Source organism: Micromonospora sp. WMMD961 (assembly GCF_029626145.1).
Taxonomy (GTDB): domain Bacteria; phylum Actinomycetota; class Actinomycetes; order Mycobacteriales; family Micromonosporaceae; genus Micromonospora.
The window spans coordinates 4,893,737-5,009,079 of sequence record NZ_JARUBJ010000002.1; the positions used below are offsets into that span (position 1 = coordinate 4,893,737).

Here is a 115,343-nt window from a genome sequence, read left to right on the forward strand (position 1 = left end):
GTGAGCAGCGGCCTGTTCCTCTACTACCTGCACCACGTCACCTCGATCATGCGGGTGTCACACATCGTCGCCGCGATCGGGGCGCAGACGCGTCGCAGCATCGACGAGCACGTCCCCCGAACGGGGGCGGTGGAGACGCCCGTACGCCTGCCGCCGCCCCTGCAGGTGATCACGGCCCGGGAGCCCGGGCTGGTCGACAACATCGACCTGGGCAGACTCGCCCGGCTCGCCCGGGCGTACGACTGCACTTTCTCGGTCCTGCCCGCACCTGGTGATTTCGTCGTCGCGGGGCAGTCGCTCGTGACCGTGCACGCCGTCGACGCGGCGCCGCCACCCGTGCCGGAGTCGCGGGTGCGGGCCGCCGTGACGGTGGCGGTGGAACGCAACGCCGGCCAGGACGTCGGGTTCGGCTTCCGTCAGCTCGCCGACATCGCCGAACGGGCCCTCTCCCCGGGCGTCAACGACACCACGACGGCTGTGCGGGCCGTCCAGGAGGCCCACGACCTGCTGCGCCGTCTCGCCGGACGCCCCCAGCGCGCCTGGCTGGTGCGGGACGACGAGGACACCGTCCGCGTGCAGGCGACGCCGCAGACCTTCGACAGCTTCCTCGCGGTGGCGATCGACGACGTCCGGCGGGCCGGCCGGGACCAACCCCGCGTCACGCGGCTGCTGGACGCGGTGCTGGCCGACCTGCGCACAGTCGCGCTGCCGGAGCACCGGCCCGACGTCCTACGGCGTCTGGAGGAATGAGCGCGGCCGGTGCCACCTGCGAGGCCGTCATGAAGCCGCGAGGAACGGCGGTCCTCGCCGAAGCCGCGCCGCAGCGAACGGTTGGCGCCCACTCAGGACGCTCACCAGGGCACGGTCGGCTGTAGCACGGCCTCCTGCAGCGCCACCGCGCGCAATCTGGTGACCTGCTGGTATGCCGGGTCGGCGACCATTGCACAGAACGCCTGCCGGCTCGGGTACCGGACCAGCAGCACGGCGTCCCACGCCTGGCCGTCCTCGGCCACCAGGGCCCGACCGCCCGCGCCGGCGTAGATGACCTCACCGCCGTAGCGGGGCAGCAACGTCTTCCGCAGCTCGGCGGCGTAACTCGCGTACGATTTCCGCCCCCCGTCAGCGAAACGCAGCAGATTGAGCATGACCACGGGCGCCTCGGGATCCTCCGTCAGGAAGTCCCGCAGGTCGCCGCCACTCGGATCGACCGCCATCCTGCCTCCTCGGCTCGACTGCCGGAATCCTAGTGCGGCTACGGGGTTGGGGCACTCCCCCGGCGATGCGTCCACGTCGGCGCTCGTCGTGTTCGCCGTCGCGGCGGCCGTGCTCGACGCGGTGGCCGTCTCGTCAGGTCGAGGGCTGGTGTCTTCCCCGTAACCGGGCGACGGCGACCGGGAACCGGGCCGGCGCGGACGCCCAGCGGCCGGTGCGCCGACGGCCCCAGGCAGCGTCCGTCCGCCGGGAGCCGGCACGCTCAGCTGTCTTTTGCATGTCGATCCGTCGGTGCGTTGGCCGCCACAGCAGTGGCAGCCTTCGTGAACGTCGGGGCCGCCTGGAAGTGTGCCCGGCGGGCTGCACGGCGGAAAGCACCGAGCACGGCTGGCCCGGCGAGGGCGACGAGGACGGCTGTGGTGACGGCTCGTCCGGTATCCCAGCCCAGCGAGGTGACGGCGAAGAACGTCAGGTACCGGTGCAGTTGTTCCAGCACCGGCAGGCCCGGTTGGTAGGCGATCGAACTGGTCGGGTCGAGGGAGAACGGCCAGAACGACAGGTTGAGCATGAAGCCGAAGAAGTACCCGCTGACCGCGGCGTAGGCGGCGAGCAGGACGATCTCGGCCCGTCCCCGAACCCGGGGCAACAGGCCGGCGAACATGGCGACCCAGGCGCAGCCGAACATCTGGTACGGCATCCATGGTCCCACTCCCCCGGTGAGCAGGGCGGAAGCGAACAGCGAGGTGCAGCCGAGCGCGAAGCCGAAGCCAGGCCCGAAGACCCGACCGGCGAGCACGAGGATGAAGAAGACCGTCTCGATGCCCGCCGTGCCGGCTCCCAGTGGTCGCAGGGCGGCGTTGATCGCGGACAGCACACCCAGCATGGCGAGCGCCTTGGCGTCGATCCTGCCGTCGGCGATCTCGGCGAAGATAACCCCGAGGACGAGGAGCAGCAGCACCCCGAACATCAGTGGAGGGGTCTGGGTGGAGCCGAAGGTGCCCGGTGCGACGACGAACGGCCAGAGGAACGCGACGAAACCCAGGAACGACGCCATGGTGATCGCGAGCACGGCGCGGGCGGGCACCCGGACGGCGACGTTCACTGTCGTCATGCGGACACCGTCGGACCGTCGAGGGCGGCGGCGACCTGCCCGACCGTCAGGTACGGCAGCGGCGCGAGGATCTTCGCGACCTGCGGGGCGAACGTGGGTGAGGCGGTGAGCACGGTCGGGACGGGGCCGTCGGCGACGATCTCGCCCTCGGCCATGACGACGACCCGGTCGGCGGTGGTGGTGGCGAATTCGACGTCGTGGGTGGCCACGACGACGGCACGGCCCTGCCTCGCGAGGTCGTCGAGAGTCCGGGTCAGCGCGGCCTTGGCCTGGTAGTCCAGCCCACGGGTGGGTTCGTCCAGGAGCAGCACGCCGGGGGTAACGGCGAGTTGGATGGCCAGGACCAGTGCGAGTTGCTGCCCGGCGGACAGGTCCCGGGGGTGGCTGTCGCCGTCGATGCCGGCAGCGATGGCGTCGAGCAGCCGTCGCGCGCTGCCCGGGTCGGCGCCGTCGCGGTCGGCCTGGTCGAGTTCGGCGTCGACGGTGTCGAGGTACAGCAGGTCGGTGGCGGTCTGCGGGACGAGGCCGACGAGTCGGCGGGCCTGGCTGGCACCCAGCCGGCCCGGGTCGAGGTCCCCGTGCGCCGGGTCGGGCACGGCGATGGTTGCCGCCGTCCCGGCGACCCGAGCCCTGCAGAGCCCAGAGCAGGGACGACTTGCCGGAGCCGTTGCGTCCCATCAGCGCGGTGACCTGACCACGTACCAGGGTCAGGTCGACTCCACGGACGGCGACGACCGAGCCGTGCCGGACGGTCACACCGGCGGCGGTGAGCGCGGTGCGGGCGTCGGCGTGGGAGCGGCGGTGTGGATGCGATGGGGTGGTGGGCAGCCGGTTGCGCAGGGTGGTGGCGTGCCGGCGGGCGTCGCGCACGGACAGGGGCAGCGGTGACCATCCGGCCAGGTGCCCGAGTGCGACCACGGGCGGCGCGACGGTGGTGCCGGCGACGAGCGTGGCCGGGTCGCCGTGGCGGACGGTGCCGTCGCGGGCGACGTGGATGAGCCGGTCGGCGAACGGCAGGACACGTTCCAGGCGGTGCTCGGCCAGCACCACGGTGACACCGAGGTCGTGGACCAGTCGGGTGATGGTGGCGAGGACGTCGTCGGCCCCGGTCGGGTCGAGCGCGGAGGTGGGTTCGTCGAGGACGAGCACCCGGGGGTGGGCGGTCAGCGCGGCGCCGATCGCCACCCGCTGCTGCTGACCGCCGGAGAGCTCGTGCAGGCCGCGCTGGCGCAGGTCGGCGAGGCCGAGCAGGTCGAGGGTCTCCTCCACCCGGGTCCGCATGACCGCCGGGTCGAGGGCGAGCTGCTCCATCCCGTACGCCAGTTCCTCCTCGACGGTGTCGGTGACGAACCCGGCGACCGGGTCCTGCCCGACCACACCGACCAGGTCGGCGAACTCGCGGGGTGGGTGGTCGGCGGTGTCCCGACCGGCGACGCGCACGCTGCCCTGCAGGGTGCCGCCGGTGAAGTGCGGGACGAGGCCGTTGATCGCGGCGAGCAGTGTCGACTTGCCCGCGCCGGTGTGGCCGACGACCAGGCACAACTCCCCCTCGTCGATGTCGAGGTCGACGTCGCGCAGGGTAGGGCGGGGCGCGCCGTCGTACGTGATGCTGACGCGCTCGAAGCGGATCATGACGGTACTCCTGCGGTGTCGGCGGCGCGGCGGAGCACGGCGGCGGGCTGCGGTCGGTGCGGGCGCGGCGGTGTCGGTGCGGCGATCGCGGCGAGGGCGGCGACGAGGATCCCGGCGGCCGGTAGTGCGGGCAGGGTGGGCCAGTGCAGCGGGTAGAGGCTCGGGTTGAGCGCGGCGGGGTCATAGCCGGTGCCGACACCGAGCGCGACAGCGGTGACCACGCCGCAGCCGGCGACCGTCCACTCGGGCCACTGCCACGGGTCGGGTCGGTAGCGGCTGCGCGACACCCGACGGCCACCGAGCGCGATCCCGGCGACGCAGAGCAGCACACCGCCACCGAGGCCGCCGAGCCCGACCGCACGGGGCACGCCCGGGTCGAGCAGGCCGTACGCGCCGACGCACAGGCCGGCCATGCCGGTCAGCATGAGGACGCCGGTGAGCCGCCGCGAGCCCGGCGTGGCGGTGCCGACCCGGCCGTAGCCGCGCGAGTCCATGGCGGCGGCCAGCCGCAGCGAACGGTCCAACGCGTCGTGCAGGACCGGCATCACGATGGCCCGCACGGCCCCGAGCCCCTTGGCCCGTCCGGCGCGCAGCCGACGAGCGCGGGCGACCCGTTGGACGCTCTCCACCAGTTGCGGTGCGACGCTCAGCGAGACGGTGACGGCGACACCCAGCTCGTACAGCGCGCCGGGGAGGACCCGCAGTGCGCGTTTGGGGTTGGCGAGGCTGTTGGCGGCCCCGATGCAGCACAGCAGGCAGGCCAGCCGGAGGCCGTCGACGGCGGCGGACAGGGTCGCCTCCAGCGAGACCGGGCCGCCGATCTGGATGCCCGCGTACCAGTCGGGTGTGGGCAGGTGTGGCAGTCGGAAGAGGATGTGGTCCTCGGGGGTGATGCCGGAGGCGAAGACCGTCCGGAACACCACCCTTATCGCGATGATGATCAGGGCCAGGTAGAGGTAGTAGTGGAACGCGCGCGCCCAGGGCGCATCGGTACGACGGACGGTGACGACGAGGCCGAGCACCGCGAAGATGAGCAGCAGCAGGAGCGGGTTGCTGGTGCGGCTCGCGGCGGTGGCCAGCGCGAGCGCCCACAGCCACCACGCCAACGGATGCAGGGAGCGCGGCAGCCGGGCTACCGCGAGGCGGTGGACGAGGCCGGCACGGATCGTGGGCATCGGGATCAGGTGCGGCGGCGGCGCCAGCCGACGACAGCGCCGACGAGACCGAGCAGGGCCAGCAGCCCGACTGTGATCAACGCCGGCAGCGCGGAGCCGGTGTCCTGGCGGGCAGCCGTCGCGGTGGGTACCGCGTCGAGGATGCGCGGTTCGTCCGTGGTGGCGCTCGGTGACGCGGACGGCACCATCGGTGTCGGGGGTGTCAGCACTGTGGACGACGGCGTCGGCGCGCCACTGACCGGGGCCGATGTCGACGCTCCCGGCGGCGGGAGGCCGGGCGGAGGGTTGCCGCCTCCAGGGTTTCCCGGCATCGGTGGTTTGCCAGCGCCCGGTGCGTTCCCGCCGCCGGGCTGGGCCGGGGTGGGCGCGGCGGGGGGCGGAGCGGGAGGGGTCGTGCCGGTCGGCTTGCTGTTGCGGGCTCGGACGCTGTCCGGGCTGAACCGGGGCCGCCCCTCGGTGCCCCCGATGTCGGTCGCCCCGAAGATCCACAGGTCGACGCTGCCCGGCTTGGGCTTGTAGCTCATCGCGCCGAGTTGGCTGTAGACCCAGGTGTTCTGTCCCGGGTCGGCGTGCCAGTACGACCAGTAGGCGCTGGCCGGCGGGGTGAGGGCACATCTCTCGTCCGCCGGGGTGGGGTACTGGGTGCCGCCCTGGTGGCCGGCGTAGCCGATCCGGCAGATGAACGCGGGCCCGTCGTGCTGGGTTCCGGTGGTGCGCCAGCCACCCTGGTTGAGCAGTTGGTAACCGGTGGTCGGGGTGGTGCCGCAGGAGCGCAGGAGCGGCCCACCCCATTTGCTGAAGTCCACCGCGAGGATCACCCCGGACGAGGTGGTGCACTGCCCGATCGGCAGCGGGTCGGCCAGCGCCGGCGCGGGCGTCCCTGCCACTGCGGCGACGATCGCCAGGGCCACTACCGAACGCCGCCACCTGTGGGTCATCACGAGACACCGCCGTCGCCGGCCGTCGCGCGCCGACGTGCGGCGATCCGTAGCAGAATGCCGGCGACGACGAGTACCAACGCCAACAGGGCGATCGTCATGATGGACGCACCGGTGCGCGGCAGGTTGCCCGACGACTGCCCGTTGTGGCCGGACGACGGCGTCACGCCGGCCGTCACGGACGCCGACGGGGTCGACGACTGGCTCGCGCTCGGCGTCGGCGTCGGCGTCGGCGTCGGCGTCGGCGTCGGCGAGCCGGTCGGATTCGTGCCCGGCAGCTCGTGCACGTCGCGGATCAGGGTGGCGAACGAGATGCCGGTGGCGCCGCCGACGACCTGCGTGGAGGCGCGCACGTTCGATTCCGGCTCTCCCTCGGCTGCGACCCTGAACCCGCCGTCGTCGTTCTGTTGGGCGGCGAGGAAGGCCAGGGCCTTGTCGATCTGACTCGCGTAGGTGGTGTCGCGCAGGGTGAGGCCCTGGATCGCGAGCGCTGTGGAGTTGGTGGAGTCACCGGCCGCGCCGGGAAAGCCGCCGTGCCCCTTCTGGGTCGCGGCGATCCAGGCCAGCGCCTTGTCGACGGCGCCGACCGCCGCCGGATCGTCGGTCAGCGAGGCGAGGGCCATCGCGGCCATCGCGGTGCTGTCGACGTCCTTGTCGGCGTCTGCCGCCGGGATGAGGCTGGGGAACGACCCGTCGGCGCGCTGCAGTCCCTTGAGGAACTCGACCGGCTTGGCGGCGGCCTCGCTCTGTCCGGCACGGAGCTGCGCGATGATGCCGAGCGACTGCCCGAACACCGCGGTGGCGTACCGGTAGTTACCGGCCCCGGCGCAGCCGGTGAGAGCATCGACCTTGGTGCAGGTCACGTCAGCCAGCGCCGCGATCAGGTCGTGTCCACCGAAGGACCGTGGATCGTAGCCGGTGACCTGGGCCAGTAGGGCCATCTTGCCGATCGCGCCGCCGACAGCGTAGTCGGTGCCGACGCCCAGCCACATGTCGACGGTGAATCCGCTGTCGCCGACCGCGCCGCCGCCGCGCAGGAACTCGACGATCGCCCGGAGCTTGGCGTCGTCCCCGCCGGTGGCGGCCAGGGCGTAGGCACCGTCGATGCTCAGCCCAAAGTCGGGGAAGCCGGGGAACGACTCGTAGTACCTGCCGTCGATCAGGTTGGTCGGCGCGACGAGGTACGACACGCCTTTGACCAGGTCGGGTCGCGGCCCGGCCGGCGGCGGCGTCTCACCCAGAGTGGCAAGGTTCTTTCCGGCCAGCGCGAGCGCGGCCGCGGCGGTGGCGGCCAGGTCCGCGTCCGGGTTGCTCGGGTCGGGGCTGAGCCCACCGCCGGGGACGATCCGGCTGACCAGCAGGCCGGTGGCGGCGGCGGCCCGGTCGGCGAGGCCGAGTACGGCGAGGGCCTGCGCGGCGTGCCCGGTGGGATAGGTCTCGCTGAAACCCGCTCCGGTCCACGGCTGGTAACCACCGTCCGGCTCCTGGGCCGCAACCAGGAACGCCTTGGCCGAATCGAGCGCCGCGTCGTGCCCGCCGAGCGTGCGCATCGCCAGCACGGCCAGCGTCGTGGCCGCGAGGTCCGGGTCGCAGGCGTCGGTGGGGCCGCGCCATTGGCCGGCGAAGGCCCCGGTCGCGCACTGCTGCTCGGTCAGTCGGGTGACTGTCGCGGCGGGCGGGGTGACGCCGGCCCGCTTGAGCGCGAGCAGGGCGGTCGCGTGGGTCAGGGGATCGCTCGATCCGGCGAAGTCACCGACGGCGGCGCAGCCGGCGTCGGCGTCGGCCGCGGTACACACCCGGTCGGTGAGCGTGGCGATCAGATTCCGGTCACCGAACGCGCGCGGATCGCCGTTGGTGCTGGTGAGCAGGAGCGCGAGGTTGGCGACGTTGGCGGTGTGGGGTGCGGCGGTGTCGCCGTTCGGGAAGATCGCGGCGTCGACGTGTGCCCGGAGGTAGTCGACGATCTTGGTGAGGGTTTGGTCCTGCCCGCCGATCCCGGCCAGGGCGGTGGCGACGGCGATGGTCCGGTAGTGGTCGACGAAACCGTTGTCGACGTGGTCGCCGTCGGCGAGCTGCCCGACCAGGTAACTCGCCACCGCCTTGACCTGGGCCTCGGTCGGCCGTGCCGGGTCGCTCGGCGTGGTGGTCGGAGTTGGGGTCGGAGTCGGGGTGGCGGTCGGAGTGGGGCCGCTCGCGCGGACCGACGCGGGGGTGAAGCTCGGCGCGCCGGTGGAGCCACCGATGTCGGTGCCGCCGAAGACCCACGCTTCGACCTCACCGGGGCCGGGCCGCTGGGCCATCGCGCCGAGTGGGCTGTAGGTCCAGTGGTCCTGCCCGGCCGGGGCGATCCAGTAGGACCAGTAGGCCGACGCCGGCGGAGTCAACTGGCATGCCTCGTCGGCCGGTGTCGGGCGTTCGTCACCAGACGCGAAGTCAGGGGACCCGATCCGGCAGATGAAGCCGGGTCCGTCGTGGACGGTGCCGGTGGTGGTGAAGCCCGCCTCGTGCAGCAGGTCCAGGCCGGTGGTCGGGGTGGCGTCGCAGCCGCGCAGCAGCGGCCCGCCCCACGCGCCGAAGTCGACAGCCACGATCGCGCCCTGGGTCGGGGTGCACGACTCCAGGGGATCGGCGAGCGCCGCACGGGTCGGCACCACCAGCGCCACCGCACCGAGTACCGCTGCGGCGACGGCCGCCAACCACGCCGCAGGAGTACGCGACGTTCGACTGACCAGTGGGGACATGGCGACTCTCTCCGGGGTAGCGGCGCAGGCGCGGACGCGGACCCCGGGGACGAGTCCCGGAAACCCTTGCTCCGCGCCGTGTACCTCGACGGCGCTGCGGTGCACTATCCAGCCAGGTAATCCGACTCGTCCCGAAAACGGGACCTACGGCTGCGGGCCAGCGCCGGACTTTGACCGGCTTCCCCTGACTGCTGGATCGGGGCCATCGGACCACAGCCGCCACCACCCCGTCAACGCGAAGACGTGTCATGTACCTAACAGCGCGCGGTAGGGGCTTCCTCCCATACCGTGACCGCGTCATCGCGTGGGGGAACCCGGTGGAAATCCGGGGCTGACGCGCAACGGTGAGGACGGTTGGCCGTCCCGAGCCCGACTACCCACGTGATGACGCAGCACCTGCGGTATCCGTCCCACGCGCCCTGCGGCCGGCCCGCCCCGCTCCCGCCGGCTCCGTTGCCGGGCTCCGGGTCGAGGCAGTCGTGCCCCGTACCCCAAGGAGACCCGATGTCCTCGCGCCCTTCCTCCGGCAGCCGCCGGAGACGACTCGCGACAGTTCCCGCCGCCGCCCTGATCACCACCGTCGTCGCGGTCACGGTCGGTGCCGCACCGGCCGCCGCGACCTCGACGGCGGCGCAGATCGCCACCGCCAGGACCAACGGCGTCGCCTACCTGCGCACCCTGCAGGCCGCCGACGGCAGCTACGCCAGCGGCGGGTTGTCGAACGAGTGGGCGTTCAGCGCGTTCGCCCCGGCCGGCGTCGCGGCCGTGGACGTCTACCCCAGCGGTGACACGACCAAGAACGCCCGCACCGTCTATCGCAACCAGCTATCGGCCGCGTCCTGGCCGAGCACCACGCCCGTGGTCACCGACTACGAGCGTGGGGTGCTCAACGCCTACGCCGCCGGCATCGACCCCGCTCGCGTCTCCCCCGCCCGCAACCTGATCGCCGACACCATCGCCTACTGGCAGACCGGCTCGGCCGGCTACTACGGCCCGCCGGCCAACGTCAACGGAACCATCTTCGCCACCCTCGCCCTGGCCGGAGCGAAGACCCAGACCGGCGCCGCCCGCGTACCGCAGGCGCTGCTCAACCTGTCGGTCACCCGGATCCGCAACAACCAGCACAACGACGGCGGTTGGACGTTCACCCAGGCCGAAGGCAACCCCACCCAACTCGCCTCGGCCAGCGACATCGACATGACCGGCGCGGCCATGGCCGCCCTCTGCGCCGCCGGGGTGCCGAACACCGACACCGACATCGTCCAGGCGAAGAACTTCCTCAAGAGCAAGCTCGTCAACGCCTCGGGCGCCTTCACCTCCATGTTCGGCGTCAACACCGACTCCAACGCCTGGGCCGTCTCCGGGCTCAACGCCTGCGGCATCCCGAGCCAGGGCACCGATTTCACCACCACCGCCGGCAAGACCCCGATCGACTTCCTCCGGGCCCAGCAGCTGACCGGCGGCGGGTTCAAGTACCTGCCCACCAACACCACCCCCTCGGCGTACGCCTCCATCGACGCGGTGCGGGCCCTGGCCGGCGCCGGCTACACCGCCGCTCCCCCGACGCCGGTCACCGCCGGCGCGCCCACCTGGGTCGCGGCGAGCGGATTCACCGCCGGCACCGCCACCCGGCTCGCCGTCATCATCGACAACGGCAGCGGCAGCATCAAGCCGTGCGCGGTCACCCTGACGCCGACCGCCGCCACCACCACCCTCGGCGCAGTACTGGACGCCGCCGTCGGCGCGGCCACCCCGAGCGGCTGCGTCACGGCCCTCAACCCGACCAGCGGCACCGGCACCATCACCGCTGTCAACGGCCTGGCCAACAGCGGCTCCTCGACCTGGAAGGTCGCCCGCGACGGCGGCTCCCCGGTCACCGCGACCCGCGGCACGACCGTGACCGTCGGCGACACGATCTACCTGCGCTACGGCGCCTGAGCGCCGGGTAGCGCGATGGTCAGCGGCGGCCCGGCCGTCGCTGACCATCCGCCGGTCGAACCGTCCGCCGCCGCTCAGGTGAGGATGACGAGGTGAACCGCGAACGGTGCGCCGGACAGACCACGACCTGAACATCGGGTTGATCAACTAACCAGGTCGTCACTCTGGTGAGGACAGCGACGGCCTGCGTCCGGGCCCGGTAGCCCGAGGCTTGCGCACGCCGCGAGCAGGCCCTCCAGGCGGGCTACTCGACGTCGGGTGTCCTTCAACTGCTGGCGAAGCTGATGCGCTTGGGCCTCACTGGCACCGAGTTGCCGACGGGCGGCGTCGAGCCGCTCGAAGTCGGCCGCTGTCAGCACGATCATCGGCTGCCCGTCCACAGTCCCGACACGGTGTTCGATCTTTCGGCGCATCGGGACCCTCTGGCTGGGCGGTGGGCGTTGCGGCTGCCCGCTGGGTTCCGCCCGTGGGCGGAACCCAGCGGATCATCATGCTGGCGGGGACTGGGCAGTCTCGGCCAGGAGCAGGGACAGCTCCCGGACCAGGTCGTCCATCGACTGGCCGCTCTGCGCCTTCACCAGGCCCAGAGCGAGATCGGCCAGCAGGTAAAAGCCGAGAGTGCGGGCCTGCTCGGAGCTGAACGCCGACATCAGTTCCTCCGCGCCGGCGAGATCACCGCGATGCTTGGCGGCGATGACCCCGGCGGCGCGTTGGACGATCTCGGCCGCCTCGGGGGTGTACCCGCTCACGCCCGGGTCAGATCTTCGGGGTGGCGGCGCGGGCGGCGTCGAAGCGGGAGATCACGTCGGTCCAGTTGACCAGGTTCCACAGCCGGTCCACGTAGTCCGGGCGGACGTTGCGGTACTGCAGGTAGTAGGCGTGCTCCCAGGCGTCGAACACCAGGATCGGGGTGGAGCCCTGTCCGACATTGCCGTGGTGGTCGTAGACCTGCTCCACGATCAGCCGCTGGCTGAGCGGCTCCCAGGCCAGCACACCCCAACCCGAACCCTGCACACCCTTGGTCGCCGCGGACAACTGACCGGCGAACCCGTCGAACGAGCCGAAGTGCTCGTCGATCGCCGCCGCCAACTCACCGTCGGGACGATCGCCGCCGTCGGGGGACAGGTTGTTCCAGAAGATCGAGTGCAGTACGTGCCCGGACAGGTTGAACGCGAACGTCTTCTCCAACCCGACCAGCGTCGCGTAGTCGCCCTTGTCGCGGGCCTCGGCGAGCCGGTCGAGCCCGTCGTTGGCGCCCTTGACGTACGCGGCGTGGTGCTTGTCGTGGTGCAGCTCCAGGATCTCGCCGGACATGGCGGGTTCGAGTGCGCCGTAGTCGTAGGGCAGGTCGGGCAGGTTGTACACGGCCATGAATACTTCCTCTCAGTGCTGCCTTAGTTTGGCTGTTGCCATTATCTTGCAACAAGGGTCTGGATGTCGTCGGGGGACGTGACTTGATCGGCCCGCGCACGTCGAGCACGTCGGCGCGGACGCTGGCGTCGGCGTGCTGGCCACTCGGACTCGGCCTAAAACAGGGGTTCGGAGGAACACCCAGACGATCTCGCCCAGCTCGGCGACCTGGGTTGGCGCGCCGTCGCTGCCGAGGAGCCCCGAAACCGGTCGAGTCGTGTCGAGGGTCTGATAAGCCTGCGGCACCGAGGATCAGCTCACGGCCGTACGATGGTCGGCAGTGCTGGTTCGCCGCACCGTCTCGGTGCGACGTCGTGAGAGGGCACCCAGTGCGACACCGCGACTGCCCCGCAGCGGTGAGTGGGCACGACCGCCGTAATACGCACTGGACGCGTGAGCGTCTGGGAAGCGACGGCCAGTAGGAGATCGGTTCGCCCCGGTCACGCCCGCGCGTCCGAAGACCTGCCCGCACCACGTGCGCCGCCGTCGGCCCCCCGGGAGGGTCAGGGCGAGGCGTTCCGGCTCGCCGCCAGCGGAGTCGCCGACGCTACCCAGATCCACACCCACCTGTGCTACTCCGAGTTCGGCGAGGTGCTGCCCGCCTCGTCGCTGGCGCCGCCGAGGTCCGAAGCACGCTCACCTGAGCGCAGGGTGGGGCGGCGCGGCACGCCGCCGCCCCACCCTGGCGTGCGACGATGCCCGCGTCGGCCAGGCGGCGTCAACCTACGCCGGCGGAAACCTGACGAGCGCGGGAATCCGGGCGGCCGGCGAGGATGGCGGCGAGGATCTCCGCACCGTCGACGACCCTCGGGCCGGGGCGGTTGAAGTAGGCGGGCCCGTCGACCACCCACACCTGGCCCCGACGAACCGCAGGCAGGTCGACCCAGCCGGGTTGCCCGGCTGCCACGGACAGCTCGTCGATGGTCCGTTCGGGCGTGAACCCACACGGCCCGAACACCACCACGTCCGGAGCCAGGTCGGCGACCACCGACCACTGATGTGGGGTGCTGTGCGCCCCCGGGCCGAGCAGCAAAGGCCGTCCACCCCCGAGGGTGATCTGCTCCGGCACCCAGTGCCCGCCCGGCATCAACGGGTCGAGCCACTCGACGAACAGCACCGTAGGCGCGCCGGGCAGCGCGCCGGGCAGCGCGCCGAGACGACGCTCGGCGTCCGCCCGGATCTCCGCCGCCCTGCCGGTCGTGCCGGTCAGGGCGGCTACGGCGCCGACCGTGTCCAGTATCCCGCCGATGGTCCTCGCCTCCAGCGACACCACCCTGGTGTCGAGGTCGATCAACCGAACCGCGTCATTCACCCGGGCATAGGAGACCGCGCACACGTCGCACAGGTCCTGGGTCAGGATCAGATCCGGCTTCAGGTCCTCCAGCGTCGTCACGTCGAGCTGGTACAACGACGATCCTCGGTGCGCGTCGCCGGCGATCGCCGCTGAGATCTCCCGGCTCGTCAACGCCTCGGGCAGAGACGTTCCGGTCACCACCGGAACACCGGCCAGGTCCCCCGGCGGCCAGTCACACTCGTGCGTGCGGCCGACCAGATACCCGGTCAGGCCGAGCATGGCCACGATGTCCGTGGCCGCCGGCAGCAGTGAGACGATCCGCACACCCGCCTGCCTACCAGGCACGACCAAGCCGCGTCCACTCCGACAGCGCGTGGCACCCCCTGCATCTGACGAACGACCCTGCGGCAGCTCCCGTGATCGCGCCACGACCCAACGGGCGACAGTCGACGTACGGGCCGCCGGGTCGTCGACGGGGGCGACGTCGGCCAGACTCTCGTGTATCCCGAGCAGGCACTGGTCGACACTTCTTGCGGCTACGGGAACTGGCGTCTGCCGTCGCCCGACTGATACTCGACGGACGTGGTGTCAGACCGGAACGGGGCGTGTGATGACGGCTGAGCGGTGGTGGGCTCCGACGGGTGTGGCGACGGCGGCGATGGCCACGTCGATGACGGCGCTGTACGCCACATCGGCGTTGGCCCCGTTCCTGGTTGCCGACCTGGGTCTGTCCCGAACGGCGGTGGGTGCCGTGGTGACGGTGTCCTTCGCGGTCGCGGCGGTGGTGTCTCTCATCGCCGGGCACCTGATCGACCTGGGTGGAGCGCGGCGGGGACTTCTGGCGATGTGCGTGGCCGTGCTGGTGGCCCTGCTCGGCGCGTCCGCGGCGCCCGGTTACGGGTGGCTTCTGGTGGCGGTGGCGGTGGCGGGCGTGGGGCAGGCACTGGCCAATCCGGCGACGAATGTGTTGGTCTCCGGCGCGGTTCCGCCGCAGCGTCGGGGTAGCGCCATCGGGGTGAAGCAGGCGGGGGTGCAGTTGGCGGCGTTCACGTGCGGGCTCGTACTGCCGGCGGTGGCTGCTCTGGCCGACTGGCGGGTGGCGTTGCGGGTGTCGGCGTTGGTCCCGCTGGCGACGGTGATCGCGGTGTGGTGGTCGGTTCCGACTGTCGCGCGCCGGGTAGCGGCCGGCTCATGGTGGCGGCTGTCGGCACCGACCGGTTGGTTGGCCTGGTTGGTGGCGTTCTCGCTGTTGCTGGGCACCGGGCTGGCGGCGGTGAACACCTACCTTCCGCTCTACGCGACCCAGCGGCTGGGCCTGGGCACGGGTACGGGCGGAGCTCTGCTCGCCGCGTTCGGCGTGACGGGTCTGCTGGCCCGCGTGTGGTGGGGCCGCTGGGCTGACCGGACTGCGGAGGTGACCGTTGCCCTGGCAGGGCTGGCTGCGGCGGCAGTCGTCGGGATCCTGCTGGTGCTCTCGGCGGATCATGTCTGGGCCGGTCTGGTCTGGATCGGCGCGGTGGTGGTCGGCGGATCGGCGACGGCGGCGAACGCGCTGTCGATGCTGATGGTGCTGCGTCGAGGCAAGGCCCTGGGGCAGGCGTCAGGGCTGGTGTCGGTGGGTTTCTTCGGCGGCTTCGTCGTCGGGCCGACCGCCGTCGGTTGGTGCGCCGACGCCGGCGGGTGGGGGGCGGCGTGGCTGGTGGTCGCGGCGGTGTTCGCCGGCACGGCGTTGCTCGCGATGCGGGTGCGCTCCGCCAGCGCCCAGCCGAAGGTCGCGGCGTGAACGACGGTGACCTGCGCGCCGCGTTGGATGCGTTGCTGGGGCGGGTGACGGTCGTCGCCGCGCAGGTGGGCGACCGGTTTCCGCTGTACGCGGATCCGGACTCCGGTGACTGGGTGTCGACACGTCGCGGGTCGTGGACAGGTGGTTTCTGGGCCGGGTGGTGGTGGCTCAGGGCCGCCGTGACCGGGCTGCCCGCGGACCGGAACACCGCTCGGCGTTGGACGCTTCGACTCGCCCCCCGGGCGGGTGATGACACGGTGACCCGGGGGATGACGTTCTGGTACGGCGCGGGCCAGGGCCACCGGCTGTGCGGGGACGTGCTCGCCGGGCGGGTCGCCCGCGACGGGGCCGCCGCGCTGGCCGACAGCTTCGACCCTGGACTGGGGTTGGTGCCGGTGGGTGGTGCGTTCGGTGCGGGTCCGACCCCCCGGGCGGGCGTGGACGCGTTGGCGGGGACCGTGTCGCTGCTCGCGATGGCCGCTGACGCGGGCGCACACGACCTGGACAGCCTGGCCCGAACCCATGTCGAACGGCACGTCGAACTGCTGGTGGGCGCTGACGGCGGCATACGCCCGGAGGCGGTCCTGAGCCCCGACGGCATGCCGGTCGGCGGGGCCGAGTTCTCGGATGGTTGGGCGCGGGGGCAGGCGTGGGGTCTGTTGGGCGTGGCGGTGGCCGCGCGCCGGTGGGGCGGCGGCTTCACCGATGCGGGCTGTCGGGTGGCTCGCTGGTGGCTTGCGCGGTTCGGGCAGCAGGTGCCGGTTGCGGTGCTCGGGCGACCTGCATCGCCGGTGGACACCTCGGCGGCGGTGATCGCTGCGGCCGGCCTGCTCACCCTGTCCGAGGTGACCGCCGACGATGCCTGGGGTGCGACGGCCCGTGCGATCGTGAGCGACGTGGTGGGTCATCACCTCGACGGTGACGGAGTGCTGCGAGGCGGCTGCTATGACCTCGCCGGCGGTGTCGCCGTCCGGCACGAGCTGGTCTGGGGAAGCTATTTTCTGGCTGCCGTCCTCGCCGTGCTCACCCGCCGGGTGCGGGAGCATCCCTGGTAGTGGTCAGTGCCCTCGGCGGAGTAGGCGGCGGGCCACGGTGGTGATGTGCAGCTCGTCGGGGCCGTCGAGGATCCGGGCCGCGCGGGCGGTGCGGGCCAGCATCGGTAGCGGGGTGTCGTCGGTGAGTCCTTCGGCGCCGTGCACCTGGGTGGCCCGGTCGACGATGGCGCAGAGGGCGCGGGCGGTGACCACTTTGGCGGTGCCGACGGCGATGCGGGTGTCGCCGCCGTTGGTGAGCGCGTCGACCGCGGCGTGGGTGAGCGCACGGGCGGCGGCGAGGTCGGCGTGACTGTCGAAGACGAGGCCGTGCAGGAGCTGCTGCTCGGAAAGGGGGCCACCGTGGGCGTGGCGGGTGGTCAGCCGGGTCAGCATGAGGTCATGGGCGCGTTGCGCCTGGCCGAGCCAGCGTAGGCAGCGCAGGGTCCGGCCGAGCGCGAGTCGCTCCCCGACGATGTGGAGCCCTTGGCCTGGCTCGCCGAGGAGGTGATCGGCGGGAACACGAACGTCGTCGAGGGCGATCTCGTACTGGCCGCCGGCGCCGAGAACGGGCAGTTCCCGCACGATGCGGTAGCCGGCAACGTCGGTGGGCACCACCAGCAGGGAGAAGGCGTTGCGGTTGTCGGCGTCTGGCGCGGTGCGGCAGACGACGGTGGTGAAGGCGGCGGTGGCGGCGCGGGAGGTGAACCATTTGCGGCCGCTGACCCGCCAGGTGTCGCCGTCTCGCGTGGCGGTGGTGCCCAGGGCGGACGGGTCCGAGCCGGCGACGCCCGGTTCGGTCATGGCGAAACTCGGCCCACCCGGGCCGCTGATCATCGGCAGCAGATAGCGGTCCCGGACCGTCGCGGTGGCGTGCCGGTCGAGCATGAGCGCGTCGAGCAGCAGGTCCGAGCCGAGCGCGCTGGGTCCGAAGTCGGATCGTCCCTCCACCTCGGCCAGTGGCGCGTAGGCACCGAGGTCGAGACCGCGTCCGCCGAGGTGCGCCGGGAGCGGCAGGGCCCAGAGTCCGGCCCCGCGCGCGTCAGCGTTCAGGGCCGTCATGGCCTGTACGGCGGGTGAGCCCCCGGCGAGCAGGAGCGGCTCGACGGGGATGACCCGCTCGGCTATGAACGCGCTGACGCTGGCGGCCAGATCGGTGCGGACCGCCGCTGTGTCGGTCATCGGCAAACTCCCGAAGGTCATGGGAACTACCTCGACGTGTGTCACGACTATTGAGGTATGCGGGCGATCAACGTAGCGCATGGCGGTGACGCCGGTGCGTAGCGATTTGGTGGTGGACGGGCAGGTCGACGCCCTGCCGCTCAGCGGGACACGCGTTCGCGGCGATGCCGTGACAGCGGCGGACGCGGTCGTCGTCGAGCACCTCTCCCTGCTGGGTGCGAACCACCTCGACGGTGGTCCGCTACGTGTCGACGCCATCGACGTGCACACCGATTGGCGGGACCTCACCGGCCGCCAGTTGGACGAGGTGACCGCCCAGGCCGCCCTGGGGCTGATGGCCGTGCACGGTCGGGCCATCGGAACTCCCGCACGCCTCGGCGTGCCATATGTGTCCACAGTGGCCGGTGTGGTCACGGCGCAGGGCGCGTTGGCCGCTCTGCTGGCCGGATCGCGCGGGCAGCGCCCTGGGTCGGTACGGGTGAGCGTGGCCGGGGCGGCGATGCTCACGGTCTCGCAGTACCTCGCGGCTGGTAGCGCCGAGGACAGCGACGACACCGGCGAGGTGAGCGAGCCCGGCGTGCCACCGCCGTTCACCGCCCTCGACGGGGTCGTCTTCGAGGTGGAGACCCTGGATCCGGAGCCCTGGCGCCGCTGGTGGACCTCGCTCGGCGCGGCACCCGGCGACGTGGCGCGAGGCTGGCGGGCCTTCGTGCTGCGCTACGCCACCGCCGCCGCGCCGATCCCACCCGCCCTGCACGAGATCACCCGCCGGACACCGTTCGTCGATCTGCGCCGCAGCGCGCAGGCGGCCGGCGTGGCCGTGCAGGAGGTCCGCGGCCTCACCGCCCGCCGCGAGGACGTCGACGCGGACGGACGGTTCGGTGCGCCGTGGCAGATCAGCGCCGGCCTCCCCGCCGGCGATCTGCCGACGTTGCCGGCCGGACGGCTTCCGCTGCACGGACTGCGGGTGGTCGAGGCCGGCCGTCGCATCCAGGGGCCTCTCGCCGGTCACGTGCTGCGCCTGCTCGGCGCCGAGGTGACCCGGGTGGAGCCGGCCGGGGGCGACCCGCTTCGCGGGATGCCGCCGATGGTCGGCGACTGCTCGGCCCGTTTCCTGGCGCTCAACCGCGCCAAGCGGATCGTCGAGGTGGATCTGCGCTCGGCCTCCGGCCGTTCGACGGTGCGGGACCTGGTCGACGGGGCGCACGTCTTCCTGCACAACTGGGCGCCGGGCAAAGCCGCCGAGTTCGGCCTCGACTCCGCCGATTTCACCGCGAGCAACCCCGGCCTGGTGTACGCGTACGCCTCGGGCTGGGGTGACGCGCGCGGGGCGGACGCGCCGCCGGGCACCGACTTCGTCGCTCAGGCTTACAGCGGACTCGGCGAACAACTGCGGCCGGCCGGGGAGCCGCACGCCGGTTCGTTGATGACGCTGTTGGACGTCCTGGGCGGGCTGGTCTGCGCCGAAGGTGTGCTGGCGGCGCTTGTCGCCCGTCAGCGAGACCGCCGCGGGCAGCGGGTGGACACCTCGTTGCTGTCGGCGGCCGGGGTCCTGCAGGCGCCTCTGCCCACGGTGCGGCCAACGTGGAGCCGGTGGGACATGCCGGTGCCGGTCACCGACGGGCACATCATGCTCGCCGCCGGCGGCGACCCCCTGGTCGCGGAAGCCACCCTCGGTGACCCGGTCACCCTCACCACCGATCAGGCGGTGAGCCGCCTCGCGGCGGTGGGGGTGTCGTCGGTGCGGGTGTGCCCTGACCCGGGTGAGCTGGCCGACGATCCGGCGACGACCGGTCTGGTCGAGTTCGACGGCTGCGCCTTCGTCCGCCCACCGTGGAGGTTCACGTCATGACCGTCCTACCCGTGCGCGACCTCGTCCCCGCTCCGCTGCGTGACTGGTGGTCGCGCACCGGTCACTACCCCGGCCGCACCCTGTACGACCTGTTCGCCGAGCACGCCGCAGCTCATCCGGACCGGGCGGCGGTGATCGACGACGACGGCGAGACCACGTACGCACAACTACAGGCCGCGGCGCTGCGGCTGGCCGGCGCGCTGCAGCGCGCCGGGGTGGCGCCCGGTGAGGTGATCGCGGTGCAGCTGCCCAACGGGTGGCGACCGGTAGTGGTGGACCTGGCCGCCGCCGCGATCGGCGCGGTCGTCCTGCCGTACCCCGTCGGGCGGGGCCGTCGCGACACGCTGACCCTGCTGCGCCGCTCCCGGGCCGCCGTCGCGGTCGTCGCGCACAAGGTGGGTGACCACCACTACGCCGACACCCTGGAGACACTGCGACCGGAACTGCCGGACCTGCGTACCGTGCTGGTGGCCGGGCTCGACGGTCCGGACAGCCTGGAGGGCTGGCTGGCCGACGGGTCGCCGCTGGCGACGCCGGTTGCCACGGCGGCGTCGGCGCCCGCGCGGATCCTCGTCTCCTCCGGTTCCGAGGCCGCCCCGAAGATGATCGTCTACTCGCACGACGCCCTGGCCGGCGGACGTGGTGCGTTCATCGGCGCACTGCACCAGAGTGACGAGCCGATGCGCAACCTGTTCCTGGTGCCCCTCGCCTCTTCCTTCGGCTCCTCGGGCAGCGCGGTGACGATCGCCCGGCACGGCGGCACCCTGCTCGTGCAGTCCCGCTTCGACGCCGGCCACGCCCTGGAGTTGATCGACACGCACCAACCGTCGCTGGTGTTCGGGGTGCCGACGATGTTCACGATGATGCTCGACCACCCCCGCGTGGCGACGACGAACACCGCGTCGCTGCGGGCGGTGGTGGCCGGTGGGTCACGGGTCGACCCGGCCACCGTTCGGGCCTGCCGGGAGCGCTTCGGCGCGGCGTTCGTCAACTGTTATGGCTCCGCCGACGGGGTCAACTGCACCACGGATCCCCTCGACCCGCCGGCCGCCGTGCACGACGCGGTGGGCCGACCCAACCCGGCGGTGGCAACCGTACGGATCGTCGGCGACGACGACACCGACGTCGCGCCCGGCGAGGTCGGCGAGATCTGGGGCCTCGGCCCGATGAGCCCGCTCTGTTACGTCGACCCGGAGTTCGACGACCGGTACCGGGTCGAGGGCGGTTGGGTACGCACCGGTGACCTCGGCCGCGTCGACGCCGACGGATTCCTGCACGTGGTCGGCCGGCGCAACGAGATCGTCATTCGGGGCGGACGGAACCTCTCCCCGGTCGAGGTGGAGCTGCTCATCGCCCAACATCCGGCGGTGCGGCAGGTTGCCTGCGTCGGTGTCCCCGACCGGCTGATGGGCGAACGGATGGCGGCCTGCATCGCCGTGCGGGACGGGGCCGACGCCCCGACGCTCACCGAGCTGGCCGGCTATCTCACCGACACGCACGGGCTGGAGCACGCCAAGCTTCCCGAGCGCCTCGCCGTACTCGACACGCTGCCCCTGTCCGCCGCCGGCAAGGTCGACAAGCGGTGGCTGCGTGAGCGACTCGCCGGGCAGGACGGGTGACCGCCGCCGTCACCTTCACGGGGGTCACCTGCCGCTACGGCCGGCGTACCGCGGTCGACGCGGTCGACCTCGACGTGGCCGCCGGCGAACACGTGGCCCTCACCGGGGCGAACGGTTCCGGCAAGACGACGCTGCTGCGGGCCGCGCTCGGCCTGCATCCCACCGCCGGTGGCACGATCACCGTCGGCGCACAGTCGGCGCGCAGCGGTGTGGAGTGGGCGCGGCGCCGGCGGGACGTGGCCTGGGTGCCGCAGCGCCTCGCACCGGGCCGCTTCCCGCTGCTGGTCGACGAGTTACTGGACAGCGGCGGGCACCCGGACGCGGCCGGCGAGGCCGCCGACCAGCTCGACGTCGGTGGGCTCGGGCACCGGCCGCTGCACACCCTCTCCGGCGGTCAGTTGCAGCGGGTGTTCCTGGCCCGTGCACTCGGCGCGGTCGCCGCCGGAGCCCGGGCACTGTTCGCCGACGAACCGACCGCCGCACTGGACTTCGACGGTCAGGAGCAGGTCGCCACACTGCTGGCGAAGCTCCCGATCACGGTGATCGTGGTGTCGCACGACCGGGCGATGACCCGCGCCTGTGACCGGGTGGCCGAGATGGCCGCCGGGAAGCTGCGGGTGATCTGACCCGTGGACGGCTTCCTCGACCTGCTCGCCCTGCCGGCTGTGCAGCGCTCCGCGATCGGCCTGCTGATCGCCGCCGTCGGCCTCCCGATCGTCGGCGTGTTCATCATCGGCCTGGACATCATCGCCGTGCGGTTCGCGATGATGCACGTGGCGTTGCTCGGCATCGCCGTCGGCCTGCTCGCCGGCCTCGACCCCGTGCTCTGCGGGCTGGTCGCGTGCGCTCTCGCCGGTGCCGGTGTCGCGCCCCTCGCCCGTCGGCCGACCGGCCTGCCCGGGGCGATGGGTCTGCTGATGACCTTCGCGATCGCCGCCGCCCTGCTCGTGCTGTCGGTGTCCGGGGTCAACGCCACCGGTGCGTTCGAGCTGCTCTGGGGGTCGATCCTGGCCACCCGCGAGATCGACCTGATCATCCTGGGCGTGCTGACCGTGGTGGTGCACGTGCTGTTCTGGCGGTGGCGCCGGCAACTGGCGCTGCTCCTGTTCGACCGCGAGGTGGCGCTCTGCTCCGGTGTCGCCGCCGGGCCGCTGCTACTGGCACTGCTCGTGGTCGTCGCCGTGTCGATCGGCGCGTCGATCCGGCTGACCGGAGCGCTGCTCGTCGACGCGCTGACCATCCTTCCCGCGCTGGGCGCCCGCAACCTCGGCCGATCGCTGCGGTCGATGGTGCTCTGGGCGGTGGCCCTCGGCGTGGTCGGCAACACCGCCGGGTTCGCCGTCGCCCTGCTGATCGACCAGCCACCCGGTCCCGTCCTGGTCCTGGTGGCGGGGGCGTTGACCCTGCTCACCTATCTGATTCCTGAAGGAGCACGTGATGCGATTGTTCCGGGCCGCCGCGCTGAGCGCGGTGGCGACCCTGTCCCTGCTGGCCAGCGGATGTGGCAGCACTGACGGCCCGGCACCGGGCACCAGCGCGACGTCGGGGGCGAAGGGGCCGAAGGTGGTCGCCTCCACCAGCTGGGTCGGCGCACTGGCCAAGGCCGCCGGGGCCACCGACATCACCGTGGTCGCCCCGGCCAACGTGCAGCACCCGCCGGACTACGACCCCAAGCCCAGCGACCTCGCCGCCGTCGCCGGCGCCGACTACATCCTGTACGCCGAGTTCGACGGCTTCGCCGCGAAGCTGAAGGACGCCGCGGGAGGGTCCGGCAAGCTCGTCCCCGTGCAGTTGGAGAACACCCCCGGCAAGGTCACCTCGGAGGTGACCCGGTTGGCCGGCCTGTTCGGCACCGCCGACGCGGCGACCGCCTGGAACTCCACCTTCACCACCGAGTACGCGAAGCTGTCCGCCCAGGCGAAGGCCGCCCTGCCCAACCCGGCGCCGACCGCGGTGTCGCACCTGTTCATGGCGTACTGGGCCGAGTTCGCCGGGATCACCGTGGCGGGCACGTACGGGCCGCAGCCGGTGAGCCCGAGTCAGCTCGCCGATCTGACCGCCAAGAAGCCGGCCCTGGTGCTGGCCAACGCCCACCTGCCCGGCGCGAACCCCGACATCCCCGGCGCCACCCGCGTCGACATCGTCAACTACCCCGGCTCCGACCTGGATCTACTCGGGGTTTTCAAGACCAACACTGAACGACTGACCGCGGCGCTCAAACCCTGAGCGACGCCGGTTGGTCCGGCCGGTGGGGGTGCGGCGGTCGCACCCCCACCGGCCCTGCCGTAGGAGACGTGATGATCCCCGTGCTCGTGGTCGGCGGCGGCCCCGTCGGGTTGAGCCTGGCCGGCCGCCTTGGCCAGCTCGGTGTCCCGGCTGTCCTGGTCGAGCAGCACCCCGACACCGCCGCTTTCCCCAAGGGCAGGGCGCTGAGCATCCGCAGCATGGAGATCTTCCGTTCGTGGGGACTGGAGAAGGAGATCACGGCTGCTGGCCTGCCGCGCGAGCACCTGGCCTTCTACAGCGGCCGCACTCTCACCGACCCGTGCGGCACCCGCATCGTCACCGGCCCCGCGTCTCGGCCGCCGGTGCCCAGCCCCACCTACACCCTGCTCTGCTCACAGGACCGCCTCGAACCGCTGCTACTCGCGCACGCGCAACGGCTCCAGCCCGGCCGGATCCGGTTCGGCACCGAACTCGTCGATCTCACCGTCGACCGCGACGGAGTCACCGTCGAGTTGTCCGCCGGCGGTCACCACGAGCGGCTGCGCGCGCGGTATCTCGTCGCCGCGGACGGGGCCCGTAGCGGTATTCGTGGACGACTCGGCATCGCGATGGCCGGCCCGTCCGGTGTTTCCCGCAACCTGAACATCCTGTTCGACGCCGACCTCGGCCAGCAGATCGCCGACCGGCCGTGCGCGGTCTACACGATCACCCAACCCGGCCTGCACGGCGCGTTCCTCGCCGTCGACAACCAGCACCGGTGGCTGTTCAACCTCGTCGCCGACGGTGACGAGGTCGACCTCGACAGGCTCGACGACGCCGACTGCGTCGGGCTGGTCCGCACCGCCGCCGGCCTGCCCGACCTCACGGTCACCGTGGTCGGCCGGCAGGTGTGGCACGCCGCGGCCCAGGTCGCCGAACGGTTCCGGCACGGCCCCGTCTTCCTGGCCGGTGACGCCGCCCACGTCACCACCCCGTACGGGGGCTTCGGCATGAACTGCGGCATCGCCGACGCCGACAACCTGGCGTGGAAGCTCGCCGCCGTCCACCACGGCTGGGCAGCCCCGGAGCTGCTCGACACCTACGAACCCGAACGCCGACCGGTCGCTCTGGCCAGCGCCGCCGAGAGCCACCGGCGCCTGGTCGACACCATCGACGCGCAGCGTACCGGTGCGCCGCCGCGGGGCCGGCCCAGCGAAGGACTCGTCCTGGGATATCACTACGCCTCCGCCGCCGTCATCACCGACGGCGCGCCCCCACCCCCGGGGGATCCGGTCGCCGACTACGTCCCCACCGGCCGACCAGGGCACCGACTCCCCCACATCTGGCTCGACGAAGAGCAGACCCGATCCACGCTCGACCTGGTGACCGGTGACGGTCTCACACTGCTCGCAGGTCCTGCGGCGGCCTGGGTTCCGATCGCGGTCGAGCAGGCGCGGCTCGCCGAATTCCCACTGACCGTGCACGCCCTCGACGACGCGCTGCCACAGTCCACTCTGGCGGCCTTCCTCGACCGGTGCGGCCTGCGCGACGACGGTGGTCTCCTGCTGCGACCCGACGGCCATATCGGCTGGCGCACCCCTGGCACGCCCCGCAATGGCATCCGCGAGATGATGGACCGCGTGCGACAGCCAGCGCAGATGCCGGGGCGACGCCACCGCTGGCCAGCAGAAGGAGACACGTGATGCGACACGTCCCCACTCGGGTCGCCCTGGCGTTGCTCGTGGGAGCGGCGATCGCGCTGGCGCCGGTCGGCCCAGCGCAGGCCCACGTCTCGGTGAGCCCGGCCCAGGCTGCACCGGGCGGATTCACCACCCTGACCTTCCGGGTGCCGAACGAACGCGCCGAGGCGGCGACGACAAGCGTACGCATCGTGATGCCCGAGGCCACGCCGATCACCTCGGCGGCGGTCCACAAGCTCGCCGGCTGGCGCGCGACTGTCGAGGACGGCCCTCTCGCCACACCGGTCAAGGTCGGCTCGGCGACCGTCACCGAGGCGATCACCTCAGTCACCTGGACGGCATCGACCGCTGCGGACGCCATCGACGGCACGCAGTACCAGGAGTTCAGCGTGTCCGTCGGCCCGTTGCCCACCACCGGCGATCGGATCGTGTTCAAGGCCCTCCAGACCTACGCCGACGGCGTGGTCTCCCGGTGGATCGAGGAGCCGACGCCCGGCGGCCCCGAGCCGGAGAACCCGGCCATCGTTCTGCGCCTGGACAAGGCGGCGGCCACCGGCGTCGACGAACACGGCATGCCGGTCGCGGGCGCCCCGACGACGGCGGCCGTGGCCGACCGGCCAGCGGGGGTGGCGCTGGCCGTCGCCGTGGCCGGTGTCGTCCTCGGTGCGGCGGCGCTGCTGCTGGGTCTGCTCAATCGGACGCTCGGCAGGCCCCGGCGGTAGCCCGCCCGACATCCAGGGATAGTCGGACAGCACTGCCACCGGGTTCCCGCTTCGACGGGGATAGCCACCAGCCAGTAAACGCCCCGCCGGGCCTGCGCAGCCGAGCCGGTCGGCTCTAGCGTGGCCAGCAACGCCCGACGAGTGGAGGATCCCGTGGCAGCCGACGGCCTGGTTCACGTGCTCACCCTGTGCGGCAACTGCAACTGCGGATGCCCCGAGCTCTACATCGACCCCGAGGCGCCAGCCGAGCAGCGTGTCGTCATCACCGATGATTTCGGCAACGCGATCCGGCTCAGCGGCGACCAGCTCAGCGACATCGTCGGCCTCGCCCGATCGGGCGCACTGGACAACGTCACCTCGGCCTAGTTTGCTGCCCAGCACTGCGACGACCCCGTGCTGGGCGGCCCGCCACCGCCCTTCGGGCGCCCCTTGCGAGACTGGGCGCAGCACCAAGGCGCGGCGCCTCCGCTCGTACGCGCGCAGCCACCACCCGCACCGGACCCGGATGGCGTGCGCGTCCACCGCCCGCTGTTACGGCCACGTGCTGGACGTCCCGCTCTCGCGACCCGAGGGCGGGACGTCCAGCGCGGCTCGTTACGCCGAGAGACGCTGCTGGTTCTCGATGGGATGTCGCGCGAATGGGCACGATCCACTGAACCGCGTCGACATTTCCCGCGTACCATGGTGCGGAGCCGGGACACGCCACCGCAGGAGCATCCGCGGTGTGCCACCCAGGGTCGACACCGGGGCAGGGTGTCACCTCCATCTTCCACCGCACAGCGTGCGGGTCCGGCTGAGTCGAAAGAGGTAATCGTGCAATCCACGTACCAGGTTCGGGGTATGACCTGCGGGCACTGCGCCCAGTCCGTCACCACCGAGCTCGGCTCACTGCCGGGCGTCCAGAGCGTCGATGTCGATCTCGCGGCGGGCAGTGTCACCGTTCAGAGCGCCGAGGCCCTGCCTCTGGTCGAGGTGCAACGGGCGGTGGACGAGGCCGGCTTCGAGCTGGCGGGCGCGCTCGTATGACCACCACCGTCGATCCGCTGCTCACCTCGCTCGCGATCGGGGGCATGACCTGCGCTGCCTGCGCCAACCGCATCGAGCGCAAACTCAACCGGATCGACGGCGTACGGGCGACGGTCAACTTCGCCACCGCCACCGCCACGGTGGAGCACACCCCGGCTGTTCCGGTGCCGGATCTGGTAGCCACGGTGACCGCGATGGGCTACACCGCCCGACCGCCGGCGCCCCCGACCGGCACCGACGACAGCGTCGACCCGACGACCACCAACACCCGACGACGGCTGCTCGCCGCGGCCGCGCTCGCCGCCCCGGTGCTGACGCTGTCGATGACACCAGCCATCCAGTTCCCGTACTGGCAGTGGGTCGTCGCCGCGCTGACGGCACCGATCGTCGGTTGGGCGGGTTGGCCGTTTCATCGGGCGGCGCTCGTCAACGCCCGCCAGGTCGCTGCCACGATGGACACGCTGGTCTCCCTCGGCGCAGTGGTCTCCTACCTGTGGAGCCTGTGGGCGCTGCTGGGCACCCCCGCCGGACGACCGGACCTGCGGATGAGCCTGTCCTGGTTCTCCGGGCACGACCATCCGCTGTACTTCGAGGTCGGCGCCGCCCTGGTGACGTTCCTGCTGGCCGGCCGCTGGCTCGAGGCCCGGGGCCGCCACCGGGCCGGTTCGGCCGTACGCTCGCTGGCCGAGTTGGGCGCCAAGGACGTCGCCGTCCTCGACGCCAACGGCGCCGAACGGCGTACCCCGATCAGCGACCTGCGCGTCGGCGACCTGTTCGTGGTGCGTCCCGGCGAGAAGATCGCCACCGACGGCGTGGTCGAGACCGGCGCCAGCGCGGTCGACGTCGCCTTCCTCACCGGAGAAAGCGTCCCGGTCGAGGTGGGTCCGGGTTCGGCGGTGACCGGAGCCACCGTGAACACCGGAGGTCGGCTCGTCGTGCGGGCGAGTCGGGTCGGCGCCGACACCCGCCTCGCGCAGATCACCCGCCTGGTGACCGAGGCCCAGGCGGGCAAGGCCCGGATTCAGCGCCTCGCTGACGAGGTCGCGGGGATCTTCGTCCCGTTCGTCTTGGTGATCGCCCTGGCCACCTTCGCCGGGTGGCTTGTCCTGGCCTCCACCGCGGCGGCGGTCGGGGTGGCCGTGGCGGTGCTGATCGTCGCCTGTCCGTGCGCTCTCGGCCTGGCCACGCCCACCGCCCTGCTCGTGGGCACCGGTCGGGGCGCGCAACTGGGCATCTTGATCCGTGGGGTGGCGGCGCTGGAGTCGGCCCGTCGCATCGACACCATCGTGCTCGACAAGACCGGCACCCTGACCACCGGCCGGATGCGGGTCACCGGCGTGCATCCCGTCTCGGGTGTACCCAGAGACGACCTGCTGCGCGTGACCGCCGCCGTCGAGACGTGCTCCGAACACCCGATCGCCCACGCCATCGTGATCGCCGCCGGGGCCGAGCTCGGGCCGGACCTGCCACAGGCCGACGATTTCCACGCCGAGGCGGGGCTAGGGGCCCGGGGCACCGTCGACCGGGTCCGCGTCACCGTCGGAAACACCCGGCTCCTGGCGCTCGACGGCATCGACGTGGCCGAGGTGACGGACACCGTGGACACGGTCGTCTACGTGGCCTGGGGCGGCCAGCTGCGGGGGTGGATCACCGTGGCCGACACGGTGCGTGAGTCCGCCGAGCCCACCGTGCGGCGGCTGCGGGCGCTCGGGCTGCGCCCGGTCCTGTTGACCGGTGACACCGCCGCGGCGGCGGGCAATGTGGCCGCGCAGGTAGGACTGACGGAGATCATTGCCGGGGTCACTCCGGAGGTCAAAGCTGCCACGGTGCGGCGGTTGCGCGGTGAGGGCGCGACGGTGGCCATGGTCGGCGATGGCGTCAACGACGCGGCCGCTCTCGCCGAAGCCGACCTCGGGTTGGCGATCGCGACCGGCAGCGACATCGCCATCGAGGCCAGTGACGTGACGATCGTCCGCGCTCACGCGGGCACCGTGGACCTTACCGCCGTGGTCGACGCGCTGACCCTGGCCCGGGCGACCCTGCACACCATCAAGATGAACCTGTTCTGGGCGTTCGCCTACAACAGCCTGATGATCCCGCTGGCCGCCGTCGGGCTGGTCACCCCAATGCTCGCCGCCGCCGCAATGGCCTGCTCCAGCGTGCTCGTCGTTCTCAACAGCCTGCGCCTGTTCCGCTGGCGGCCGGCGCACCTGAGATCTGGCGAGACGGTGGAGCAGCATACGACGACAGCCGCCACATATTGATCCACTGAACGAGTTCATCCGTATCGATAAGGGCAGCGGTGACGTAGGCTCATCCGGAACCTACGACAACGTCGTCAACCCCTGATCGGGTCGTGGTGTTCAGCACGCCGGCACAACCGGACACGGAGGTACCAGGTGGTCGACGACGATGCCGAGATCACCGCTTCGGCTCTCGCGGCGGGCCGGGGCGACCAGGAAGCGGCCACCCGCTTCGTCCGGGCGACGCAGCAGTACGTCTGGCGGTTCGTCGCCAACCTGGTCAGCCCTGCCGAGGCCGACGACCTGACCCAGGAGACGTATCTGCGGGCGATGCGCTCGTTGCCGTCATTCGCCGCGCGCTCGTCGGCACGGACCTGGCTGCTCGGCATCGCCCGCAAGGTCACGGTAGATCACATCCGCGCGGTGACGAGGCGTCCCCGCACCACCCACCTGTCGGACTGGCACGACGCCCCCGATGCGCGGGGCAGCACCTTCGACGGTGCGGTCGTACTCGACGATCTCCTGTCCTCGCTGGCACCGGACCGACGCGAAGCGTTCGTGGCGACCCAGATCCTCGGCCTGTCCTACGCCGAGACCGCCGAGGTGTGCGGGTGCCCGGTCGGCACCATCCGCTCCCGGGTCGCCCGAGCCCGGGAAGACCTGGTCGTCGCGGTCAACGCGAACCCTCAGCCGGTGCGGCGACAGCACGGCAAGGCCGCCAGCTGACAGCAACCAACGCGACGACGCCACATCGCGGATTGTCCTGGGAACCAGGGCCCCCACTCGACCGACTACCGGTACATGGGGTGCGAGCAGTGGCGTGAGATCCTGTCGGCGCAGTTGGACGGCGAGGAGACCCCCGCCGAACAAGCCCGGGCGGAGGCTCACCTGGATGGTTGCGCGGCCTGCCGGCGGTGGTACGACCAAGCCGCGGCGGTGACCCGGCGCACTCGGCTCAGGCTGAGCGCACCCGTGCCCGACCTCAGCCACGTCATCCTGGCCACACTCCCCACCCCTCGACGACTGCGATACCGGCTCGTGTTGGCCATGCGGGCCGGGCTCGCTCTCATCGGCGCTCTTCAGCTGGTGCTGGGCTTGGCGCAGATCGGTCGCGGCCCGTCCGCCACGCACGCCCACGACCCCATCGGCACCCTCAGCTCTGGACACCTGTGGCACGAGGCCGCCGCCTGGAACATCGCCGTCGGCGCCGGCTTCCTCTTCGTCGCGGCCCGGCGTACGCCTCCCGCCGGACTGTTGCCGACACTGAGTGCCTTCGTCGGCACCCTGCTACTGCTCTCGGTCAATGACCTGTTGACCGGTCGGGTAGAGCCCTCCCGGCTGGTCAGCCACGGCTTCCTGCTCGCCGGCTACCTGATCGTCGTCGCGTTGTCGCGGACCAGGCGGCGCCTCGACGGCCCGCCGACGCAGGGCCGGACCGAACGCCCAGCGTGGCACCTCGCCGCCGGCGACGATCCGCCAGCCACCCCGCCCGGGCTGCGACTGGCACCACCGCACCCTGGCACCGCACAGGTCAGTGACCGATCAGCAGCCTGACCTGCCCGAACGCGTAACCGCTACGCCGGGGTGCCGTCGCACCGACAGGGAGTGGGGTGACGGCGATTACGTGCCAGCCCGGAACTTTCCGGCTGCGGCAACCGACCAACCAAGCAGCAACAACCATCGGAGGATGATTCATGCGCACCATCAGTCCCTTCGGATCGCGCCGACGCGCGGCCGTCATCCTGCCCACCGTCGCTGCGCTCGTGGCGTTCGGTGCCGCCGGGTGCGGTTCGTCCGACTCGCCGTCGGCCGCGGAATCGAGCCCGTCGGTGTCGGCGAGCGCCGCCGCCGGTGTGGTCACGATCCGTGACCCGTGGGTGAAGGCGGCCGACAAGGGGATGACGGCGGCCTTCGGGACCCTGGTCAACGACGGCGACACGGATGTCACCGTCACCGGTGCCACGACGTCGGTGTCGCCGATGGAGTTGCACGAGATGACCATGAAGGACGGCACGATGGTCATGCAGGCCAAGCAGGGCGGCATCGTGATCAAGGCGAAGAGCACGCACGCGCTGGAGCCCGGCGGTGACCACCTGATGCTGATGAACCTCGCCAAGCCTGTGCAGGCCGGTGACGAGTTGAGCTTCACGCTGACCTTCGCCGACGGTAAGACCCAGCAGTTCACCGCGGTGGCCAAGCCGTTCACCGGCGCGCAGGAGAGCTACGCCCCCGGGCACGGCCAGCCGATGCCCAGCATGAGCGCCACGCCGGAGATGAGCATGAGCCCGGCATCGTGACCGGAACGCCACCTGTCCGGCCGGTGAGCAGGCGTGGCCTGCTCACCGGCGGGGCTCTGGCCGCCGGCGGGGTACTGGCCGGTGGCGCCGCGGTTGCCGCAGCCCGCGCTGGGGAGACCGGACCACCCTCGGTGGCCACCGCCGACACGACGCCGGTGGCGACCGTCGGCGCTCTGGTCGAGCCGTTTCACGGCGTTCGGCAGGCCGGGGTGGCCACCGAACCGCAGGCACACGCCTCGTTCGTGGCGCTCACCCTGCGCACCGGCACGGACCGGGCCGCGCTGGGCCGGCTGCTGCGGCTGCTCACCGACGACGCCGCCCGGCTCACCCAGGGGAAGCCGGCCCTGGCCGACACCGAGGCCGAACTCGGGCTGCTGCCCGCCCGGCTGACCGTGACCTTCGGCTTCGGCCCCGGCCTCTACCGTGCCGCCCGCGTCGACGACCGAAGGCCAGCATCGCTCAGCGACCTACCCGCGTTCCGCATCGACCGCCTCCAACCGGCCTGGTCCGGCGGTGACCTGCTGCTGCAGATCTGTGCGGACGACGCGATCACGGTCGCGCACGCGCAGCGAGTCCTGATCAAGGACAGCCGGCCGTTCGCCACCGTCCGGTGGGTGCAGCAGGGCTTCCGGCGCAGCCCCGGCGTCGAGCCGGGCGGCCACACCCAACGCAACCTGTTCGGTCAACTCGACGGCACCGCCAACCCGCGGCCGGGGGCGCCGATGGACTCCGCCGTCTGGGTGCCGGACGGCCCGGCGTGGCTGCGCGACAGCACCACCCTGGTGCTACGCCGGATCAGCATGAACATGGAGACCTGGGACCTGCTCGGCCGCACCGACCGGGAACTCGCCGTCGGCCGGCGGCTCGACACCGGCGCCCCGCTCACCGGCAAAGCCGAACACGACGAGCCCGACTTCGCCGCCACCGGGCCGGACGGGCTCACCGTCATCCCCGACTTCTCCCACATGAACCGCGCGCACGTCACCGACGACCGGTTGAAGATCCTGCGCCGGCCCTACAACTACGACGGGGTCCCGAACAGTGAAGGCCACGCCGACGCCGGCCTGATCTTCACCTCGTACCAGGCGGACATCGCCCGGCAGTTCCTGCCGATCCAGCGCCGGCTGGCCGAGCGGGACCTGCTCAACGAGTGGACCACCCCGATCGGCTCCGCCGTCTTCGCCATCCCGCCCGGCTGCCAACCAGGAGGATGGGTCGGGGAGCAGGTGCTCGGATGAACCGCGCCGACTGGAGTCTCGTCGTGACCGTACCGTCGTCCCGGCCCACCGTCGTCCGGCTCGGCGCAGCCGTGCTCGCCGTCGTCGTGGCACTGCTCCTCCCGGCCAGCCCGGCGTGGGCGCACAACACGCTGCGGTCGGCGACGCCGGTCCAGGAGTCGACGCTGGCCAGTGCGCCGACCGAGATCGTGCTCGAATTCGTCGAGCGGCTCGACCCGACGTTCACCACCATCGTGCTCACCGACGCCGCCAAACGGAAGGTTCCCACCGGCGACCCGGTCGTCGGCGGCGCCAAGGGATCGGTCCAGCTCACCGAAGCGCTACCCAATGGCACGTACACCGTCGCCTATCGGGTCGTCTCCACCGACGGGCACCCGGTGCAGGGGTCGTACCCGTTCACCGTGGCCGACCCGAACTCCAGCGCCGCGCCGATCGTCAACACATCCGACGCTGCGCCCGCGGCCTCCCCGGTGGAATCCGGCAGCGGCCCGAATGTGGGCATCCTCGTCGCCGGCGCCGTACTCGCCGTCCTCGTCGCCGTGAGCGCCGGGCTGCTGTGGCGGCGGGCGAGGCGTCAGTGACCGGACCGCTCTTCCGGGAGCGCGTCACTTCATCACTTCACAGGTCAAGGTCCACACGTGTCCCACACAGATTCCCGGCCGTCCGCCGCCGACGATCGCGGTAACGCCCGGACCACCGTCGCGACGTCAGCGGGGCCGGTCGCCCTACCCACCGGACCGTCCCGGTCCAATGCCCACCGCGCCGGATCCGCCGCGTTCGGCTGGTTGAGCGTGGCGGCCATCTGCGCGTCCGGGGTCGCTGTGCTGCTGCTCGGACTCCGGGTCGGCGGTGCCCTCACCGACGCGATACCCGGCCTGCCGGACGCGGGACCAGCCACCACCTGGGCGCTACCGTTCATCCGGCTGCTCTGCGACGGCCTCGCCACCGGCGCCGTCGGCATGCTGGTGACCGCCGCGTTCCTGCTGCCCGGCGACGGAGGCAGCGTCTCGCCCCACGGTTACCTGCTTCTGCGGCGGGCTGGCCTGGCCGCGCTGGGTTGGGCGACCGCAGCGCTGACGCTGATGGTGCTGACGGTCTCCGACCTGCTGGGGCAACCTCTGGAGACGCTCAAGCCCGCGACGGTCGTCAGCTTCGCCACCACGATCTCCCAAGGGCAGTCGCTGATGCTGCAGGCCGGGCTGGCGCTGACCGTGGCGCTGCTGGCGCGCGTCGGAGTGTCCCGAGGGCTTGCCGCGACGGTCACGACCCTGGCGCTGGTGGCGGTGCTACCTCCGGCGTTCACCGGTCACGCCGCCGGGGCGGGCAACCACCAGATCGCGGTGACCAGCCTGGCCCTGCACGTTCTCGCTGCCACGGTGTGGGTCGGCGGTCTCGCCGCCCTGTTGATGGTGCGGCGCAGCCGACTGCTGGCCGACGCCGCCGTCCGGTACAGCCGCCTCGCGCTGGGTTGCTTCGTCGCCGTGACGGTGAGCGGAGCCGCCAACGCCGCCGTCCGTCTCGGCGCCGTGGAGCAACTCTGGCAGTCCCGCTACGGCTGGCTGGTGCTCGGCAAACTCGCCGCGCTGCTGATCCTCGGCGCGCTCGGCGCGGCACACCGGTCCCGGACCCTGCCCGCGCTGCGGGCCGGGCGGCGGTGGGCGTTCGGCCGACTGGCCGCCGGGGAACTGATCGTGTTCGCTGCGACAGTGGGGCTGGCGGTGGCGCTGTCGCGCAGCCCCACGCCCATCCCCGACTCGGGTGTCGACGCCGATCCGATCACCGATCTACTCGGGTTCCCGATGCCCAGCGCACCCACCCCGGGCAACCTGCTCGGGCAGCCGCTACCGGACATGTTCTTCCTGACCCTCTGCGTCCTCGGCATCGGTGGATATCTGGCCGGCGTGCGACGGATGCATTCCGCAGGGCATGGTTGGCCGGTCGCCCGGACGGCGAGCTGGGTGGGCGGACTGCTGCTGCTCGCCGCGACCACCAACCTCGGCGTCGCCCGCTACGCGTACGTGCTGTTCAGCGCGCACATGGCCCAACACATGGTGCTGTCCATGCTGGTGCCGATCCTGCTGGTCGGCGGCGCACCGGTCACCCTCGCCCTACGCGCCCTTCGCCGACCAACCGATCCGCAGGTACGCGGTGCCCGGGAGTGGCTGCTGATCCTGGTGCACAGCCGCGTCACGAAGCTGCTCACGCACCCGCTCGTCGCGCTCGGCATCTACACCGCCAGCCTGTTCGGCCTCTACTTCAGCAACCTGCTCGGCGTCCTGATGCGCTCCCACCTCGGACACCTGGCGATGCTCACCCACTTCGTGATCGCCGGCTACCTGTTGTTCTGGGTGCTCATCGGCGTCGACCCGGGCCGCCGACGCCTCCCGCATCCCCTACTCGTGGTCCTCCATCTGGCGTCGATGATGGCGCACGGCTTCTTCGGGCTGGTCCTCATGCAGACCACCACCCTGATCGCTCCCGACTGGTACACCGCCGTGCACCCCACGTGGGCGTCGTCGCTGCTGACCGACCAGAAGCTCGGCGCCGGCATCGCCTGGGCCTTCGGCGAGCTGCCCGCCGCCGTCGTCATGATCGTCCTCATTCGTCAGTGGATCCGCGCCGACCAGCGCGAACAGGCCCGCCTCGACCGGGCCGCCGACCGGGCCGACGCCACCGGCGAGGAGGACGACCTCGCCCGCTACAACGCGTTCCTTGCCGCGGCGGGGCGTGCGGACGGTGATCCGCTGCGCAGGGGCGGGTCCGACCAGCACTGACCGCGGCCGCCTGCTGGTCTGTCGAATTCTCGGGAACCATTCGGACGCTCTCTCCGACTACCTCACAGGACCGGAGCTGACGCGACGAGCCACGGGCGACCATGCCAGCAGGGGAAACACCTTAGCGGTGCTTCTCGCTAATCCCGATCGGATCACTATGTCTCTTACCGAGTTGTCCGGCGCGGCGACGCCGGAGCCTTCCACGACTACCGTGGCCCCGGCCAGACCGGTCCGGCGCGCGTCGCCGTTCGGCGCGCTGCTGCTGCGGCTGCACTTCTATGCCGGCGTCCTCGTCGCGCCGTTCCTGGTGACCGCCGCGCTGACCGGTCTGGCCTTCACCATCACCCCGCAGCTCGACCAGGTCCTCTACGGCGACCAGTTGACAGTCGCGCAGCCAGGTGACCGTCCCGTCTCCCTGGCCGAGCAGGTCGGAGCCGCCCGCAACGCGCACCCGGACGGCAGCATCGCCACCGTGCAGCCCGGCGACGGCGACCAGACCACCCGGGTGACGTTCTCCCTGCCCGAACTGGGCGAGAAGCAGCACACCGTCTACGTCGACCCGTACACCGCGCAGGTCAAGGGGCAGCTCACCACCTGGTTCGGCTCCACCCCGGCCACCACCTGGCTGGACGACCTGCACCGCAACCTGCACCTGGGCGTGGTGGGCCGGCACTACTCCGAGCTGGCGGCGAGCTGGCTCTGGGTGCTCGCCCTCGGCGGGGTCATCCTGTGGTGGCGTCGCCGCAGCGCCGCCCGCGCCACCGCCCGGCACCTGCTCGTACCGGACCTGTCCGCCGGCAAGGGTGTCCGCCGGACCCGGGGATGGCACGCCACCACCGGCATCTGGCTCACCATCGGCCTGCTCTTCCTCTCCGCCACCGGCCTGACCTGGTCCCGCTACGCCGGGGCGAACTTCGGCGCCGGCCTCGACGCACTACAGGCCCGCGCACCGGAGATCTCCACCAGTCTCACCGAGGTCCCGACGGAGCCGGCGGAGAGCGGCGGCGGCCACCAGCACGGTGCCTCCGGAGCCGGAGGCGTGGTCGAGTCGGCAGCCTTCGACCGCGTCGCGGCGGCCGCCCGCGGGGCCGGCCTCTCCGGCCCGGTGGAGATCGCCCCGGCCGCCGAGCCCGGCTCGGCCTGGACCGTCACCCAGGTCGACAACACCTGGCCGGTCGCCAAGGACCGCGTCGCGGTCGACCCGTCCGGCGGTCAGGTCACCGCCCGCAGCGACTTCGCCGACTGGCCCCTGCTGGCCCAGCTCAGCGGCCTGGGCATCCAAGCCCACATGGGGATCCTCTTCGGACCGATCAACCAGATCCTGCTCGCCGCACTCGCCCTCGGGCTGCTCTGCGTCATCGTCTGGGGCTACCGCATGTGGTGGCAACGCCGACCCACCCGCACCGACCGACGAGCACTCACCGGCACCCCACCCGCCCGCGGTGGTGTCCGCGGCCTGCCGCTCTGGGCACTGCTCATCGGCGTACCCGTGGTGGCGGCGGTCGGCTGGGCGCTGCCGCTGTTCGGGCTCACCCTGCTGGCCTTCCTCGTCATCGACGTCGTCGTCGGCGCGGTGTCCCGACGCCGACGACCTGCCGAGGCGCCCACGTCTCCGGCGCCCGCCGGTTCCTGACCCACCGGTCCGGCCGCCCGTCGAGGTACGGGCGGCCGGCCGCTGGTCAGCGGGCGGTCGACGACGGTCCGGGTCTGACCCTCCTCGGCCGCCCCCGGAACTCCGGCACCGTCCCACACGACCAACAGGTCGGCACCCGTTCGCAGACGGACGGTGCGCGACGAAGAACTGGGTGGAGGATCCACGGATGTCCAAGAAGCGCAACCGCGGCAGCCGGCCGACCGTCGGCGAGGGCCGCAGCGGCGGTGTCGCAACGGACCGCGCCAGGAAGGCCGCCGACAAAGCCGCCAAGTCGATGCGTACCCGACGCATGAGCACCAACAGCAGGATCACCGTCGGCCTCCTGGCAGTGGTGCTCGTCGGCCTCGCAGCGCTCTTCGTCTACGTCCAGAACAGCAGCGACAAAGCCCAGCAAGCAGCTGGCGACCGGATCGTGCGGGCCGACAGCCATCGGCTCACGTCCGCCGGCGACGGCAAGGTCACCATCGTCGAATTCCTCGACTTCGAATGCCCGTCCTGCGGGCAGGCGTTCCCCGGCGTGGAAAAGCTCCGTCAGGAGTACGCCGGCAAGATCACCTACGTGGTCCGCAACTTCCCGTTGTCCCAGCACGCCAACGCACAGAACGCCGCCCTCGCTGCCGAGGCCGCAGCCCGTCAAGGCAAGTTCGAGCAGATGTACGTCAAGCTGTTCGAGACCCAGTCCACATGGGGCGGCCAGCAGCAGGACAAGTCGGCCGTCTTCGAGGGCTACGCCCAACAGCTCGGCCTCGACATGGCGAAATTCCGCGCCGACCGCGACGACCCGGCCACCGCTGCCCGCATCCGCGACGACCAGAGCGACGGGACCGCAGCAGGCGTCCAGAGCACCCCGACCTTCTTCATCAACGGCCAACGCTTCGACGGCCAGCCCACGTACGCCGGCCTCAAGACCGCCGTCGACGCGGCTCTCGCCGGATGAGCCGGCAGGCCACCACTGCGCAGGAGCGGATCCGCGTCTCGCCGGATCCGGCCGAGCCGTTCGCCGCGCGGATCATCGGCTGGGTCCTGGCCATCGGCGGTGCGATCGGTGCAGCTGCCGCGCTGACCCTGACCATCGAGAAAATCAACGTGCTCACCGATCCGAGCTACCGCCCCAGTTGCAGCATCAACCCGATCCTGTCCTGCGGCTCGGTGATGAGCACCCCGCAGGCGGCGGCGTTCGGCTTTCCCAACCCACTGATCGGCATCATCGGGTTCAGCGTGGTGACCACCATCGGGGTCGCGGTCCTGGCCGGCGCCCGGCTGCCGCGCTGGTTCTGGCTCGGCCTGCAGATCGGCGCGGCGTTCGGCCTGGGGTTCGTGCACTGGCTGATCTTCCAGAGCCTCTACCGCATCGGCGCGCTGTGCCCGTACTGCATGGTGGTCTGGGTCGTGACCATCGCCATCTTCTGGTACGTCACCCTGTACAACATCCACCACGAGCAGCTGTTCGCCACCCGCGGGACAGCGCTGCTGCGGTACCACACGGTCGTCCTGACCACCTGGTACCTCATCGTCGTCGCGCTCATCGGCGAGCAGTTCTGGTTCTACTGGCGGACCCTGTTGACCTGAGCACATCGAGGACCGGCGACCGTCGCGCGGGTGCCGCAGCTCGGGCCGTCGGCGGCCAGGACCGTGGTTCAGGAGCGGAAGGCGTCGTGGAGAAAGGTCTGCAGCGTACGCGCCGGACGCCCGGTGACGTGTTCGACAGTGTCGGTCACGTCGGCGAAACCGCCGGCGCGAACACGCTCGAACGTCAGCGCGGAGAGGTCTCGCTCGAAGCCCTCGGAGCCGGCAACGGCCTCGTCGATGGTCACGTCCAGGTGGGTCACGGGACGTCCCGCCGCGACGGAGAGCAACTCTGCGGTACGCGGCAACGACAGGGCCTCCGGACCGGAGATCTGGTACGTCTGACCGGCGTGCCCGACATCGAGCAGAGCCCGTTCGGCGACGGCCGCGATGTCCCGTGCGTCGGTCCAGGCCACCAAGGCGTCGCCGCTGGGAAACGGCAGTTGTCCGGCACCGGTGATCTGGTCACGGTAGAAGCGCGGGTCGGTGAAGACCTGCATGAACCAGCCCGGCCGCAGGATTGTCCAGGGACGCCCGCTGTCGCGGACCGCTCGCTCGACGCGTGGAGCCCAGCCGGCAGGCCCCGGCTGGTCAGTGCCCGGGTGGCCGCCGTCCTTGTCGGACAGCAGCACGACCTCGGTCCGGGGCGACATCTGGGCCAGCAGCGCGCCGATGAGTTCCGGCGCGTCCGCGCGGTCCGGCCGGACCAGGTAGACCGCGTCGACACCGTCGGTCGCCGCCGCCCACCCGGACGGTTCGTCCCACGAGAAGGCGGTGGGGTGCACGCCCCTGACGCCGGGTCTGGACGGATCGCTGGTGCCGCCGCGCACCTCGACGCCTCGCCGCGCCACGAGCAGTTCCGCCAGTGGTGCGCCCGTCTTGCCGCGTACACCGGTCACCAGCACCCGGATCGCGGCAGCCGACGTTGTTTTCCGCATCCTGAATCGTCCTCCTGGTTGGGCGCCCGCTGAATCGTATGGCCCGACCCCGAGCGCCAGGCGGGCGATGCGGGTGTCGGTCAGTCCGGCGGCGTCTCGGGCCGCCGACGAACGATGCCGGTCTCGATCCCCGCGACCCCACCCATGCGTTCCGGGTATAGGTTGGCGGGATGGACCTCGTCGCCGCGTGTCGGGCCTTCGTCGCCGTCAGCGGCCACGGCAGCTTCACCTCGGGTGCCGCAGCGGCGGGAATCCCCCAGTCGGTGGCCAGCCGCCGCATCGCCGCGCTGGAGGCGCACTTCGGGTCGCGGCTGTTCGACCGGACCTCCCGCGCGGTCCGGTTGACCCCGTTCGGGCAGGACATGCTGCCGACGGCGCGACGCCTGGTCGACCTCGCCGACGCCATGGCCGACGACGCCGAGCGGGCCCGGTTGCGGCCGCTGCGGGTCGCCGTACCCGAAATCTGTGCGCCGCACCGCCTCGCCGCCCTGGTGGCCGCGGCCCGACGGCAGCGGATCCACCTGGAGGTACGGCCGGCCGGTCCGCAGGAGCGCGAACAGCTCTGCCAGACCCTTGAGGTCGGTACCGGGATCGTGGCGGTTCCGGAAGCGACGGCGCTCTGGCGGGTGCCGCTCGGACTGGCTGCCCGGGCTCCCTTCCCGGCGCCGACGGTGTTCCTGGAGACGCTGCGCGCCGGCCGAGCCCGTACGCAGGCACGCCGCCGGATCCTCATCCAGCCCGAGGACGACGTCGCGCACCTGCGGGATCCGCTGACCCGCGCCGGCCAGTCGGCCGGCCTGGCACCGGCTCAGGTGTCGGTCACGCAGTCCCTCGTCGACGCCGCGGCAGCGGCCCTCGGCTCCCCCGATCTGTTGCTGTGCTCCCGTCAGCAGGCCGAGGACTTCGCGCTGCACTGGTGCCCCCTCGCCGGCCTGCGGCTCCTACGGGGTTACGACGTCGCCGCCGGGGCACGCGAGGACCTCGACCAGCTCCGCACCGTCCTGTACGCGGACGTCGCCCGATGCCTGGGTGCGGCCGCCGGCCAGCCAGGGTCGACCGGGGGTGGCGCAACCGCTGACCACTCGACAGGAGATGCGGAATGAGCGCCACCACCGTCGTCCGCAACGCGCGTGACCTGCTCGACGAGGCAGGACTGCGCGGTTCCTTCCTCGTCCGCGACCTCGACACCGGCCAGGAGATCGGCTTCGACGCCGAAACCCTGTACCCGTCGGCGTCGCTGGTCAAGGTGCCGCTGGCGGTCGCCGTTCTGGAGGGGATCGGGCGCGGGGAACTCGACCCGGCGACGCCGGTCGACGTCGCGCCCGGTCGGATCACCACGCCCGGCCCGACCGGGCTCAGTCGCTTCCGCCATCCCGCCCGGATCTCCGTGGACGACCTGCTCTACCTGAGCACCGCCGTCAGTGACGGAGTTGCCGCCGACGCCCTGTTCGACCTCGTCCCGCCGGCTGCGGTCGCCGCCGAACTGCGGCGACTGCGGATCGAGGGCATCGCCGTGCGGCACCGGGTCGGCGACCTCGCCGAGACGCCAGCGGAACGCCTCGGCCCCGACGACGTGCACCTGGCCCATTCCCTCGCCATCGGCGCGGCGACCCCCGGGCAGGGCCATCCCGTCGCCCAGCTCGACGTCACCCGCGCCAACGCCGGTTCGGCACGGGCCTTCGTCGACCTGCTGCACGCCCTCTGGCGGCCCTCGACGATCCGCGAGAGCACCGCTGCCCGCGTACGGGCGCTGATGGCGGACAACCTGCACCGGCAGCGACTCGCCCCCGACTTCACCTCCGACGCGTCCCGCTGGTCGTCGAAGACCGGCACCCTGCTGCACCTGCGCCACGAGGTAGGGGTGGTGGATCATGCTGACGGGCAGTCGTACGCGGTCGCCGCGCTCACCGCCTCCCGGGTGCCCGCCGTCGCACAGCCCGGCAGCGAGGCGACGATGGCCCAGGTCGCCCGGAGCCTGCACGACCACCTGCGGACGGGCACCCTGCCCTGGTGGGGTTAGCCCGCGCTCGCGGCCCGGGCTCGCCGCTCGCGCAGCCAGACCAGCACCACCATGGCGACGTTGACCGCACCGAGGATCAGCAGCGTCGCGTCACCCGAGTCGCTGGACCGGTCGATCGCGTAGGGCTCGCCGTCGGCCAGCACCGCGTTGACGATCCCGAACAGGGCGTTGTTGGCCACGTGGAAGGCGACCGGCGCCTCGATGCCGCGACTGATGATGGCCATCACGCCGGTGCTGACGCCGATGAACGTGTAGTAGCCGAACAGCCAGGGGTCGGTCGAACCGTGGACCACGGCGAAGCCCAGGCCGGAGACGACGAGCCCGACGACCAGGGCGGGGCGGACCGCACGCACCCAGGACGCGGCGGAGGGCAGCACGGCGCTGCGGAACATCAACTCCTCGCCAGCGGCCTGCAGCGGCGTACTCAGCACGGTGACCACCAGCACCCCGATCGTCGTGCCGGTGACACCGAAGGCGGTCCAGCCCGGGGAGTCGGGCGCGACCAGCGCCACGACACCGATCCCGGCACCCACCAGCAACGCCGCCGCGATCAGGTAGTACGTCAGGCGGCGGGCGTCGAAGGCCCGGGGAAAGCTGACCAGGCTCCGCCACGGCACCTTGGCCATCCACACCAGGAGCAGGATCGCCAATAAGCCCGCCGCGCCGATGCTGATGTTGACGGCCAACAACTTCAACGGCGTGAAGTCGGCCGACATCGGGTCGTCACTGCCCTCGATGACGCCCACGATTTGGTAGAGCACCACCTGCAGAAGCAGCATCACCAGCGGCGGCACCAGGATGACCACGAGCGGCTTCCACCAGCTCATTCGCAGGTGGGCACCGAAGGGCCGGGAACTGTCGACGGCCGATCCGTCGGATCGTGGCGCGCTCATCGGGGGGATTCCTTTCGAAGATGCTGGACATCCCATTCCAGCGCGGACCGCGTCCGGCGTGCAGTGCCACCGCGTCACCACCTCAGCGTGACATTCCTCGGTGGGCGTCCGGACTGCCTCACCCGGCGAGGTCCGCCGGTGCGGGTGGGAAGTCGACGCGGGGCATGCCGTGCATCGCCGCCGCCAGGGTCTCGTAGACGGGCGGATTGATGCCGTCGCGCTGCTGGTGCCGCATTTTCACCGTCGTCTGCGGCCAATCCGGGTCAGTAAGGATCCCGGCCACCGCGTACTGCTTCGTCATCGCCACCATGGAGGCGTAGTTCTCCAGGTCGGTGGTGCCGGTCTTACCGGCGACCGGAGCGTTCACCGCGGCCCTCACCTGCGCGGCCGTGCGGCTGCCGCCGCACCTGCTGGTCGCTGAGTCGTCACCGACCGGGCAGCGGGCGACGTCGACGGCGGCGCGGGCCACGTCGGTGTCGACCCGCTTCTCGCAGCGCGGCTCGGCGATGTCCAGGGTCCTGCCGTCCAGGCCGCGGATCTCCTGCACCGGAGTCGGCGCACACCAGGTGCCGTCCGCGGCAAGCGTCGCGTACGCGTTGGCCAGTTCCAGCGGGGTCGTGGCGGAGACGCCAAGGGTGAACGCGCCCCAGTCGTGGGCGGCCGCCCGGTCGTCGGCCCACTGGTCCTCCCGGGTGACCCGGAACTGGATGCCGAGCCGCTTGGCCACGTCGACCACGTTCTCCGCGCCGACCTGCTGCTGCAGTGGGACGAAGTAGGTGTTCGTCGACCTGGCGAACGCGCTCCACATGTTCAGCACGCCACCGGCCTTGTGGTCGGCGTTCCTGGGGCAGTAGCGGGAGGTCCCGGGACACGCGGTGGGACTGGCGGGGTCGATGACGTACTCCGACCGGAAGCGTTGTGGCGAGTCGATGGTGTGGCTGAGGGGGATGCCCTGCTCCAGGGCGGCGACGACGGTGAAGATCTTGAAGGTCGAGCCGGCCTGGTAGCCGGTGATGCCGTCACCACCGGTGAGTAACGGGTTCACCGTGTTGGGGTAGTTTCCCAACCGGTTCTTCGAGCGCTGTGCCGGGTCGCTGTGGGGTTTGTTGACCGGATTCTCCGGGTCGTCGATCCGGAAGGTGCGGTTCACCGCGAGGGCGCGGACGCGGCCGGTGCCGGGTTCGACCACGGCGACCATGGCGGCTTCCCTGGCGGTCTCACTCTTGGCCTTGCGTACGGCCCGGTCGGCACCGCGCTGCGCCTGAACGTCGAGGGTGGTGACCACCCGGTAGCCGCCGCCCTTGAGCAGCCGCTCCCGGTCGTACGCGGTGGCGCCGAACTCTTCCTGGGACATCCACCAGCGGTAGAAGTAGTCGCAGAAGAAGCCCCAGCCCTTCTCGTTCGTGGCGACGCAACCGTTCGGAGAACGCTGGTCCCTGACCGCCATCGGCTCCGCCCTTGCGGCGTCGGCCTCGGGCTGCGTGACGGCGCCGGTCGTGACCATGTTGTCGAGCACGTAGTTGCGCCGCTCCAGTGCCAGCGGACGGCCGCTGCGGGTGGTCGGGTCGTTGGTGGTGGGTGCCTTCACCATGCCGGCCAGCAGCGCCGCTTCCGCGAGGCTGAGCCTGCTCGGCGGCTTGCCGAAGTAGACCTGGCTGGCGGCGAAGACGCCGTACGCACCGTTGCCGAAGGCGGCGATGTTCAGGTAGCGCTCCAGGATCATGTCCTTGGCGACATCCTTCTCGACCTGGAGCGCGTACCGCACCTCGCGCAGCTTGCGGGCGCTGGTGTCCTCCGTCGCCGCGACCACGTCGGCCGGGTGGTCCGCCGAGTACGCGAGGGCGAGCCGCACGTACTGCATGGTGAGAGTCGAGGCACCCTGCCGGTCCCCGGCGCCGGAGGAGTTGTTGACGAACGCGCGGGCGACGCCGGCCAGGTCGACCCCATTGTGCCGGTAGAAGTCGTGGTCCTCGGCCGCGATGATCGCCGCGCGCATCACCGGCGCCACGTCGCCCAGTTTCACGTCGCGCCGATTCTCGTCGTACATGGTGGCGAGCGGGGTCTTGCCGTCGGACGCGAGCAGATAGCTCAGCTGCGGCGTGCGGGCCGCCGTCAACTCGCTCGGCAAGGCGCCGAACGCCTGCGCGCCGGCCTTCGCCCCCATGCCGGACAGCGCCAACGGAGGGAAGGCGGCCGCCGCGACCACCACGCCGACCAACACTCCACAGACGATCAGCGACAGGGTGTTGTTCAGGATTCTGTGCCTACGTATCGGCATTCTGGGCAACCTCGATTCACACGGGTGCAGCAGGCAGGCTGGCGTCAGCGCGCCCCTGGGCGGGCCGACACGCCGTCACAGCGCGGTGATGGCGACCTCGGCCGCCTGGGCGATCAGGGCGTCGTCGTACTCGGCGTCCTTCTGGTCGCGGCTGGACAGCACCGCGAGGACGATCGGCGCGCGGTTCGGAGGCCAGATCACCGCGATGTCGTTGCGGGTGCCGTAGCCGCCGGCGCCGGTCTTGTCCCCCACGACCCAGCCGTCGGGCACGCCGGCGCGGATCAGTTCGCCGCCGGTGGTGTTGCCCTTCAACCAACCGTTGAGCACGTCGCGGTCCGCCGGTTCGAGGGCGTCTCCCACGGCGTACGCCCGCAGATCCTCGGCCAGGGCCGCCGCGGTGCTGGTGTCCCTCCGGTCACCCGGCCTCGCCTCGTTGAGCGCGGTCTCGTAGCGCGCCGGATCGGTGACCTTGTCCCCCACCTCGCGCAGTTCCTTCTCGAACTTCTGCGGTCCGCCGAGCTGGCGCAACAGCAGGTTGCCGGCGGTGTTGTCGCTGTACCGCACGGCCGCGTCGGCGATCGCCCGCAGCGTCATGCCCTCGGCGACGTGCTGCTCCGTGATCGGCGAGTAGGTCACCAGGTCGTCCGCCGAGTACCGGACCACCCGCTCCAACTCGGCGTCGGTGGTCTCGTCGAGGACCTCGGCGGCGGCCAGCGCCTTGAACGTCGACGTGTACGCGAACCGCTCGTCGGCCCGGTACCGCACGGTGCGACCGGTGCCGGTGTCGATCGCGTGGACCCCCAGCCGCGCGTCGAACCTCTCCTCCAGTCGCCGGAACTCGCGGTCCGGGTCGGCGGCGGTGGAGGCGGTGGCCGTCGCCGTACGGTCGGGTGCCGGTGGCTCGGCGGCATCGGCGGGGCCGCAGCCGGCCAGGGACAGCACTGCCACCGCCGCCACCAGACGGCGTGTCGAAAGCACCATGATCGCTCCTTGTCGGTGCCGTGGTCCGGCGCGCGCGGCGCCGGTCGGACAGGACTCGACAGTGGCAGGGATCCGGCATGCGGTCGAAGACGGAAACGGCGATGTCCATGCTGATCAGGCATGGTCACCCGTGGCTCGCCGCGGCCCACCCGACGTCTTCGCGACGGGCGACCTCCGTCGCTGGCGGAGAGTACGGGCCAGCGCCAGCGGGTGGAAGTTCGCCGAGCGTTACCCGATGCGCTGAGCCCGGGCCGCCGGCGGCTACTGCGCGGCCGGTTCGGACGACGCCGCGGGGCGGTTGACGGCGGCGGCGACCGCAGCGCCGATGCGCGTCAACGTCGCCAACTCGTGGGGTTCGAGCTGGTCGATCAGGTATTCCCGAACCGCCGCGACATGCCGCGGCGCCGCGGCCACGACCGCCTCGTAGCCGACCTCGGTCAGCACGGCGTTGGTGCGCCTGCCAGCGCCAGGGACCCGGGCCCGGGCGAGCAGCCCGCGCTTCTCCAGCCGCTCGACGACGTGTGACAGGCGGGACAGCGACGCCGCCGTACGAGCGGCGAGGCGGCTCATCTGCATGGTGCGCTCCGGTTCCTCGGAGAGAACCGAGAGCACCATGTACTCGAAGAAGGTCAGCTGGGACTCGCGTTGCATCCGTGCGTCCAGGGCAGCCGGCAGGCTGATCATGATCGCCGAGTTGGCCAGCCAGGCCGCCCGCTCGTCGTCACTCAGCCACCGCGTTTCATCAACGGGTCGAGCAGACCTCCCCGTTCCCTTCTTGACCATGAGGAGAACGATACAGGGCACTTGTTGACGTTTCAAGTTCCGCCGACTATAACTTGATGGGTCAAGTTCAACCGGGTGTGCCTCCTCGGGGGCGCGGACCGGCCGTCCATCCACGGAAGGACCAGCTGATGCACACCACACTGCTGGGAGACCTCGAGGTCTCCCGCATCGGTCTCGGCGCCATGGGAATGTCGGTCTTCTACACCGGCGCCGGCCACGACGACGCCGGGTCGATCCGCACCATCCAGCGCGCCCTGGACCTCGGCGTCACGCATCTGGACACCGCCGAGGTGTACGGGCCGTACGTCAACGAGGAACTGGTGGGCCGCGCCATCAGGGGCCGCCGGGACGAGGTGGTCCTGGCCACCAAGTTCGGTCTCGTCTCGCACACCGGCAGGCCCGGTCCGGACAGCAGTCCGGCCACCATCCGCGCGGCCGTGGACGGGTCGCTGCGGCGGCTCGGCACCGACCACCTCGACCTCTACTACCAGCACCGGGTGGACCGCCAGACCCCCATCGAGGAGACGGTAGGAGCGCTGCGCGACCTTGTCGCCGAGGGCAAGGTGCGCCACATCGGCCTCTCGGAGGCATCCGCGACGACGATCCGACGGGCCCACGCGGTCCATCCGGTGGCCGCCGTCCAGACGGAGTACTCGCTGTGGACCCGCGACCCCGAAACCGACGTGCTACCCACGCTGCGGGAACTCGGGATCGGCCTGGTGCCCTACTCGCCGCTCGGGCACGGCTTCCTCACCGGTGACATCCGCTCCCTCGACGACCTCGACGCCACCGACTGGCGGCGTACCAACCCCCGGTTCACCGGTGACAACTTCGCGCGCAACCTGCGCATCGTCGACGAGGTCCGCGACATCGCCGACGAGGTAGGGGCCACGCCGGCACAGATCGCCCTGGCCTGGCTGCTCGCTCAGGGCGAGGGGATCGCGCCGATTCCGGGCACCAAGCGTGTCCACCGGCTGGAGGAGAACGTCGCCGCCGACAGCATCCGTCTCACCGCAGGCCAGATCGCCCGGCTGAACAGCCTGACGCCGGCGTCCGGCGAGCGCCACGACGAGGCCGACATGGCCGCGATCGACGGTTGAGACAAGCAGACCACCACGCAGCGGCCGGACCTCGGAGATGATCAAGCGGGACGACTCGGGCGGCTGCTCTCGGCGCCGCCGACGCCACCGCATGTTCGACCTCGGCCAGAGCGCCGAAGCGCTGGCGGCCGTGGAACCGGCCACCCGCCGGGCAAACCGGTCATCACGGTCTGGTCAGCCGGGCGAGCCGGGTCGTCCTAGCCGCTGACCCCGACGGCGCGCGGATTCCCCGCGCCATCCCGCGCTGATGCTGTGCTCGCTCCGACCCTGAGGAACCCGGCGTCCCCGGAGGAGCTGGCGGTCGAAAGGCCCCCGCCAGACCCTCGGGGCCGGGTGTCAGACCGAGCAGGTGGGCATCCTTGCCGGCAGCTTGAGGTCGTACGGCGCCCGAGACAGGCAACCGCACGCCGCCGGTGAATCGACGGCTCCGACACCGGTGAACTTCGTGGACACCGCACTAACGGGCGCGAAGCCCGGCGACGAGGAGGCCGACCAGGCGGCGTGCGTCGTAACGGGGATCGTTGCCCGCGCCGATGCAGAGATTGCCGACGCCGCGCAGCAGCTCGTAGGCGTCCATGTCGGGGCGGATCTCGTCGGCGGCGACGGCGGCGGCGAGGAGCTGGTCGCAGACCGGGACGAGCCGGTCGATGAAGTAGGCGTGCAGGGTCTGGAAGGCGGCGTCGTCGGACTGTAGCGCAGCGGCGAGACCGTGCTTGGTGACCAGGAAGTCGACGAACAGGTCGATCCACTGCGCCAGGGCGGCGTGCGGTGTGTCGCTGTCGGCCAGCAGGGCCGGTCCCGCCTCGGCGCACGCCTCGATCTGGTGTCGGTAGACGGCGACGATGAGGTCGGCCCGGCTGGGGAAGTGGCGGTAGATCGTGCCCACGCCGACGCCCGCCCGTACGGCGATGTCCCGCACGGGGACGTCGACGCCGGAGGTGACGAACGCCGCAGCGGCAGCGTCGAGCAGGGCCCTCTCGTTGCGCCGGGCGTCGGCCCGCTTGCGCGGGACCGGTTGCTCCGAGCCACTGTCGATGTCGGCCACGTCGCGTTACCTCCGTCACTCCCCTTGTCATCCGGAACGTTGTTCCGTATGTTGGCTATCGGAACAGCGTTCCGCTTGCTCAGCATAATGAACCGGGCGGGCTGCCACCAAACCGTGGACCGCCGGACGTGAAGGAGAAACAGCCATGCAGTACCGCACCCTGGGTCGCACTGGTGTGCAGGTCAGCACCCTCGTACTCGGCGCGATGAACTTCGGCAAGATCGGCAACACCACCCAGGAGGATGCCACCGCCATCGTCGACGCGGCGCTCCAGGCGGGGGTCAATCTCATCGACACCGCCGACGCCTACAGCGGCGGCCAGTCCGAGGAGATGGTCGGCAAGGCCATCGTCGGCCGCCGCGACGACGTCGTCCTGGCCACCAAGGCGACCCTGCCGATGGGCGACGACCGCAACCAGCGGGGCGGCTCGCGCCGCTGGCTGGTCACCGCGCTGGAGAACAGTCTGCGCCGCCTCGGCGTCGACCACGTCGACCTCTACCAGATGCACCGGTGGGATCCGACGACCAGCGACGACGAGACGCTGTCGGCGCTGACGGACCTCCAGCTCGCGGGCAAGATCCGCTACTTCGGCTCCTCGACCTTCCCCGCCTACCGCATCGTGCAGGCGCAGTGGGCCGCCCGCGAGGGACGTCTGAGCCGTTACGTGACCGAGCAGCCGAACTACTCGATCCTGCAGCGTGGCATCGAGACCCACGTGCTGCCCGCGACCCAGGAGTACGGCATGGGCGTGCTCGCCTGGAGCCCGCTGGCATCGGGCTGGCTGTCCGGCGCGATCCGCGCCGGCCAGGACATCAGCACGAATCGCTCGGGCTTCATGCGGCAACGCTTCGACGTCGGCATCCCCGCCAACCGCGCCAAGCTCGACGCCGTCGAGCAGCTCGCCACGGTTGCCGACGAGGCTGGCCTGAGCATGATCCAGCTGGCGCTCGGCTTCGTCACCGCGCATCCGGGTGTGACCAGCGCGATCATCGGCCCCCGCACGATGGACCACCTCAGCTCGCAGCTCGCCGCCGCGGACACGGTGCTCTCGGCCGACGTGCTGGACGCGATCGACGCGATCGTGGCTCCCGGAGTCGACCTCGCCGCCGATGAGAAGAACGACACCCCGCCCGCCCTGCTCGAGCCGGCACTGCGCCGCCGCTGATCACTGGGCACGTCAGGGACCAGGCGGCCGACACCGCGCAGACCGAGCGGCTGCGAGAGCACGCGTTCGCCGGGGCCGAAGTCGGGTATCCGCCAGCCCGGGCCCACTACCAGTGGCACACGTCATACGCGGTTGTGACATGGCGCCACTGATCGGTCGACCGCGTCCGCGCTGTCATTGGTGCATGTCGACCACACCCGGGCCGGGGGTCACCATCGCCGGCCGACTCTTGCCCTGGGAACCCCGCCGAGGACCACCGCGTCACCGTGCGCCCGCTGGTGAAGCACATGTGTCGGTTCTCGATTCAGCAACAGGAGTGAAGAGTGGGAAGCGAGCAGCAACAGCGCCCAGTCGCTGTCGTCCCGGAGGGTGCCGGGTCTGGTGGGCGCCGACGGTTTGCGCGGTCCCTCCTCCCCTGGGTTCCCCTGTTCCCGCTGACGGCTATCGCGTTCGTGCTCGCGTGGCTCAACCGGAGTCCGTGGTGGGGTTGGGTACTTGTCGTGGGGCTGCTCGTCGTGCTCGGTGCGACAGTGCGCTCGTGGGCCCGAGGGCACGCGCTGCTCCGGACAGGTGCGTGGCTGCTCGCCGGGACGCTCGTCCTCGGGGCGGCGGTGTTCGCGTATCCACCGCCACAGACCCGTATCGCAGGCGGCGAGGACCGCTCGCCGTCCGGGCCGGTGCAGACGCGGCAGGGGCCGGTCACCGGCGTCTACAACGACGAGCGCACCGTCGAGGTCTTCGCGGGCATCCCGTATGCGCAGGCTCCGGTGGGGGATCTGCGTTGGCGTGCGCCTGAGCCGCCGAAGCCGCGCGAGGGGGTGTTCACCGCGGACCGGTTCTCCGCCGTTCCGGTTCAGGGCACCTCCACGTTCTTCACGCGGGCGCTCTCGCAGATCGTGGAGGTGCCCCTGGAAGGCACGTTCCTCAATCCGTATCCCGTGAGCGAGGACAGTCTCTCCCTCAACATCTGGCGCAGTACGACACCCGCCTCGGCGGACCTTCCCGTGCTCGTCTACATCCCGGGTGGCGGCTTCGCGACCGGCTCCGGCGCCCTCCCCCTCTACGACGGCGAGGCGCTCGCCTCCCGCGGCGAGGTGATCACCGTCACCATCAACTACCGGTTGGGGGTACTCGGGTTCCTCTCCCATCCCGAACTGTCCGCCGAGTCCGCGCACGACGCGTCGGGCAACTACGGGATCCTCGACCAGATCGCCGCCCTGGCGTGGGTGCGCGACAACATCGCGGCATTCGGTGGCGACCCCGACCAGGTCACGATCGCGGGCGAATCCGCCGGTGGCGAGAGCGTCTGCATCCTGGGTGCCACACCACTCGCCGAAGACCTCGTGGACGGCATCATCGCCGGCAGCGGAGCGTGCATGGGCACCACGGGGAACACCGAGCGGGGCGACCAGACTGACACGCGCGAGGCGGCGGAGGATGCCGGCCGCCGCCTGAGCGAGCAGCTGGGTGGGGCGACCATCGAGGAGATGCGCGACATGCCCGTCGAGCGCGTCCTGGACGCGGCGGGCACGCTCGATGCGCACTGGCAGCCCTCCGTCGACGGCCACGTGCTCACGCGATCGCCGGCGGAGACCTACGCGTCCGGAGAGCAACTGGACGTGCCGACCCTGGTCGGCAGCAACGCGGACGAGGCCTCGCTCGCGCTGGCCAGCCCACCGGACACGGACGTCGACGAGTACCGGTCGTCCGCACGCGAGACATACGGTGCAGATGCGGATCGGTTCCTCGATCTGTATCCGGGGGAGACAGCGCAGCAGGTTCTCGAGTCGCGCCTGCGGGCCGAAACCGACAAGATCATGACCCGAGCCATGCGGCGCTGGGCTCAGCTGCAGACGCAGACGGGTGAGTCGGACGCCTACCTCTACTTCTTCTCACACGTCCCTCCCGAGAAGGGCCTTGAGAAGTACGGCGCCTACCACGGCGCGGAGGTCGCGTACGCGTACGACAACCTCGGCGCCGACAGCGCCGCCGACTACACGGAGGCCGACTACCGGCTCCGCGACCAGATGAGCGCGTACTGGGTCAGCTTCGTCCGCACCGGCGACCCCAACGCACCGGGCCTGCCGGCCTGGCCGACGGTCGAGCAAGCGCCCGACCACGTCATGGAGTTCGCTGGCCGCAGCGGGATGGCACCGCGCCCCCGTTCCGACGCCGTCGACTTCTGGATGGACTACGACGGGCCGATCCCCTAGACAGGCAGGTCCTCAGGTCAGTCAGCCGCTCTCAGGGCATTGAGCACGGCCGTCACCTCGGGGCGTGACGCGGCCGGCCGCCGGACCCCGGCGGTGATGCGCCGGGTCAACGGCGGGCTCAGCGGTCGGGTCACCACCCGGTATCGCGGGTCCACCGCCAGCCTCGGCAGCATGGTGATCGAGCGATCGTTCTCCACGTGCTGGAGCGCCAGCATGTAGTTGTTGAACCGACAGATCACGACGGGCTCGAAGCCGGCCTCCCGGCACAGTCGGGTGGACAGCTCGGACATGTACGAGCCGGCGACGTCGAACGTCCAGCGCTGCTGCGCGCACGCCTCCAGGTCGACCGACTCGGCGCTGGTCAGCGGATGTTCCGGGGGCAGCACGAGCACGATCGGGTCGGTGGCGAGCGGCACCAGGTGGATCTCCGGGGAGAGCTCGGCGCCGGCGAAGTCGGCCGTCGTGATGATCAGATCGACGTCGCCGCGACGCAGCGCCGGCATGCTCTCGTGCGGCTCCAGCTCCAGCAACACCACGCTCACGTCCGGGTGTCGGGCCGCGAGACGGACAAGCGCCGGTTCGGCGAGGGCCTGCACGGCACTCTGGAACGCGGCCACGGTGACCGTGCCGGCCGGCTCGTCGGCGAGGCGGCGCAGCTCCGCCTCGGCCGCGTCCATGGCGGCGAGGATCTCCCGAGCCCGGCCGGCGAGCAACATTCCGGCCGCAGTGAGCCGCACCCGCCGCCCGGTGCGTTCCAGCAGCGCGGTGCGGGTCTCCCGCTCCAGCGTGGTCAGCTGCTGTGACACCGCCGACGGGCTCAGGTTGCCGCGCTGCGCAACGGCCCGGACCGTGCCGTAGGTCGCCAGGTCGGCGAGCAGGCGCAGCCGCCATGGATTCAGCGTCATGACCGCCGACTGTACGGCTTTGCTTAACAGCGACAGCGGAAATGTGCGATGGACGTGCCTGTCCGGGCTGCCTAGCGTCGGTCCATGGCTGATTCGTTCTGGTCCGACGCCGATCGTCACCTGGTCCGCTACATCGGCGCGGGCAGCTTCGTCCGTGAGATCATCGACCGCGCCGAGGGCAGTTTCGTCTTCACCGCCGACGGCCGCCGCCTGCTCGACTTCACCTCGGGGCAGATGAGCGCGATCCTCGGCCACTCCCACCCGGCCGTCGTAGCCACGATCCAGCGGCAGGCAGCCACTCTCGACCATCTGTTCAGTGGCATGCTGAGCCGGCCCGTGGTCGAGCTGGCACGCCGCCTCGCCGGCTCGCTGCCCGCACCGCTGGACAAGGTCCTGCTGCTCACCACCGGCGCGGAGTCCAACGAGGCCGCGATCCGGATGGCGAAGCTGGTCACCGGCCGGCACGAGATCATCTCGTTCGCCCGGTCCTGGCACGGGATGACGCAGGCTGCGGCGAGCGCCACCTACAGCTCAGGGCGCAAGGGGTACGGGCCGGCGGCGCCCGGCAACTTCGCGATCCCCACGCCGAACGCGTACCGGCCCGACTTCACCCTTCCCAGCGGCGAGCTGGACTGGCGGCGTCAGCTGGAGTTCGCGTTCGAGCTGTTCGACGCCCAGTCGGTGGGCAGCCTGGCGGCGTGCGTCGTCGAGCCGATCCTCAGCTCCGGCGGGGTGATCGACCTGCCGCCGGGATACCTCGCGGCGCTGCGCGACAAGGTGCACGAGCGGGGCGGGCTGTTGATCCTCGACGAGGCGCAGACCGGGCTGTGCCGCACCGGAGAGTGGTACGCGTTCCAGCGTGACGGCGTCGTGCCGGACATCCTGACCCTGTCCAAGACGCTCGGCGCCGGCCTGCCGCTGGCCGCCGTGGTGACCAGCCCGGAGATCGAACAGACGGCGCACGAGCGCGGCTTCCTCTTCTTCACCACGCACGTCTCGGACCCGCTGGTGGCCGCGGTCGGCAACACGGTCCTGGACGTGCTGGAGGCCGAGCGGCTCGACGAACAGGCGGCGCACCTGGGCGCGTACCTGCGCAAGGGGCTTCAGGAGATCAGCCAACGGCACCCGGTGGTCGGCGACGTGCGCGGCCGCGGGCTGTTGGTCGGGCTCGAGCTGGTCGGTGACCGGGAGTCGAAGCGACCGGCCGACGCGCTGGGCGCCGCAGTGACAGGGCGTTGCCTGGAGCTGGGCCTGCACATGAACGTGGTGCAGCTGCCGGGCATGGGCGGCGTCTTCCGCATCGCGCCAGCGCTCACCTCCAGCCACGCAGAACTGGACCTGGGCCTGGAAATCCTCGACCACGCACTCGCCGACGTGGTGCCGCAGTTCATACCCTGATACACCAGCCGAGGATCGCGATCCCCGGCTGGGTGAATGACCACTGCCACCATCTGCGACGGAAGGTGGCCACGGCGTCTGGGACGGGGCAGAGCAGCCCACCCACCAGCGGAAGCTGTACGGGATCCAGGCGGACCGTCACGAGCGGGGAGTCCGATGGGACGGCGTCGGGCTCGGGGCGGGCGCGGTGGGCGTGACCGAGGCGCTGGGCGTCGGAGCTGGCGTGGGCGGGATCCTGACGGGAGCCGGCGTCGGCCTAACGGCCGTCGAGTTGCTCGCGCATCGGGGCGACGATGCGGGCCAGCGCGGCGGCGAGGTGGCGTTGCTGTGCGGTGGTGAGCGGGTCGAACACCAACTGCCTGACCTGGTCGACGTGAGCCGGGGCACTGTCCGCGACCTTCTTCAGGCCGGCGTCCGTCAGCGTCGCGAGGGTGTAACGGCCGTTGTCCGGGTCGGGGCGCCGGGTGATCCACCCGTGCCGTTCGAAACGGACCATCAGCTTGGACAGCCTCGGTAGCGTGCTGTTGCACAGCAGCGCCAGATCGCTGAGCCGCATCGTGCGCGTTTCGGTCATCGACAGCCGCGCCAGCACGCTGTACTCGAAGTTCGATATGCCCTCGTCCCGTTGCAACTGACGGTCCAGCAGCGTGGGAAGCGCGATCACCACGGTGAGCAGGTCCTGCCACAGCTTCTGCTGCTCGTCGTCGAGCCATTGGGCGGAGCCGGTCATGACGCGCAGCTTACTTGACCGGGCAACTCACAGCCTCATCGTCGCACAGCCGGGCCCGTGTAACGGACGTCATGACCCGACCCGTTGACTTGCCTAGGCAAGTGAGCGAGACTCAACCTAACTTGCCCAGTTAAGTGAGGCGAGCCCGCTCGGAGTTGCCTAGTCAAGTAAAGCGGGTGCCTTGGCGCCCCCATCACCACGAACACCAGCAGGAGAGTTGCAGTGAAAGCGATTCGATACCACGAGTTCGGCAGCAACCAGGTTCTGCGTCACGAGGACGTGCAGCGCCCAGTTCCCGCGGCCGGCCAGGTACTGGTCAAGGTGGCCGCCACCTCGTTCAACCCCGTCGACGACCACATCCGGCTCGGTGTGCTCGCCGAGATGATCCCCACCCCGCTACCGATCACCCCGGGCCTCGACGTCGCCGGAACCATCACCGAACTCGGCACCGACGTCCACGGACTGCAGGTCGGTGATCAGGTCATCGCCATGTTCCCCCTGGACCAGCACGGCGGGGCCGCCGAGTACGCGGTCATAGCAGCCGACCTGGTGACCGCCGCTCCCCGCACCATCGCGCTGACCGACGCCGCCGCACTACCCCTGACCGGGCTGGCCGCTCGCCAGGCGGCCATCGAACTCGCCGGCGTCCGGGCCGGACAACGCGTTCTCGTCAACGGCGCAGGCGGTGCGGTGGGCAGCATCGTGGTCCAGCTCGCCGCCGACGCCGACGCGAGGGTCACCGCCGTCGACGGACCCCAACACGCTGACCGCCTGCGCAGCTATGGCGCGGACAAGGTCGTCGGCCCATTGGAGCTCGACGCGGGCCCGGCAGCGATCGGTGGCCCCTTCGACGTGGTGGTGAACCACGTGCGTCTGGCCCCCGAGGACCTGGCGAAGCTGACCGCCTACGCGGCCGACGGTGGGATCGTCGTCAGCTCCGCCGGCGCGGTGCCAGCCGATGACGCACGTTCGGTACGCACGGCCGGCGTCTGGGTCAGTCCCGACGCCTCGCACCTGGCCGACCTCGTCTCCCGGGTAGACAACGGCCGGCTCCGGCTGCACATCGCCGACCGCCGTCCGCTGCAGGAGCTGCCGACCGTGCACGAGGACGCGAGCAGCGGCAAGCTGCTCGGCAAGACAGTCATCGTCGTCGACTGACACCACCAGGTCTGCGCCCACCGGCGAATACCTCTCCGGTGGGCGCAGACTCGCGAACCTGGCCGAGGGCAGGACGAAAGGCGAGCTGGGCCGTGCCGGCGCACCAGCTCCTCCGGGCCGGGTCTCAGACGGTGCAGGTGGGCATCTTCGGTGGCAGCTTGAGGTCGACGAGGTAGTCCGCTGCGATGGTGTCGACGCAGGTGCTCTTCCCCGAGGAGACCACTGTGTGTCCCTCGCCCTCGACGGTGAGCAGGGCGCTGCCCAGGGTGTCGGCGAGGCGGATGGCGCCCTGGTGCGGGGTGGTGGGATCACCCGTGATCGAGATGACGAGCGTGTCCGGCAGGCCCTTGACGTTCTGCGCGTACGGGATTCCGAGTGTCGGTGGGGCGGGCCAGAACTCGCATCCGTCCCGGGCACCTGCCGCGGGGTCTCCGCCGGGGTTCATGAAGGGCGCGACCTCGTAGGTCTTCGCGCGCAGCCGGGCGATGTCGGCCGGGCTGAGGCGTTGCTCGTCCATGCAGTTGATCGCGAACGCCGCCTCGGTGAAGTTGCCGTTCACCACCGAGTTGGGCTCACCACCTTCGAAGTCGTAGGTCAGCTCCAGCAGCTTGTCGCCACGCCCCTGCCGCACCTGCTCCAGACCGCTCACGACGGTGGGCCACTTGTCCGGGCTGTACAGGCCCGCGATCACCCCGCCGAGCGCGTTGTCGAAGTCGAGTTGCTGATCGAGGGCGGGCACCGGCTTGTCCCGAAGCGGCCGGACGATCGCCTGGAAGTTCGTCGTCCACGCCGTGGGGTCCGTCCCGAGCGGGCAGTTTGCCGCCTTCGCGCAGGCGGCCGCCATCGCCTCGAATGCTTGCTGGAAGCCCCCGTACGCGGCGAGCCGACGTTCGATCGTGCCCAGGGTCGGATCGACCGCGCCGTCGAGGACCATCGCCCGTATCCGCTGCGGGAACTGCTCCGCGTACACCGCCCCCAACCGGGTGCCGTAACTCTGGCCGAGGAACGTCAGCTTCTCCTCGCCGAGCGCCGCCCGCAGCACGTCCATGTCCCGAGCGGTCGTGCGCGTACCCATCTGGGTGAGCGCCTCGACACCCCCGGAGCCCTCGGCGCACCGGTCGAACACCGCGCGGGTGTCCTCCTCCGTCAGCGAGGCGGTCATGGTCATCAGCGGAAAGACCTCGTCGCCCCGGCTCGTGCCGCCCTCGGTGTAGCAATCGGCCGCAGGCTTGGTCGCGCCGACACCGCGCGGGTCGAAGCCGACCACGTCGAACCGCTCGGTGATGCGGCTCTTCGTCATCTGCGCCACGACACCCAGACCGCCCAGGAGGCCGGAGCCACCGGGGCCGCCGGGGTTGAACAGCAGCGAACCCTGCGACGTCCCGCGCGCGGCCACGCGCAGCACCGCGACAGTGGTCTCCGCTCCCCGGGGGTCGTCGTAGTTCAGCGGTACGCGCAGCCACGCGCACTCGCCGGGCGCCTTCCCGAAGATCTCCGCCTCACGTGGACTGGTGGCGAAGTCGGCACACCCCTTCCACGCCAGCTTCTGCTCGTAATACCGCTGCAACGCGGCGCTGGCGGAGGTGCTGTCACCCTGATCGTCGTCCCCGCCCGGCGTACACGCCACCACCGACGACGCGCAGATCACGAGGACGACCCCCAGAAGACCGAGCCGCCGAAGGACAGGGCGGCGCCCGCCGGGCGGCATGCCACTTCTCGTTGCACTCATGGTGCGTGCTCCTTGGTCGCGTTGCGCCGGATGCGGCGTTCGGGTGTGCGGTGCAGCCGGTCGAGGGGTATCAGCCCACGGCCGTGCTGGCCCACCCTTCATGCCACCAGCCGCCGCAGCCGTTCGTCAGTGCCGCCGTGTCACGCCCTACGCGTGACGTGGCGTCACTGTTCGCGCCTCAACGCCGGCAAGCGCCAGAGCGCCGCCGATCCGAGAACAGGACACCGAGCGGATACCGCACGTTCCACCAGGGCTCGCCCGCGCGCCAGGCTCCCTGCCCGCCCGGGTGAGATGCCGGCGATTCCGCGCTGCCGGCGGGGCGGCTCAGCCGCAGCTCAGGGTTGCTTTCCCCTTCGTAGGGTATGCCCGTTCCGCCATACGGACGCCGTCGGATCAGCCGACCGGGTCGGTGTGCCGCGGACGCGCCGGGAGGCCGGTACGGGATGGATCAGCGGGAGGCGGGCGGGCACGCCGGCGACGTCGGCGTGGTGGAACTGCGGGTGCACGGGGTGTCCGCCATCGGCCCGGCTGAGCTGCTGGATCGACCGCACGTGCGGCAGGTGGCGGGTGACCACCGGGGTGGCTTCTACCGACCCCGGCCGGGATTTCACGAGGGCGGCGAGGCGGACGACGTAACGCTGGAGGCCTACCGCTGGAACAACCTGCCGGCCGGAAACGCGGTGCGAACGCTGTCCATGGTGATCCTGCTGCCCTTCATGTTGATCAACCTCGCCATCTGGATGCGCCCGGCCGGAGCCGACCCGGTGATCAAGGCGCTGTGCCGGTTGCTGGCGCTCACCCTGACCGCGATGTACGTGCTGAGCATGGTGGGGATCGCGCTGGACGTGATCGCCTGGAAGTGCATGTCCTCGCCGGAGTGCCTGGACGGACGGAGTTGGCTCTCCTGGCTCGGGGATCGTCCGGCCGGAGTGCGCCTGGCGGTGCTCGCGCTGGTGCCGGTGGCGGCGATCGCCCTGGTGTGGGGGATCACCGCCCGCCCGGCACTGCCGGCTCACGTTCCCCGGTCAGCCGAGCCACCCCTGCCGACGCACCGACTCACCGCCGTCGGCCGGTGGGACAACGACCCGCTGGTCGGCCGACTACGCTCGATCCACGTCGCGGCGGCGTTCGCCACCCTCGACCTCAGCCTGCTCGTTGCCCGGGCCGCACAGGGGCTGTCGATCGGCACCGTCGCGCTGATGGCAGCTGCGGGACTTCTGCTGATCGCGTGTGCGGTGCTGCTCTGTGCCCCGCCCCGGTCCGCGCCTGGGGAATGGCGGCTCGACCGGCTGGTCCGCGTGCTGCGCACCATCGCCCTCGGCCTGACCGTACTGGTCTGGATCCACGTCCTGACCAGCACGGACCCCTGGCCGCAGCGGAACGGGCTGCCCGGCTACGAGCTGACAGTAGTCGGGTTCTTCATCGGTCAGCTGATGCTGCTTGTCGCCCTGGGGGTGGCGCTGTTCTGGCACCGGGACCGACAGCCGGAGGCCGCCCTCTCGCTCGGGCTGGGCGCCCTGGCGGCCTCCGTGGCCGCGATCAGTCTGGCGCTCACCTTCTCCGCCGAACTGGTCTACCGGGTGTCCGACATCCTCAACCAGGGCGCGCCGACCGCACAGACGTCGATCACCAGCCCTCCGCGCGCCTGCATCTGGGCGATTCTCGGCTTCTCGCTGGCAGTCCTGGTGACACTGGCCGTCGCCGCCGTGGTATCGCTGGCGTCCCGACCGGGACGGATCCGCGCCGCGTCGGCAATCGTCGCTCGCGACTTCCCCGACGCACCCGCCGATGCGGCGCCACTGCTGCGACAGGTACGCAGAACCATAGCCCGTGCCCGTTTCACCGAGAAGATGGTGCCGCTCGCGGTGCTCTACGCCTGCCTCGCCGGAATCGGCATCGCAGCGGTCACACTCGGCCTGCTACCGACGCCTCCAGAGCAACTGATCCAGCGCTACGTGGGCCTGCCGGCCGGCTTCGTCAACTTCAGCATCGGCGCCGGCAGCTACCTGATCGCCGCCCTCTTCCTCGGCCTGGTCGTCGGCGGAATCTTCGCCTACCGCACCCCCGGATTCCGCCGCTACGTGGGCGTGCTGTGGGACCTGGGCACCTTCTGGCCCCGAACCGCGCACCCGTTCGCGCCACCCTGCTACGCCGAACGGGCCGTCCCCGAACTGACCTGTCGCATCACCCACCTCGTCGACACCGGCAACGCGGTGGTCCTCACCGGACACAGCCACGGCTCCGTCCTACTCGCCGCGACCGTGCTCCAACTGCCACCAAGAGTCACCGACCGGATCGCCCTGCTGACCCACGGCTCCCCGCTGCGCCGGTTGTACGCCCGGCTCTTTCCCACCTACGTCAACGACGAGGTCATTGGCGAGATCGCCGACCGGGTCGACTGGCGGTGGGTGAACCTGTGGCGCGACACCGACCCCATCGGCGGCCGCGTCTTCCCACCGCCAAAGCGACCCGGCGAAGCATCCGCCACATCCGACCGAGAGTCGACGGTGGACCGACGGCTCCGCGACCCCCACGCCGTCACAGCTCCGGCCGGCGACATCTTTCCACCACCAATCGAAGGACACCGGCCGTGCGAGTCCGACGAGGCGTTCGACGAGGCGGTGCGTGACCTCGCCGACCACCTCCGGTGAGCGAGCGGGGCGACGACCTGCCGCCTACTCATGCGGTGTCGGACGCGCGTTCGCTGACCCTTTCGGCGATAGCCCGGCCCAGCTCCGCCGTCGTGCCGGTGCCGTGCAGGTCGGGGGTCAGGGGCGCCTGTCCGGGCCCGTACGCCAGGACGTCCTCGACCGCGCCGAGCAGGTGGGCGGCGGCTTCGGGGTGGCCGAGGTGCTCCAGCATCATCGAGCCGCACCAGATCTGGCCGATCGGGTTGGCGATGCCTTTGCCTGCGATGTCGGGTGCGGAGCCGTGCACGGGCTCGAACAGGCTCGGGTGGTCACCCTCGGGGTTGATGTTGGCGCTCGGGGCGATGCCGAGCGTGCCGGTGCAGGCCGGGCCGAGGTCGGAGAGGATGTCGCCGAACAGATTGCTGGCCACGACCACGTCGAACCACTCCGGATGGAGTACGAACTGCGCCGCGAGCGCGTCGATGTGGAACTTGTCGAGGCGGACGTCGGGGAACCGCTCGCCCATCGCGGCCACCCGCTCGTCCCAGTACGGCATGGAGATGGAGATGCCGTTGCTCTTGGTGGCGGACGTCAGGTGCCGTTTCGGGCGACGGTTGGCCTGCTCGAAGGCGAAGCGCAGGACACGGTCGACGCCGACCCGGGTCATGATCGTCTCCTGCAGGACGGTTTCCCGGTCGGTGCCCTCGAAGATCCGCCCACCCACGCTGGAGTACTCGCCCTCGGTGTTCTCCCGCACGACCACGAAGTCGATGTCGCCCGGGAGCCGGCCGGCCAGGGGGCTGCGGACGCCGGGCATGAGCCGGCAGGGGCGCAGGTTCACGTACTGGTCGAAGACCCGCCGGAACTGCAGGAGGCTGCCCCAGAGCGAGACATGGTCGGGTACGACCTCCGGCCAGCCCACCGCGCCGAAGTAGATGGCGTCGTAGCCGCGCAGCGTCTGTTCCCAGTCGGGCGGCAGCATTTCGCCGTGCCGCTGCCAGTAGTCGGCGCTGGCGAAATCGAAGCTGTCGAAGGTCAGCGTCAGGCCGAAGCGACGTGCCGTGGCGTGCAGCGCGTCGAGGCCGGCCGGGACGACCTCCTTGCCGATGCCGTCACCGGGAATGACGGCGATCCGGTGGCTGGTCACGGCGCCTCCCGAAGCGCTGCGAGGCCGCCCTGCGAGTCCGCGAGTGCGATGCGCTCCGCGGTGGTGGAGTCGCCCGCGCGTAGCGCCCGGACCAGGGCCCGGTGACTGCTGTATCGCTCCAGGCCGAACGTGTCGTCCTCGGCCACCCGTTGCAGAAGCAGCTCGCGGCGCTGCGGGCGGGAGAACACGCGGCTCTGTTCGAGCATCCGGACCAGGACGGGGTTGTGCGCGCAGGCGCTGACCGTGTCGTTGAACTGCTGCATGGTGTCGAGCAGCTCGGTGAGGTGCCGCTCGACCGGACCGCCCTGCGCGGCCCGCTCCTTGAGAAGGATCAGCAGGTCGTCGGCGCGGTCGAGAATGGCGTCGAGCGCGTCGAGCTGCTCGGCGGTGGCGTGTCGGGCGGCGAAGCGGGCGACGAGGCCACGCAGACCGACCTCCACCTCCGCGAGGTCGTCGATGGCGGCGTCGCGGATGGCGGCCACCAGCACGGTACGCGGCCCGATGCGCTCGATCAGCCCGTCGAGCTCCAGCCGGCGCAGGGCCTCGCGGACCGGTGTCGGGCTGACCGCGAGCCGCTCGGCCATGCCGCGCTCGGTGACCTTCTCTCCCGGCGCGAGTTCGCCGTTGGCGATCGCGGTGCGAACTTGTCGGTACGCCTGATCGGCGAGCGTCCCGGCTGTCGTCATGACCGCACTCTAGCGCATGACATAGCAAGTTTGTTTGCAACTGTTGACGAGTTTGCTACAGCAATTTACCGTGACCGGGGACACAAGGAGGTGGACGGGTGTCCAACCGGCGGATCACGTTCTTCATCGCCCTCGCGCTCTTCGCCCAGGAGTCGACGTGGAACTTCTATGACAACCAGGTGCCCGTCCTGCTGCGCGAGCATGTGGCGAGCGCGGCGCTCGTGGGCGCGCTGATGGGGATGGACAACCTGCTGGGCATCTTCATCCAGCCCTGGATCGGCAACCGGTCCGACAACACCCGGACCCGGTGGGGGCGGCGGATCCCGTACCTCGCGGTGGGCATGCCCCTGGCCGCGCTGGTCTTCGTCCTGCTGCCGTGGACCACGTCGCTGGTCACGCTGGTCGTGGTGATGTTCTGTTACGCGCTGATCGCCAACACCACCCGGCCGCTGGCCGAGTCGCTGGTACCGGACTTCCTGCCCCCGGAACGCCGCAGCCGGGCGAACGCCGCCGTGAAGATCGCGACCGCACTGACCATCATCGTCGCGTCGCTGATCAGCCTGCTCGTGGTCGACGAGCACCCGAGGGCGGCCTTCGTCATCCCGTCGGTGATCATGCTGGCCGCCACGTTCGTGCTGCTGGCCAACGTGCGCGACAGCCGGTCGGCGGCCTACCAGGCCGCGGTGGCCGAGGAGGCCACCGCCGGTCCCGCCGCTGCCGGCCAACCGTTGCGGCAGATCGTCGCCGGCCTGTTCACCGACCAGGATCGCCGCCGGCTCCTGCTGCTGCTGACCGTCCTGCTCTTCGGCGGGGCATGGTTCGCCTCACGGTCGCTGATCACCCCGTACGGCATGGAGGCGCTGGGCCTGAGCCGCGGGGAGGCTGGCGGGCTCACCCTGCCCAGCGGCATCGTCTACGTTGCTGCCGCCTATCCGGCCGCGCTGCTGGCCGAGCGCTTCGGACGGCTGCGGATCATCGTCGTGGGCATCAGCGTCTTCGCCGCCGCGCTGGCGGCAGGCGCCGTCGCGCAGACCGCCACCGGTACGGTCGTCGCGTTCTGTGTGGCCTCGGCCGGCGCCGCCGCCTTCACGATCAACGCGGCGGTGGCGCTGTGGAACCTGGCACCGTCCAGCCGGGTGTTCGGCGCCTACACCGGCCTGTACGCGGTCACCTGGTACCTGGGCGGCTTCGGCGGGCCCGCCCTGATCGGCGCGGTGGTCGACCTGGTCGGCTGGGACGGGATGCTGCTCTACATCGCCGTGCTCGCCGTACTCGCCATGCTCGTCGTCGTACGCCTCGAACGCCTGCAGCGTCTGCACCGGGCCACCCGGCCCGTCACCCTCACCGGAAGCGAATGATGTCGACCATCCTCATCACCACCGATTACCTCGCCCCCGGCGACGAGGTGGACACCTACCTGACCGGGCTCGGCTTCACGACACGGCACGACCCCATGCGTGGACCACGTCAGCCGGAGCAGCTGATCGCGGCCCTGGCCGGCGTCGAGGGAGCGCTGATCGCCAACGAGCCGATGACCGCGGAGGTGCTGCGCCAGGCACCCGACCTGCGCGCCGTCGTGCGTACCGGAGTCGGGTACGACTCGGTCGACGTCGCCGCCGCAGGCCGGCTCGGGATCAGCGTCAGCAACCTGCCCGGGATCAACGCCAACGCGGTGGCCGAGTACACCATCGGGTTGCTGCTCGCCCAGGCCCGGTGCCTGGTGCCGATGGCCGTCGGGGTGGCCGCCGGCGGCTGGCCCCGCACCGACGGCCGCGAGCTGCGCGGCAGGACGCTCGGCCTGATCGGGCGGGGCGCGGTGGCGCGCCAGGTGGCGCCGTTGGCCGTCGCCTTCGGCATGACGGTGCTGTGCACCGGCAGCCTGCCCGCGCCGGTCACCCGGGTCACGCTCGACGAGTTGCTGCGCGAGGCCGACTTCGTGTCGGTCCACACCGCACTGACCCCGCTCACCCGCCACCTCATCGACGCCGAGGCGCTGGCCCGGATGAAGCCCGGCGCGCACCTGATCAACACCGCGCGCGGGCCACTCATCGACGAGACCGCCCTGGTCGAGGCCGTCCGGTCCGGCCGGCTGGCGGGCGCGGCCCTCGACGTGGTGGACGTGGAGCCACTGCCCGCCGACAGCATCCTGCGCGGCGTCGAGGGCATCACTGTCTACTCGCACATGGCCGGGCAGACTACCGAGGCCCGGCTGGCCGCGGGGCTGGAGGGCGCCAAGGAACTCGTCGCCGCCCTCGACGGCCGGCCCGCCCATTCGCTCACCGAACCGAAGGAGCCGGCATGACCACCACCACGGCGGACGCGGACGCAATAGTGATCGGCGCCGGCCTCGCCGGGCTGGTGGCCACCGCCGAACTCGTCGCCGCCGGCCGATCCGTCCTGCTGATCGAGCAGGAGCCCGAGCAGAGCCTCGGCGGCCAGGCGTTCTGGTCGTTCGGCGGGCTGTTCCTGGTCGATTCGCCCGAGCAGCGCCGGATGGGCATCCGCGACTCGACCGAACTCGCCTGGCAGGACTGGCAGGGCAGCGCCGGGTTCGACCGACCCGAGGACGCGTGGCCACGGCGCTGGGCCGAGGCGTACGTCGACTTCGCCGCCGGCGAGAAACGCGCCTGGCTGCGGGGCCTCGGCGTCAAGATGTTCCCCATCGTCGGCTGGGCCGAGCGCGGGGGGTACGACGCCACCGGGCACGGCAATTCGGTGCCCCGCTTCCACGTCACCTGGGGTACCGGGCCGGGCCTGCTCGAACCCTTCATCGCGATCGTGCGGGAGGCCGCCGGACGCGGCCTCGTCCGGTTCGCCTTCCGGCACCGGGTTGACGCCTTGACCACCAGCGACGGCGCGGTGGTGGGCGCCACCGGTCGCGTCCTGGCGCCCAGCGAGGCCGCCCGCGGCACCGCCAGCTCGCGGGAGGAGATCGGCGACTTCGCCTATACCGCGCAGGCCGTCATCGTCACCTCCGGCGGCATCGGCGGCAACCACGACCTGGTCCGCCGCAACTGGCCGGCACGGCTCGGCGCCCCGCCCACCCACATGATCAGCGGCGTGCCCGCCCATGTGGACGGCCGCATGCTGACCATCACGCAGGACGCCGGCGGCGCCGTGATCAACCCGGACCGGATGTGGCACTACGTCGAGGGCATCCAGAACTGGAACCCGATCTGGGACAGGCACGGCATCCGGATCCTGCCCGGCCCGTCCTCCATCTGGCTCGACGCGCGCGGACGCCGGCTGCCGGTGCCGCTCTACCCCGGATTCGACACCCTCGGCACGCTCGCCCACCTGCGCACCACCGGCCACGACCACAGCTGGTTCATCCTCACCCAGAAGATCATCGAGAAGGAGTTCGCGCTCTCCGGCTCCGAGCAGAACCCGGACCTGACCGGCCGCAGCGTCAAACAGGTACTCGGCCGCCTCCGTGCCGGCGCACCGGCACCCGTGGAGGCCTTCAAGCGCCACGGCGCAGACTTCGTCGTGGCCGACCGACTGGACGAGCTGGTGAAGGGCATGAACGCGCTCACCGACGAGCCTCTGCTGGACCCGCTCCACATCCAGCGCACGATCGAGGCACGCGACCGGGAGCTGGACAACCGCTTCACCAAGGACATGCAGATCGCCGCCATCCGCAACTTCCGCAACTACCGCGGGGACCGGCTCATGCGGACCGCGGCACCGCACCGGATCCTCGACCCGAAGGCCGGGCCACTGATCGGCGTACGCCTGCACGTGCTGACCCGCAAGACCCTGGGCGGCCTGCACACCGACCTCGACGGTCGGGTGCTGGACGGCGGCGGACAGCCGGTGCCCGGGCTCTACGCCGCTGGCGAGGCCAGCGGATTCGGCGGTGGCGGCATGCACGGCTACCGCGCGCTGGAAGGCACCTTCCTGGGCGGCTGTCTCTTCTCCGGACGTCAGGCCGGCCGCGCCGTGGCCAGCACCGTCGCCTGACCGGCTCGTACCCGTGAAATGAGGAAAACCGTGACCCGCGACTCCGTACGCATTCTCGTGCCCTCCGGCATGCTCGGCTCGGGGTTTCCGCCCGAGATCATCGACCGTGGGCTGGAACTCGGCGCCGACGTCATCGCCCTGGACGGAGGGTCCACCGACTCCGGCCCGTACTACCTGGGCACCGGCACGGCCAAGACCACTGCCGCAGCCGTGTCCCGCGACCTGCGCCTGCTGCTGCGCGCGGCGGCGAAGGCGCGCATCCCACTGATCGTCGGCTCGTGCGGCACCAGCGGCACCGACTCCGGTGTGGACTGGGTCGCCGGGATCGCCCGCGACATCCTGGCGGAGGAGGGGCTGGACCTGCGGGTCGCCACCATCTACAGCGAGCAGCGGGCCACCGACCTCAAGGACCATCTCGACAAGGGCCGGATCCACCCGCTGCCGCCGGCCGGCGACCTCGACCCGGCGACGTTGGACAGCTGCCAGCACATCGTCGCGATGATGGGCCACGAGCCGATCGCCGAGGCGCTCGCGGGCGGAGCCGACGTGGTCCTGGCCGGGCGCGCCACCGACACCGCCCTGGCCGCCGCCTTTCCGCTGATGGCCGGCATGCCGGCGGGCCCGACCTGGCATGCCGCCAAGATCGTCGAGTGCGGCGCGCAGTGCACCACGAACCCGCGCTCCAGCGGGGTCTTCGCCACCATCGACGCCACCGGCTTCACCATCGAGCCGCTCGACCCGGCCGTCGCCTGCACGCCCACCTCGGTCGCGGCGCACATGCTCTACGAGACCGCCGACCCGTTCTCGATGCGGGAACCGGCCGGCACGCTGATGGTCGCCGACGCCACCTACCGGGCGCTGGACGAGCGGCGGGTACGGGTGGAGGGCTCCCGGTTCGAGCCGGCCCCCTACACGAACAAGCTTGAGGGGGCACGGATCACCGGCTACGAGACGATGTCGTTCACCGCCATCCGCGACCCGCACATCCTCGGCCAGATCACCACCTGGGCACAACTGCTGCGCCGCGTCACCGCGGATCGGGTCGCCCAGACGCTCGGGCTCAGCGCCGACGACTACGCCTTCGACGTCCGTCTGTACGGTTACGACGCCGTGCTGGAGGCCAAGGATCCGGACACCCGGCCGCCCCGCGAGGTCGGCGTGATGCTCCTGGTCCACGCCGCGGATCAGCAGACGGCCACCGCCATCGCGAAGATAGCCAACCCGCTCATGCTGCACCTGCCCACGCCCGACATGGACTACCTGCCCAGCCTCGCGTTCCCCTACTCCCCCGCGGAGACCGAACGCGGCGCGGCGTACGAGTTCGTCCTCAACCACGTCGTCGACGTGGACTCGCCCACCAGCTTGTTCCGCATCCACCTCCCGGAGGGCAGCGATGTCCGATAACGCCCACCCCCGCACCGTCGCCGACCTCGCGCTGGAGGTCCGGTCGAAGAACGCCGGCCCGTTCTGGGTGACGATGGAGCTGTTCATGCGCGACACCGCCGGGTACGCCGTGGTAGCCGACCCGGGCTTCCTGGACACGCCGCTGATCGCCCGCCTCTACGGCGTACCGGCTGACGCCATCCGCATCTTCCGGATACCGGCGCTGAACGTCGTCAAGATTTCGTTCCCGCGCCCCGTGGCACAGGGCAGCCTGCGCGACCGCGACATCCACGCCGGGCAGCACCATGTGCCCCTGGCCATGCTCCCGCTGCCGGAGCTGCCCTGAGGACATCGAGGCCGTTGCGCGACCCGGATGCCGACGTGATGCAGTCCCGGGGCAGCAGGCAGACGAGGTCCCGGGTGCTCCAGGCCCCGTCCTCTCCCCTGTTGCTTCTCGCAGTGACGTACCCAAGCGGCAGGCCCAACCCCGGCTCCCGCCCAGCCGACGATGCCTACCGCGACGTCCTTCGGTCAGTCACTGACCGCGGTGGCCTCGACCTCCACGAGGAGGTCGGGGCCGGCGAGCTGCACACCCGCCGGCTCACGATCGTGTCGTCGATCTCGTCGTCCCGCCCCACGACCGGGCGAGCCGACCGGCGCGGGCGTCCTCGCGTAGTCCCGCAGGGCGGCCGGCTCCGTCTGGCGGGCCGGCGCCGCTCGCCTAGAGGATCCGGCGGGTGGGGTCGGAAGGGGCGGCAGCCCACAGCAGGTGCTCGACGTCGAGGTGCGGGCCGGTTCGTCGTCGTGACGCGGCCGAAGGCGTCCGGTCGGCCGATCCCGGCGCATGATCCGGGCTGATCATTCGGTTGCGAGAAGCCGGTTATCGTGGGCGTCGGCGGGTAGCCACCGGACCGTGAGCAGGCCAACCGACGACCTCGGCACCCGGTCGGACACCAGCCGTGCCATAGCGTTCAGCGACGCTGTCTTGGCCATCATCATCACGCTGCTCGTGGTGGATCTCCGGGTGCCGGACGTACCGCCCGGTCGCCTCCTGTTCGGCCTGCTGGAGCAGTGGCCGGGTTACGTCGCCTATCTCGCCTCGTACGCGTACGTGGCCGTCGTCTGGCTGAACCACAAGGGCGCGTTCAACCGCGTCAAGGAGAGTGACCGGGGCCTGCACTGGGTGAATCTCTTCGTCCTGTTCACCACCGCGCTGCTGCCGTTCCCGACCGCCGTCATCTCGGACGCGTTTCAGGAGCACGACCAGCAGGACCAACGCGTCGCCGTCGCCTTCTACGCGCTGATCGGCGCGTTGCTCTGCGCGAGCTGGCTGGCGTTCTTCCACTACCTGGCTCGGCACAGAGACCTGCTCAAGAAGGAGGTCAGTGAACGGCACTTCCCCGCGGAGCGGGTGCGGGCACTCGTCGGGGTCATTCTCTATGTCGTCGCCGGGCTGATTGGGTACTTTGTCCAACCGCTCGCCGGCCTGGTGATCTTCGTCATCCTGCCAGTGTTCTACGCCGTCACCAGCGCCGGCCTCTATCAGGTGCCCCTCACCCGCCGGATCGCTCAGCGCCGCCCCCCTAGGCCGGGGAATTGACAGTCACGCTACCGGCTCGAAGACAGGCGCGGAGGCTGATCAACCGGCAGGCGGCTGGCCGGCTCTCACCGTCCGCCCCCCCACCGCCGGGTCTCAGTACCGATGGCACCGCCTTCGCGCGGGCGTCGTCGGCCGAAGCGACCAGTGACGCTACAACATCTCCAGCTGTTGCGGGCCCGCCGGCGGCGGGAACGCAGTGTCGAGTGCGGCCACGTCCTCCTCACTCAGATGCAGGTCGCGCGCTTCGGCGTTCTCCCGGGTGTGTTCTGGCTTGGACGACCGGGGGATGGCCGCAACGCTCTCCTGCCGCAACAGCCAGGCCAGCGCCACCTGAGCGGCCGTGGCCTCGTTCCGGGCGGCTACCTCTTCGACTTGGGGGTGGCCGAGCAGCCGGCCCTGCTCGATCGGCGAGTACGCCATCACCGGGATGCGGTGCCCGCGCAGCCACGGAAGGAGGTCGTACTCGGGACCGCGGCGGGTGAGGTTGTACAGGATCTGATTGGTCGCGCAGGCGTTTCCGCCCGCATCGAGCAGGTCCGCCACATCTGAGAGATCGAAGTTGCTCACACCCCACTGCCCGATGTCGCCGGCGTCGACAAGTTCGACGAACGCCTCGATCGTCTCCGCGAGTGGATGCGTGCCGCGCCAGTGCAGCAGGTAGAGGTCGATGTGGTCGACGCCGAGTCTTTGCAGGCTACGGCGGCAGGCTTGCACGGTTCCCTGTCGGCTGGCGTTCGACGGCATGACCTTGTCGACAAGAAAGACGTCGCCGCGTCGTCCGACGATCGCCTCGCCGACGAGTTCCTCGGAGGCGCCGTCACCGTACATCTCCGCAGTGTCGATCATGGTCATACCCAGGTCGAGCCCGGTGCGCAGGGCGGCGATCTCGTCCCGCCGCCGCGCGGGGCGCTCGCCGAGGTACCAGGTCCCTTGGCCGAGTACGGGCATGGTTTGGCCGGACGGTAGCTCGATCGCGTCGGAAGGCGTCGTCATGTCGATCTCTCCGGGTAACAGTGGGTGGTCTGGGTATGCCGCCGCAGGGGCAGCACAGGCGCGTCGCGGCCCTCTCCCCGCAGGCAGCGGCCGTGCAGCGGGCGCCTTCCGGATTGTCCGCCCACGATCGGGCTTCGCTGCCCAGTTTGCCGGTTCCCGCACCGGCCGTGGCGGCTCTCCGAGGCCAACTGACCATCACCCGCAAGCTGGCCGGCCTCGACGCCCATCGCGCAGACCCGCCGCCGCCCGGTCCAAGATGTGGCCCTCTTCAACCTCGTCGCGATGTCGCAACGTGTGTATGAGGGCGGTGAAGCTCGGGCGCTCCGTCGCACCCGCCCGTTCACGGCTGATACTGACCGCGGGTGCGGGGCAACCACTGGGGATGATGGACGCGCATGTAGCAGATCATCCCTTCACGCAGGTCGCAGCGCAGGTCCCAGGCGCTGGCGCCGTCGGCGGCCGAGGCCTGCACCTGGATGACCACCGTCTGAGGGGTGGAGTCGACCATCTGGAGCACCCACTGGCCGCGATCCCACAGCGGGGAATACTCCACCAGCCGGCGCGCCTCCCGGCGCAGGTCGTCCAGGTCAGCGGTGTGATCGACATGAATCTGAACTTTCCCGATGACCCGGGACTCGTTCCGGGTCCAGTTCTGAAACGGCCGCTCGGTGAAGTACGTGGTCGGCAGGATGAGCATCCGCTCGTCCCAGAGCCGGATCACCACGTTGGTCAGCTTCACCTCCTCAACCCGGCCCCACTCACCGTCCACCACCAGCACGTCGCCGACGTGCAGACCATCGGCGAAAGCGACCTGGACACCGGCGAAAGCGTTGCCGAGCGCGGTACGGGCCGACAGACCGATCAACGCACCGACCACTCCCGCTGACGTCAACACGGAGACGCCGAAAAGGCGCACCGGCCGGAAGGTGATCAGGATCAGACCCACCGCGACGATCGTGACCACAGCGACGGTGAGCCGCCGCACGGGGCGGATTTGGGTCCGAGCCCGCCGGACCCGCCGGCTGGTAGCTGCGTCAGCCGGCAGTCGACTGAAGGCCACCCCCTCGGCGACATGCAACGCCTTGATCACTAACCATGCCCCGGACACGACCAGGGTCACCAGCAGGACGTGCCGCAGATGACGCTGCCAGCCGGCCGGACCCAACGGCAGCGCGTAGTAAAGTGTCCCGACCAGCAGGACCGCTGCCGCCGGGCGGCGGCAGGCGTGCCGCAGCGGCTTCAGCAACCACTGGTAACGGCCACGGTTCACCCGGCGGACGAGCATGCCAGAGATCAGGTCCACGACCACCGCCGCCGCCAGCACGGCTACTACTATCAACGCGGTACGCATCAGAGGTCGTTCACCGTAATCCCGGCACCAGCATCCCCCGGTTCCCCGCCCAGTCCACGTGCCCAGGGTGCCATCCGGTCCGACCGTAGGTGGCCAACATCGGCAACCATCGCTGACCACACCTGCGCCAGTCGCCCGCCGGGCGCTGCCCGATTACCGCCTCGACCGCAGCCCACTTCACCAATGCCACCTGAAGGGGCGACCGAACTGCGCCAATCAGGTCCTTCCTTGACGGAACGCGGGCGGCACCGGGTGTCGCCCGCGGTAAAAATCAACCATTGCTCTCTCCTGCGCCGGAATGATCTCTAAGGCGGCACACCCGTCGCCTCGGGTCAGGAGGAGCTTGTGCTGAGCTCGAACCCTTCGGCCACGAGGGCAAAGGAGCGCATGCGATCTGCAGTGTCGTAGATCATGGAGGTGAGCATCAGTTCGTCGGCGCGGGTCCGCTGCTGCAGTTCTGTCAGACCTCTGCGCACCGTGTCGGGCGCGCCGTGGATGATGTTGCCCAACCAACTTTCGACGAACACCTTCTCCTCCGGCGTGTAGGGGCGATTTTCCGCCTCGTCCGGGGCGGGAAGGGCGACCTGCTGCCCCTGCCGCGCAAGCATCATCATCAGCGCACCCGGCCGAGCCAGGCGTTCGGCTTCGGGTCCGGTCGGGGCGCAGGTGACGTTCACGGAGACCATCACGTGTGGTGCGGCCAGGGCAGCGGACGGGCGGAATGTTCTCCGGTACTCATCGATGGCCTGCATGGATTGCACGGGATTGATGTGGAAGGCAGCCGCGAACGGCAGGCCGAGGCGTGCGGCCACCTCTGCACCCGTGGTTCCCGAGCCAAGTGTCCAGACGGGTAGGTCGGGTGCTGCTGGCACCACGTGCACGTTGTCGCGCCGGTAGGCGTGGTTCTCCGGGAAGTCGTTGCGGAGGAAGCCGAGAAGCTCCTCAACCTGGGGCTGGAAATCGCTGCCACCTGAGCCCTCGCCGTTGCGGCGCAGCGCCTGCATGATCGATGGCAGGCCACCGGGGCTTCGGCCGACGCCCAGGTCGATGCGGCCGGGGTGGAACGCGTTGAGGACGCCGAACTGCTCGGCCACGATCAGTGGTGCGTGGTTGGTGAGCATGACCCCTCCCGACCCGAGCCGGATGGAGCGGGTCTCGGCACCAAGGTGGGCGAGGAGGACGGCAGGGGCCGGGCTGCTTGAGGCGGGGAAGCTATGGTGTTCGGCCACCCAGAAGCGCCGGTAGCCCCACCGCTCGGCGGCCTGCGCCAGGGTCGTGGTCTGCTGGAGCGCATCGGCCGGTTGACTCCCACGGCTCCTGATGACCAGATCGAGAATCGACAGAGGCACCGGACTCGTCCCGTGCCGTTCGTTCGAGGCCGCATCTGTCGACAGACCGGTGTCACGTCCACGTTCCATTGCCACTCCTCTGACCTTCAACCTGAACGGACCCTTGGGTCCACTTACCGCCACCAACAGCGTGGAGGGCCGCGCACAGAACGTCCTCGCTGCCCGGCAGCCGCACCCGCACTTGCCGGGACCGCAAACCTGCGTTTCAGGGGGCGGATCGCCGGCCGGCACAATGGAAGGGTGAAACTCGACGACAGCGCTCGTGCCGCATCAGCCACCCCGGGCGGCCGGCAGGGGCGCGGCGGTGACGTTCGTTCAGCGGTCATCGTCAGACCAACGTCTCGCCACCGTCGACGGCCAGCGTGGTGCCGGTCGTGAAGGTGCTCGTGAGGGCATAGACGACTGCCCGGACGACGTCGTCCGGGTCGCCCACCCGACCGGCCGGGTTGCCGGCCGCCCGACTCGCGAACAGCTCGGCTTTCTGCTGCTTGCCGAAAACGTCGTAGGCGCCGCTGTCGATAGTTCCCGGCGCAACCGAGTTCACCCGCAGCGGGGCGAGCTCCACGGCTAGGGCCCGGGTGACCGCGTCGACGCCACCGTTGGTGGCCGCGACCGCCAGCATGCCCTGCGCCGGCTTGCGGGCGGTCGCTCCAGAGAAGAAGACGAAGCTGCCGTCGTGCGGCATGCGAGGCGCGAAGTATTTGGCCAGCAGGATCGGGCCGAGCACCTTGGTCGACAGAGACTGCAGCACGGCGGCCGGCTGCAGGTCGCTCAGTCGCCCGCGGGCCCGAGCCGACGCGGTCGACACCACGTGGTCGACGTGACCCATCCGTTCAGCGAGCGCTGCCACGCTCGCCTCATCGGTGACGTCGACCGCCTCGACAGTCAGGTCCTCGCCGTACGCGTCCGCCAGGGCGTCGCGGTTGCGGGAGGCGACGACCACGGTGGCGCCGGAGTCGCGTACAGCGCTGACGATCGCACCGGCGATCCCGCCGCTGCGGCCAATCACCAGCACTCTGCGATTTTCCAGTTCGGTCTGCATAGCTCGATTCCTCTTCGGGGATTCAGGCGCCCGCCATCGAGGGTCGCCAGGCCGAGTTGATCAGCGGTTCAGACGACGGTGGCCTGGGCTCGCGCCTCGTCGATGACACGATTGAGGGTGGCGAGATCCTGCGGTCCCTCGTGACGCTGACCGTTGATGAAGAACGTGGGGGTGCCGGCCACACCGCTGCGGTCGGCCGAATCGACATCGCGCCGAACCCGGGCCTCGTGGCGGCGGCGGGCCAGGTCGTCGCGGAACTGGTCGAGGTCGAGGCCGAGTTGCTCGGCGTACCCGGTCAGGTCGTCGCGGGTGAGTCGGTCCTGGCGTTCGAGCAGCAGGGTGTGCATGGGCCAGAAGGCACCCTGTTCCCCAGCGGCCTCGGCGGCCTCGGCGGCTCCCTGCGCGTACGGATGGACATCCGGCAGTGGCAGATGCCGCCACACGTACCGCACGTCGGCGTTCGCGATGAGCAACTCCTGGGTCGTCGGTCCGACCATCGCGGTCCACGGGCATTCGAAGTCGCCGTACTCGACGACGGTGACGACGGCGGTGGGCGGGCCTTGGATGTGGTCGCGGTCGTCGTCCACCGGCTCCGCCAGGTCGACACGTCGCCCCGCAGTGCCGAGCAACGCCCGCGCCCGTGTTCTGGCCGGAAGGGTCTCGATGACGCGGTAGACCGCGAAGCTCAGCAGAGCCGCGCCGGCCGCGGCCGCGAGGGTACCGATCTTCGCCTGGTCGAGCGCGTCGCCGGTGAAGGCCAGGTTCGCGATCAACAGCGACACGGTGAAGCCGATTCCGGCGATAGTGCCGCTCTCCAACACCGCGCCCCATCCGACGGGGGGACGCAGCGAGCCTCCGCTGAGACGTGCCGCCAGCCAGGAGGTGACGACGACGGCAGCCGGCTTGCCGACGATGTAGGCGAGGACGACGCCGATCGTGATCGGCGACCGTAGCGCCTGGCGCAGTGCGTCACCGTCGATGACGATGCCTGCGTTGGCCAGCGCGAACAGCGGGACGATCCCGTAGCTGGTCGCCGCGTGCAGGGTGTGGCGAATCCGGGAGTTGGCCGACAGCGCACCGGTCAGGCGCCGGGTGGCCAGGGCCGCCAACTTCGCCGACGGCTGCTCCCGGAACAGCCGGACCAGTCTGGTCGCCTCCTCCAGTTCGGCGCGGCTGGGCGTGTACGCCGTCGTGGCCAACCCCGCAGCCAGCCCGGCGACCACCGGATCAACGCCCGCCGAGAGCAGCCCGCCCCAGGTCACTGCAGTGCCCAGCGCGAAACTCCACCCCCGGAGCCGGTGCGGCAGCCTCCGCCCTGCCAGCAGGCCGGCGTAGGCCACCACAGCCACCGCCATGCCCGGCAACGCGATCTGCTCGCTGTACGCCAGGGCGATCACGATCAGGGCGACCAGGTCGTCAACGACGAACACGGTCAGGACGAAGGTACGGATCCGCTCCGGGGCGTGGGCCGCAATCAGGGAGAACGCTCCCAGCGCGAGCGCTGTGTCGGTGGACATCGCGATGCCCCACCCCACGGCGCCGACTCCCCCGTGGTTCACCATCAGATAGATGACGACCGGGATAAGCATTCCAGCGGCACCGACGAGCAGCGGGAGGGCCAGGCGACGCCGCTCTCGCAGATCGCCCAGATCGAACTCCCGGCGCGCTTCGAGGCCGACGACGAGGAAGAACAACGTCATCAACCCGCTGTTGACCCAGGTGCGCAGGTCGAGGTGCGCCGCCCAGGGGCCGAGCTGGACGGTCACGACCCAGGACCAGAAGCCGTCGTAGTCGAGCGCGGGCAGGTTCGCCCAGAGGAGGGCGACCGCGACGGCGGCGACGAGGAGCGTGGCACCGGAAGATCCGGTACGTGGAAACGCGCGCCGGGCCGTCGACGCGGTGGGCGTCATAGCCATCGGCGTCGTCGGGTCGGGCTCCATCGTCTGGTGCACCTGCGGCATCGCTTTCCTCGTGATCGGTCTGGTCTGGTGTGCCTGTCGTCAGGCGGAGAGAACCGCCGATCTCAGGGAGTTCATCGCGTGGAAGGCTCGCGACTTGGCCGTTCCGATCGGCACGCAGAGGAGTTCGGCGGCATCCACCGCGCTGCGGCTCTGCAGGTAGATCTCCTCGAACGCTCTGCGGCGCTCGGGGCTCAACTTGCGGAACGCGTCCAGCAGAGATTCGCGGGCCACGACGACGTCCATCGGGTCGGCCGGCGAGGAATGGTTCTGCAGTTCACGTTCGCCCTGGAACTCCTGGGGTCGCCGTACGCGCTTGCGCGCCTCGTCCGCCGACACATGACGAGCGATCGTGAAGAGCCACGACTGGATGTGGTCCTCGTCGACCGGGACGTCGCCGATGTGCCGCCACACCTTCAACATCGTCTCCTGCAACAGGTCTTCGACGATCTGCGGCCGGTAGGCATTGATCCGTCTGAGATACCGGAGCAGGACGCCGGAACGTTCCTCGAAAATCTGCCGCAACTTCTCCACGTCACGCCGCCGTACAGGATTCCGGTCGTCGTGTCGTAGGAGTTGCCCTGACTCTCCGGCGACGTACGAGCTCTCGTCCGGGCCGTCGAGGCGCGGAGTATGCATGGCCATCAGTCACTCCTGGACAGCGTGGTCAGGTGAGCGGGTGGCCGCCGCCCCCGCGTTCGGGCACATCGGGGACGGCGGCCGTCTTACCTGCTAGCTAGAGGCCCCACCCGAAGCGGCCGTCTCACTCCCGGGCTTGGTCGTGGACAGTCGGCGGCCGAGGAAATCGCGGATGATCGTGGCCACCGTGTCGCCGGCGCTCTCGAGCAGGAAGTGGCCACCCTCGATCAGGTGGATCTCGGCGTCGATGGCGTCGGTGGCGAAGGCCCGCGCACCGTCCGGGCCGAAGATCTCGTCACCACGGCCCCACACCGCCAGCACCGGTACGCCACTGCTCCGCAGGTATGCGTGCAGGCGGGGGTAGAGCGGCGGGTTGGTGGCGTAGTCGCGGAACAGGGCAAGCTGGATGTCGTCGTTGCCGGGCCGGCTCAGCAGGGCGTAGTCGTGGTGCCAGGTGTCGGGGCTGATCAGGGTCTCGTCGGGGGTGCCGGTGACGTATTGCCAGCGGGTCACGTCCAGGGTGAGCGCGGCGCGGATGGCGGACTCGGTCTCCGGGGTCTGCTCTTTCTGGTAGTTCCAGACCGTCCGCCAGAAGCTCTCGACGAAACCCTCCTCGTAGCCGTTGCCGTTCTGCGTGATGATCGCCGTGATCGCCTCGGGGTCGCGCAGGGCCAGCCGGAATCCGACGGGTGCCCCATAGTCCTGCACGTAGATGGCGTACCGCTCGATGCCGAGTTGCTTCAGCAGGTCGGCGGTGAGGTCGGTCAACGCGTCGAACGTGTAATCGAACTCGTCGGCCGCAGGAGCATCCGACAGCCCGAACCCGAGGTGGTCGGGCGCGATGACGTGGTATTGCTCGGCCAGCGACGGGATCAGGTTGCGGAACATGAACGACGACGTCGGGAATCCGTGCAGGAGGACCACGGTCGGCGCATCGGCCGGGCCGGCCTCCCGGTAGAACAGTTGACGCCCTGCCACTGAGGCATACCGGTGGTGAACGTTAGGCATGGCGCCTCTTTCTCGCTGCGGATGAACCGTCAGGACGGTCTGCGACCTGTACGGTGGCGAGCTTGGCTCGGCGAGACGGGGTTTCGCCTCCGAATCACCACCGGCCGACCCCCGGCCTGACCCCGGGGGCTGCCTGTCGAACGTCAGCAGGCGACGGGGGCGGGAATGGCAGTGACGTGCAATTTGCGCCATTTCGCTTCTTCTGCACACCTCCCGGGGGTGCGATTGCCAGGTCCGGGGATGCAACCGGTGGCGGGCCCGTGACTCGATCCGGCCGACGACGCGCAGGATTGTCCGATGGATATCGACCCCGATGCCACGGGCTTGCCGGCAAGCCCTCGGCTGCCGCCATCCGGTCCGGGCGAGGACGACCAGCTCGCTGACCTGAGACGGCGCACCGCGGCCGGTTCCGGCGGTGCGATACGCATCGTCGGAAACCGCGGCATCGGGAGTTCAGTGACCCCGGACGAGGTAATCGACCAGGGTGCCAGCTTCCGCGTGCTTTGGGTTCGGGCGGTTGCCGCCGAGCAGGAAATCCCTTTTGCCGCTCTGCATCTGCTCTGTGCTGAGCTGCTCGACCACTGTGCGTTCCTGTCAGCCGCACATCTCACGACACTGCAAGCCGCGTTCGGCCTGATCGACGAACCCAGGCCCACCGTCGGCGCGGTCGCCCCCGCTGTGCTCGCGTTGCTCAGCGGCATCGCCAAGGCGCAGCCTGTCTGCGCCGCCGTCGACGACGCCCACTGGCTGGACGAGCCTAGCGCCGAGGTACTGGCCTTCGTCGCCGCCCACTCGACCGGGCGAGCGCTGATGATCGTGATCGCCGGCTCGCCCACCTCGCGGCTCGACGCGTTCGGGCAGGTTTCGGCGATGCGCTTCCGGCCGATCGGGAACGGCCAACTCCGCGGTCAGCTCCGGGCTGTCTTGCCGGGTCGCGTCGACGACGCGGTGGCCAAACGCATGCTGGCAGAGTCCGGCGGGGACCTGAGCGCACTAGTGGAGTCGCTCCAGGGCCACACGGCGGCGGAATTGGCCGGCGGATTCGCGATCCCCGGCCCACCTCGCCTCCGTTCGTGCTCGCACGAACGCGACTGCTTGCGAGCTGTCGGTCACCTCACTGCGGTGTCCCGGCGGCTTCTGCTCGCCGCGGCGGCCGACCCGACCGGTGACGTTCTGCTCTTCGAGCGCATGGCCGCCGAGCTGGGCGCCGACCGGGAAACCCTCGTCGCGGCCCATCTGGTCGAGGTTGGTGATCATGTCGTCTTCGCCTGCCCAGACCTGAGATCGGTCAGCTACCACTCGGCCGCGCCCGCCGAACGGCGACTGATCCACCGCAAGCTCGCCAAGAACACGGCCGGCGATCAGACGCGGCGGCTGTGGCACCTCAGCCTGGCGGCCGCCGCCCATGACGACGCTCTCGCCGACGACCTCGAGGCCCACGCCGACCTGTTGCAGCCACGAGGGGGCACAGCTGCCCGCGCCGCGTTCCTGGAGAGGGCGGCAGTGCTCACCAGCAACCCGACCGCACGCGCCGACCGCGCGCTCGCGGCGTCCGCAGCGATGTACGACGACGGCAACCTCGCCGGCGCCCAGCGTCTCCTGGCCGTGGTAACGCCGGAATCGCAGGACGCCGTCCGCGCCGCTCGGCGGACCTGGCAGCGGGCCCGGATCGAGACCGTCCTGCGTCCCGGTGAGTGCTCCACGCGCCAACTGTTGGAGGCGGCCCGGCGGCTGTGGCCACTCGACCCGGCCGACGCGCGGGAGGCGTACCTCGACGCTCTCCTCGCCACGACGTTCGCCAACAGGGCTATGGATCGCGCGCTGCTGCTCGTCACGGCGACCGAGGCCCGCACCGCCGCGCGCGAACACCGTCGCCGACCGGCCGATCAGCTTCTGTTCGGACTAGCCACGCGGGTACTCGACGGCTACGCCCGCTCGGTTGCACCGCTGCGGGCAGCGATCGCGGCCTTCCGGGAGCCGTCTCTCGACCTGCGGGCGGCACGGTGGCTCGGCCTCGCGGGTCTGCTTGCCGCGGAGGTGTGGGACAGCGCTGCCTGGCGAGACCTGACTCAGCGCCACGCGGCGACCGGACGGGACCCTCGGCTCGACAGCCTGCTCTCGCAGATTCCCCGCAGGGCTGGCAGTCACGACACCGGGATCGCCGGGATGGTCGCGGCCGCGGCACTGCACAACGCAACAGGGCGGTACGACCTGGCCGTCGAGGCGGCTCGCGAGGCGGTGCGGTCGGAGCATCCCGGCTTCACGGGCTCGGCGCTGATCGAGCTGGTCGAGGCGGCGGTCCGTGCGGGTGACCAGCACCTGGCCGCACGAACCACCGTCCAGCTCGCGCAGCGCACCACCCGGGCGGGAAGCGACTGGGCACTGGGCGTCCACGCTACCGCCGAGGCGCTGATCTGCAAGGACCAGCACGCGGAGGCGTCATACCGGGAGGCCATCGAGCGGCTCGGCCGCTCCGGCCTGCTCGATCGGCTGGCACGGGCCGAGCTGCTCTACGGCGAATGGCTGCGTCGGCGTAACCGCCGGATCGAAGCCCGGGTTCAGCTCCGAGCCGCGAGCAGGCACTTCGGCGAGGTCGGCGCCGATGCTTTCGTCCAACGGGCCCGCCGAGAGCTGCTCGCGACCGGGGAAAAGGCGCCGAAGCAGCCCAACGGGAGCCGACGCCAGCTGACCCCGCGGGAGACCCAGGTCGCATCGCTGGCCCGGGCCGGGCTCAGCAACGCCGAGATCGCCGCACAGTTGTTCATCAGCCCCCGTACGGTCGAGTACCACCTGTACAAGGCCTTCCCGAAACTCGGCGTCATGTCCCGTGCCAAGCTCCAGCCACTTCGGGATCGTCGAGGGCAGGCCGGCACTCCTGCGGGATCGTGATCCTGGCGTCAACGAGCGGTCAGGCGTTGTTCCCGTCTCGATACGCCTCAAGGAGCCGCAGCCACACCTCGCTGACCGTCGGGAAGGGCGGCACGGCGTGCCAGAGCCGGCTGATGGGCACCTGCCCGGCTACGGCGACCGTGGCCGAGTGCAGCAGTTCGGCGACTCCGAGCCCCACGAAGGTCACGCCGAGGACGCGCTCGGTGGCGCTGTCGACGACCATGCGGGCACGGCCCTGGTAGTCGTCGGCGAAGAGACGAGCGCCAGCGACGTTTGCCGCCGTGTCGACATCGACGACCCGCACCTGATGGCCATTGCGGCGCGCCTGGTCGGCGCTGAGCCCGACAGCCGCAACCTCGGGATCGGTGAAGATGACCTGCGGCAGGGCGTGCACGTCAGCCGTCGCCGCGTGCCGTCCCCAGGCCGAGATGTCCAGATCCTTACCTTCGGCAACGGACGCGATGGCGTTCCCGACGATGCGGGCCTGGTACTTGCCCTGATGGGTCAACAACGCGCGGTGGTTGACGTCACCGATCGCGTACAGCCAGCCGCCTTCGACGCCGTGCACCCGGCAGGTGTCGTCCACGTCGAGCCAGGACCCCGGCCTGAGCCCTACCGTCTCGAGACCGATGTCGCCCGTGAGCGGGACGCGGCCGACGGCGACGAGCACCTCGTCCGCTTCCACCTCGGCCCCATCGTCGAGCATCAGCGTCACGGGACCGCTGGGTGACGGCCGGCGCATCGATGTCACGGTCACACCATGTCGAGCGTCGACCCCCGCCTTCCGCAGAGACGCACCGACCATCTCGCCGGCGAAGGATTCGAGCCGTGGTAGGAAGCGCGGCTCCCGCGCCAACAGCGTCACCGCGGACCCGAGACCCTGCCAGGCGGTGGCCATCTCCACACCGACCGCGCCGCCGCCGATGATCGCCAAACGGGCGGGCACGGTCGAGCTGTCGGTGGCGGTCCGGTTCGTCCAGACCAACGCCTCGGCGATACCCGGCATGTCCGGGATCGCCGCACGGCTGCCGGTGCAGACCACCACCGCGTGTCGGGCCGTCAGACCGACGATCTGGTGTTCAGAGGTGGCGACGGCGACCCGGCGCGGGCCGTCGACACGGCCGTGGCCACGGAACAGGTCGGCACCGATGTCCTTGACCCACTGCGCCTGCCCGGAGTCGTCCCAACCACTGACGAGAAGGTCACGGCGACGGAAGACACCGGCAGCATCGACGGGCCCGCTGACGGCCTGCCGTGCACCGTCGAGCCGCCGGGCCTCGTCCACCGCCACCACTGGGCGAAGCATCGCCTTGCTCGGGATGCACGCCCAGTAGGAACACTCACCGCCGACGAGCTCCTTCTCGACCATCGCTACAGTGAGGCCAGCTGCCGTGGCGCGGGCGGCGACGCTCTGCCCGACGGGACCACTGCCGATGACGATCACGTCGTAGGTCCTGTCCGCGGAAGCCTCGACTTCGGATTTTCCCATCGTTCTCGCCTTTCGGGATCGCATAGTCAGGTCAGCTTCGACCACTGTCACAGTCGGCCGCGCCGAGCGAATCCGTATTGGCCCCGGACCGACCCCGGGGAATACCGGTCAACTCCCTGGTGCTGGGTCGTGCCGGTTCTGGTCAGAGCCGTCAGATGTCCTGTTCGTGTCGGCGCGTCCCCGGATCCGCCCGAGCGCGATGCGCAGGGCCTCCACGTGCAGCCCGCGCAGTGACTCGTAGAGGGTGCCGTCGACGTGGTGCGCGGCCGATCGGGCGCACTCAAGGGCCTTCAGCCGCAGAAGCATCTGCTGCGTGATCATGTCGAGTTGCGGACGCACCTCGGACTCCAGATTCGGTCGGTACCGTGGCCGCAGTTCCGGATGGTCACTCCACAGGGCGTGCAGACGCCGCTGGAGCACTTTGTTGGCCTCGATCTGGTCCCGGAAGAAGCGACAGCTGAGCGACGGGTCGAGTCCTATCTCCCGGGAACGCGCGACGACCTCCGCGAGCAGCCGCTCCTCCCGAGCTTCGTCGTTGATCGGGGTCGTGCTGCCGTACTTGGCGGCGGCGACTTTGTCACCGAGTGCGAGGCGTTCCGCGGCGAGTGCCGTGAGCAGCGACTCCTGCTCGTTCACGTCGTCGGCGGAAGTCTGGTTGTTCAGGTCCGACCACTCCATGACCGCTCTCACGTCGACTTCGGCGCCCGGTTCGACCGCAGGCCTGTGCCTCCCGCCACGTCGCACGTCGCCCGCCCTCATAGCGCGGCAGCGGTATGACCTCCGCGAAGGTGTGCATGCTTCGATCAAGCACGCTGTTGTAGGTGACGCCGGACTGCTCGCGATACCGCAGCTGGCGTTCGGCGATGGCGGCTGGCGATCCGACGAGAAATGCCAGCAGCTTGGCAACAGCATCGGCCGACCAGCCGGACGAGCTGGTGCCCAGCGTCGGGTGCCGGAGACCGAGGTCACGAGAACTTGTCCAGGCGTCCGCCGTGATGTCAGGTATGGACACGACACCGACCGACAGAGTCAGACTCATAGGCGAGGCCCGCGATCGTCTCGCCGCGTGGTCGGAGGGAGCGCAGGCACTGTCTCTGCTCTCTTCGGTCCACCGGCTGGGGTGGACGCACCTTCTGCGGGAGCCACGATCCTTCGGGGAACTGGTCCGTCACAGCTCCATCCCACGGCAGCGGTTGCGCGACGGCCTCGACGCTCTTGTCAGCCTCAAGATCGTCGAGCAATCCGGTGACGAGTTCCGACTGACCGCTCCGTTCGCCGAGATGCTGACACCCGACGGACTTTTCCACCTCGGGGACAAGCTCGACGAGGCCCGCCTGATGGCCCGGCTGGTCGGCGAAGCGGTCAAGGTCAACGGATTGCCGATGCTCAGCAGCGACGATGCGGTAGCGGTAGCCCGAGGTGCCACGTTCCAAGCCACCGAGGTGGGCCGGGCGGTCTTCCGCGAGACGCTGAACGACGTGCCGGAGTACGCCGCTGCCCTTGGACAGGGCCGGGTGCTGGACGTCGGCTGCGGCGTGGCCAGCGGTTTGCTCACCACGGCAGCGCTCTTTCCCACGATCTACGGCTTGGGTCTCGAGCTGGTGCCTGCGGTGGCGGCGGAAGCCGCACGGCGTGCGGTGGCTCAAGGGGTCGCCGACCGCATAGAGATCCGCGCGACGGACGCCCGTCACTTCGACGAGCCCGGGGCCTACAACGCGTGTTTCTGGGCTCAACCGTTCTTCAGCGCCGACGCACGCCTACCCACCCTCAGGGCGATCCACCGTGCGCTCGCCCCCGGCGGGATCCTGCTGGAGCAGGAACTGGACAGCAAGCCGACCGACACCGCACACGCTCCGGCGTTCGCGCTGCGCCGCATGGTGTTCCACAGCTGGGGCACTTCGTTCGCGACGACAGCCGAGCATCTCGCTGTCGAAGCTCAGGCGGCGGGCTTCACGCTGATCCGCATCGCCACGACAAACCTCGGCCGCATGGTCGTCCTGCGCCGTTAGAGCCCGCAGGGTTGGTGCAGGGCCCAGTCGGACATCGACCTCGCGGTTTGCCGCCGCCCCGATTCGGAAAGGATCTTGTCATGACGATTTGGAGCAGGCTCAAGGACCGGCGTAACAAGCAGATCCAGCAGCGGCGCCAGGAGGCGTACCTGCGTGCATCCGCAGGAGGAGCCACCCCGGAAGAGGCTCGAAAGGCTGCAGACCGGGCCGAGAGAAGCGGGACGAACGCCGCCATCATGGGCTCAATCAACAGTTGACTAGCCGAACATGGCGCGCAGCCCGTTCGCGACGGGCTGCGCGTCGTCGCCCTGTGTCGGCTCCGCTGAACGAACTGAGCGCGCACCCGCCCCGGCGTGAAACCCCACCACATCCGGTGCCCAACTCGACCTGAACCGCGTCACACGAACCCACCTCTGTGATCTCTCACACCGAGAGAACTTCGCCCGCACCGGTCCGTACCTGTTGGTTGTGAGTGCTCAAATCCTACAAACCGAGGCCGGGGATCGGCGCGAACGCTGGCGGCGCCCCACCCGGACAGTCCTCGTCGTAATGTGGTTCGCCGTCGGCGTGGACGCGATCGCGAACCTGGTCCCCTTGCCTCTGGCAGGCTCGGTAGTGACCGTGGTGAGCCTGCTGATGGAGCTAACGTTCGCCCTGTCGCACGGCGCCGTGGCCTACCGGTGGCGAGGGATTCTGGTCTTCCTCCTGCTGGCGCTGGTGGTCAGCAACGTCATCGAGGACATCGGTGTGCTGACCGGCATGCCGTTCGGCCACTATCACTACACCGACGAGCTGGGTGCCAAACTGATCGAGGTACCCGTGCTGATCGGGCCGGCCTACTTCGCTGTCGGTTACCTGGCCTGGTCCATCGCCACCATCCTGTTCCGTCCGGTGCACCGGGGCAGCCCTGTCGTCGCAGTCATCGGCACGCCCCTCGTCGCCTCCTTCGCCATGGTGGCCTGGGATCTGGCCATGGACCCGTCGTCGTCGACCCTGCGGGGACGCTGGGAGTGGGAGGACGGCGGTGGGTACTTCGGGGTGCCGCTCACGAACTTCCTGGGCTGGAGCCTGACCGTCTACGTCTTCTACCAGCTCTTCGCGCTGTACCTGCGCCGGTGGGGACCCGAGGCCGACAGTCTCGAACGGCGGCGCGGCGGCTACCTGGCGCTACCGGTCGTCGCCTACGTCGTGGTGGCCGGCGACTACGTCGTCACCTGGCTGACCGGCGGCCACGACGGTGTGCCAGCACAGGTTATGGACGCCACCGGATACCTGTGGCGCTCCACGGACGTCTACGAAGGCTCGGCCCTCTCTGCCATCTACGGAATGGGTTTCCTGGCCCTGTTGGCCGCTCTCCGGCTGGCCGATCACGACCGCTACTAGGCACTTCTGCTGCCAACAGAAAGGTTCGACCATGTCCAGGTCCACCGTTCGCCCATCGTTCCTCCTCGTCCACGGCGGCTACCACACCGCGTCCTCCTGGTCACCCGTACGAGACATCCTCGTTGCCGACGGATGGGACGCAGAGGCGATCAGCATGCCCAGCGCGGGCAAACAGCCCACCGCCGGCCTGTACGAGGATGCCGACGCGCTGGCCGCGAGGCTGCGGGAGATCGAAGGCCCGGTCGTAGTGGTCGGTCACTCGCACGCAGGGCTGACGATCACCCAGCTCGGCGACGACCACCCGAACCTCGTCCGTCTGATCTACGTCGCCGCCTTCATGCCGACCGAAGGGGTCTCCGCCGCGACGGCTTTCGGTATTCCTGTGCCTGATGACCCCAGCGGCCTCGCCCCGCGCGAGGCGTACGGAAACCCGCGGGAGACGTTCTACTCGGACCTCTCGGACGTCGACGCGAAGGCGGCCATCGACCAGCTTGTCGACCAGAGCCTGCTGTCGTGTGTGCAGCCGACGACCCGGGCGGCGTGGCGCACGGTCCCGTCGACCTACGTGATCTGCACCGAGGACAAGCAGTTCCCGGTCTCGCTGCAGGAGCGGTATGCGGCGCAGACGACGGACGTCGTGCGGATCCCGACGGGCCACTCGCCGATGCTGTCGCAGCCTGACCAGGTCGCGGACATCCTGACAGCTCGCGCGGGCGCAGCGGTTCGGAGCTGAGGATGCGAGCCGACTGACGGGCCGGACGAACCGGCGAGCCTGTTGAAGATGCCATTGCCGGTCCGGCCGTTCCGCGGCCGGACCGGTCAGTGCTGGAATGGGTTGTCAGAGGGCTGCAAGAAACTGGAGCAGCAGCCGGTTGACCTCTTGCGGGCGTTCCTGCTGGATCCAGTGTCCGCACCCCGGCAGGAAGATCGGATCGGCGAACTGGTCGTGCCGGCGGGGAAGTGTCTGCACGTAATCGCGGAGCCCGCGGAACGCCAATACCGGGTCCAGATCACCCGAGATGAACTGGGCGGGCATCGGCAAGCGAACTCCATCGAAGGCAGCGGTGAGCTCCCAGTTGCGGTCGAGGTTGCGATACCAGTTGAATGCTCCGGTGAAGCCGCCCACGAACTGGGCGGCATAAAGCTCCAAATCCTGCTCGGTCAGCCATCCCGGGAGTGCCGTGCTGTGCTCCGGGTCGATTGCCTCCAGCAGCCCACCGCCCGGTGGGACCAGCATGTCCCGGGGCGCACGGTTCGCCGGGTTGTCGCCGCTCACCCCGTAGAAAGTGCGACGCAGGCTCGTGATCGGGTCACGGCCGAACTCTTCATCCGCGACGCCAGGCTCCTCGATGTAGTTCACGTAGAACCGCCCGTGGTGCATCGCTCGCATGCTGGTCAGCTGTCCACTCTTCCCCCGCAGATAAGGGGGGACGCTCAGCCCCACCACCCCCCGGACCAGGTCAGGACGCATAAGGGCGAGGTTCCACGCCACCGTGGCGCCCCAGTCGTGGCCGACCAGCACGGCGTCACGGGCCTCCAGCTCTCGCATGAGGCCGGTGATGTCGGCCACCAGATGCATGATCGAATAAGCCTCGACCGCCGTCGGATGCGAGCTGCCGCCATAGCCACGTTGCTCGGGAGCGACCACCCGATAGCCGGCTTCGACCAACGGACGAATCTGGTGCCGCCAGGAGTGAGCCGACTCCGGAAAACCGTGCAGTAGTAGGACGAGGGGCCCGTCACCCGCCTCCGATATCCTCAGATTGATACCGTTAGCCGCGACCAGACGACGCTGTGACATGCAACTCCAGTTTGTGTTTGGTAGGCGACGACGGCCGAGCGCGGCCGGTGCCCCGAGCTGCCTGCGCCTTGGAAGCGCCGCCGCCCTGGGGTCACCGACGCAATTGACGCCGCGAGGTTATGCCCAGCTTGGCGAAGACCTTACTGAGATGCCACTCGACCGTCCGCGGACTGATAAACAGCCGGGTTCCGATCTCCGCATTCGACAGCCCTTCACGGGCCAGCTTGACGATGTGGGTCTCCTGCGGCGTCAGCGGGCCGGTGTCGTTAGACGGCCGTTGGCGGACGCTCATTCCAAGCCGATGAGCGGCTGAGGCGGCGAACGCCTCCATACCCATCGCGGTGAACATGTCGTAGGCCGTCCGGAGCTGATCGCGACCGTCGTCGCGTCGACCGAGCTCCCACAACCATTCACCGTAGTGAAGATGGGCCCGTGCCGTCAGCGGTCGAATTCTCGTACGGTTGAGCCGCTCGATCGCCTCGACGTACAAGTCCTCCGCCGTCGCGCCGGTGGTCAGCGTGGCGCGGCAGCACGCCTCCATACCCAGCGCCCAGTCGGTGCCGCACGCCTGCGTCGAGATCGAGAGCCGCTCCAACGCGTCAGCCCCGGACTCGGGCTGTCCGCTACGGGCGGCGGCGAAGATCAGCTCGACGAGCGGCGCGCCGGTCAACACTCCGGGTTCCAGGCTCGACTGGATCGTCAGCCGCGCTGCGCTCAACGCCTCCCCGGACCGGCCCATCCCGTTGTAGAGCAGCGCCTGGGCCCAGCCGACGATCGCCGGAGCGAGCCCTTCACCGCGGCGGCGGGCGTCGGCGGTGCTGACAGCGGCCAATTCGAGGGTCCGCGCCTCGTCGCCCTGCCATGCGGCGAGCAGCAGAGCCATGTAACTCGGTACCGGGATCCCGGTGCCGTCCGCCACGTCGTCGAGTTCCATGAGCAGCACGGATGCCTCGGACAGGTCACCGGCGAACAGGTGCATGAGAATGCGTGTCGTCAGCGCCAAGGGCAGGTCGGCCAACGCCCCGCTCTCGCGCGCCAGCCGGACGTAGCTGCCGGTGAGCGCGTCTGCCGCATCGTCCTCGCAGAGGTCCGTAGCGATCGAACTGGCGAACCACATCCACCGAAGGCCGTCCGCGCTTGCCAGATCCGACCTCTGGAACGCCTCCAGCGCCTCCTTCATCTTCGGCACAGCAGCGGCGAAGCCTGCGGTGTACCGCACCGCGAGACCGTCCAGGAGGAGGTCCGACGGCCGCGCTGGCGCTGTGGCAACCGGCGCAGCAGCGGCCGCCCGGGCCACATCTCCCAGGGTGCCGCTGCTGCTGGAATCTGACGCGTACCAGGCCGCCCGCAACGCGTCGAGATATGTGCTCCGGGCGAGACCGACGTCCAGCGGCTCGAGCCGCGAAGCCGCCTTGAGGAACAGATCCGCCGTTTCCCGACCTCGGTCGACCGTGAAGGCGATGTCGGCCCGCAGGAGATCCGCACGTGCCCGGTCGATCTCGGACGAATGATCGGCGTCGGCCGAGGCGAGCAGGCGCAGCGCGACGTCCGGAGCACCGCCGACATGTCGAGCCTGCGCCGCCGCCAACAGCCGTGAAGCTCGCCGCGTCGGATCCGGAGTCAGCTCCGCAGCTCGTTCCAGGAACACTCCGGCCGCCGCGAACCCGCCACGGGTCTGCGCCCGAGCCGCGGATGCCTGCAGCTCGGTCGCTACGTCCTCGTCGGGTCCTGCGGCTGCCTGCGCCCGGTGCCAGGCTCGCCGGTCGGGATCCCTGCTGGGCTCCATAGCATCGGCGAGCGCGGCATGTGCCTGACGCCTCTCCGACTCGTTGGCGGCCCGGTAGACCGCCGAGCGCAGCAGCGGATGCCGAAACCGGACCCCGAAGCCGAAATCCACGAATTCAGCGGCGGGCCACGACGCAGCGAGATGACTCTCGGCAGGCACGCCCAGACGAGTGAGAGCGCCCCAGACCAGCACGGGATCCCCGAGGGGTTCGACCGCTGCGACCAGGAGCAACGTGCGGGTGTCCGGAGGGAGCGCGGCAACCTGCCGTCGGAAGCTCTCCTCGATACGGCGAGGCAGAGCGCTGTGGCTGAGAAGGCCGAAGCCGCCTACGAGCTCGGCAGCGGTGAAGCCACGAGGCAGTTCGGTGAGCGCCAAGGGATTGCCGTGGCACTCGGCGATGATCCGCTCGAGTACCCTCTGGTCGACTCGCCCGAGAACCGTCGAGGCGAGCAACGCCCGCGAATCCTCGTCGGACAGGCCGGTGACGGTCATGACCGGCAAGCCCTTCAGCTCCGGCATGTCGTCAGTGTCGAGGTCGCTGCGCACCGCGAAAATCATGATCAGCGACTCGGTTCTCAGCCGCCTGGCCACGAAGCCGAGGACCTGGGCCGACGCCTTGTCCAACCACTGGGCGTCGTCGACGATGCACACGACCGGCTGTTCGTCGGCGAAGCCAGCAAGAAGGCCAAGCACTCCCAGGCCAACCATGAAGAGGTCCGGTGCCTCCCCAGCGCTCAGACCAAACGCGGTGCTCAGCGCGCGACCCTGCTGAGCGGGCAGCCGCGCGAGGCGATCCAGAACCGGCGCGCAGATCTGATGCAGGCCGGCGAACGCGAGTTCACTTTCGGCCTCTACCCCGGTGGCCTGAACAACCCGGCAGTCTCCGGCCTGGGCCAGGGCGTAATCCAGCAGGGCGGTCTTGCCGATTCCCGCCTCACCGCGAAAGACGAGGGCCCCGCTGACTCCGACACGCCCACCAGCAAGGAGCTGATCGAGCGCTGCGCGTTCGACGCTCCTGTCCAACAGCACGTTGCGCCGTCTGTGTCTGCTCATGGCCGCATCGTGGCCGTCCTGGGAAAACATCGCCATAAACCCTAGTCGGGGACGTAGCCGCTGAGCAGGCGCGGTGGCCAACCCCCACCCGACAAACCCCAGTTCGCTGACCTGAGGTCGTCGTCAGCAGGTCGCCCAGTGCGGTGGTCGCTGTCCGGCGTGGTGCGCGGGCCACGCGCTGCGTCAGTCGAGACGGAAGCTTGCCTGGGCCAGGCGCTGCAGGGGCTCGGTCGCGCCCCATTGGCTGTCTCGGGCGATCCAGGACAGGCTGTAGGCGCGAGTCTTGCTGTCGTTGACCAGGAGCCGGCGAACATGCAGTCGCTCACCACCGGGCTGGTCGCAGGTGTACTCCCATTCCGCCGCGCCGCCCGGGCGGATGACCGGCCCAATGCTGATCCTCCGGTAGCCGGCCAGCGCGCCGGTGCTCAGCACGTCGCGCTCCGCAGCTTCCCACCGCTTCGACGGTATGGACGACGCTTCAGCGACGGGGTCCACGGCGATGGCCCGCAGGTCGGCGGGGTCGCGGAAGCAGATCGTTTCGCCCTCGGCGTGTCGGGTCCACCCCAGGGGCACCGCCACCAGGAAGTCGGCGGAATCCTGGTGCCACGCCCACCCGTCGGGCAGGGCGTACGGCAGCGGCACGCCGGGCTCCTGCAGAGGCTCGGCCTCGCTGGAGGCGTCATCGTCCAGGCACGGGTGGGCCGACGGTGTCGCCGCTGTCGACTCCGCCGCGCCGGCCGCCGCGCCGCCCGGTTCGGCCGCCGGAGGGCTGTCCTGGCCGCGCAAGCCGCCGATCACGGCACCGGTTGCGGTGACTGTTACGGCCGCGACCGCCAACAGACCCACCACGGCGCCGGCGAACGCCCAGCCAGTCGTCCGGTCGCGCGCGGCTGACGCCCTGACCCGAATGACAGTGGTGTCGATCCCGTCCTGCCCGACCGGGACGAGCGGGATGGCGGCGGCTCCGGGCCGGCGACGGCGGGTGGCGAGCCCGCGCCGCCGACGGCGCGCTCGGAGCGCCGGCACGGGCTCGATGGGTACGGTCGCGCTGGCCACCTGCTCCAGGTGGTCGCGGGCCTCCTGGGCGGACAGACGTTGACGGGGGTTGCGCAGCAGGAGACCGGTGATCGCGGGTTCGAGCGACAGGACGGTCATCCGGTCGGGCGTCTCGGTGGCCAGGGCAGCGAGCATGGCCAGCGTCGAGGGCCGGGTCCACGGAGGGCGGCCCTCCGCGGCCAGGTAGAGCGTCGCGCCGAGGGCCCACAGGTCACTGGCGGGGGTGGCCCTGCCGTCGCGGGCGCGTTCCGGTGCGACGTACTGGACCGTCGACGGGGTCGGCGCGGTGACGGTTGCCGGGCTGCGACTGTCGAAGATCGACAGGCCGAACCCGCCGAGCACGACCCGCCCGTCGTCGGCGAGTAGCACGTTCTGCGGGCCCAGTTCCCCGTGCACGACTCCCGTCGCATGGGCGGCGCTCAGCGCGGCGAGCAGCCGCAGGCCGATCCGCGCCACCTCGGAGGGTGCGAGTGGGCCGTCCGTGGCGACCACCTCGGACAGGGACCGGGAGGGCACGTGCTCCATGACGAGCCACAGGTGGCCGTCGGCGCTCAACACGTCCCACATTCCCACGACGCCCGGATGATCCAGACCGGCCAGTCCACGAACCTCGCCGAGCGTGCGTTCCTGCAACCGTGACCGTTCGGCGTCGCTCGCCCATCCCGGTAGGGCGACCTGTTTGAGCGCGACGTGCCGGTCGAGCACCTCGTCGCGTGCCAGCCAGACGCGTTCGGGGGTCGCGGTGTCCCCGATCGGCAGGAGCCTGCGGTACCGGCCGGCGAGCAGCTCGTCATCCATGTGAGTGATTCGGAGCGGTACGTCGTCCGGATGGGTGGGGGTGACAGAAGCATCCAGGGTCGGGCAGCGGGCCGGGCCGGCCGCCGGTGTGACGGCGGCCGGCCCGGCTCAGCTCAGCTCGACCGTCCCCACGATCCGGGTGGGGGCGGTGGAGCCGCCGACGGGCTCGTTGGAGACGCCGAACGTGCCCGCCTCACCAACCGGACCGATGATCATGGTCGACGCCCTGTCCCCCTCGGCGAGTTGCCCCACCGAACGGGCTGGCTCGGTGCCACGGATGAGCCAGAGCTCGTAGATCCGCCCGGCACCGGGCGCGGGCAGGTCACGCAGGAGCACCACACCGCGGTCGCGCTCGCGGGAGACCACAACTGTGGCAGCACCACCGGGCTGCAACGACCGCTCGAACACCCGGGCGTCCGGGGCGTCCAGGACGGCGGCGATCTGCCGGGCCTGGTCGCTGCTGGCCTGCTCGTCGCTGATCCGGTCGTTGCTGACGGTCCAGGTGACCGCGCTCGCGCCGCCGGCCAGGAGGACGGCCGCGGCGGCGGCAACGGTGAGCTGCCGCCACCTGCCTGCCTGCCGTCTGCCGCTGGCACCCGCGGCGCTGACCCGCAGCTGCGGGGTCCGGGCCGCCTGGGCGAGGGTCCGCTCCCGCAGCCCTGGCGGGGTCACGTCGACGTCGATGTCGTCGGCGAGCCGTGCGACGGTCTCCCGCAGCTCGGCCACCTCGATCCGACACGGCTCGCACTCGGCCAGGTGCCGTTCGAACGCAGCCCTCTCCAGGTCGTCGACCGCGTCCAGGACGTACGCGCCAGCGAGGGTGTGAACATCGGCGTTCATGCCCGTCCCTCCATGTCGATGCCCAGGCAGTCGCGCATCCGGATCAGTCCGTCGCGCATCCGCGTCTTCACCGTCGGCAACGGTGTCTGCAACTTCTCGGCGACCTCACGGTAGGTGTGGCCGCCGTAGTAGGCCAGGGTGACCGCCTCCCGCTGCACCGGCGTCAACCGGCCCAGGCACCGGCGGACCTGTTCCCGCTCCAGCCGGGCGGTGACGTCCTCGACCACCTCGTCGTACGGGACATGCGTCTCGGTCGCGGCGACCCGCGACGAGCGGTCGGTGTGGGCCTGCTCGGAGCGCACGCGGTCCACCGCCCGGCGGTGCGCCATGGTCAGGATCCACGCCGAGGCCGAGCCCCGGGCGGTGTCGAAGCGACCGGCGGTGCGCCACACCTCGACCATCACCTCCTGCGTCACCTCCTCTGCCTGCGCCGGGTCGCGCACCACCCGACGGGTCAGCCCGAGTACCCGGCCCGCCATGGTGTCGTACAGCGCCGCGAACGCCGCCTCGTCACCACGCGCCGCTCGCGCGAGCAGCTCGTCGGCGGTCGGCGGGCTCGCGGTGTCCGACGGCACCGACCGCAACCGTCGTGCCTGTTCCGGTTCACCGCTCATGGCAGGTCCTCTCCTGTGCGGGCGACGCGTCGACGCGCCACCGGAGGCGGACGGCGCGCATCAGGCGGGGTGAGCGTGAGCGAGACGGGCGTACACGATGACGTTGTCCCGGTAGTGCTGCGTGCTGTCATCGAACTCCCCGCCGCAGGTGATCAGGCGCAGCGCGGCGTGGTCGGTCGACCCGTAGACCTCGTCGGTGGGAAAGCGGTCCTTCGGATACTGCTCGACCTTGCTGACGGTGAACATCGCGGTGCTGCCGTCCCGCCGGTCGACCGTGATCGCGGCCCCGACCTTCACCCTAGCGAGGTCAAAGAACGTTCCCCGGTGACCCTTCCAGTTGACGTGGCCGGCCAGCACGGCCGGGCCGAGGGCGCCGGGCGTCGGCGCCTTGGTGAACCAGCCGACCTCGCTGGCGCTGTCCGGTACCTGCATCGCCCCGTCCGGTTGCAGGCCCAGAGCGACCGTCGCCGCGGCCGCCTCCAGCGACGGGATCGACACCCGCGTCGGCGGCGAGCTGACCATCAGCGGTCCCGAGGTCAACTCGCCCGGCCTGGTCGCCGGGACCGGCGACGCGTTCGCGGCTGGTGCCGCGGCGGACGCGTCGGGTCGGGGAGGGTCCTCGCTGCGACCGGCGACCGCGAGACCGATCGTCACGGCCGCCGTCACGGCGAGGACGCCGGCCACCGCCGGGAGCGCGTAGCGCCCTCGACGGCGGCCGGCCGGCACAGGAACATCGCCGCTGTCCATCACGATCGCCGTCTACTCAGCGCTCGCCGGCGAGCCGGCGGCGGGCGACGACCGCACCGGCGGCACCGAGCAGGGCGAGACCACCCACCGTGTACATCATCATCGGCGTTCCACCGGAGGTGCTGCCGTCGCCGGTGGCGACACCCCCAGCGGGTACGGAGCCGGCGGCCGCGCCGCTGACCATGCCACAGGTGGCGGGGTCGGTGGCCTCGGCGGGAATGCCGTTGACGCCGATCGACTTGGCGAACGTCGACTCCCCCAGCGCCTCCATGTCGTACGTGCCGTTCTTGTTGGCGTCGATGCCGTGCTGCACGAGGTGCAGGTCCTTGAGGTGCGCGATGGTGCCCTTGGGCAGCTCGGCGGCCGGGATGGTGCGCTCATAGCTGAGGTTGCCCTGCGCGTCTGCCTTCGGCATCCGGTCCACCGCCAAGCCGCTGGCCTTGGTCGTGTCCCCGGTGGTGGTCAGCGAGATGAAGATGTCTCCGTACATCTTCAGACCCTCCTCGGTGCTGACGTAGCCGTTGCCGTTGGTGTCGGCGGACTTGTCCGGGCAGTGGAAGTCCATCCCGTTCGCGGCGCCGTGCACGTGCTGGGCGTGCGGCGAGTTCGGCGTCATGCCCTTCGACCGGATCACCACCTTCAGGTCGCCGCCGCTCGTGGCGGTCAGGGTGGCGGTACCGGTCGCGCCGGTCTCGTTGAGGTCCTGCAACTGGACCTGCACGCTCTCGTCGGCGTGCGCGACGCCCGGGAACGCGAGGATCAGCGCGGCCGCAGGCACGGTGAGCAGGGCTCGGGACAATCTCACAACAGATCTCCGTCTCCGCCGGTACGGCGTTGGTACTCAGGTGCGGTCGGGAGGGATTCGTGGCTCAAGGGCCGCCGGATTGGTGCCGGGCCGAAAACTTCTCCGCCCGGGCGGCGAGCTCCTCATGCAGGAGACGCGCCCCAGCGGCTGGCCGGCAACCCGGTGATCTGGACCCTGTTCGGCGTCCGGTCGGCTTCGACACCGCCGGCGGGCTCACCGTGTGGCGGGCTGGCAGCCACCGATCGTGGTGGAGCAGACGTGGATACACTGCGTGCCCATGCGCTCCGCCGAGATTCTCGACCAGCTCGACATCGCGGCCGCCGACTTCATGTTTCCCGACCTGGGCCACGGCTACTACTACGCGGTCGATGCCCGACTTCACGCCTACCGGGACGCGCAACGGTGGGCGCTCATCGTGGAAGCGTTGGGATACTCGCCCAGGGCCGGCAACCTCGTCGACGTCCTTCATGTGTTCGGCAACTGTCTGACCGAAGGCGAACCCGGCTACGGCAACGAGGACTTCCTCAGCCGGATCGACAACTGGGACGAGATCGAAGACGTTGACCAGCCCGAAGTTTACGACGGAGCGCCGATTGTGGTACGAGGCCGGCGGATCACGGTAACCGCGAAACGGGGCGAGGAGCTGGTGGACGTGCTTCGCCGGCTCGTCCCGGACCACCGGGAGCTGCTGCTAGCCGACGAAGCCGAGCTGCGACGGCGCATTCCGGCCGACCTCCCAGAGATCATTCGGCTGGATCAGTGGCACCATCCAGACCTTCTCCAGGACACGCTTCCCAGTCAGTCAATGGCCTTCCGCCAGCTTGCCGACGTGCTGACGACAGGAGACGTGGGACGATACGCACCAGACCTGCCGCCCAACACGCACTGGTCCAACTGGCCGGAGTCCGGAAACCTGTAGCCCGGCCGGTCGCGCACCGGCAAGCGCAAAGAGGCACCGACGGGCCCCGGCGAGCGAACGCGCGATCGAGTTCCGCGCGCCTCATGAGGACGCCGTCTGATCCGCTCACGCATTTGAGCGTGCGGATCTCGCGACGACCGTGGCTGCGGTCGGTGTCGCGGCGGAGTGATTTCGTCGACTTGCCTACTGGGCATCGGTCAGGTCCGAGGGGTGGCCACGACGCGCAGACACCGCACCATCCTGTGCCGGTCCGGATCGCCGATGGCATGCCGCCACGCCGTCCACAAGGGGCCTTCTCGAACACGCTCGCACGGGACCTGACCGGTTACGTGCTCGGAACCCACCAGGTCGCGGTAGCTTGTCCTCAGACGCGTCAGGACCGGTCGATGATGGCCGATATGACGGTTCGTGGCGGCAACAGCCTTGCGTTGTCTGAAAACAATTCGGAGAGGAGTTATCGAAAACTTGACTCATCACAGGCTGCTCGAGCGGCTTCGGCCAGCGGCGCACGCTCGCTGAGGCACAGCACGGAGATCAGGTCATCGCGACGACCCGCGATGTCAGGACGATCGATGAAATGACCGAGCCTTTCGGTGGCCGGATGATCACCTTGCCACTGGACGCGACCGATGCGGCGGCAGCCAAGGCAGCCGCCCGCAACGGCGGTCGAGACCTTCGGCGGGCTTGACGTGCTCGTGAACAACGCCGGCTACGGACTCTTCGGCGCGATCGAGGAAGGCACGCCCGAGGTCCTTGGCTTGTTCGATCACGATTTCGGCCAGCGAGATGCCGGAATGCGCCGCGAGCCCGCGCAAGCATTATCGCGAAACCAACATCGGCAATCAGGCCCGCGATCCCGACCAGGCGATCGCGGTGACCCTGCAGGCACTCGACGCCGATGACGCGCCGTTCATCTGCCGCTCGGCCCGATCGAGCACTCGATCGTTGGGCGAAATCTGGCTGCCTCCCGCGGCGACATCGACGCCTCGTCCGGCAGTGCTGGCCGCATGCTCCGTTGGAACCTCAACACCTGACTGGAAAGCGATCATGATCGCAGCTTTGAAGGGGTTTACCCAGCGTTGTAGTTCGTCCGCCGCCGGTCCGCGCGACGCTCGACGAGAGCGCAACGGCACCCCCGTCCACCGTCAGGCGTCCACAAGCAACGCCGAGTAGGCGGTGCGGCCAAGCCACAAGGTCGGTCAATCCGGGTGGTGGAGATCGCCGGACGAAGAGCTGCGGCGGTGTGCGGCAACGCCTCGGCCGGGATGCAGGAACGCCTTCCCCCGCACGTCAGTTCCCCTTCGCCACCGTGCGGTTGAGCCACAGCGCCGAGACCAGGAAGAAGACGCCACCCGCGATCGCATAACCCGCCACGCTCGCCAGCGTCGGGTTGTCGGCGCTGGCGAGCGAGATGAACGTCGCACCCACCAGCACCGAGAGGCCGCCGCTGATGATCACTGGCAGATGGCCGCCCACCCTGCGACGGGTGACACTCACCATGAGCTGCACCAGGCCGGCGACGATCGCCCAGGCGCCCCACACCCGCAGGACCGCCGGAATGCCGGACCCGGCGGCGACACCCACGCCGACGGCGGCGATGAGGCTGACCGCGACGTTCACGTACAGCAGGGCCGATGAATCGGCCTTCCGCGACGAGCGGAGATCGTAGATGGCGGCACCCGCGTCGAACAACGGGTACAGCACGAGCAGGACGGCCGCCAGCGCGCCGATGTCCTTGGCGGTCGTAAACAGGATGAGCGCCCAGACGACGGCGAACACGAAGCGGACGAAATAAAGCCGCCGCAGGGCAGAGGCAGTCCCCGAATGGCCAGGCGAAGCAGCAACGCAACTCACGATGGCCCTTTCAGGAACTTCTCGGACGACAGGACTGTTTTCTAACACACACGTGGCGGTGTCAGCGAAACTTGTCCGAAAGGACGTGCGGGTGGGCCCGGCAGCACCTCCAGGTCGCCGCTGGAGCGACTCCGGGAAATAGGGATCGCAAGCCTTGCCCTCCCCGGGCGTAGGCGTCGTCTCTGCCTACGCCCGGGGAGCTTGTAATCCTTAAGCCTGCTCGATGTCCGAGAACAGCGCCTTGAACGTGGCCTGCGTCCCCACGAGGGTGCCGAAGACATCAGCGGTAACGGTTGTCGCGACCGCTGCGGAGGCGTCCTCGTAGCTGTCGAAGTAGAGGTCGAGCGTCCGGTACGCGGGGGTGGCGGTGCCATCCTCCTTCGGCCACACTTTCGCAGACTCGAGTCGCCGCAGCTTCGGGAACTTCGCTGCGGCAGCCTTTACGTCCGCGTAGGCCCGCTCGAAGTCGTCGAAGCTCGCAGGGTTGTCGATGATGATAGTGATCTTGGTAGGCAAGGAAGTCTCCTCGAAGTAAACAATGTTCGATTTGTTTTCGGACGAAACCAACGCTGCGGACCTGAATTGAAATACCCAACGTTCGCCGGAACGAGCGCTCGGTTCACCGTCAGCGGCCGTAGGTCTCCAACAGCCGCAGCCACACCTCGCTGACGGTCGGGTAGGCCGGAACCGCGTGCCACAGCCGGTCCAGCGGGACCTCGCCGACGATGGCGATGGTCGCGGCGTGGATCAGTTCCGCGACGTCCGGGCCTGCGAGGGTGAAGCCGACGACCACCTTTCGGTCCTCGTCGACGACCATGCGGGCGTGTCCCTTGTAGCCGTCGGCGTGCAGGGAAGCTCCGGCGACGGCCCCGAGGTCGTAGTCCACGACCCGGATCCGTAGCCCAGCTGCCTCGGCCGCAGCCGCGGTCAGGCCCACCGAGGCGATCTCCGGGTCGGTGAAGACCACCTGCGGCACCGCACGTTCGTCGGCCGTCGCCACGTGCCGGCCCCACCTGCCGTCCTCGACCTTTTCGCCCTTCGCCCGGGCCACGACCACGTCGCCCACCGCCCGCGCCTGGTATTTGCCCTGATGGGTCAGCAGCACCCGCCGGTTCACATCGCCGGCGGCGTACAACCACTCCCCGCCACCCATGACGCGCAGGGTGTCGTCGACCGCCAGCCAGGCACCCGGCGCAAGCCCGACCCGGTCGAGGCCGATGTCCTGGGTGTTCGGTGTGCGACCGACCGCCACCAGCACCTCGTCGGCCTCAATCTGCTCGCCGGCGGCGGTCTTGACGCGGACAGTTCCGCTGTCGTCGCGCTTGACGGCGACGGCCTCCGCGCCGAGGCGTACCGACGCACCGGCCTCGCGCAACGACTCGGTGACCAGTTCACCGGCGAACGGCTCCGCCGACGGCAGCACACCGTCGCGGGCCAGCACCGTCACCGACGACCCCAGAGCGGCGAACGCGGTCGCCATCTCGGCCGCCACCACACCACCACCGATGATGGCGAGCCGACGGGGAACCGAACTGGCCGAAGCCGCCTCGCGGCTGGACCAGGGCACCGCTTCGCGCAGCCCCGGGATATCCGGCAACAGGGCGCTGCTTCCGGTGGCAACGACCACGGCGTGGCGCGCGGTCAGCGTCGTGGTGACACCGTCGGTGCCGGTCACCTCGACGACCCGGGCGGAACTGATCCGCCCGTGGCCGCGGTGCAGCGCTATGCCAGCCGACTCGAGCCAGGACACCTGCCCGTCGTCCTGCCAATGCGACGCGAATGAATTCCGCCGGCCGAGCACCGCCGCGACGTCCAGGTCGCCCGTCACCGCCTCCCGCGCACCCGGCAGATGACGAGCCGCCCGCAACGCCGACGCGCTGCGCAGCAACGCCTTGGTCGGCATGCACGCCCAGTACGAGCACTCACCACCGACCAACTCCCGCTCAACGATCGCGGCGGTCAGCCCGCCCTGCACTACCCGATCGGCCACGTTCTCCCCGACCGGACCGGCACCAATCACGATGACGTCGTACTCGGTTGTGGTCATGTCAGTTGCCCTTCGCGGCGCGCCCGAGGCGGATGGCAGCGATGAGGAAGAAGATGGCACCCGGAATGGCGTAGCCAGCGGCGTTGGTCAGCGACGGGTTGTCCGCGGAGGCACCGGCGATGAAGGACCCACCGGCCAGAATCGAGATGCCGCCACTGATGATCATCGGCCACTGCCCGCCCATCTTGCGACGAGTGACCCCCACGATCAACTGAACCAGACCAGCCACGACCGCCCAAGCGCCCCACACCCGCAGGACGGCGGGAATACCGGACGCGCCGGCGACACCCACGCCGACCGCCGTGACCAGGCTTACCGCGATGTTCACGTACAGCAGGGTCGGGGAGCCCGTGGCCCGCGACGACCGGAGGTCGTAGATGGCGGCACCCACGTCGAACAACGGGTAGAGCACGAACAGCGCCACCGCGAGCGGACCGATCTCCTTTGCGGTAGCGATCGTCACGCCAGCCCAGACGATGGCGAATGCGAAGCGGACGAAGTACAGCCGCCGCAGCGCGGAAGCCGTCTGGGAAGTACCGGGCGAAGCAGCAATGGTGGTCACGGGTGACCCTTTCAACGGAGGGGTTAGGTAGACCGATCGTTCTGTCTCACCCAGCATGACAGACCCAACCCGCATCGTCAAGACCGAACGTTCTATCCCCTGCTCCGGCCCTGCTCGCTCGCCGCACGCAACGCCTCCGCTGACGGCGGGAGCCCAGAGCCGGCATCTGGGAAGGACGCGAGGGCCGCCGGCACCACCTGACGGCGAAGCTGATGTGCTGGGCCCTGGACCGGGCCGTCAAGCTGGCAGCGACCCTGGACGCGGAGGCGCAGGTCCCCCGCTGGTCGCAGGCCATGAAGGAGATCCGCGCGGCGATTCTCACCGATGGCTGGAGCACCTCGGCCCAGACGTTCACCGGCGCGCGCCCGGGTCCGACCACCTCGACGCCGGGGTGCTCATCACGCAGCGCTGGACAGGGGCGGGTTCGGAGGGTGCCTTCATCGTCTGCTCGTACTTGCTGGTCCAGACTCTGGCCCTGGCCGGAGAGATCGGCGAGGCCAAGCAGATCTTCGAGAACGTCACGGACCGGGGCAAACGATCTTGGCCTGCTGTCGGAGGAGTTCGATCTCCGCGACGAGAGCCTGATCGGTAATTCCCCGCGCCTCGACAAGTCGTCAATAACGCGGTCATAAGCGGTGCGCTTACCCGTGAACGACGCCGAATTGAGGGCAGTTGTCCGGCCCGGTTGCCTGGCGGAACCTACACGGCCCGGCTTCCAGATTCCGCTGACATCAGCCTGGCCGGCCTTGAATACTGGATAGTGGCGCACCGCTCCCGCGTCGGCAATTGCGGGCCGTTACGCGGCTGCCAGCGAAGACGCCGCCGAACATCCTCGCCGTCCGGCCTGCGCTACCACCCTCGGTGGATAGAGCGGCCTTTTGAAGGGAATGCCAGATGAACGCCGCTTCTGACAAGCCTGCCCAGGAGGCAGGAATGCCCACCGTCGTACTCGTCCACGGTGCTTTCGCCGGCTCATCCAGTTGGAATGGGGTGATCGCCAACCTCAAACGTCGAGGCTACCCGGTCATTGCCGTCGCGAACCCGCTGCGCGGCGTGCAGAAGGACGCTGCTTACGCTCGAGCTGTTGTGGACTCCGTGTCCGGCCCGGTCGTGATGGCGGCTCATTCGTACGGCGGATGTGTGATGACCGAGGCTGCGGATGGCGCCCCCAACGTCAAGGCTCTGGTGTACGTCGCCAGCGTGAGCCCGGACGCCGGCGAGAGCGTGGCCGACTTGATCACCAAGTTCCCGGGAAGTGCGCTCCTCACGTCCGTCAAGATGGTGCCGACCCCTCTCGACGACGGCGGCACGACGATGGCGCAGTACATCGACCAGGCCCAGTTCCCGTCGGTGTTCGCCGCCGACGTCGACCCCGACACCGCTGAGCTGATGGCGGTAACGCAGCGGCCTCCCACTGAAGCCGCCCAGACCGAGAAGGTGACCAAGACTGCCTGGAAGTCGATCCCGTCATGGACTTTGATCACCACCCAGGACAAGGGCATTCCGCCGGACCTGCAGCGCTTCCTGGCCAAGCGTGCCGGGTCGACGGCGGTCGAGATCGACGCGTCCCACGCCGTGGCAGTCTCTCAACCCGGCCCGGTCGCCGACCTCATCGACACAGCTGCCCGCGCCACCACCCAGTAAAGCGTGCTTCATAACCACTCGCCGATAGTCGTCATGGTCAGGACGGCTTGGAACCGGACGGCGAGTTTGTCGTAGCGGGTCGCGACGCCATGGTGTCGTTTGAGCTGGTTGAGGCCGTTCTCCACGTCGTGACGCGGGCGGTAGCCCCGCGAGTCGAACTTCGGTGGACGCCCGCCTCGGGAGCCGTTGGCCCTGCGGTGGGCGTCCTGGTCGCTCTTGCTCGGGATGCAGCACCTGATCCCACGCCTGCGCAGACAAGCACGATTCGCGCGGCTGGTGTAGGCCCTGTCTGCCAGGACCATGATGGCACCGACTGCGCCGAGCAGCACCGGCGTGTGGCGTCGCTGCTCGGCGCACCCCAGATGGTCAGCCGGTCTTGGTGGCGAAGGGGCCGCCGTCGCCGAACGCGAGCCGGGCGAAGTTCTCGGCGATGCGGCGATGTCCGGCAGGGTCGGGGTGGACCTCGTCGGGTAGCGGGAGTTCGGCGTAGTCCGCCTCGCCGTACAGGTCCCGTCCGTCGAGGTAGTGCAGGTTCGGGTCGTGGGCCGTGCGCTGTTCGACGATCCGGGCGAGCTCGTCGCGGATGACGTTGAGCGTCAGCCGCCCGGCGCTGCGTTCGGCCGGATCACCCGTGGCTTTGAACCGCAGTGTCCCGCCCTCGAGGTCCGGCGCGAGGGGGCCGGGCGTGTCCTCCTGAACCGGGCACAGGATGGCGGACACGACCAGCAACGGTGTGCTCGGGTGCCCTTCGCGGACAGTGTCGAGGAAGCCGTGGACCGCGGGGGTGAAGGCGCGGAGACGCATCACGTCGCTGTTGACGATGTTGATGCCAATCTTGAGGCTGATCAGGTCCGCCGGGATGTCCCGCATGGCGCGGGCGGTGAACGGGTCGAGCAGCGCGCTCCCGCCGAACCCCATGTTGACCAACGCCACTCCCCCCTCGGCCGCGGCCAGGGCCGGCCAGATGGCGCTGGGACGAGCGGCGTTCGAGCCGTGGCTGATGGAACTTCCGTGGTGCAGCCACCTCCTGCGCCCGTTGGGCGGGGCCTGCTCGACGGGCGCGTCGGTGCGCAGCGCAATCAACTCGGTGATCTCCGTGTGTGGAAGCCAGATCTCGACGTCCTTCTCACCCACCGGCAGATCCGCGAAGCGGGCGGTGCCGGCCGGCCCCTCGGTCAGCACCGCGGTTTGGGTGAACATGTCGGTAACCGTCCGGACGTTGCCCTCGGGCACCGAGGTCTGCGCGGCCAGGCGGCCGTTGATCAGCAGGTCGTAGACGCCGTCCGCCGGGGGCGGGAAGCCTTGGTAGACCCGCTTGGTGGGCAGCGTGTCCAACTCGATCGTGGTGGCCCGGGTACGGAACGCCAGCCGCACCCCGGAGGGCTGGGCCTCGGCCATGGCCAGTTGGTCGTCGGGGATCTGCCGGCGCGCCCGAGCGGTCAGCCGATGCGGCAGCAGACCGCGCGGTCGCCTCCACGTCGACGAAGCCGCGCAGGAGGTCCGCGGTGACCGGTGTGGTGATCCAATGGTGTTCGGTGGTCATTGCCTCAAGCCTCTCGACCGAATCTCGGTGTTCATCGGCGCGCCACGCAGCGAACCGCTTGCGGCGGTGCCGCCGTCCTCGGGTCAGCGAGTGCTGTGGTCGCGTAACAGCGAGTCGAGCGAATCCACGATCCAATCCCAGGATTCCTGCGCGGAGGGACGCTGTGTTCGAAACCACCGGCCAGCTCCAAACTGACGTAGCCGTGGACGACGCTGCCCAGCATCCGGACCGCATGCGTCGCGTCCGGCTCGTCCAGGTCGTAGCCCCGCAGGATCGCCCGGGCCATCCGGGCGTGCCGGCCGCCAGCGCTGGCGGCCGCCGTTTCCGGACCGAGCCGGAGCCGGGCGACCGCGTACCGGCCCGGGTGCTCCCTGGCGTACTCGCGATAGGCGTCGGCGAACGCAGCCAGGGCGTCCCTGCCGGCACGGCCAGCGATGGCGTCGGCGACGCGATCGGCGAGTTCCTCCAGCGCGAACAGCGCGATGCGGACCCTGAGGTCCTGCGAGTTCTTCAGGTGCGAGTACAGGCTCGGGACCTTGACGTCGAACCGCCCGGCGAGCGCCGAGATGGTGACCTCGGCGAAGCCGACCTCATCCGGCCAGCTCCGCCCCCGCTTGGGTCAGACGCTCCGGCGTCAGCCCTAGTCTCTCCATCACCCTCCCCCTAACTGCCTAAACCTATCAGGCTCCTGCCTAATAGGTTTAGGCGAACTAGCCCGCAGCAAGATCACAAGCCCTCTCCGACCGAGTGATCGCCGGCATCTCGCAGAAGGGCGATGACGTCCCCGGCCGCCCGGCGGCCCTCCGGGGTCGGCAAGATTGGCCAGTCATGGATCATTCCCTCGCCGATGTTCAGGTGGAGATCGGTTCCGGTCGCGGTTCCGGCCCGGTCCCTGAGCAGGACGGCGTCGGGGAAGAGGACATCGCGTGTCCCGGCGTACACGTGGACGAGTCCGAGGTGGTCCAGGCGGCCGTTGAGAGGGCTGGTCTGAGGGTTTGACGGATCGTCTGGGGCTGCCCAGCGGGCCGCGAGAACTCGGATGTGCTCGAGATTCAGTAACGGGTCGTGCGGTGCGATGTCGGCGATCTTCGGATTGGTGAAGGTCAAGTCCAGGGCGGGTGAGATCAGGACGGTGACATCCGGCCGCTGGCTTCGCGAGGCCAGAGCCTGGAGCACGGACAAGGCGATGGTCGCGCCCGCTGAATCACCGGCCAGCGCGGTCGGCCCCTGTTCTTGGACGTGCTGGAACAGGCGCAGCATGACCGGAAGGACGTCGGCGTGGGTAGCGGCGGGAAGGCGCGGGTACAGGGGCAGGACAACCTCGCGCCCGGATCCGACGGCGATCCGGGCGGCCAGTCTCCAATGCTGCGTGGTGATGGGAGCGGCCCAGGCGCCGCCGTGCAGGTAGACGGCATAGTGCCGTACCGGATTGGCGGGCGTCAGCCGATAGACCGTCCAGCCTTCGAACTCTTCCCGCCGGACCGTGACACCCGGCAGACGCGGTGGAGCCGGGTTGGCCACTTCGGCGAGAAACCGGCTGGGCTTGAACTGGCGCTTCTTCACTCCGGTCACGCGCAGCAGACCGACAACGGCGTGGCTGGCCAGGCTGGGGCTCACGGGTTCACCGCCCGGTAGGAGCCGGAGCGCACGTCGTCCGGCAGAGCGGGACCGCTGGTGCTCCACCCGAACGTGTCGCGCGCCTTGTGGGAGGTGATGCGCGCCGACGATTGGATCAGCGCGGCCATCGGCCCCATGGCGCTCTCGGCCTGTTCGGCGGTGATCGAGGTCGCGGTGGTTCCGGTCAGGTCCGCGATCGCCTCGGCAAGTTCGCGGAAGGTGAACCGCTGCGTCCCGGCCGCGTTGTAGGTGCCCGCCGTCGGCCGCTCCAGAGCCCGCAGGTACAGGCGGGCGAGATCGTCCACGTGCACCGGGGTCCACTCGTTGTCACCGGCGCCGATGTAGATGGCAGCGCCCGAGCCGGTCGCGGCCCCGATCAGACTGTTCAGCAGCATGGTGCCGCCTCGACCGTAGACCAGACTCACACGGATGATCATGCCGTTCAGACCCGCTGCCTCCGCCTCGCGCACCAGGCGTTCGCCGACGAGCTTGGCCGGCACCAGGCCAGGCTCCGGCAGTTCTGCGTCTTCATTCTGGGATTGGGCGGGGTCGAGCCCGTAGACGAGGTTCGTGCTGGTGTAGATGAACGGCTTGCCCGTCCCAGCCTTTCCCGCCCCACGGATCAGCGCCTCCACGGCAGCGGCTTCTGCCCTGACTGCGTCCTCGCCACCGGCATAGTCGACTGCGGCGGCGTGCACCACGGCGTCGGCTTGCGCCGCAGCCGTTTCCAGGAGCGCGGTGTCGGTCAGGCTGCCGAGCAGAGGACGCGCGCCCGCCTGCGTCGCTACTGCTGCCGACTGCGGGGACCGGGTCAGCGCTACTACTTCGTGACCTGCGGCAACGAAGTGTTCGACAAGCACCGAGCCCAGGTAGCCGGTGCCGCCGGTGATGAGTATCTGCATGTTCTCTCCGGAGCCGAGCGGACAATGGAAGCGGATGAGTTATCCGCTTCCTCGACCGTAGCACGAAACGGATGAGTTATCCGATGCCCTGTCCCGAGCCGCACGCACGGAAGCATGGATGTCATTAGGTGCTTTGTGGGGTTATGTGGCTTTTGTTACGGTGTAACGGTTCGCGGGTTGGTGGCAGGTGAGGCAGGCGCCGGGCCAGGTCGCGCGGAGTCGTTGCAGCTCGCGGACGACCGCGAGGGTCGGGGCGGCGCAGCCGCCCTTGGGTCCAAGCGCAGTTCACGGGGACGACGTAGCCGATGGACCGCTCGCCCAAGGCACCACGGAACTTACGCCGCCCGTTCAACAACAGCCCCAGTTATCCATTTATGCTGAAGCAGTGACCGCCTCCCCGCTTCGTAAGGACGCAGCACGCAACCGCCAGCGAATCATCGAGATTGGCCGGGAGCTGGTCGCGGACGGCACCCCGATTCAGCTGAACGAAGTGGCTAGCGCGGCTGGCGTTGGCGTCGCCACGGTTTATCGGCACTTCCCGACGCCCCAGGCGTTGATCGAGGCGGTGTCGGTGGACGGACTGGAGACGCTGATCCAGGCCGCCAAACGGGCTGCGGAACAGGACGATCCATGGACGGCCTTCTATGATTTCCTGGTCAGGTTCGTGGACGCGCAACTCACTGACGCTGCCCTGTCCCCGGTGCTATCCGCGTCCACAGCCGCGCTGCCGGGCACAGCGCATCTGCTCGATCAGTTGACCTCACTGTTCAATGAACTATTCGTACGGGTCAGGACCGCAGGGCGGCTGACACCCGACATCACGCTCGCCGACATGACGCCATTGATGTGCGGAATCGCCTTCTCGGCCAAGATGCACTCAGCCAACGATCCGCAGGAGCAAGCCGCAGCCGGCCGCCGCTACCTCGATGTCCTACTGAACGGGATGCGGGCCCGCTGAGTATTCGGCACGACAGCTGCCGCCCAGGGCATCCGGCCGCCGGCCGGCGACCTCAACCCCTGATCCAGCGGGAGGGCCGCACCCCGGTCTCCTGCGAAACGCCGCCGAGAAGTGGGCGGTGCTGGAGTAACCGCAGCGCGCGGCCACCGCGGTGACCGTCTCGCCCGCCCCCAGCAGGCGTTTCGCCTCGCGCATCCGCAGCATCGTGAGGTACCGGTACGGCGTGCGGCCCGTCTGGCGCTTGACGACGCGCAGGAAGTGGTACGGACTGAGCAGCGCCTGACCGGCCAACTCGGGCACGGTCAATGGATGGCCGAGCCGCTCGCGCATGTAGGCGACGGCCCGGCCCACCCGAGGATCATCAGGAGTCGGTGACACCGCCTGATCGTCGGCCGCGAGCGCGGCGGCCGACAGGCCATCCACTGCCCGATCGGTGCCCAGAATTCAGCCGCGCGCGTGCCGGAAGCCGGCCCGGATGTCGGTCACCAGAAGTTGCGGATGCTCCCAGCCGGGGAAGTGGCCGCCCTGTTCCGGCTCGTTCCAGGCGACGATGTTCCGGTAGCGGCGTTCGGCCCAGCGCCGGGCCACCGGGAACGGCTCGGCCGGGAAGAGGGTGAACGCGGCCGGCACGGTCACCGGTTGCGCGTTCTGCTCCTCGGCGCTGCGCGAACCCCACCGCATCGCGGACTCCCAGTACCAGCGGGCGGTGGATGCGCCCGTGCCGGTGAACCAGTAGAGGGCGATGTTGTCGGCCTGTCGTTGCTGGGTGACGCCCGGGTCGCCGGAGAAGGCGTCCATGTGTTCGCCGAGCCAGGCGGCCAGCCCGGACGGCGAGTCGACCAGCGAATATCCGAACGTCTGCGGCCGCAGACCCTGGATCATGACGTGCGGCATGCCACCGTGTACGAAATGGTCGCGTCTTCGCATCTTGCGCTGCTCGGCCTCGTCGGCGGTGTCCTGGTCGTCCGGCAGCGGCCCGGCCAGCGGCATCGTCAGGTGCAGGCCGGTGATCCGCTCGGGAACGATCAGGGCCAGCTCGTTGCTGACGAACGCCCCGTAGTCACCGCCGTGCGCCCCGAAACGTTCGTAGCCGAGCCGGGTCATCAGCCCGGCCCAGGCCCGGGCGGTGCGGGTAGGGTTCCAGCCCTGCTCGCCGGGTCGCTCGCTGAACCCGAAGCCGGGCAGCGCGGAGACGACCACGTCGAAGGCGTCCACCGCCGAGCCGCCGTGCGCGACCGGGTCGGTGAGCGGCGACCTCGGTGCAGGCGTCTGGTTCGTGTCGAGCGCTTTCCACACTGCGGCGAGGGTGGGCATGCTCACGTCGCTGTAGAGGTGGTCGAACGTGATCCCCCGGAACAACGAACCGTCGTCGGGTCTTCGGTCCGATCCGGCGGACGAAGATCTTCGCCGCCGATCCCACGCAGGTTCAGGCGCTGGGCGACCGGATCCGCGACACGGTGCGGGCAGGCTCCGTACCCGCCTCGGTTCCCCTCGGCGACGGCGTGCTCACCACCCTCTCGGTCGACGGACCGGTGGGCACCATGTTCCGCTGGCGCGAACTGAGAACGCACAAGCCCGCCATCCGCGCCCTGGCCGATCGGGTCGAGCAGGAGATGCCGGGTCTGCGCAAGGCCCTGTCCTACGGCATCGCTTTGCGCCGAGGCGCCTGACCCGCCCGGGCGGATCCTCGCGATTACCACGCCGACGCCACGATGCGCACATCATCTGGCGCTGACCATGTTTCGGGGCCGCGCTGGCCGACAGAACCCGGAACGAGTGCGGGTCGCCAACGTTCACCCGGGCGTGATGGCAACGCGGCTCCTCAGCGTCTATGGCAACAGTGGTGTCCCAGTGATCGAGTGACACGTAGCAGCACAGGTGTGCCACCTCATGCGGCGGACCGGTGAACGGCCAGTCGGGTATCGACTGGGCGGTGTGCGCCATGGACCTGTACGTAGGGTGTTGCCGGAGTGCTCATCGTCAGACGAGGTGACAGCCGAGAGGGCGTGGAGGGGTCTAATGCTTGTTGGCGTCGTCGTACACCCGACCAGGCCGCAGGCCGCTGAGACGGCGGAGATGGTATCCCGGATCTGCGCCGAGCACGGCGCCGCATCGCAGGCCTTGAACGTCTGGCAGGACGAGCGGAGCGCCGCCGACGTGCTGGCCGACCTGGCGCAGCAACCTCAGCTCGTCGTCACCATCGGCGGCGATGGAACGCTCCTGCGCGGATTGGCCGTCGCCGTCGAGGCCGACGCACCCGTCCTCGGCGTGAAGGCCGGCCGGGTCGGCTTTCTCACCCCGTTCGCCGCGACGGACCTGCCGAGGGTGCTCGGCGCGGCCCTGGCCGGACGCGCACCCATCCAGGAGCGCATGCTGCTCACCCTACGGGCATCGCGACCGCTGCAGGTCCCACCGGAGCTTCGGACCCTGCTGCGCTACGGCCGCGGTCCCGATGCCGTCCCACCCCTTCCCCGGCCGAGCACGCCCGACGAGGTGGGTTGGGGTGTCCCGTTGGGCCTGAACGCCCTCAACGACGTCGTGTTCGAAAAACTCGGCCGGGACCGCCAGACCAGCGTGGCGGTGTACCTGTCCGGACGGCTGTTCGCCACCTACTCCGCCGACGGCGTCATGGTCGCGTCACCAACGGGCTCCACCGCCTACTCCTTCGCCGCAGGCGGACCGGTCCTGTCGCCACGCCTCAACGCGCTCGTCTTCACCCCGGTCGCCCCGCACATGGCGTTCAACCGCAGCATGGTCACCGCCCCGGACGAACCAGTGGGGGTCCAGGTGCTCCCTCGCTCGGGCCAGGTCACCGTCGTCGTCGACGGACGTGTACACGGAATCCTCGACCCCGGCGATTGGGTCGCCGTCTACCCCGCCCGACGTCGCGCGAAGCTCATCGTCGCCGACGTCGACGACTTCTTCGGCCGACTCCGGGACCAGTTCTCCCTCGCCGATGCTCCCGCCGCCCGCGCCGACACCGACAGCCAACCGCCGCTGCTGATCTACCGGCCGGACCTACCGGTACCAGAGGACCTGCAACACCTGCACCTGCCGACCTAAAGCCCCAACCAGACCGAGCTACGGAAACGGCCGAATGTCGCGCTGCCTCCGTACTCTCGTACTCGCCCGCGACGGTGCCCTCGCCCCACAATTCTCCTCGATCGAGGAGTGGCTCGGCGCTGGCCGCAACACCTACGCCTGTCCGAGGGGCACGACCCCGAGCAGGACCACAGCCCGCCGAATGCCGGCGCTGACCCGACTCTCGACAAGGTGCTCCAACACCGCCCGCAGCAGTTCCTCCGGCTCAGGGCGGCCACCTGCGATGCGAGCGCGACCTGCTTCGGCAGCGGCCACTGCCACCGCCACCGCTCCGAGCACCGCCTCGGCGTGGGCGTGGGTGACCTCAGCCGAACGCATCGCGCGCAACGCCGCGGCCCGCGAGTCACCAGCGTAGAAGGCTCCACCATCCACGACGCCGCCGGGCACCGCCACCGACGCCAGCCGGATCAGCGGCGTCCGATGACTTCACCAATGACATCCGCGCCCGACCTTTGGCAGATCCGGACGGCGAGGTGGCCGGCGTTGCCACTCCGCGAGCCGGCGAGCGGGCTCTGGCTTCGGATGTGGCAGGTATGGTCACCCGGTGCATCTCCCGGGAGCCGTACAGGAACTCTGCTTGCGTTTCCTCTCGCTGGTTCCGGAAGGGCTGGTGACCGGCCTCTACCTGACAGGTGGCACCGGGTTCGGGGAGTGGCTCGAGGGGCGGTCGGACGTGGACTTCGTTGCCACCCTCGCCCACCGGCCGTCCGACGGCGAGGTGGCGCACCTGCGGCAGGCACACGAGCAGATGGCGGCGTTCTCCCCGATCTTCTTTGACGGGATGCACGTCCTCGTTACCGACCTGGCCTCCGATCCGCGGAAGCTGCCACCGGTGCCCGTGGTGCTGCACCGCGAGTTCCGCATCGGGCACCTGGACCACCTTGTCGCCTGGCACGAGTTGGCCCGGCACGGCGTCACGGTCACCGGCCCGCAGCTGTCGACCCTCGACATTTGGACCGACAGGCAGATTTTGCAGGCGTACACCGTCGACAACCTCGACACCTACTGGCGCACCGTCACCGACCAGCTCGCTGCCTCTTCCGTCGACGAGCCGGAGGCGGAACTCGACTACGCCTGCTGCTGGTGCGTCCTCGGGGTCGCTCGCCTGCACCACCTGATCGTCACCGGAGAGATGACCACCAAGTCAGGGGCCGGTCGTTGGGGGCTCTCCTACTATGACCAGCGCTGGCACCGGGTCCTTCGTGAGGCACTGCGCCTACGCGAAGGCGGACAACCCGAGTACGACGATCAGGTATCCCGACTCCAGGACACCACCGACTTCACCGCGTACGTCGTGGCTGTCGGCACAGGCCGCCCGGTCCCGCCTACGACGGCCGTTGCACGCGAGCGTGACTCTCAGTCAGGATGCGATCGAGAAGACGACGAAGTTGGTCGAGTTTCTCGCTGAGGTGGCGGCCGCAGTCGAGCCAGACCCAGTGCGCCAGGGATTCAGGACTGGGTCTACCTGATGTGATCAACCCCGTGTGCTCAGTCGCGCCGGTAGGTGTGGACCCGATCGAGTTCCTTCCAGCCGACACTGTCGTACAGCGTGACGGCAGCGGTACGGTCGCGCTCGCCGCCGGGTTCATCGTCGTCCACGATCAGCACCGCCTGTTTGGCGCCGGTCCGCGCAGCCTCGGCCATGGCCTGGTACCACAACTGGCGGCCGATGCCCTGGCCGCGGTATGCCGGTTCGACGCTGAGCCAGTAGATCTCCACGGTCTCACCGACGGGCTCGCAGACCACCGCCCGCGCGACTTCCTTGCCGTCCCGGTGTACCCGTAGCTGCCGGCCCGTCGGCTCCGCCGAGGGTCCGACCTCCGCGAGCGGCCCCACGGGTACCGGAAGATCGACCAGCGGACGGTGGAAGTAGCGGCCCATGTAGGTGGCTTCGAACCCGGCGTCGAGCAGCGCCGCGTGCGTAGCCGGGCGGCTGCGTTCGAGTATGCCGTCGAAGCCGTGGTTGAGAGGCGTCGTAAGGGTAAACGCCTCGAACCTCGTCGCCTTTTGCGACAGTTCGCTCAGGGCATGTTCCAGCAGGGCTGCCACGGGAGCCGGCTCCTCGCGGGCGTGCAGCCACAGGACGTTGCCGGTGCGATCGGACATGCGCAACGCATACGACACCACGCCCGCGATCCGGTCGTCGGTGTCGGTCAGCACCGTCACGGCTGGACGGCTCAACTCTGCCCAACGTTCGGCGTCGTTGGGTGAGTCGCCAGCCAGCGCAAGTGCCAGCATGACGGCCTGCGCCGGCGGATGACCGGGCAGCGGATCCGCTCGTACCAGGGCGAGCAACGCCGATTCGTCGCCGCGCCGGTATGGACGCAGTCTGAATGCGGTCATTTGGGGTCCCCATCGTGAAGCTGGCGTGGTGTCGATGTGGCACGATCACGACCTGGTCGAGGTCGTGCTGGTAACCGGCGTACTCGCCGCCTGCGGCCAACAGTTCGTCGTGCGTGCCGGATTCGACGAGGCGTCCGTCACGCATGACCAGGATGCGATCGGCGACGGCCGCCGTGGTCAGGCGATGGGTGACGACCAGGACGGTGCGCTTGCGGCGAACGTCGCGGAGCCGCCGCAGGAATCGCACCTCGCCAAGGCTATCGAGGGCGGCGGTTGGCTCGTCAAGCACCCAGAGCGGGGCGTCGCGGTAGAGCATGCGGGCCAGGGCCAGCCGCTGCCACTGGCCGACGGACAGATCGCGCCCGTCGGCGAACTGCTGGCCGAGCAGGGTGCCGGTGCCGTCGGGCAGGGACCGGACGAGCCCGCCGAGGCCTGCGTCGTCGAGGGCGGCGCGTATCCGGACCGGGTCGGGCGGTTGCTCAACCCGGCCGAGTGCCACGACGTCGGCCACGGTGAACTCATAGCGTCCGTACTCCTGAAACAGGGCGCCGGTCATGCGTCGCACTCGGTCCTCGCCCAGCTCCCGCAGTTCGATCCCGTCGTAGCAGACCGTGCCTCGATCGGGGGTGAGCAGCCCGAGCAGCAGGGCTATCAGGGTGGACTTGCCGGCACCGTTACGCCCCATGATCGCCACGACCTCGCCCGAGCCGATGGTCAGGTCGAGGTCGTGAATGCCCTCCGTACCGCTCGGGTAGGTGTAGGAGACACCACGGAGCTCGACCGTGGGTGGGGCGTCAGATCGCCGCCCTGGTGATCTCGCCGGCCTCCCCGCCGCGCGGCCGCAGACACTGCCAGGCGAGCGCGCGTTCGCTCATGATCTGCCTGTTCCGGACGCGGTAGGCCCAGACGGTGACCTACGAGGCGGCCAACTCGCCGGACGCGGTGAACGCGACCTTGCTGGTGATGCCGGGCTGGTCGTAGGCCGACACGTACGCCGCCAGTGGCTCGGTGGGAGCTCAGGACCCTGGTCAGCAGGGCCAGGCTCTGCCGGCCGGTGGCGATCGGCAGGGTCGTCATCGCAGGACCGCCGCGGCGTAGCCGACGTCGGTGACGGAGCCCGGCGCGCACCACGCATACATCGAAGTGCATCGTATCCGTCGTCAGAGTCACAGTCTGAGCGCATCCGTCTGACTTCGCCTTGGAGAAGTTAGCCTGATACGGTCCTGACTTAGCACTTGTGAAGTCAGGCGGTTCGGGCGAGAGCTGTCACCCGTGCGCCTGAACGGGCGCGACGTCCTACTCGGCCGCCGCCAGAACAGAGGAGTCTCTGGTCATGTCAGCAGCCATACGCTCAGCTCTCGCCGAGACCCAATTCGTCGAGACGCGTGACGGGCGCATCGCATATCGCCGGTTCGGCCAGCAGGCAGGGGTGCCGCTCGTACTGGCCATGCGCTTCCGCGGCACGATGGACCACTGGGATCCCGCCCTCCTGGACGCTCTCGCCGCGCACCACGACGTCATCGTGTTCGACAACGTCGGCACGGCAGCCAGCACGGGCGAGGCGCCGGCTTCGATCGAAGGGCTCGCCGGCGGCCTTCTCGGCTTCGTCGAGGCGCTCGGCCTCGACCGGGTCGACCTGCTGGGCTGGTCGATGGGCGGCTACGTGGTCCAGACCGCCGCCCTACAACAACCCGAGCGGATCCGCCGGCTTGTCGTCGCGGGCAGTGGACCCGGCGCCGCCCCCGGCGTCGAACGGATGACGCCCGAGATCATGCAGATCGCCACGAGGTCGACCAACGACGACGAGGACTACCTCCGCCTGTTCTTCCCGTCCGACCCTGGCGCCCGGGACCGTGGGCTCGCGTCGCTACGCCGGTTGGACGCGCGCCTGGACGAGTCCGGCGCCGTTGTGGCCGCCGACACCGTTCGCCGGCAGCTCGCCGTGATCCAAGGGGTCGGGACGACGATCTGGGATCGGCTGGACCAGCTCACGCTACCCGTCCTGCTCGCCACCGGAGTTCAGGACGTGATGATCTCCGCCTATGGCAACTTCCTGATGGCGCAGCGGCTCCCCAACGCCCGCCTGGTGATCTACAGCGACGCGGGCCACGGCTTCCTGTTCCAGCACGTCGAGGAGTTCGCCGAGGACGTGCGCCGTTTCCTGAGCCGGTAGCGACCGGCATCGCAGGGCCTCTTTAGTGGTTGCCGCAACACCTCTTCTTGCTTGGCAGCCGACTGCTGCGTACCTGATGACCAGCCCGGCGCAGGTCGTTACGGCGACAGCGTGCGCGTGGCGGGCATGGACGTCGACGGCCGAGTTCCGGTAACCGTGAATGCGCGTTCGACACGTGCGGACATCGGACCCGCTGCCCAGGAGGTTCGCCGTGGAGATGACGGCGCCCGGCTGAAGCAAGGCACGCAGCCGGGCGGCCCCGCGCGCGGGCGGCCGGGATGGGCGGTGAGCCATCCGTTCAGGGCGTCCAGTCGTTCCTGGAGGTGGAGGGGATGACAGTGGTCGCGGGCGAGCCAGACCGGCACCGGGCCGACCGTTCCCACCGCTCCGCCCGGTGGGCCGGGTGTCACCAGCACCACGTCCACCCGGGGACAGCTCGGGTGACGGTGTCCGCGTCTGCGCGCGTACCCCTGCCAGTGTGGTGTCCGGGTGCACTCCCAGCGTGTGGTCGCCGTGCGGGCCGCGCACCCTCACCGATGTAGCGCCGGAGAGGCGGCGGGCGAGCACGGCCGCCACCGCTGCCGCGTGTGCCAGGTCGTGTGGGTCCGCGAGACGGCCCCGACCTCCACGACCTGACGCCGCCGAGCCCGAGATCGATGCGCGGCCGGGCCAGCTCACCAGGCGCGACCGCGGCGACCAGGGCAGCCGTTACCGCCACCAGGTCGGACCGCTACGGGGACGCCTCGCTGCCGAAGTCAGCGACCTCAGGCCGGCGCCGGCCTCGCCGTCAAGCAGCCGTAAGGCCGCCGTCGATCGCGAGCGCTGCCCCGGTGACGAACCTGGCCTCGTCACTGAGCAGGAACGCGACGAAGGCCGCGATCTCGTCCGGCTGGGCGACCCGTCCGACCGGGTGCCACGCCCCTGCGGCGCGGACAGCCTCCGCCGGGTCCGTGCCCAGGTTGTTCCGCAACAGAGGAGTGT

Annotated in this window: 99 protein-coding genes, 6 pseudogenes and 3 riboswitches (2 of these 108 running past the window's edge); of the genes and pseudogenes, 54 read left to right on the plus strand and 51 right to left on the minus strand. The window is 70.3% G+C overall.

The window, feature by feature from the left end; genetic code table 11:
- Positions 1–750, plus strand: partial view of a DUF2254 domain-containing protein gene (locus O7614_RS22080; RefSeq protein ID WP_278140389.1) — the 3' portion only. The gene continues 411 nt to the left of window position 1, outside the view; the window shows 750 of its 1,161 coding nt (coding positions 412–1,161); its start codon lies off the left edge, out of view; the stop codon is at positions 748–750.
- 101 nt (positions 751–851) lie between these two features.
- Here O7614_RS22080 and O7614_RS22085 read toward each other — a convergent pair whose 3' ends face one another.
- The 6 genes and pseudogenes from O7614_RS22085 to O7614_RS22110 form a co-directional block, all read right to left on the minus strand.
- Positions 852–1,214, minus strand: coding sequence for a DUF1330 domain-containing protein (locus O7614_RS22085; RefSeq protein ID WP_278140390.1), 363 nt, complete (start codon positions 1,212–1,214; stop codon positions 852–854).
- A 260-nt stretch (positions 1,215–1,474) separates the two neighbouring features.
- Complete coding sequence (locus tag O7614_RS22090; RefSeq protein ID WP_278140391.1) at positions 1,475–2,323, minus strand: ECF transporter S component; 849 nt, start codon at positions 2,321–2,323, stop codon at positions 1,475–1,477.
- A pseudogene (locus O7614_RS22095) lies at positions 2,320–3,955 on the minus strand (ATP-binding cassette domain-containing protein). Before O7614_RS22095 ends, O7614_RS22090 begins: the two are co-directional and overlap by 4 nt.
- Positions 3,952–5,130 carry a CbiQ family ECF transporter T component gene (locus tag O7614_RS22100; protein ID WP_278140392.1) on the minus strand — a complete coding sequence of 393 codons (1,179 nt, stop codon included), beginning with the start codon at positions 5,128–5,130 and terminating at the stop codon, positions 3,952–3,954. Before O7614_RS22100 ends, O7614_RS22095 begins: the two are co-directional and overlap by 4 nt.
- Positions 5,131–5,135: 5 nt before the next feature.
- A complete protein-coding gene (locus O7614_RS22105) occupies positions 5,136–6,068 on the minus strand; it encodes an LPXTG cell wall anchor domain-containing protein (RefSeq protein ID WP_278140393.1) in 933 nt (310 codons plus the stop codon).
- Positions 6,068–8,809: a prenyltransferase/squalene oxidase repeat-containing protein gene (locus tag O7614_RS22110; RefSeq protein ID WP_278140394.1), complete on the minus strand. Its 2,742-nt coding sequence runs from the start codon at positions 8,807–8,809 to the stop codon at positions 6,068–6,070. Before O7614_RS22110 ends, O7614_RS22105 begins: the two co-directional genes overlap by 1 nt.
- Positions 8,810–8,902: 93 nt before the next feature.
- Positions 8,903–9,044: riboswitch (cobalamin riboswitch) on the minus strand.
- 42 nt (positions 9,045–9,086) lie between these two features.
- A riboswitch (cobalamin riboswitch) is annotated at positions 9,087–9,209 on the plus strand.
- Between the two features lie 104 nt (positions 9,210–9,313).
- Here O7614_RS22110 and O7614_RS22115 point away from each other — a divergent pair.
- The gene (locus O7614_RS22115; RefSeq protein ID WP_278140395.1) at positions 9,314–10,747 is read left to right on the plus strand and encodes a hypothetical protein; all 1,434 of its coding nucleotides are present in this window, start codon (positions 9,314–9,316) and stop codon (positions 10,745–10,747) included.
- 488 nt (positions 10,748–11,235) lie between these two features.
- Here the strand turns inward: O7614_RS22115 and O7614_RS22120 are convergent, their stop codons facing one another.
- Together O7614_RS22120 and O7614_RS22125 are read right to left on the minus strand one after the other, a co-directional pair.
- On the minus strand, positions 11,236–11,496 hold the full coding sequence (locus O7614_RS22120) for a superoxide dismutase (protein WP_278140396.1): 261 nt from the start codon (positions 11,494–11,496) through the stop codon (positions 11,236–11,238).
- Between the two features lie 7 nt (positions 11,497–11,503).
- On the minus strand, positions 11,504–12,118 hold the full coding sequence (locus tag O7614_RS22125) for a superoxide dismutase (RefSeq protein WP_088988712.1): 615 nt from the start codon (positions 12,116–12,118) through the stop codon (positions 11,504–11,506).
- A 306-nt stretch (positions 12,119–12,424) separates the two neighbouring features.
- Positions 12,425–12,642: riboswitch (cobalamin riboswitch) on the plus strand.
- Between O7614_RS22125 and O7614_RS22130 the strand changes: the two genes are divergently transcribed.
- The gene (locus tag O7614_RS22130) at positions 12,620–12,982 is read left to right on the plus strand and encodes a hypothetical protein (RefSeq protein WP_278142330.1); all 363 of its coding nucleotides are present in this window, start codon (positions 12,620–12,622) and stop codon (positions 12,980–12,982) included. It overlaps the preceding riboswitch by 23 nt.
- Here O7614_RS22130 and O7614_RS22135 read toward each other — a convergent pair.
- Positions 12,876–13,775 carry an ABC transporter substrate-binding protein gene (locus O7614_RS22135; RefSeq protein ID WP_278140397.1) on the minus strand — a complete coding sequence of 300 codons (900 nt, stop codon included), beginning with the start codon at positions 13,773–13,775 and terminating at the stop codon, positions 12,876–12,878. The genes O7614_RS22130 and O7614_RS22135 overlap by 107 nt on opposite strands.
- A gap of 286 nt (positions 13,776–14,061) precedes the next feature.
- On the opposite strand from O7614_RS22135, the gene O7614_RS22140 reads away from it, so the two are divergent.
- Complete coding sequence (locus O7614_RS22140; RefSeq protein ID WP_278140398.1) at positions 14,062–15,234, plus strand: MFS transporter; 1,173 nt, start codon at positions 14,062–14,064, stop codon at positions 15,232–15,234.
- Complete coding sequence (locus tag O7614_RS22145) at positions 15,231–16,289, plus strand: hypothetical protein (RefSeq protein WP_278140399.1); 1,059 nt, start codon at positions 15,231–15,233, stop codon at positions 16,287–16,289. Before O7614_RS22140 ends, O7614_RS22145 begins: the two co-directional genes overlap by 4 nt.
- A 3-nt stretch (positions 16,290–16,292) precedes the next feature.
- Here O7614_RS22145 and O7614_RS22150 read toward each other — a convergent pair whose 3' ends face one another.
- The gene (locus O7614_RS22150; RefSeq protein ID WP_278140400.1) at positions 16,293–17,447 is read right to left on the minus strand and encodes an acyl-CoA dehydrogenase family protein; all 1,155 of its coding nucleotides are present in this window, start codon (positions 17,445–17,447) and stop codon (positions 16,293–16,295) included.
- Between the two features lie 94 nt (positions 17,448–17,541).
- Here O7614_RS22150 and O7614_RS22155 point away from each other — a divergent pair, with 94 nt between their 5' ends.
- The 19 genes from O7614_RS22155 to O7614_RS22245 all read left to right on the plus strand — a co-directional run bounded on the left by O7614_RS22155 (position 17,542) and on the right by O7614_RS22245 (position 38,346).
- A complete protein-coding gene (locus O7614_RS22155) occupies positions 17,542–19,299 on the plus strand; it encodes a CoA transferase (protein WP_278140401.1) in 1,758 nt (585 codons plus the stop codon).
- Positions 19,296–20,918: a class I adenylate-forming enzyme family protein gene (locus O7614_RS22160; protein ID WP_278140402.1), complete on the plus strand. Its 1,623-nt coding sequence runs from the start codon at positions 19,296–19,298 to the stop codon at positions 20,916–20,918. Before O7614_RS22155 ends, O7614_RS22160 begins: the two co-directional genes overlap by 4 nt.
- Entirely contained in the window at positions 20,915–21,544 is a 630-nt protein-coding gene (locus tag O7614_RS22165) for an ATP-binding cassette domain-containing protein (protein ID WP_278140403.1), read from the plus strand. The genes O7614_RS22160 and O7614_RS22165 overlap by 4 nt, the downstream gene beginning before the upstream one ends.
- Before the next feature lie 3 nt (positions 21,545–21,547).
- On the plus strand, positions 21,548–22,432 hold the full coding sequence (locus tag O7614_RS22170; RefSeq protein ID WP_278140404.1) for a metal ABC transporter permease: 885 nt from the start codon (positions 21,548–21,550) through the stop codon (positions 22,430–22,432).
- A complete protein-coding gene (locus tag O7614_RS22175) occupies positions 22,356–23,144 on the plus strand; it encodes a zinc ABC transporter substrate-binding protein (protein ID WP_278140405.1) in 789 nt (262 codons plus the stop codon). Before O7614_RS22170 ends, O7614_RS22175 begins: the two co-directional genes overlap by 77 nt.
- Positions 23,145–23,215: 71 nt before the next feature.
- Complete coding sequence (locus tag O7614_RS22180; RefSeq protein ID WP_278140406.1) at positions 23,216–24,826, plus strand: FAD-dependent monooxygenase; 1,611 nt, start codon at positions 23,216–23,218, stop codon at positions 24,824–24,826.
- Complete coding sequence (locus tag O7614_RS22185) at positions 24,826–25,545, plus strand: YcnI family protein (RefSeq protein ID WP_278140407.1); 720 nt, start codon at positions 24,826–24,828, stop codon at positions 25,543–25,545. The genes O7614_RS22180 and O7614_RS22185 overlap by 1 nt, the downstream gene beginning before the upstream one ends.
- A 153-nt stretch (positions 25,546–25,698) precedes the next feature.
- Positions 25,699–25,911, plus strand: a complete 213-nt coding sequence (locus O7614_RS22190; protein ID WP_278140408.1) for a hypothetical protein — start codon at positions 25,699–25,701, stop codon at positions 25,909–25,911.
- Between the two features lie 444 nt (positions 25,912–26,355).
- Positions 26,356–26,571: a heavy metal-associated domain-containing protein gene (locus tag O7614_RS22195; RefSeq protein WP_278142331.1), complete on the plus strand. Its 216-nt coding sequence runs from the start codon at positions 26,356–26,358 to the stop codon at positions 26,569–26,571.
- Positions 26,568–28,835 carry a heavy metal translocating P-type ATPase gene (locus tag O7614_RS22200; protein WP_278140409.1) on the plus strand — a complete coding sequence of 756 codons (2,268 nt, stop codon included), beginning with the start codon at positions 26,568–26,570 and terminating at the stop codon, positions 28,833–28,835. Before O7614_RS22195 ends, O7614_RS22200 begins: the two co-directional genes overlap by 4 nt.
- Positions 28,836–28,970: 135 nt before the next feature.
- A complete protein-coding gene (locus tag O7614_RS22205) occupies positions 28,971–29,540 on the plus strand; it encodes a sigma-70 family RNA polymerase sigma factor (protein ID WP_278140410.1) in 570 nt (189 codons plus the stop codon).
- A 75-nt stretch (positions 29,541–29,615) separates the two neighbouring features.
- Positions 29,616–30,368, plus strand: coding sequence for a zf-HC2 domain-containing protein (locus tag O7614_RS22210; protein ID WP_278140411.1), 753 nt, complete (start codon positions 29,616–29,618; stop codon positions 30,366–30,368).
- Between the two features lie 140 nt (positions 30,369–30,508).
- Positions 30,509–31,111: a copper chaperone PCu(A)C gene (locus tag O7614_RS22215; RefSeq protein ID WP_278140412.1), complete on the plus strand. Its 603-nt coding sequence runs from the start codon at positions 30,509–30,511 to the stop codon at positions 31,109–31,111.
- Positions 31,108–32,349: a Dyp-type peroxidase gene (locus O7614_RS22220; RefSeq protein ID WP_278140413.1), complete on the plus strand. Its 1,242-nt coding sequence runs from the start codon at positions 31,108–31,110 to the stop codon at positions 32,347–32,349. Before O7614_RS22215 ends, O7614_RS22220 begins: the two co-directional genes overlap by 4 nt.
- Positions 32,346–32,930: a copper resistance CopC family protein gene (locus O7614_RS22225; protein WP_278140414.1), complete on the plus strand. Its 585-nt coding sequence runs from the start codon at positions 32,346–32,348 to the stop codon at positions 32,928–32,930. The genes O7614_RS22220 and O7614_RS22225 overlap by 4 nt, the downstream gene beginning before the upstream one ends.
- A gap of 57 nt (positions 32,931–32,987) precedes the next feature.
- A complete protein-coding gene (locus O7614_RS22230; protein ID WP_278140415.1) occupies positions 32,988–35,123 on the plus strand; it encodes a cytochrome c oxidase assembly protein in 2,136 nt (711 codons plus the stop codon).
- A 157-nt stretch (positions 35,124–35,280) separates the two neighbouring features.
- Entirely contained in the window at positions 35,281–36,756 is a 1,476-nt protein-coding gene (locus tag O7614_RS22235; protein ID WP_278140416.1) for a PepSY-associated TM helix domain-containing protein, read from the plus strand.
- 187 nt (positions 36,757–36,943) lie between these two features.
- Positions 36,944–37,714: a thioredoxin domain-containing protein gene (locus O7614_RS22240; protein ID WP_278140417.1), complete on the plus strand. Its 771-nt coding sequence runs from the start codon at positions 36,944–36,946 to the stop codon at positions 37,712–37,714.
- A complete protein-coding gene (locus O7614_RS22245) occupies positions 37,711–38,346 on the plus strand; it encodes a vitamin K epoxide reductase family protein (RefSeq protein WP_278140418.1) in 636 nt (211 codons plus the stop codon). The genes O7614_RS22240 and O7614_RS22245 overlap by 4 nt, the downstream gene beginning before the upstream one ends.
- A 68-nt stretch (positions 38,347–38,414) precedes the next feature.
- Here O7614_RS22245 and O7614_RS22250 read toward each other — a convergent pair whose 3' ends face one another.
- On the minus strand, positions 38,415–39,281 hold the full coding sequence (locus tag O7614_RS22250) for an NAD(P)H-binding protein (protein ID WP_278140419.1): 867 nt from the start codon (positions 39,279–39,281) through the stop codon (positions 38,415–38,417).
- A gap of 170 nt (positions 39,282–39,451) precedes the next feature.
- Here O7614_RS22250 and O7614_RS22255 point away from each other — a divergent pair, with 170 nt between their 5' ends.
- A complete protein-coding gene (locus O7614_RS22255; protein WP_278140420.1) occupies positions 39,452–40,384 on the plus strand; it encodes a LysR family transcriptional regulator in 933 nt (310 codons plus the stop codon).
- Entirely contained in the window at positions 40,381–41,301 is a 921-nt protein-coding gene (locus tag O7614_RS22260) for a serine hydrolase (protein WP_278140421.1), read from the plus strand. Before O7614_RS22255 ends, O7614_RS22260 begins: the two co-directional genes overlap by 4 nt.
- Here the strand turns inward: O7614_RS22260 and O7614_RS22265 are convergent.
- From O7614_RS22265 to O7614_RS22280, 4 genes and pseudogenes are all read right to left on the minus strand, one after another.
- Positions 41,298–42,194, minus strand: coding sequence for a CPBP family intramembrane glutamic endopeptidase (locus O7614_RS22265; protein ID WP_278140422.1), 897 nt, complete (start codon positions 42,192–42,194; stop codon positions 41,298–41,300). The genes O7614_RS22260 and O7614_RS22265 overlap by 4 nt on opposite strands.
- A gap of 130 nt (positions 42,195–42,324) precedes the next feature.
- Positions 42,325–44,472 (minus strand): annotated as a pseudogene (locus O7614_RS22270) (transglycosylase domain-containing protein); the annotation flags it as partial.
- A gap of 75 nt (positions 44,473–44,547) precedes the next feature.
- Positions 44,548–45,453 carry a class A beta-lactamase gene (bla, locus tag O7614_RS22275; protein WP_278140424.1) on the minus strand — a complete coding sequence of 302 codons (906 nt, stop codon included), beginning with the start codon at positions 45,451–45,453 and terminating at the stop codon, positions 44,548–44,550.
- 261 nt (positions 45,454–45,714) lie between these two features.
- On the minus strand, positions 45,715–46,236 hold the full coding sequence (locus O7614_RS22280; protein ID WP_278140425.1) for a MarR family winged helix-turn-helix transcriptional regulator: 522 nt from the start codon (positions 46,234–46,236) through the stop codon (positions 45,715–45,717).
- A gap of 128 nt (positions 46,237–46,364) precedes the next feature.
- Here O7614_RS22280 and O7614_RS22285 point away from each other — a divergent pair, with 128 nt between their 5' ends.
- Positions 46,365–47,336, plus strand: coding sequence for an aldo/keto reductase (locus tag O7614_RS22285; protein ID WP_278140426.1), 972 nt, complete (start codon positions 46,365–46,367; stop codon positions 47,334–47,336).
- Positions 47,337–47,793: 457 nt separating this feature from the next.
- Here O7614_RS22285 and O7614_RS22290 read toward each other — a convergent pair whose 3' ends face one another.
- Positions 47,794–48,372, minus strand: coding sequence for a TetR/AcrR family transcriptional regulator (locus O7614_RS22290; RefSeq protein WP_278142332.1), 579 nt, complete (start codon positions 48,370–48,372; stop codon positions 47,794–47,796).
- A gap of 154 nt (positions 48,373–48,526) precedes the next feature.
- Between O7614_RS22290 and O7614_RS22295 the strand changes: the two genes are divergently transcribed.
- Both O7614_RS22295 and O7614_RS22300 read left to right on the plus strand, forming a co-directional pair.
- Entirely contained in the window at positions 48,527–49,546 is a 1,020-nt protein-coding gene (locus O7614_RS22295) for an aldo/keto reductase (RefSeq protein WP_278140427.1), read from the plus strand.
- 500 nt (positions 49,547–50,046) lie between these two features.
- A complete protein-coding gene (locus O7614_RS22300; RefSeq protein ID WP_278140428.1) occupies positions 50,047–51,759 on the plus strand; it encodes a carboxylesterase family protein in 1,713 nt (570 codons plus the stop codon).
- A gap of 17 nt (positions 51,760–51,776) precedes the next feature.
- On the opposite strand, the gene O7614_RS22305 is transcribed toward O7614_RS22300, so the two are convergent.
- Positions 51,777–52,664, minus strand: a complete 888-nt coding sequence (locus O7614_RS22305; protein WP_278140429.1) for a LysR family transcriptional regulator — start codon at positions 52,662–52,664, stop codon at positions 51,777–51,779.
- Positions 52,665–52,748: 84 nt separating this feature from the next.
- Here O7614_RS22305 and O7614_RS22310 point away from each other — a divergent pair, with 84 nt between their 5' ends.
- On the plus strand, positions 52,749–54,062 hold the full coding sequence (locus tag O7614_RS22310; protein ID WP_278140430.1) for an aspartate aminotransferase family protein: 1,314 nt from the start codon (positions 52,749–52,751) through the stop codon (positions 54,060–54,062).
- Positions 54,063–54,318: 256 nt separating this feature from the next.
- On the opposite strand, the gene O7614_RS22315 is transcribed toward O7614_RS22310, so the two are convergent.
- Positions 54,319–54,792, minus strand: a complete 474-nt coding sequence (locus O7614_RS22315) for a MarR family transcriptional regulator (RefSeq protein WP_278140431.1) — start codon at positions 54,790–54,792, stop codon at positions 54,319–54,321.
- A gap of 222 nt (positions 54,793–55,014) precedes the next feature.
- Between O7614_RS22315 and O7614_RS22320 the strand changes: the two genes are divergently transcribed.
- Positions 55,015–55,950, plus strand: a complete 936-nt coding sequence (locus O7614_RS22320) for an NADP-dependent oxidoreductase (protein WP_278140432.1) — start codon at positions 55,015–55,017, stop codon at positions 55,948–55,950.
- Between the two features lie 124 nt (positions 55,951–56,074).
- Here the strand turns inward: O7614_RS22320 and O7614_RS22325 are convergent, their stop codons facing one another.
- Complete coding sequence (locus O7614_RS22325; RefSeq protein ID WP_278140433.1) at positions 56,075–57,679, minus strand: alpha/beta hydrolase; 1,605 nt, start codon at positions 57,677–57,679, stop codon at positions 56,075–56,077.
- A 443-nt stretch (positions 57,680–58,122) separates the two neighbouring features.
- Here O7614_RS22325 and O7614_RS22330 point away from each other — a divergent pair, with 443 nt between their 5' ends.
- Positions 58,123–60,330: a hypothetical protein gene (locus O7614_RS22330; protein ID WP_278140434.1), complete on the plus strand. Its 2,208-nt coding sequence runs from the start codon at positions 58,123–58,125 to the stop codon at positions 60,328–60,330.
- A 28-nt stretch (positions 60,331–60,358) separates the two neighbouring features.
- Here O7614_RS22330 and O7614_RS22335 read toward each other — a convergent pair whose 3' ends face one another.
- Positions 60,359–61,456 carry a tartrate dehydrogenase gene (locus tag O7614_RS22335; RefSeq protein WP_278140435.1) on the minus strand — a complete coding sequence of 366 codons (1,098 nt, stop codon included), beginning with the start codon at positions 61,454–61,456 and terminating at the stop codon, positions 60,359–60,361.
- Entirely contained in the window at positions 61,453–62,142 is a 690-nt protein-coding gene (locus O7614_RS22340; protein WP_278140436.1) for a GntR family transcriptional regulator, read from the minus strand. Before O7614_RS22340 ends, O7614_RS22335 begins: the two co-directional genes overlap by 4 nt.
- A 98-nt stretch (positions 62,143–62,240) precedes the next feature.
- On the opposite strand from O7614_RS22340, the gene O7614_RS22345 reads away from it, so the two are divergent.
- The 6 genes from O7614_RS22345 (at position 62,241) to O7614_RS22370 (ending at position 69,088) form a co-directional block, all read left to right on the plus strand.
- Positions 62,241–63,500 (plus strand): MFS transporter, encoded by a 1,260-nt coding sequence (locus O7614_RS22345; RefSeq protein ID WP_278140437.1) that lies wholly within the window; start codon positions 62,241–62,243, stop codon positions 63,498–63,500.
- A complete protein-coding gene (locus O7614_RS22350; RefSeq protein WP_278140438.1) occupies positions 63,500–64,444 on the plus strand; it encodes a phosphoglycerate dehydrogenase in 945 nt (314 codons plus the stop codon). Before O7614_RS22345 ends, O7614_RS22350 begins: the two co-directional genes overlap by 1 nt.
- The gene (locus O7614_RS22355) at positions 64,441–66,105 is read left to right on the plus strand and encodes an FAD-binding dehydrogenase (protein WP_278140439.1); all 1,665 of its coding nucleotides are present in this window, start codon (positions 64,441–64,443) and stop codon (positions 66,103–66,105) included. Before O7614_RS22350 ends, O7614_RS22355 begins: the two co-directional genes overlap by 4 nt.
- A gap of 30 nt (positions 66,106–66,135) precedes the next feature.
- On the plus strand, positions 66,136–67,509 hold the full coding sequence (locus tag O7614_RS22360; protein ID WP_278140440.1) for an acyclic terpene utilization AtuA family protein: 1,374 nt from the start codon (positions 66,136–66,138) through the stop codon (positions 67,507–67,509).
- Positions 67,499–67,834, plus strand: a complete 336-nt coding sequence (locus O7614_RS22365) for a DUF4387 domain-containing protein (protein ID WP_278140441.1) — start codon at positions 67,499–67,501, stop codon at positions 67,832–67,834. Before O7614_RS22360 ends, O7614_RS22365 begins: the two co-directional genes overlap by 11 nt.
- Positions 67,835–68,401: 567 nt before the next feature.
- Positions 68,402–69,088 (plus strand): TMEM175 family protein, encoded by a 687-nt coding sequence (locus O7614_RS22370; RefSeq protein ID WP_278140442.1) that lies wholly within the window; start codon positions 68,402–68,404, stop codon positions 69,086–69,088.
- A gap of 150 nt (positions 69,089–69,238) precedes the next feature.
- Here the strand turns inward: O7614_RS22370 and O7614_RS22375 are convergent, their stop codons facing one another.
- The 7 genes from O7614_RS22375 to O7614_RS22405 form a co-directional block, all read right to left on the minus strand.
- The gene (locus O7614_RS22375; protein ID WP_278140443.1) at positions 69,239–70,081 is read right to left on the minus strand and encodes an aldo/keto reductase; all 843 of its coding nucleotides are present in this window, start codon (positions 70,079–70,081) and stop codon (positions 69,239–69,241) included.
- A gap of 340 nt (positions 70,082–70,421) precedes the next feature.
- Positions 70,422–71,432, minus strand: coding sequence for a mechanosensitive ion channel domain-containing protein (locus tag O7614_RS22380; RefSeq protein WP_278140444.1), 1,011 nt, complete (start codon positions 71,430–71,432; stop codon positions 70,422–70,424).
- Between the two features lie 332 nt (positions 71,433–71,764).
- A complete protein-coding gene (locus O7614_RS22385; protein ID WP_278140445.1) occupies positions 71,765–72,850 on the minus strand; it encodes an LLM class flavin-dependent oxidoreductase in 1,086 nt (361 codons plus the stop codon).
- Positions 72,851–73,109: 259 nt separating this feature from the next.
- Complete coding sequence (locus O7614_RS22390; RefSeq protein ID WP_278140446.1) at positions 73,110–73,796, minus strand: SDR family oxidoreductase; 687 nt, start codon at positions 73,794–73,796, stop codon at positions 73,110–73,112.
- A gap of 95 nt (positions 73,797–73,891) precedes the next feature.
- Positions 73,892–75,784 (minus strand): Na+/H+ antiporter NhaA, encoded by a 1,893-nt coding sequence (locus O7614_RS22395; protein WP_278140447.1) that lies wholly within the window; start codon positions 75,782–75,784, stop codon positions 73,892–73,894.
- 39 nt (positions 75,785–75,823) lie between these two features.
- Positions 75,824–76,315 carry a sigma-70 family RNA polymerase sigma factor gene (locus O7614_RS22400; RefSeq protein WP_278140448.1) on the minus strand — a complete coding sequence of 164 codons (492 nt, stop codon included), beginning with the start codon at positions 76,313–76,315 and terminating at the stop codon, positions 75,824–75,826.
- 198 nt (positions 76,316–76,513) lie between these two features.
- Positions 76,514–77,428, minus strand: coding sequence for an alpha/beta hydrolase (locus O7614_RS22405; protein ID WP_278140449.1), 915 nt, complete (start codon positions 77,426–77,428; stop codon positions 76,514–76,516).
- A 297-nt stretch (positions 77,429–77,725) separates the two neighbouring features.
- Here O7614_RS22405 and O7614_RS22410 point away from each other — a divergent pair, with 297 nt between their 5' ends.
- Positions 77,726–80,317, plus strand: a complete 2,592-nt coding sequence (locus O7614_RS22410; RefSeq protein WP_347404369.1) for a LuxR C-terminal-related transcriptional regulator — start codon at positions 77,726–77,728, stop codon at positions 80,315–80,317.
- Between the two features lie 19 nt (positions 80,318–80,336).
- On the opposite strand, the gene O7614_RS22415 is transcribed toward O7614_RS22410, so the two are convergent.
- The gene (locus tag O7614_RS22415) at positions 80,337–81,806 is read right to left on the minus strand and encodes an NAD(P)/FAD-dependent oxidoreductase (RefSeq protein ID WP_278140451.1); all 1,470 of its coding nucleotides are present in this window, start codon (positions 81,804–81,806) and stop codon (positions 80,337–80,339) included.
- A gap of 108 nt (positions 81,807–81,914) precedes the next feature.
- Positions 81,915–82,484: a gamma subclass chorismate mutase AroQ gene (aroQ, locus tag O7614_RS22420; protein WP_278140452.1), complete on the minus strand. Its 570-nt coding sequence runs from the start codon at positions 82,482–82,484 to the stop codon at positions 81,915–81,917.
- 326 nt (positions 82,485–82,810) lie between these two features.
- Here aroQ and O7614_RS22425 point away from each other — a divergent pair, with 326 nt between their 5' ends.
- From O7614_RS22425 to O7614_RS22440, 4 genes are all read left to right on the plus strand, one after another.
- On the plus strand, positions 82,811–83,815 hold the full coding sequence (locus O7614_RS22425) for a class I SAM-dependent methyltransferase (RefSeq protein WP_278140453.1): 1,005 nt from the start codon (positions 82,811–82,813) through the stop codon (positions 83,813–83,815).
- Positions 83,816–83,895: 80 nt separating this feature from the next.
- Positions 83,896–84,072 (plus strand): hypothetical protein, encoded by a 177-nt coding sequence (locus tag O7614_RS22430; RefSeq protein WP_278140454.1) that lies wholly within the window; start codon positions 83,896–83,898, stop codon positions 84,070–84,072.
- Positions 84,073–84,364: 292 nt separating this feature from the next.
- Positions 84,365–85,198 carry a carotenoid biosynthesis protein gene (locus O7614_RS22435; protein WP_278140455.1) on the plus strand — a complete coding sequence of 278 codons (834 nt, stop codon included), beginning with the start codon at positions 84,365–84,367 and terminating at the stop codon, positions 85,196–85,198.
- A 31-nt stretch (positions 85,199–85,229) separates the two neighbouring features.
- Positions 85,230–85,931, plus strand: coding sequence for an alpha/beta hydrolase (locus tag O7614_RS22440; RefSeq protein ID WP_278140456.1), 702 nt, complete (start codon positions 85,230–85,232; stop codon positions 85,929–85,931).
- Between the two features lie 105 nt (positions 85,932–86,036).
- Here the strand turns inward: O7614_RS22440 and O7614_RS22445 are convergent, their stop codons facing one another.
- From O7614_RS22445 to O7614_RS22475, 7 genes are all read right to left on the minus strand, one after another.
- Positions 86,037–86,999 carry an alpha/beta hydrolase gene (locus O7614_RS22445; protein ID WP_278140457.1) on the minus strand — a complete coding sequence of 321 codons (963 nt, stop codon included), beginning with the start codon at positions 86,997–86,999 and terminating at the stop codon, positions 86,037–86,039.
- Positions 87,000–87,090: 91 nt separating this feature from the next.
- The gene (locus O7614_RS22450; RefSeq protein WP_278140458.1) at positions 87,091–89,868 is read right to left on the minus strand and encodes a LuxR C-terminal-related transcriptional regulator; all 2,778 of its coding nucleotides are present in this window, start codon (positions 89,866–89,868) and stop codon (positions 87,091–87,093) included.
- 153 nt (positions 89,869–90,021) lie between these two features.
- Positions 90,022–91,692 carry a serine/threonine-protein kinase gene (locus tag O7614_RS22455; RefSeq protein ID WP_278140459.1) on the minus strand — a complete coding sequence of 557 codons (1,671 nt, stop codon included), beginning with the start codon at positions 91,690–91,692 and terminating at the stop codon, positions 90,022–90,024.
- A gap of 108 nt (positions 91,693–91,800) precedes the next feature.
- Positions 91,801–92,532, minus strand: a complete 732-nt coding sequence (locus O7614_RS22460; RefSeq protein ID WP_278140460.1) for an anti-sigma factor — start codon at positions 92,530–92,532, stop codon at positions 91,801–91,803.
- Complete coding sequence (locus O7614_RS22465; protein WP_278140461.1) at positions 92,529–93,146, minus strand: sigma-70 family RNA polymerase sigma factor; 618 nt, start codon at positions 93,144–93,146, stop codon at positions 92,529–92,531. Before O7614_RS22465 ends, O7614_RS22460 begins: the two co-directional genes overlap by 4 nt.
- Before the next feature lie 60 nt (positions 93,147–93,206).
- Positions 93,207–93,893: a class F sortase gene (locus tag O7614_RS22470; RefSeq protein ID WP_278142333.1), complete on the minus strand. Its 687-nt coding sequence runs from the start codon at positions 93,891–93,893 to the stop codon at positions 93,207–93,209.
- A gap of 16 nt (positions 93,894–93,909) precedes the next feature.
- Positions 93,910–94,698 (minus strand): hypothetical protein, encoded by a 789-nt coding sequence (locus O7614_RS22475; RefSeq protein WP_278140462.1) that lies wholly within the window; start codon positions 94,696–94,698, stop codon positions 93,910–93,912.
- A gap of 277 nt (positions 94,699–94,975) precedes the next feature.
- On the opposite strand from O7614_RS22475, the gene O7614_RS22480 reads away from it, so the two are divergent.
- Both O7614_RS22480 and O7614_RS22485 read left to right on the plus strand, forming a co-directional pair.
- A complete protein-coding gene (locus O7614_RS22480) occupies positions 94,976–95,617 on the plus strand; it encodes a hypothetical protein (RefSeq protein ID WP_278140463.1) in 642 nt (213 codons plus the stop codon).
- A 786-nt stretch (positions 95,618–96,403) separates the two neighbouring features.
- Positions 96,404–96,790 (plus strand): hypothetical protein, encoded by a 387-nt coding sequence (locus O7614_RS22485; RefSeq protein WP_278140464.1) that lies wholly within the window; start codon positions 96,404–96,406, stop codon positions 96,788–96,790.
- Positions 96,791–96,907: 117 nt separating this feature from the next.
- Here O7614_RS22485 and O7614_RS22490 read toward each other — a convergent pair whose 3' ends face one another.
- The 4 genes from O7614_RS22490 to O7614_RS22505 form a co-directional block, all read right to left on the minus strand.
- Positions 96,908–97,396 carry a hypothetical protein gene (locus O7614_RS22490; protein ID WP_278140465.1) on the minus strand — a complete coding sequence of 163 codons (489 nt, stop codon included), beginning with the start codon at positions 97,394–97,396 and terminating at the stop codon, positions 96,908–96,910.
- 285 nt (positions 97,397–97,681) lie between these two features.
- Positions 97,682–97,987 (minus strand): hypothetical protein, encoded by a 306-nt coding sequence (locus tag O7614_RS22495; RefSeq protein WP_278140466.1) that lies wholly within the window; start codon positions 97,985–97,987, stop codon positions 97,682–97,684.
- 109 nt (positions 97,988–98,096) lie between these two features.
- Positions 98,097–99,518, minus strand: a complete 1,422-nt coding sequence (locus tag O7614_RS22500) for an NAD(P)/FAD-dependent oxidoreductase (protein ID WP_278140467.1) — start codon at positions 99,516–99,518, stop codon at positions 98,097–98,099.
- Position 99,519: 1 nt separating this feature from the next.
- A complete protein-coding gene (locus O7614_RS22505) occupies positions 99,520–100,080 on the minus strand; it encodes a hypothetical protein (RefSeq protein ID WP_278140468.1) in 561 nt (186 codons plus the stop codon).
- Positions 100,081–100,226: 146 nt separating this feature from the next.
- On the opposite strand from O7614_RS22505, the pseudogene O7614_RS22510 reads away from it, so the two are divergent.
- Positions 100,227–100,682, plus strand: a pseudogene (locus O7614_RS22510) (glycoside hydrolase family 15 protein); the annotation flags it as partial.
- A gap of 292 nt (positions 100,683–100,974) precedes the next feature.
- Complete coding sequence (locus O7614_RS22515; RefSeq protein ID WP_278140469.1) at positions 100,975–101,724, plus strand: alpha/beta hydrolase; 750 nt, start codon at positions 100,975–100,977, stop codon at positions 101,722–101,724.
- Positions 101,725–101,732: 8 nt separating this feature from the next.
- Here O7614_RS22515 and O7614_RS22520 read toward each other — a convergent pair.
- The 5 genes and pseudogenes from O7614_RS22520 to O7614_RS22540 form a co-directional block, all read right to left on the minus strand.
- Positions 101,733–102,023: pseudogene (locus tag O7614_RS22520) on the minus strand (transposase); the annotation flags it as partial.
- Positions 102,024–102,090: 67 nt separating this feature from the next.
- Positions 102,091–103,122, minus strand: a complete 1,032-nt coding sequence (locus tag O7614_RS22525; RefSeq protein WP_278140470.1) for an SGNH/GDSL hydrolase family protein — start codon at positions 103,120–103,122, stop codon at positions 102,091–102,093.
- A 176-nt stretch (positions 103,123–103,298) separates the two neighbouring features.
- Complete coding sequence (locus O7614_RS22530; protein ID WP_347404404.1) at positions 103,299–103,835, minus strand: TetR-like C-terminal domain-containing protein; 537 nt, start codon at positions 103,833–103,835, stop codon at positions 103,299–103,301.
- Positions 103,836–103,993: 158 nt separating this feature from the next.
- Complete coding sequence (locus tag O7614_RS22535) at positions 103,994–104,884, minus strand: alpha/beta hydrolase (protein ID WP_278140471.1); 891 nt, start codon at positions 104,882–104,884, stop codon at positions 103,994–103,996.
- Positions 104,881–105,786 carry an NAD-dependent epimerase/dehydratase family protein gene (locus O7614_RS22540; protein WP_278140472.1) on the minus strand — a complete coding sequence of 302 codons (906 nt, stop codon included), beginning with the start codon at positions 105,784–105,786 and terminating at the stop codon, positions 104,881–104,883. Before O7614_RS22540 ends, O7614_RS22535 begins: the two co-directional genes overlap by 4 nt.
- Before the next feature lie 385 nt (positions 105,787–106,171).
- On the opposite strand from O7614_RS22540, the gene O7614_RS22545 reads away from it, so the two are divergent.
- A complete protein-coding gene (locus O7614_RS22545) occupies positions 106,172–106,744 on the plus strand; it encodes a TetR/AcrR family transcriptional regulator (RefSeq protein ID WP_278140473.1) in 573 nt (190 codons plus the stop codon).
- On the opposite strand, the gene O7614_RS22550 is transcribed toward O7614_RS22545, so the two are convergent.
- On the minus strand, positions 106,718–107,167 hold the full coding sequence (locus O7614_RS22550) for an AraC family transcriptional regulator (protein WP_278140474.1): 450 nt from the start codon (positions 107,165–107,167) through the stop codon (positions 106,718–106,720). The two genes, O7614_RS22545 and O7614_RS22550, sit on opposite strands and share 27 nt — an antisense overlap.
- Before the next feature lie 21 nt (positions 107,168–107,188).
- A complete protein-coding gene (locus O7614_RS22555; RefSeq protein WP_278140475.1) occupies positions 107,189–108,103 on the minus strand; it encodes an alpha/beta fold hydrolase in 915 nt (304 codons plus the stop codon).
- A 98-nt stretch (positions 108,104–108,201) separates the two neighbouring features.
- Between O7614_RS22555 and O7614_RS22560 the strand changes: the two genes are divergently transcribed.
- From O7614_RS22560 to O7614_RS22570, 3 genes and pseudogenes are all read left to right on the plus strand, one after another.
- The gene (locus O7614_RS22560) at positions 108,202–108,414 is read left to right on the plus strand and encodes a hypothetical protein (RefSeq protein WP_278140476.1); all 213 of its coding nucleotides are present in this window, start codon (positions 108,202–108,204) and stop codon (positions 108,412–108,414) included.
- 451 nt (positions 108,415–108,865) lie between these two features.
- A complete protein-coding gene (locus tag O7614_RS22565) occupies positions 108,866–109,807 on the plus strand; it encodes an NAD(+)/NADH kinase (protein ID WP_278140477.1) in 942 nt (313 codons plus the stop codon).
- A gap of 22 nt (positions 109,808–109,829) precedes the next feature.
- Positions 109,830–109,943 (plus strand): annotated as a pseudogene (locus tag O7614_RS22570) (Fic family protein); the annotation flags it as partial.
- On the opposite strand, the pseudogene O7614_RS22575 reads toward O7614_RS22570, so the two are convergent.
- Positions 109,940–110,209, minus strand: a pseudogene (locus tag O7614_RS22575) (ADP-ribosylglycohydrolase family protein); the annotation flags it as partial. The pseudogenes O7614_RS22570 and O7614_RS22575 sit on opposite strands and share 4 nt — an antisense overlap.
- A 181-nt stretch (positions 110,210–110,390) precedes the next feature.
- Between O7614_RS22575 and O7614_RS22580 the strand changes: the two are divergent.
- Entirely contained in the window at positions 110,391–111,254 is an 864-nt protein-coding gene (locus tag O7614_RS22580) for an aminoglycoside adenylyltransferase domain-containing protein (protein ID WP_278140478.1), read from the plus strand.
- An 80-nt stretch (positions 111,255–111,334) separates the two neighbouring features.
- Here the strand turns inward: O7614_RS22580 and O7614_RS22585 are convergent, their stop codons facing one another.
- Positions 111,335–112,189, minus strand: coding sequence for a GNAT family N-acetyltransferase (locus O7614_RS22585; protein ID WP_278140479.1), 855 nt, complete (start codon positions 112,187–112,189; stop codon positions 111,335–111,337).
- A 28-nt stretch (positions 112,190–112,217) separates the two neighbouring features.
- Between O7614_RS22585 and O7614_RS22590 the strand changes: the two genes are divergently transcribed.
- Positions 112,218–113,003 carry a hypothetical protein gene (locus O7614_RS22590; RefSeq protein WP_278140480.1) on the plus strand — a complete coding sequence of 262 codons (786 nt, stop codon included), beginning with the start codon at positions 112,218–112,220 and terminating at the stop codon, positions 113,001–113,003.
- A 519-nt stretch (positions 113,004–113,522) separates the two neighbouring features.
- On the plus strand, positions 113,523–114,362 hold the full coding sequence (locus tag O7614_RS22595) for an alpha/beta hydrolase (protein WP_278140481.1): 840 nt from the start codon (positions 113,523–113,525) through the stop codon (positions 114,360–114,362).
- A gap of 787 nt (positions 114,363–115,149) precedes the next feature.
- Here the strand turns inward: O7614_RS22595 and O7614_RS22600 are convergent.
- On the minus strand, positions 115,150–115,343 hold the 3' end of the coding sequence (locus O7614_RS22600; protein ID WP_278140482.1) for an SDR family oxidoreductase. The gene runs 571 nt beyond the window's last position; only the last 194 of its 765 coding nucleotides appear in the window; its start codon lies beyond the right edge, outside the window; the stop codon is at positions 115,150–115,152.

What these genes read in the sequence shown, in the direction of transcription:
- O7614_RS22105 (WP_278140393.1), bottom strand. Translation starts at nt 6,068, where the DNA reads ATGACCCACAGGTGGCGGCGTTCGGTAGTGGCCCTGGCGATCGTCGCC.
- O7614_RS22305 (WP_278140429.1), bottom strand. Translation starts at nt 52,664, where the DNA reads ATGACGCTGAATCCATGGCGGCTGCGCCTGCTCGCCGACCTGGCGACC.
- O7614_RS22280 (WP_278140425.1), bottom strand. Translation starts at nt 46,236, where the DNA reads ATGGTCAAGAAGGGAACGGGGAGGTCTGCTCGACCCGTTGATGAAACG.
- O7614_RS22200 (WP_278140409.1), top strand. Translation starts at nt 26,568, where the DNA reads ATGACCACCACCGTCGATCCGCTGCTCACCTCGCTCGCGATCGGGGGC.
- O7614_RS22310 (WP_278140430.1), top strand. Translation starts at nt 52,749, where the DNA reads ATGGCTGATTCGTTCTGGTCCGACGCCGATCGTCACCTGGTCCGCTAC.
- O7614_RS22500 (WP_278140467.1), bottom strand. Translation starts at nt 99,518, where the DNA reads ATGACCACAACCGAGTACGACGTCATCGTGATTGGTGCCGGTCCGGTC.
- O7614_RS22445 (WP_278140457.1), bottom strand. Translation starts at nt 86,999, where the DNA reads ATGTCACAGCGTCGTCTGGTCGCGGCTAACGGTATCAATCTGAGGATA.
- O7614_RS22260 (WP_278140421.1), top strand. Translation starts at nt 40,381, where the DNA reads ATGAGCGCCACCACCGTCGTCCGCAACGCGCGTGACCTGCTCGACGAG.
- O7614_RS22365 (WP_278140441.1), top strand. Translation starts at nt 67,499, where the DNA reads ATGTCCGATAACGCCCACCCCCGCACCGTCGCCGACCTCGCGCTGGAG.
- O7614_RS22350 (WP_278140438.1), top strand. Translation starts at nt 63,500, where the DNA reads ATGTCGACCATCCTCATCACCACCGATTACCTCGCCCCCGGCGACGAG.
- O7614_RS22465 (WP_278140461.1), bottom strand. Translation starts at nt 93,146, where the DNA reads ATGAGCGGTGAACCGGAACAGGCACGACGGTTGCGGTCGGTGCCGTCG.
- O7614_RS22215 (WP_278140412.1), top strand. Translation starts at nt 30,509, where the DNA reads ATGCGCACCATCAGTCCCTTCGGATCGCGCCGACGCGCGGCCGTCATC.
- O7614_RS22210 (WP_278140411.1), top strand. Translation starts at nt 29,616, where the DNA reads ATGGGGTGCGAGCAGTGGCGTGAGATCCTGTCGGCGCAGTTGGACGGC.
- O7614_RS22150 (WP_278140400.1), bottom strand. Translation starts at nt 17,447, where the DNA reads ATGACCGACACAGCGGCGGTCCGCACCGATCTGGCCGCCAGCGTCAGC.
- O7614_RS22245 (WP_278140418.1), top strand. Translation starts at nt 37,711, where the DNA reads ATGAGCCGGCAGGCCACCACTGCGCAGGAGCGGATCCGCGTCTCGCCG.
- O7614_RS22455 (WP_278140459.1), bottom strand. Translation starts at nt 91,692, where the DNA reads ATGGATGACGAGCTGCTCGCCGGCCGGTACCGCAGGCTCCTGCCGATC.
- O7614_RS22255 (WP_278140420.1), top strand. Translation starts at nt 39,452, where the DNA reads ATGGACCTCGTCGCCGCGTGTCGGGCCTTCGTCGCCGTCAGCGGCCAC.
- O7614_RS22425 (WP_278140453.1), top strand. Translation starts at nt 82,811, where the DNA reads ATGGACACGACACCGACCGACAGAGTCAGACTCATAGGCGAGGCCCGC.
- O7614_RS22485 (WP_278140464.1), top strand. Translation starts at nt 96,404, where the DNA reads ATGCCGGAATGCGCCGCGAGCCCGCGCAAGCATTATCGCGAAACCAAC.
- O7614_RS22410 (WP_347404369.1), top strand. Translation starts at nt 77,726, where the DNA reads ATGGATATCGACCCCGATGCCACGGGCTTGCCGGCAAGCCCTCGGCTG.
- O7614_RS22470 (WP_278142333.1), bottom strand. Translation starts at nt 93,893, where the DNA reads ATGGACAGCGGCGATGTTCCTGTGCCGGCCGGCCGCCGTCGAGGGCGC.
- O7614_RS22330 (WP_278140434.1), top strand. Translation starts at nt 58,123, where the DNA reads ATGGATCAGCGGGAGGCGGGCGGGCACGCCGGCGACGTCGGCGTGGTG.
- O7614_RS22380 (WP_278140444.1), bottom strand. Translation starts at nt 71,432, where the DNA reads ATGCGTACCGCGTTGATAGTAGTAGCCGTGCTGGCGGCGGCGGTGGTC.
- O7614_RS22375 (WP_278140443.1), bottom strand. Translation starts at nt 70,081, where the DNA reads ATGACGACGCCTTCCGACGCGATCGAGCTACCGTCCGGCCAAACCATG.
- O7614_RS22440 (WP_278140456.1), top strand. Translation starts at nt 85,230, where the DNA reads ATGTCCAGGTCCACCGTTCGCCCATCGTTCCTCCTCGTCCACGGCGGC.
- O7614_RS22225 (WP_278140414.1), top strand. Translation starts at nt 32,346, where the DNA reads ATGAACCGCGCCGACTGGAGTCTCGTCGTGACCGTACCGTCGTCCCGG.
- O7614_RS22340 (WP_278140436.1), bottom strand. Translation starts at nt 62,142, where the DNA reads ATGACGACAGCCGGGACGCTCGCCGATCAGGCGTACCGACAAGTTCGC.
- O7614_RS22160 (WP_278140402.1), top strand. Translation starts at nt 19,296, where the DNA reads ATGACCGTCCTACCCGTGCGCGACCTCGTCCCCGCTCCGCTGCGTGAC.
- O7614_RS22540 (WP_278140472.1), bottom strand. Translation starts at nt 105,786, where the DNA reads ATGCAGATACTCATCACCGGCGGCACCGGCTACCTGGGCTCGGTGCTT.
- bla (WP_278140424.1), bottom strand. Translation starts at nt 45,453, where the DNA reads ATGGTGCTTTCGACACGCCGTCTGGTGGCGGCGGTGGCAGTGCTGTCC.
- O7614_RS22090 (WP_278140391.1), bottom strand. Translation starts at nt 2,323, where the DNA reads ATGACGACAGTGAACGTCGCCGTCCGGGTGCCCGCCCGCGCCGTGCTC.
- O7614_RS22525 (WP_278140470.1), bottom strand. Translation starts at nt 103,122, where the DNA reads ATGGCCGAGGCCCAGCCCTCCGGGGTGCGGCTGGCGTTCCGTACCCGG.
- O7614_RS22385 (WP_278140445.1), bottom strand. Translation starts at nt 72,850, where the DNA reads ATGGAACGTGGACGTGACACCGGTCTGTCGACAGATGCGGCCTCGAAC.
- O7614_RS22180 (WP_278140406.1), top strand. Translation starts at nt 23,216, where the DNA reads ATGATCCCCGTGCTCGTGGTCGGCGGCGGCCCCGTCGGGTTGAGCCTG.
- O7614_RS22125 (WP_088988712.1), bottom strand. Translation starts at nt 12,118, where the DNA reads ATGGCCGTGTACAACCTGCCCGACCTGCCCTACGACTACGGCGCACTC.
- O7614_RS22085 (WP_278140390.1), bottom strand. Translation starts at nt 1,214, where the DNA reads ATGGCGGTCGATCCGAGTGGCGGCGACCTGCGGGACTTCCTGACGGAG.
- O7614_RS22235 (WP_278140416.1), top strand. Translation starts at nt 35,281, where the DNA reads ATGTCTCTTACCGAGTTGTCCGGCGCGGCGACGCCGGAGCCTTCCACG.
- O7614_RS22175 (WP_278140405.1), top strand. Translation starts at nt 22,356, where the DNA reads ATGCGATTGTTCCGGGCCGCCGCGCTGAGCGCGGTGGCGACCCTGTCC.
- O7614_RS22515 (WP_278140469.1), top strand. Translation starts at nt 100,975, where the DNA reads ATGAACGCCGCTTCTGACAAGCCTGCCCAGGAGGCAGGAATGCCCACC.
- O7614_RS22595 (WP_278140481.1), top strand. Translation starts at nt 113,523, where the DNA reads ATGTCAGCAGCCATACGCTCAGCTCTCGCCGAGACCCAATTCGTCGAG.
- O7614_RS22460 (WP_278140460.1), bottom strand. Translation starts at nt 92,532, where the DNA reads ATGAACGCCGATGTTCACACCCTCGCTGGCGCGTACGTCCTGGACGCG.
- O7614_RS22355 (WP_278140439.1), top strand. Translation starts at nt 64,441, where the DNA reads ATGACCACCACCACGGCGGACGCGGACGCAATAGTGATCGGCGCCGGC.
- O7614_RS22240 (WP_278140417.1), top strand. Translation starts at nt 36,944, where the DNA reads ATGTCCAAGAAGCGCAACCGCGGCAGCCGGCCGACCGTCGGCGAGGGC.
- O7614_RS22265 (WP_278140422.1), bottom strand. Translation starts at nt 42,194, where the DNA reads ATGAGCGCGCCACGATCCGACGGATCGGCCGTCGACAGTTCCCGGCCC.
- O7614_RS22480 (WP_278140463.1), top strand. Translation starts at nt 94,976, where the DNA reads ATGCGCTCCGCCGAGATTCTCGACCAGCTCGACATCGCGGCCGCCGAC.
- O7614_RS22395 (WP_278140447.1), bottom strand. Translation starts at nt 75,784, where the DNA reads ATGCCGCAGGTGCACCAGACGATGGAGCCCGACCCGACGACGCCGATG.
- O7614_RS22430 (WP_278140454.1), top strand. Translation starts at nt 83,896, where the DNA reads ATGACGATTTGGAGCAGGCTCAAGGACCGGCGTAACAAGCAGATCCAG.
- O7614_RS22405 (WP_278140449.1), bottom strand. Translation starts at nt 77,428, where the DNA reads ATGCCTAACGTTCACCACCGGTATGCCTCAGTGGCAGGGCGTCAACTG.
- O7614_RS22295 (WP_278140427.1), top strand. Translation starts at nt 48,527, where the DNA reads ATGCAGTACCGCACCCTGGGTCGCACTGGTGTGCAGGTCAGCACCCTC.
- O7614_RS22100 (WP_278140392.1), bottom strand. Translation starts at nt 5,130, where the DNA reads ATGCCCACGATCCGTGCCGGCCTCGTCCACCGCCTCGCGGTAGCCCGG.
- O7614_RS22450 (WP_278140458.1), bottom strand. Translation starts at nt 89,868, where the DNA reads ATGTTTTCCCAGGACGGCCACGATGCGGCCATGAGCAGACACAGACGG.
- O7614_RS22315 (WP_278140431.1), bottom strand. Translation starts at nt 54,792, where the DNA reads ATGACCGGCTCCGCCCAATGGCTCGACGACGAGCAGCAGAAGCTGTGG.
- O7614_RS22185 (WP_278140407.1), top strand. Translation starts at nt 24,826, where the DNA reads ATGCGACACGTCCCCACTCGGGTCGCCCTGGCGTTGCTCGTGGGAGCG.
- O7614_RS22140 (WP_278140398.1), top strand. Translation starts at nt 14,062, where the DNA reads ATGACGGCTGAGCGGTGGTGGGCTCCGACGGGTGTGGCGACGGCGGCG.
- O7614_RS22250 (WP_278140419.1), bottom strand. Translation starts at nt 39,281, where the DNA reads ATGCGGAAAACAACGTCGGCTGCCGCGATCCGGGTGCTGGTGACCGGT.
- O7614_RS22585 (WP_278140479.1), bottom strand. Translation starts at nt 112,189, where the DNA reads ATGACCGCATTCAGACTGCGTCCATACCGGCGCGGCGACGAATCGGCG.
- O7614_RS22285 (WP_278140426.1), top strand. Translation starts at nt 46,365, where the DNA reads ATGCACACCACACTGCTGGGAGACCTCGAGGTCTCCCGCATCGGTCTC.
- O7614_RS22325 (WP_278140433.1), bottom strand. Translation starts at nt 57,679, where the DNA reads ATGAGTGCAACGAGAAGTGGCATGCCGCCCGGCGGGCGCCGCCCTGTC.
- aroQ (WP_278140452.1), bottom strand. Translation starts at nt 82,484, where the DNA reads ATGGAGTGGTCGGACCTGAACAACCAGACTTCCGCCGACGACGTGAAC.
- O7614_RS22435 (WP_278140455.1), top strand. Translation starts at nt 84,365, where the DNA reads ATGTGGTTCGCCGTCGGCGTGGACGCGATCGCGAACCTGGTCCCCTTG.
- O7614_RS22110 (WP_278140394.1), bottom strand. Translation starts at nt 8,809, where the DNA reads ATGTCCCCACTGGTCAGTCGAACGTCGCGTACTCCTGCGGCGTGGTTG.
- O7614_RS22415 (WP_278140451.1), bottom strand. Translation starts at nt 81,806, where the DNA reads ATGGGAAAATCCGAAGTCGAGGCTTCCGCGGACAGGACCTACGACGTG.
- O7614_RS22115 (WP_278140395.1), top strand. Translation starts at nt 9,314, where the DNA reads ATGTCCTCGCGCCCTTCCTCCGGCAGCCGCCGGAGACGACTCGCGACA.